A 115343-nucleotide genomic window follows, 5' to 3' on the forward strand; every position below is an offset into this window, starting at 1 on the left:
GTCCCGTGATGGAGATCGCGCCCGCGGCGAGGACCAGGCCGATCAGCATCGAGCCGGAGTCGCCCATGAAGATGCGCGCCGGGTGCATGTTGTGCGGCAGGAAGCCCAGGCACATGCCCATCAGGATCGCCGAGAACAGGGTGGCCGGGGCGGCGGCCTCGATGCCGTACGACACCCAGACGCGGTAGGCGTAGAGGAAGAACGCCGCCGACGCGATGCAGACCATGCCGGCGGCGAGGCCGTCGAGGCCGTCGACGAAGTTGACCGCGTTGATGGTGATGACGACGAGGGCGACGGTGAGCAGGGTGCCCTGCCACTGGGTCAGCGCGACGTTGCCGACGCTGGGGATGGGCAGCCACAGGATCGTCAGACCCTGCATGACCATGACGCCGGCCGCGATCATCTGGCCGCCCAGCTTGATCAGGGCGTCGATCTCGAACTTGTCGTCCAGGACGCCGATCAGCCAGATGAGCGCCGCTCCGGAGAGCAGCGCCCGCGGTTCGTTCGACTTCTCGAAGACGGCACTGAGGTTGGTGAGGTGGTCGGCGACCAGCAGGCCCGCGCACAGGCCGAAGAACATGGCGATACCGCCGAGCCGCGGAGTTGGCTCCCGGTGCACGTCACGTGCCCGGATCTCCGGCATCGCTCCGGCCACGATCGCGAACTTACGTACCGGCCCTGTCAGCAGATACGTCACCGCGGCCGTGATGCAGAGCGTCAGCAGGTATTCACGCACGGGCTTCCCCACAAGTCTCGCTGGCCATCTCAGCCCCACACACTAGCGACGTACGCATACGCGACGCATATGTGTGGGGACTTCCGGGTAGCGACGATGGTTGCACGTGTGGCTGTGTGCTCGAGTGCGTCTACCCCGCCTCAGCCGGGATACGGCGGAAATCTACCGGTGAGCTCCCGCACTTCTTCACGGGCCTTGTGACTTTCCCTCTCGCCCCGCAGCACTCCCGCCAGCAGCGCAGCGAGCCACACCATCTCCTCCTCCCCCATGCCCTGGGTGGTCACGGCCGCGGTGCCCAGGCGCAGACCGCGGGCGTCACCGTGAGGCAGCGCACAGCAGTCCAGGACCACTCCGGCCGCCGCGAGCCGGCCGCGCGCATCACGGCCGTCCACGCCGAGGGGCGCGGGATCGGCGGTGATCAGGTGGGTGTCGGTCCCGCCGGTGGTGACGACGAGGCCCTCCTCGGCGAGGTGGGCGGCCAGGATGCGCGCGTTGGCCACCACCTGATGGGCGTACACCGCGAACGCCGGCGTCGCCGCCTCGCCGAACACGACGGCCTTGGCGGCGATGGTGTGCATCTGGGCGCCGCCCTGCGTGAACGGGAACACGGCGCGGTCGACGCGCTCGGCGAGGTCCGAGCCGCACAGGATCATGCCGCCGCGCGGGCCGCGCAGCACCTTGTGGGTGGTGGCGCACACCACATCGGCGTACGGCACCGGACTCGGCGCCGCTCCCCCGGCGACGAGCCCCATGGGGTGGGCGGCGTCGGCGATGAGATAGGCGCCCACCTCGTCGGCGATGTCACGGAAGACGGCGTAGTCGATGTGCCGCGGATAGGCGATGGACCCGCACACCAGGGCCTTGGGTCGGTGGTTGCGGGCGAGGGTGCGCACCTGGTCGTGGTCGATGAGCCCGGTCTCGGCGTCGACCCCGTAGCCGACGAAGTCGAACCAGCGGCCGGAGAAGTTCGCGGGCGAGCCGTGGGTGAGGTGTCCGCCGTAGGGCAGGCCGAGGGCGAGGACGGTGTCGCCGGGGCGCAGCAGGGCGGCGTACGCGGCGAGGACGGCCGAAGACCCGGAGTGGGACTGCACGTTGGCGTGTTCGGCCCCGAACAGCGCCTTGGCGCGTTCCACGGCGAGCCGCTCGGCGGCGTCGACCATCTCGCATCCGCCGTGGTACCTGTCGCCCGGGTAGCCCTCGGCGTACTTGTTGGCCAGCGGCGATCCGAGGGCCGCCAGCACGGCGGGCGACGTGAAGTTCTCCGCCGCGATGAGCTGGAGCGTCGTCGACTGCCGGTCGAGCTCCCCGAGCAGGATGTCGGCGAGCTGGGGGTCCTGACGGCGCAGGACATCGGCCTCGAGGGTAGGGGTGACCGACATGGTGGGCTCCGGGCGTGCGTCGGCGGTGACGTACGTCCAATGTAGGCCCGGTGCGCCCAGGGCGCCCGGCTGTCACGTCCTCGCGGGTACTCCGGTGAGCGCGGTCACCACCGGATCCAGTGCCTCGTGTATCTCCTCGCCCACCGAGCGGAAGAACGTCAGCGGCGCCCCGTACGGGTCGTACACCTCGTCGGCCTCGGCCGTCGGCGCCAGCAGCCACCCGCGTAGAGCCGCCGCGGCGCGCACCAGGGCGCGTGCGCGCTGGACCACGCCGTCCTCCAGGGGAGGCAGCGTCGCGGGGTCTATGGCGCGGACCAGGCGGGTGAACTCCTTCAGGGTGAAGGTGCGCAGGCCCGCCGAATGCCCCATGGAGATGACCTGGGCGCGGTGGTCGCGGGTGGCCGTGAGGACCAGGTCCGCCATGATGACGTGCTCGTCGAGGAGCTCGCGGCCGACGAAGCCGGAGGCGTCCGCGCCGAAGTCGGCGAGGACCGTCTCCGCGTTGGACTCCATGGCCGCGCCCTCGTGGCCCCAGGTGCCCGCGCTCTCCACGATCAGCGAGCCGCCGAGCACACCGAGCCGCTGCGTCACGAAATGACGGGTCAGCCGCTCGGTGATCGGCGAGCGGCACACGTTGCCGGTGCTGACGTGGAGGATGCGGAAGCTGTCGCGCGGCAGTCCCACGAAGGTGGTCGTGATCTCCGCCGCGCTTTCCCCGTTGCCTATGCCACGCATGGGGGTACCCCCTGCCCGGGCGCGGCCGAAAGAGCGGGGGACTCAGGGGCGGTCAATTCGCCACCTCGAGGTCGGGTACGACCTTCCGCAGATCCTCCGCCGAGAGGGCACCCGCGCGCAGCAGCAACGGCACCTCGCGCGTGACGTCGACGATGGACGACGGGACGTTGCCCGGGGTCGGGCCGCCGTCGAGGTACACCGAGACCGAGTCGCCGAGCATCTCCTGCGCGGCGTCACAGTCCTCCGGCGCCGGGTGTCCGGTGAGGTTCGCCGAGGACACGGCCATCGGGCCGACCTCGGTCAGGAGCTCGATGGCGACCGGGTGCAGTGGCATGCGCACGGCAACCGTGCCCCGGGTGTCACCGAGGTCCCACTGGAGGGACGGCTGGTGCTTGGCGACGAGCGTGAGCGCGCCCGGCCAGAACGCGTCGACGAGCTCCCAGGCCAGCTCGGAGAAGTCGGTGACGAGACCGTGGAGCGTGTTCGGGGAGCCGATCAGGACAGGGGTGGGCATGTTGCGGCCCCGGCCCTTGGCCTCCAGCAGATCACCGACGGCCTCCTTGGTGAACGCGTCGGCGCCGATGCCGTACACCGTGTCGGTCGGGAGGACCACGAGCTCGCCACGGCGGACGGCGGACGCGGCCTCACGCAGACCGGTCGTGCGGTCGGTCGCGTCGTTGGTGTCGTATCGCCGTGCCATATCTAGCGGGCCTCCTCGTACACGAAGTACACGTGCTTCCGGGAAAGAGTCTGCGGGGCGGTCACGGCAGCGCCTTGCGGGCCGTCGCGAACCGGGGGCGGTTGTTGAGGTCGGGGTGGTCGGCCGCGTCGGCCCAGCCCCGCTCCTCTGTGAAGATCCACGGCACCTGACCGCCCTGGGTGTCGGCGTGCTCGATGACGACGACGCCGCCGGGCCGCAGGAGACGGTGTGCGGTCCGCTCCAGGCCGCGGATGAGGTCGAGGCCGTCCTCGCCGGAGAACAGGGCGAGATCGGGATCGTAGTCCCGCGCCTCCGGAGCGACGTACTCCCATTCGGTGAGCGGGATGTAGGGCGGGTTGGAGATGACCAGATCGACCTGGCCGTCGAGGTCGGGGAAGGCGTCCAGCGCGTTGCCCTGGCGCAGTTCGACGCGCGAGCCCTCCACGTTCTTGCGCGTCCACACCAGGGCGTCCTCGGACAGCTCCACGGCGTGCACGCGCGAGCGCGGGACCTCCTGGGCGAGGGCGAGCGCGATGGCGCCCGAGCCGGTGCACAGGTCGACGATGCAGGGCTCGACGACGTCCATCGCGCGCACCGCGTCTATGGCCCAGCCGACCACCGACTCGGTCTCGGGCCGCGGCACGAACACGCCCGGCCCGACTTGGAGTTCGAGATAGCGGAAGTACGCACGCCCGGTGATGTGCTGGAGCGGCTCGCGCTGCTCACGGCGGGCGATGACCTCCCAGTACCGGGCGTCGAAGTCCGAGTCCTTCACGGAGTGCAGCTCGCCGCGCTTCACGCCGTGCACGAACGCGGCGAGCTCCTCCGCGTCGGTGCGCGGCGAGGGCACGCCGGCGTCCGCCAGCCGCTGGGTGGCCTGTGCCACCTCCGCGAGCAGCACGCTGCGGGGGCTTGGGGTCCGCCCCCCGATGAATTGCTGCACGCAAGTCCTCCGTGTCGTACTCGTCCGTGCGTACGTCCGTCCCCTACGCCCTTACGCGGCCGCCAGCTTCGCCGCCGAGTCCGCGTCGACGCAGGCCTGGATCACCGCGTCGAGGTCGCCGTCCAGGACCTGGTCCAGGTTGTACGACTTGAAGCCGACGCGGTGGTCCGAGATGCGATTCTCCGGGAAGTTGTAGGTACGGATCTTCTCGGAGCGGTCGACGGTGCGGACCTGGCTGCGGCGGGCGTCGGCGGCCTCCTTCTCGGCCTCCTCCTGCGCCGCTGCGAGCAGCCTGGAGCGCAGGATACGCATCGCCTGCTCCTTGTTCTGGAGCTGGCTCTTCTCGTTCTGGCAGGAGGCGACGACTCCGGTCGGAATGTGCGTGATGCGCACGGCGGAGTCGGTGGTGTTGACGGACTGGCCACCCGGGCCGGACGACCGGTACACGTCGATGCGGAGGTCGTTCGGGTTGATCTCGACGTCGATCTCCTCGGCCTCGGGCGTGACGAGCACACCGGCCGCGGAGGTGTGGATACGGCCCTGCGACTCGGTCGCCGGCACCCGCTGCACGCGGTGCACGCCGCCCTCGTACTTCAGCCGGGCCCAGACACCCTGGCCGGGCTCCGTGGCGCCCTGGCCGCCCTTGGTCTTCACCGCGACCTGGACGTCCTTGTAGCCGCCCAGCTCGGACTCGGTGGCGTCGATGATCTCGGTCTTCCAGCCGACGCGCTCGGCGTACCGCAGGTACATGCGCAGCAGGTCCCCCGCGAACAGCGCGGACTCGTCACCGCCGGCGCCCGCCTTGATCTCCAGAATGACGTCCTTGTCGTCACTCGGGTCACGCGGGACGAGCAGGAGTCGCAGCTTCTCGGTCAGTTCCTCGCGCTGCTTGTCCAGCTCCTTGACCTCGGCCGCGAAGTCCGGGTCGTCGGCGGCGAGTTCCTTCGCCGTGTCGATGTCGTCGCCGGTCTGCTTCCAGGAGCGGTACGTGGCAACGATCGGGGTGAGCTCGGCGTAGCGCTTGTTCAGCTTGCGCGCGTTCGCCTGGTCGGCGTGCACCGAAGGGTCGGCGAGCTTCGTCTCCAGGTCGGCGTGCTCAGCGACCAGTTCCTCGACGGCCTCGAACATCTTGGGCTCCTGTGTGAAATACGTCTGTGAAGGGCGGGCGACCAAAAACGCCGGTCCCGGCGCGCCTGAGACAGGGCGCGGCCGTGGACCGGCGAATTGGAGCTCGCTACTTCTTGGAGCCGGCAGCAGCCTTGCCGAAGCGGGCCTCGAAGCGGGCCACACGGCCACCGGTGTCGAGGATCTTCTGCTTGCCCGTGTAGAACGGGTGGCACTCGGAGCAGACCTCGGCACGGATGGTGCCGCTGGCGATCGTGCTACGGGTGGTGAACGACGCGCCACAGGTGCAGCTGACCTGCGTCTCGACGTACTCGGGGTGGATGTCGCGCTTCAAGGTGTCTCCTAGTTTCGGGAGGGCGCCGGGTCGCCACCGCGGGATGCGGAGACGTGAACCGGAGCCGACGTACCAGTCTGCCAGGACTGGGGCCATCCCCCAAAACCGGGGGCCGCTCCGATCTATTCCGCAGCCGGTTGCGCCTCTACTCCTTCGGCGATGGCGTCGCCGTCACGACACCGTTGGCGTCGCCCTTGGCCGTGCCCTCGGTCGCCGCCTTCGGGATCGGCTTGTCGTTCTTCAGGGCCGTCCAGACCTGCTTGGCCTTCGCCTCGGCCACGATCACGCGGTTCGGGTCCGCCGGGTCGTACCGGACCGGCAGGGTGACCATGGTCGTGTTCTTGGAGCTGATGCCCTTGAGGCCATTGGCGAAGGACATGAGCTTGTTGACCGAGCCCAGGTCGGAGTCGGTGGTGACCGTCTTGGTGGCGGTGTTGGCCAGGTCGTACAGCCGCTTGGGGTTGCCGAAGAGGTTGATGTCCTTCATCTGCTCCAGCAGCGCCTTGACGAAGGCCTGCTGCAGCTGGATGCGGCCGAGGTCGGAGCCGTCGCCCACGCCGTGGCGGGTGCGGACCAGCCCGAGGGCCTGCTCGCCGTCGAGCTGGTGGGTGCCGGCCTTGAGGTCGAGGTGGCTGTCGGGGTCCTTGATGTCCTTGGTGGTGGTGACCTCGACGCCGCCGAGTTCGTCGATCAGCTTCTGGAAGCCGGAGAAGTCGACCTCGAGATAGTGGTCCATGCGGATGCCGGTGACGGACTCGACGGTCTTCACCGTGCAGGCGGCGCCGCCCGTTGAGTACGCCTCGTTGAACATCACGCCGGAGGCGGCGTCGTGCGTGTTGCCGTCGGTGTCGGTGCACTCGGGGCGGTCGATGAGGGTGTCGCGCGGGATCGAGACCACGCTGGCCTTCTTGTGGCCCTCGTAGACGTGCAGGATCATCGCCGTGTCCGAGCGCGCGCTGCCGTCGTCGGCGCCGCCGCCGAGCTTCTTGTTGCTGCCGGAGCGGGTGTCCGAGCCGAGGACGAGGATGTTCTCCGAGCCGTTGTCGACCTTCTGCGGCCGGTCGGTGCCGAGGGCCTGGTCGATGTCGACGCTCTTGAGGTTGCCGTTGAGCTTGAAGTAGAGGTACCCGGCACCGGTTCCGCCCAGGACCACGATCCCGGCGGCCGTCCAGGCCATGATCCGCAGGCCCTTCCGCTTCTCGCGGGGCTTGCGGCGACGGCCCTTGGCGCGATTGCGCGGGCCGTTGGTCCCGTTCTCGCCCGGTATGCCGGGCTCCGGCGTGCTCTCGGCGGTCACTCTGCTCCTCGGTTCTCGTCCGGTCGGCTACCCCCTGCTGTCAGGGTCAGGCATGGCCAAAAGGCCCTTACCGCACCATCGTCACCCCGTCCGGTCAGACGGGGAAACCCGGGAAAGGGTTGCACAACGGACTGTGCCCACCGCCTGGGAGGCGATGGGCACAGTCCGTAGTCGGCGACACCGGGGGTGCCGGTCTCACCTGGGCTTTCAGCCGAAGATGTCGTACTGCTTGAAATCGGTACCGACGGACTTCGGTGTGGCAAAGATCTCGCTCGTGGCCTTTCCGGTGCCCGGGTACAGGTAGAGCGTGCCGGAGGAGTTGCGGGCCATGAAGTCGGCCTTGCCGTCACCGGTGACGTCACCGACGGCGTCGAAGCCGTTGTACGTCGCCCACGTGCGCACCTTGACCCGGGTGGCGAAGGCGCCCGTGCCGGACTTGCCGGTGCCCTTGAACAGGTAGATGTAGCCGCCGGACGAGCTGCGCGCGATCAGGTCGGTCTTGCCGTCGCCGGTGAAGTCGCCGTGTCCGCGCAGGGAGTTGTACTGGTTCCAGCCGGAGCCGACCTTCACACGGGTGCCGAAGGTGCCGTTGCCCTTGCCCGGGTAGATCCACAGGTAGCCGGCGGAGTCGACCGAGAGCAGGTCGGGCAGGTAGTCGCCGGTGACGTCACCCGGGACGACGACGCGGGTGCGGGTCTTCCAGTTGTCGGCGATCTGCTTGGTGGCCCAGGTGCCGCTGGACGGCACGAAGTGCGACCAGAACATGTCGCCGTCCGAGCTGCGCCGGAACAGCAGGTCCTGGTAGCCGTCCCGGTCGAGGTCGGTCTGCAGGACCAGGTTCACGCCGCTCCAGTCGCCCCAGGACTCGCGCGCGGCGAACGTGGTGCCGTTGGAGTCCTTGGAGTAACCCGTCCTGGTGGAGGCGTTGCGCAGCCACAGGTCGGCCCGGTGGTCACCGCTGATGTTGGTGTCGTCGATGCGCGGGTAGGCGGCACCGACGTAGGAGGTGACCTTGGCGAACACGCTGTACGCGCCCTTGGCGACGCAGTCCTGCACGCCCCAGGAGACGACACCCGCGATACGGCCGTTCACCACGAGCGGCCCGCCGGAGTCGCCGTTGCAGGCGGAGACCGTGCCGGTGTCGCTGCCGGTGGCCGGCTTGCCCGCGCAGACCATGTGGCCCTTGACGAAGTCGCCGCCGTAGAAGCCCGCGCACGTGGTGTCGGACTGGATCGGCAGCGTCGCCGACTTCAGCGACTGCGAGATGTCCTGGCTGGTGGAGCTGGTGCGGCCCCAGCCGTAGACCTTGGCGCTCGTGCCGGCGGCGTACGAGGCGGTGTCGCCGGACGTCGTCATGCGGATCGGCGTCGCCTTGACCGGGTTGGCCAGCGTGATCACGGCGATGTCGTTGTCGATCGTCGTCGCGCTGTACGACGGGTGGTTCCACTGCCGGTACGGCAGCGAGACCGTGCCGCCGTGCAGGTCGCTGTTGCCGGCGTCGTCGGTGGTCGGCAGCTGGTTGGTGCCGGTGACGACGGCGCCGTAGTTGTACCAGTCGTAGCCCTTGACGCAGTGCGCGGCGGTGAGGATCTTCGTCGGCGCGACGACGGCGCCGCCGCAGAAGAAGCCCGTGTCGTCGGCCTCGTCGGCGGTGCCCTGGTCGTCGTAGTACCAGAGCTGCGCCATCCAGGGCGCCGAGGTGATGCTGGTGGTGGTGCCGCCGATGACCATGGGGCTCACGGTGGAGTCACCCGCGGCGTCGGTCGTGCTCGCACCGTACGACGACTTCTTCGACGTCTCCCCCGCGGTGTCGTCACCGGCGACGGCGCCCGCGACGCGCCGCTCCAGCTCGGCCGGTGAGGCCGAACCGGTCACGGGCTTCACGGTGGGCCTGGGCAGTGCGGTCGCGGCCCCCGCGGACGAGGTCAGCAGCGCGGTGGCGACCGCCGCGGCGAGGCCGGCCGCGGCCACGGGCAGCCCGAAACGTATCCGGCGTCTGTGACGACCACTGCCGGACGGATTGGTGGTCAAGAAAGTCCCCCCAGAGACACAAGAGTAGGAAGGGGCGCACAGATACGCCCGCTCCTTTCAGCGCCAAAAGGCCGCTCCCCGTCACTGTTTGACGGGGAGCGGCCTTTTGCGGATCGGATCCGGTCAGTCGCCGTTGCCGGGGGTCGGCGTCGTCTTCTGGATCTGCATCAGGAACTCGATGTTCGACTTGGTCTGCTTCATCTTGTCGAGGAGCAGCTCGATGGCCTGCTGCTGGTCGAGCGCGTGCAGCACCCGGCGGAGCTTCCAGGTGACCGCCAGCTCCTCGTTGCCGAGCAGGATCTCTTCCTTGCGGGTACCGGACGCGTCCACGTCCACCGCCGGGAAGATGCGCTTGTCGGCGAGCTTCCGGTCGAGCTTGAGCTCCATGTTGCCGGTGCCCTTGAACTCCTCGAAGATCACCTCGTCCATGCGGGACCCGGTGTCCACCAGCGCGGTGGCGAGGATGGTCAGCGAGCCGCCGTCCTCGATGTTGCGGGCCGCACCGAAGAAGCGCTTCGGCGGGTACAGGGCGGTCGAGTCGACACCACCGGACAGGATGCGGCCGGAGGCCGGGGCGGCGAGGTTGTACGCACGGCCCAGACGGGTGATCGAGTCGAGCAGCACGACGACGTCGTGACCCAGCTCCACCAGACGCTTCGCACGCTCGATGGCGAGTTCGGCGACCGTGGTGTGGTCCTCGGCCGGACGGTCGAAGGTCGAGGAGATGACCTCGCCCTTCACCGACCGCTGCATGTCGGTGACCTCTTCCGGACGCTCGTCGACGAGGACGACCATCAGGTGGCACTCGGGGTTGTTGTGCGTGATCGCGTTGGCGATCGCCTGCATGATCATGGTCTTGCCGGTCTTCGGCGGGGCCACGATCAGACCGCGCTGGCCCTTACCGATCGGCGACACCAGGTCGATGATGCGCGTGGTGAGGACGCCCGGGTCCGTCTCCAGGCGGAGGCGGTCCTGCGGGTAGAGCGGGGTGAGCTTGTTGAACTCCGGGCGGCCGCGGCCGTGTTCGGGCGCCATGCCGTTGACGGAGTCGAGGCGGACCAGCGCGTTGAACTTCTCGCGCCGCTCGCCTTCCTTGGGCTGACGGACCGCGCCGGTGATGTGGTCGCCCTTGCGCAGGCCGTTCTTGCGGACCTGGGCGAGGGAGACGTACACGTCGTTGGGGCCCGGCAGGTAGCCCGACGTACGGATGAAGGCGTAGTTGTCGAGGATGTCCAGGATGCCCGCGACCGGGATCAGGACGTCGTCCTCGGTGATCTGCGGCTCCTGCACGTCGTCACGGCCACGACGGCCACGACGGTCCCGGTAGCGGCCGCGACGGCCACGCCGGCCGCCCTCGAAGTCGTCGTCGTCCTGCGGGCCGTTGTCGCGCTGGCGGTCCTGACGGCCACCGCCCTGCTGCTGGCCCTGCTGACGGTCCTGACGGCCGCCGCCCTGCTGATCGTCGCCCTTGCGACGGTCACCGCGGTCACCGCGGTCGCCGCGGTCACGGTCGCGGCCGCGCTCACGGCGGTCACGACGACGGCCCTCGCCGCCGTCGGCGTCGCTCTTGGCGTCGCCCTGCGACTGCGCGGGCGTCTCGGCCTTCGGCTCGTTCTTGGCCTCGGCGGCGACGGTCTCCGGCGCGGCGGACGGGCTGCCCGCGTCCGCGGTGGCGCGACGACGACGGCGCTCGGCCGGGGCGTCCTCGTTCCCGTCGCGGGAGGGACCACCGGCCGGCTGGCCGGGAATCTCGATCTGCTGCTGGGCCACGGCCTTCTCGGCGGGGGCCTCAGCCGCCTTCTCCGCCTTCTTCTCGGCGTCCTCGCCGGTACGGGCCTTGGAGGTGGCGCGGCGCTTGGGCTTGGTCTCGGTGGCGGCCTCCACCTTCGGAGCCGCGGCACCTCCCCCGGCCTGCGCCTCCTTGATGACCTCGATCAGCTGGCTCTTACGCATGCGCGCCGTGCCCCTGATGCCGAGGCCGGATGCGACCTGCTGAAGCTCGGCCAGCACCATGCCCTCGAGGCCGGTACCGCGGCGCCGCCGGGAGCCGGCACCGCCGGCAGGCGCGGAGGCGTCCGTGGCGGGCGCGGCAGCGGTCTCCTCGACACGTGCGCCCATCAGATCGGTGGTGTCGCTCACGAAGGGTCCTTCCCTGGAGCGGACGTCGGCCTGTCTGGCTCGGCGACCGGTTGTGCTGTCCGGCTTAGGTCCTTGGTGTGTGGACCGCGCCGGGGCGGTGGTCCGCCCAAAACGGCGGAGAAATTTCTGGTGATGGCGGTTCCCAAAGCCGTGGCACTGAGTGTCGGTGTCACGCGGCTCGGTCGCGCCGGTTCCGGAGCGTGCCCGTCGAGTCGCTCAGTGCTCGTGTACGAGGTACTGCCCGCGTACGTCGTACGGAACACAGTGCGGCTTGGGAGGCTCCCGGAAGAATGTCTGTCCCGGACGGGGACACGAAGCACCTCGCCATGGTGGGGTCGGGTGCAGACTTGAGGTTAACACTACCGGATCCAACAAACATTCCCCCTCTCGAAATCCGGCAACCGTGTGTCAGGTCGCAAGCGGCAGCACGCTCGCTCCCTGGGCGTCGAGGTCGAGCCGGTTCGCGGCCCACCCCTCGCCTGCCAGATGGGCGACCTTGTCGGCGCTGTCCTCGTCGGCCAGTGCCAGCACAGTTGGTCCCGCGCCCGAGATGACCGCCGGCACTCCGTCGGCCCGCAGCCGCTCCACCAGCGCGGCGCTCTCCGGCATCGCGGGAGCGCGGTACTCCTGGTGCAGACGGTCCTCTGTGGCGGGCAGCAGCAGCTCGGGGCGCCGGGTGAGGGCCTCGACGAGCAGGGCGGCACGGCCCGCGTTGGTGGCTGCGTCGACGTGCGGGACGGTGCGCGGCAGCAGTCCGCGCGCGGTCTCCGTCAGGACCGGCTTACCGGGTACGAAAACCACCGGAACGATGGAATCGGCGGGTTCCATCCTGATGGCCCGGGCGGCGCCGGCCTCCATCCAGGACAGGGTGAATCCGCCCAGCAGACAGGCGGCGACGTTGTCGGGGTGACCCTCGATCTCGGTGGCGAGTTCGAGCAGGGCCGCGTCGTCGAGCCGGGCCTCGCCGCCTATGGTCACGGCACGCGCGGCGACGATGCCGGCGCAGATGGCGGCGGAGGAGGAGCCGAGGCCGCGGCCGTGCGGGATGCGGTTGGCGCAGACGATCTCCAGGCCGCGCGGCTGGCCGCCCAGCAGATCGAAGGCGGTGCGCAGGGAACGTACGAGCAGGTGGTTCTCGTCGCGCGGCAGCGTCTCGCTGCCCTCACCCGCGATGTCGATGTGCAGCCCGGAGTCGGCCACCCGGACGACCACGTCGTCGTAGAGCCCCAGCGACAGGCCGAGGGCGTCGAAGCCCGGACCGAGGTTGGCGCTGGTGGCGGGGACGCGCACCCGGACGGCGGCGGCGCGGAAGGCTGGACCGGCCATCGCTCGATGACTCTCCTTGAGCTGCGGTGATTGTCGATTGTCGAAGACATTCGATGACGTACGAGAACCTCTGGGACCGCTTCCGGGCCGCGGAGACGGCGCGGCACCGCACCTATGCGGAGGCATATGCGGCGGGCGGGTTCAGTACAGCGTATCGAAGGTAGGTTCTGTGGCGACATAGGGCGCACAGGAGGCGCACGATGCGTGTCGTATGCCCCCCGTGCACCCCTTGTAGGGAAGTTCCCCAGGCAGAGCGCCTCGTGGCCGCCCGCGCGAGCCTGCTGCGACGGAGCGTGGCCCGGCTTACGCCAGCCCGAGCCGCTCGGCCGCCGTCGCCGCGTCGACCGGGACGGTGACGGGCTGCGGGGCGCCCGCGACGGCCCAGTCGGGGTCCTTGAGGCCGTTGCCGGTGACGGTGCACACGATGCGCTGGCCCGGGTCGACCTTGCCCTGCTCGGCGGCCTTCAGCAGACCGGCGACCGACGCGGCGGACGCGGGCTCGACGAAGACGCCCTCCTGAGCTGCCAACAGCCGGTAGGCGCGCAGGATTTCACGGTCCGTCACCTCGTCGATGAAGCCGCCCGACTCGTCCCGCGCGTCGATGGCGTACTGCCAGGAGGCCGGGTTGCCGATACGGATCGCGGTGGCGATGGTCGAGGGGTCCTTGACGACCTCGCCGCGCACGATCGGCGCGGAGCCGGAGGCCTGGAAGCCCCACATGCGCGGGGTCTGCTCGGAGACACCGTCGGCGGCGTACTCCTTGTACCCCTTCCAGTACGCGGTGATGTTGCCCGCGTTGCCCACCGGGAGGACGTGGATGTCGGGGGCGTCGCCCAGCATGTCCACGATCTCGAAGGCGGCCGTCTTCTGCCCCTCGATACGCACCGGGTTGACCGAATTCACCAGCGCCACGGGGTAGTTGTCGCTCAGGTCGCGGGCGAGCGTGAGGCAGTCGTCGAAGTTGCCGTCGACCTGGAGGATCTTCGCGCCGTGCACGAGGGCCTGGCCCATCTTGCCGAGCGCGATCTTGCCCTGCGGGACGAGCACGGCCGAGACCATGCCCGCGCGCACGGCGTAGGCGGCGGCCGAGGCGGAGGTGTTGCCGGTGGAGGCGCAGATGACGGCCTTGGCGCCCTCCTCCTTGGCCCGCGTGATGGCCATGGTCATGCCGCGGTCCTTGAAGGACCCGGTGGGGTTGGCACCCTCCACCTTGAGGTGGACCTCGCAGCCCGTGCGCTCGGAGAGCACCTGCGCGGGCACGAGGGGCGTGCCGCCCTCGCGGAGCGTCACGACCGGCGTGGTGTCGGAGACGGGCAGCCGGTCCCGGTACTCCTCGATGATTCCGCGCCACTGGTGGGTCATTGCTGGTTACTCTCCTTCAACCCGCATGATGCTGGCGACACCCCGCACGGTGTCGAGCTTGCGCAGCGCCTCGACGGTCCCGACGAGGGCCGCGTCGGACGCACGGTGGGTGACGACGACGAGGGATGCCTCGCCGCCTCCGTCCTGCCGTCCTTGCTGGCGCACCGTATCGATCGACACTCCGTGCTCCGCGAACACGGTCGCCACCTGGGCGAGAACACCCGGTTTGTCGGCGACGTCGAGGCTGATGTGGTAGCGCGTGGTGACGTCGCCCATGGGCGACACGGTCAGGGCGGCGTACGCCGACTCGCCGGGCCCCGTTGCCCCGCTGAGTCGGTTGCGGCAGACGGCGACGAGGTCGCCGAGCACGGCGGACGCGGTGGGAGCACCGCCCGCGCCGGGGCCGTAGAACATGAGCTGCCCGGAGGCGTCGGACTCCACGAACACGGCGTTGTAGGCGCCGCGCACGGAGGCGAGCGGGTGGGTCAGCGGGATCATCGCGGGATGCACGCGCGCGGTGACGGAGGCGCCGTCACCGGCCCGCTCGCAGATGGCGAGCAGCTTGATGGTGCAGCCCATCTCCTTGGCGGAGGCGAAGTCGGCCGCGGTCACCTCGGTCATGCCCTCGCGGTAGACGTCGTCGAGACGCACGCGCGTGTGGAAGGCGATGCCGGCGAGGATCGCGGCCTTGGCGGCGGCGTCGAAGCCCTCGACGTCGGCGGTGGGGTCGGCCTCCGCGTACCCGAGCGCGGTGGCCTCGTCGAGGGCCTCCTGATAGCCGGCGCCGGTCGAGTCCATCTTGTCGAGGATGAAGTTCGTGGTGCCATTGACGATCCCGAGCACCCGGTTGACCTTGTCGCCTGCGAGGGACTCGCGCAGCGGGCGGATCAGCGGGATGGCGCCGGCGACGGCGGCCTCGTAGTAGAGGTCCTTGTCGTTCGCCTCCGCGGCGGCGTGCAGGGCGGCGCCGTCCTGGGCGAGGAGGGCCTTGTTGGCGGAGACGACGGAGGCGCCGTGCTCGAAGGCGGTGGTGATGAGGGTGCGGGCCGGCTCGATGCCGCCGATGACCTCGACCACGACGTCGATGTCGCCGCGTTTGACGAGGGCGGTGGCGTCGGTGGTGATCAGCGCGGGGTCGATGCCCTCACGGACCCTGGAGGGCCGCCGTACCGCCACGCCCGCGAGTTCGACGGGGGCGCCGATCCGGGCGGCGAGGTCGTCGGCGTGCGTCGTCATGATGCGCGCCACCTCTGAGCCGACAACCCCACAGCCCAGCAGCGCCACCTTCAGCGGACGCGTACGCATCATCCGACCTCGTTTCCTCATACCGTCTACGGTTGCACCAGTCTCACTCACCGGACGGGAGTTTCTGCCCTTCGTCCGGATCGTGAGACATCTATTTCATTTGTACCGGGGTGGAAGACAGGAGATCTTCCACCCCGCTGTATTCGCTGCTCAGCCGACGTCGAGCCGAAGAAGATCCTCTTCGGTCTCGCGCCGGACGATCACCCGGGACCCGCCCTCGTGCACGGCCACGACCGGGGGCCGCAGCACGTGGTTGTAGTTGCTGGCCATGGACCGGCAGTAGGCACCCGTCGCCGGTACGGCGATCAGGTCACCCGGTGCCAGGTCGGCCGGCAGGAACGCGTCCTTCACCACGATGTCCCCGCTCTCGCAGTGCTTGCCGACGACCCGCGCGAGCATGGGCTCGGCGTCGGAGGTCCGTGACACGAGCGCCACGCTGTACTCGGCGTCGTACAGCGCAGTACGGATGTTGTCGGACATGCCGCCGTCGACGGAGACGTAGGTACGGAGGTTGTCGAGGGGCTTGATGGTGCCGACCTCGTAGAGCGTGAACGCGGTGGGCCCGACGATGGCCCGCCCCGGCTCGACGGAGATCCGCGGGGTGCGCAGTCGGGCGCCCTCGCACTCACGGGTGACGATCTCGGTGAGCGCCTTGGCGATCTCGTGCGGTTCGCGCGGGTCGTCGGCGCTCGTGTACGCGATGCCGAGCCCGCCGCCGAGGTCGATCTCGGGCAGCTCGACACCGTGCTCGTCACGGATGTCCTTGAGCAGCCCGACGACGCGGTGCGCGGCGACCTCGAAGCCGGACATGTCGAAGATCTGCGACCCGATGTGGCTGTGGATGCCGATGAGCTCAAGCCCGTCGAGCTTCAGCGCCCGCCGCACCGCCTCGGCGGCCTGCCCTCCGGCGAGCGGAATGCCGAACTTCTGGTCCTCGTGGGCGGTGGCGATGAACTCGTGCGTGTGCGCCTCGACGCCGACGGTGATACGGATCTGCACCCGCTGCCGCTTGCCGAGCCCTTGCGCGACGTGGGCGACACGCACGATCTCCTGGAAGGAATCGAGGACGATCCGCCCGACGCCGGCCTCGATGGCCCGGGTGATCTCCTCGACGGACTTGTTGTTGCCGTGGAAGGCGATCCGCTCGGCGGGCATGCCGGCCGAGAGGGCGGTGGCGAGCTCACCGCCGGAGCACACGTCCAGGTTGAGCCCCTCCTCGTGCAGCCACCGCACGACGGCGCGGGAGAGGAACGCCTTGCCGGCGTAGAAGACGTCGGCGTCGTTGCCGAAGGCGCTGCGCCAGGAGCGGGCGCGGGCGCGGAAGTCGGCCTCGTCGATGAAGTAGGCGGGCGTGCCGTGCTGTTCGGCGAGGGTCTTCACGTCGACGCCGCCGACGGTGACCACGCCGTCCGCGTCACGGCCGACGGTCTGCGCCCACACCTTCGCGTCGAGGGCGTTGAGGTCGGCGGGCGGCGCGGAGTAGTGGCCCTCGGGCAGGACATCGGCGTGACGGGGCCCGGCGGGGTGTGCGGAACGGCTCATGACTGTCGTGGGCTCTCTCAGAGATGTTCGGGTGCGTCGATACCGAGCAGGGTCAGGCCACCGGCCAGCACCGCCCCGGCGGCTTCGGCAAGAGCGAGCCGGGCACGGTGGGCGGCCGAGGGTTTCTCCGCACCCCGCGGCAGCACGACGGCCGGCAACGGAAGGGCGGCGTCCGCGACGGCGACGAGATGCCGCGCAAGGCGGTCGGGAGCCCGGTGGGCTGCCGCCTGGGCGAGCACTCGGGGGTGGTCGGCGAGGGCGGTTTGGAGGGCGTGGGGGGTGAGGTGTGCCGGGGACTGCGAAGTGAGCCGGTCCGTGAATTGCCCTGTGGATGGCTCTACGGGTCCCGGCTCGGCGCTGAATCCCAGGTCGGCTGCGTTGCGGGAGAGGGCCCGGGTGCGGGCGTATGCGTAGCGGACGCGGAAGAGAGGGTTGCTCTCGCGCTGGACGAGGTGCTCGTCGGTGACACGCGGCCGGTCGTGCTCGGCGGGGTGGAGCAGGGCCCAGCGGGCGGCGTCGCGTCCGAGGAAGAGGGGGTCGAGCGGGGCGGGTACCGGGCGGAGGGCGTAGTGGGGGAGGTCGTCGGGCGGAACGGGCTGGTGCCGAGTGGCACGGGGGCGGGCGTCATCGCCTCGGCGGCCGACCGTGTCGGACTCACCCGGCCTGCCGGACCCGCCGCCGACCGTGTCCACCCGTACGCCCAGGACGTCGACCCACTCCTGAGGGAGCTCGGCCTCGCAGCGGGTGCGTACGGCGGCGCCCTGCGAACGCAGGATCCGGGCGACGGCGTCCATCACGACGACGGCCCGGACCTCACGCGGACACGACAGCGGTACGAAGTCCGCGGATGGACCCTTGGCGTACCCGTACCGGTCGCCGCGCCGAAGGATCTCCTCGACGAGGGCGACGGAGGCGGTGCCGCCGAGGCGGATGTTCAGGAACCCGGGCCCGGTGACGACGACGTCGGCGACACCGTCCGCTCCCGCGAGGTGCGACCGCAGGATCTCGGCGACACGCAGGGCGGGCTGCCCGGCCGGGCGGGCGAGCTGGAGCGCGATGTTGGTGGCGTAGTCCCCACACCCACCGGGCCCCGGCACGGTGACCAAGGCTCGCTCGGGCACGGCGACGGCCAGTTCCCCCTCGTCGACAGCACGACGCACCGCGCACAGCACGGAACGGGAGAGCTCGACGGGGGTCACGGGGACAAGCGTATGGGAGGAGGGGGGTGGGTATGCGAATGGGTTTGGGCTGGGTTTCGCGATGTGGACGGGGTGGGGAGCTGGGGTGGGGTGCAGCGCGAGGGTCGCGGCGTGGCGCTGCACCTGACGGCTCGGCGTGGCGCTGGACCTATGAGAAGGGTGGCGGGGTCGGTTACTCCGCTCCGACGCGACGGAAGACGCGTCCGACCGACCAGGCAGTCACTCAGCCGCCCCTGCCGCCGCTCTGCCGCAGCCCTGCCCGCCTCAGCCTCCGGTCCGCCCGGCGGCCTCGCCGGCGCCCAGGACGCCGCCGAGCACGGCATCATCGGCACCCCTGCCCTCGGGGCACCCGTCGGCCTCCCCGCTCCCGCTCCGCTCGATCAACCGCCGTACGAGACTCACGAGTTCGGCGGGCTCGAAGGGCTTGGCGAGGAAGGCGTCGACGCCGACGTCGAGACCGCTGTCGACCTCGTACTGGGTGCAGGCGCTGATGATGGCGAGGGGAAGATCACGGGTGCGGGGGTCGGAACGCAGCCTCGCGGCGGTGCGCAGCCCGTCCAGTCGGGGCATGACCACGTCGAGGGTGATCACGTCGGGCCGCACCTGATGAACGACATCCAGACACTCGGCACCATCGGCCGCGGTCACCACCTCGAGCCCCTCCAGCTCGAGATTGACCCTGATCAGCTGCCGGATGACCTTGTTGTCGTCCACAACAAGGACCCGGCCGGAAGCGCCTGGCACAACTCGAGAGTAGGTCCGGACCGGCCACCGCGTCCGGGTTTTCCCGAGTTCCACCCCCCTGCGGGCGACCCACCCCAGGTCGCACCGGGTGCCACGACCCCGGAAACCCGTTCATGAACACCCCACCGAAGCTGGTAGGGTTCTACCCGTCGCCGCCAAGCAAGGCGCCCGACACGCCCCCGTAGCTCAGGGGATAGAGCAACGGCCTCCGGAGCCGTGTGCGCAGGTTCGAATCCTGCCGGGGGCACTTCGCAGGAAGTGCCCGAAGACCCCGCCATCAGCGAGTCAGCTGAGTGCGGGGTCTTGGTGTTTGTGGGGCGGGTCGTGCCGGGGGGCAGGGGGGTGCGGGCCGTCCGAGTGGTTGCCTGTAAGTAGGGGCGCGCCGCATCGGAGAGATGCGTGGCACGCCCCTGGTGGCTCCTCGGCCGCTCGCGGGCCCTCGTCCGTCCCCAGGCCCCGGCCGCGTCGCGCGCTACCGCCCCCCGCCCTCATACCCCCGCTCCCGACCCCACTGCCCCGCGTCGCCCTGCGGCAGGAGTGCCGCTGCCTGGTGTTGGGTGTGTGCGGCTGCTATTTGGGCTTCCGTTACGACGTCTCCGCGTTCGCGCACCAGGTCTTCATAAATTGGTAGGTGATCGTTTTCGGCGGGGGTGCGTGTCACTGTGTTGTCCTTCCGGTGGGTATTGCCGTCAGGCCCTGTTCAGGCGGGCGGCAATTCCGTGGCCGAGGGCCAGATAGAGGACCGCGGGAAGGCCGTAATTGAGGATGACTCGTAGGCCCTCTGTGTCCATCGTGAAAATGTCGCGTGCCCATCCGGAGAGCAGGTCCGCCGCGCCATGGACGAACTCCACGAAGGCGTTGCCCTGGTTCGCGTCGAGGAGGTACAGGACGATCCACAGGCCGAGCAGACCGGCCGAGATGTCGGCGATCGTGCAGATCACAAGCGACGCTCTGCGGGCGGTGGCCCTGTTGCGGGCCGTGCGGTCCTGGGGCGGGTGCTGGTCGTACGTCTGGTATCCGGATACCGGGTCGGTGTTCACTAGAAATCCGATCTGACGCGTTGATTGGGCCGACTGGGCACCGCACTGCGCCGGGATTCGGACTTTGTGCGGTGACTTCCTTCCGCCTAGTTCTGCGTCAGACGAACGCGACCGTGTTACACCAGGGACGGGGACATCCCAAATATGTAGGGTCGGCGCCCTGTTCGGGAACTTAGTCAATTGTTCACGTGCGAGTGCACATTTGCGGATGCAGTGCAGGACTCGTGACGGATCAGGAGTCGCCGGCGGTCGGGAGCATCGCCCAGACCGTCTTGCCCAGGGGATGCCGCCGGGTCCAGCCCCAGTGTTCGGACAGGCTGTCGATGATGCGCAGTCCGCGACCGTGCTCGTCGAAGGGGTCGGAGGTGTGCGGGTACACCGGCGGGCGGTCGCTCGGGTCGGTGACCGCGCAGACCAGGTGGGCCGGGCGGCGGACGCCGAGCCGGAGCCAGATGCCGGGGTCGGCCGAGGGGCGGGCCGCGGAGTGCGGTGCGGCGTGCAGTACGGCGTTGGCGAGCAGCTCGGTGACCACCGTCAGGGCGTCGGGGCCGCAGTGGTCGAGCTCCCAGCTGCCCAGTGTGCGACGGACGAAGTCGCGGGCCTCGGCGCAGCCCCGTTCGGCGCCGACCAGGCGCAGGACTGCGGAGCGGGGTGCTGTGTGCTCGGACTCCGGTGTGGCCAGCCGGCGTGGGCCCGGGGGGCCGCTGTGCGCTGGTGGCGCTGTCCTCAACGCCTCATGTGACGCAGCGCCACGGGGCAGTCGGAGCCCTTCGTACGCAGGTAACGACACAACGTCTCCCCTGATACACGGTCAGGACGGGGCGTCCGCGCTGCACTTGACGCCACGGGCTATTATCCACGCCAACGGCGTCTCCGTGCAATTTCACGGGAAATTTCGCGTGAGATGTCAGCGTGGAGCTCGTGGTGCGGTCCGGGTCCGCTGTGGCCTCGGGCACGCGCGTGACGGAACGTGAGCAAGGAGAGTGCAGTGCCAACAGCACCGAACGGCGTACGGGCAGACTCGTTGGGCGTCCGCTGGATCAAGAGCCGGCACAGCAATGCCGAGGGCAACTGCGTCGAGGTTGCCGCCCTGGGCGACGGCAGTGTCGCGATGCGCAACTCCCGCCACCCCGACGGACCTGCCCTCGTCTACACCCCTGCTGAGATCGCGGCCTTCCTGGCCGGCGCGAAGGATGGTGAGTTCGACCACCTGGCGTGAGACGGACGGGTCGGCACGGGGCGGGCCTGTGCGAGGCAGGCCCACGTGAGAGGGCCCCGCGCAGCACGGGCAACTGTCCCCGGAACGCGTGACCGGTGGAGGGCGAAATGCCGCCCGCAAACGGAAGTTGAGCCTTCCACTTCTCGCGGTTCCGGCGCCACCCGGCAGCGGGATGCGATAATGCGGTCTGTCGTCTGCCGGTCTACGGGGAGTCAGGATGTCGCCCGAGTCACCTCGCATCTCCCGTCTCGAACCCTATCTGGACCGGACCGAGCCCGCCCCGACCTTGCTGAAGATGCTGGTCGGCGTCCAGTTGGGCGGCCTCCGCGAGGACCTCGGCCTGTCCCAGGACCAGGTCGCGCGGGCCGTGGGATTCAGTCCGGCCAAGCTGTCGCGCATCGAGGCGGGCAAGGGCCGTCGGCCTCCGACCGAGGCGGACGTGCGGGCCCTGCTGGAGCACTACGGCACCGAGGAGTACGAGGCGTCGGTACTGCTTCAGCTGCTGCGGCGCGCCGGTGAGCCCGGCTGGTGGCAGCGCTATGACAAGCGGCTGATGCCGGAGTGGTTCGACCGGCTGGTCGGGCTCCAGGAGGCCGCGACCTCCATCCGTACCTTTGAACTCCAGTACGTACCCGGTCTGTTGCAGACCGACGACTACACCCGGGCCGTCGTCGAGCGTGGGCTGCCGACCGCGCCGCCCCGTGAGGTGCAGCGGCGGGTCGAGCTGCGGATGCGCCGGCGGCAGCTGCTGCACCGCCCGGACGCGCCCCAGCTGTGGGCGGTCGTCGACGAGTCGGTGCTGCTGCGGGTCCTGGGCAGCCGTGAGGTGATGCACGCGCAGCTGGAGCACCTCGTGGAGATGGCCCAGCGGCCGCATGTGACCGTGCAGATCGTGCCGCTGGACGTCACCAACGCCTCGGCGCCCGCCATGCCGATCACCTATCTGCGGTTCGGCGGCGTCGATCTGCCCGACATCGTCTATCTGGAGCACATCAAGAGCGCGGCCTTCCTGGAGGACCGCGACGAGACCGAGGAGTACCGCCTCGCCCTGGACCGCCTGGGCGACGAGGCCCTCAACCCGCGGGAGTCGCTGGAGCGGCTGCGCGAGACGATGAAGCGGTACGCATGAGCAACAGAGGCGGCGGGAGCGGCGGTGATGACGCCGCTCCCCGGCCTCCGGTCCCTACACCAGCCGGCCCGCTCCGCCGAACTCGATCCACTCCTGCGTGAGTTGCCGCGGTGCCACCTCGGTGTCCGGGCGCCAGGTGGAGACCTCCACCAGGCCGGGCTCCAAAATCTCCAGGCCGTCGAAGTACTCCGCGACGTCCTTCTGCTGACGTACCCGGCCCCAGTGCCCCTGCGTCGCCTGGTCCATGAAGTCGGTGACGAACTTGCGGACCTCGGGGTCCTCGCTGACCAGCTGGCACATCACCATGAAGCTGCCGGGCGCGAGGCGCTCGCGCACCCTGCGGGCCACGGCGAGCGGACCGTCGGTGTCGCTGTCCGGGATGCAGTGGAACACCGAGTTGAACAGCACGGCCACCGGCTGCGAGAAGTCGATCAGGCGCTCGGTGTCCGGGTGGGAGAAGATCTGGTCCGTCTCGCGCATGTCGGCGTGGATGACGGCGGTGTTGTTGTTCTGGTCCAGCAGGGCGCGGCCGTGGACCAGGACCATCGGATCGTTGTCGACGTACACCACGCGCGAGGCGGGGTCGACGGCCTGCGCGACCTGGTGGACGTTGTTCTGGGTGGGCAGGCCGGAGCCGTGGTCGAGGAACTGCCGGATGCCGAAGTCGCCGGCCAGGGTGCCGACCACCCGCTGGAGGAAGCGCCGGTTGTTCAGGGCGAGGGCCCGGGTGCTGGGGACGACCTTGTCCAGCTCCTCGCAGGCGGCCCGGTCCGAGGCGTAGTTGTCCTTGCCTCCGAGGTAGTGGTCGTACATGCGCGCGGCCGTGGGGACCGTCGCATCGATCGACGTGGACAGCTTTCCAGGCTCCATGGCTTCCCCCAGGGGCAGGACGGCCGAGGAGATCACCTCGCCGACAACACATCCTAGGGAGGCCGCAGTTGGTGGGGCCAGTCCATCGGTCAACGACCGGGAGAATGGCCCCCTTGACGGGGAGAGCAGGCACGGAATTCGCTGCTGGAAAGCGGCAGAGGTGTCCGGGAACGGCAGCTCTCGTCCGGGACATCCCAAATGTCGTTGTGTCGTCAAACGTTCGTAGGTGCCTACGAGGTGGCCGTGCCTTGTCCCGGTACGGGCCTTTCAGCCGCGCCCCTCTCGGCCGTGGCGAGCCCTCCGTGAGGGCTTCTCGGTCGCCTTTCATGATCAGGGCTGTGCGGCCCGTGTCTTCGAACTAGGGTTCTTGACCGGAAGCCACATTCGACGGGGGTACGCACGTGGCCGATGCGGCGCGTTCGCAGGACGACACCGCGCACGACGGGGGGAAGGCCGGCCGGTTCACCGGTATGGGGCCCTTCATGCTCGTCTGGAGCGGGCAGGCGGTGTCCCTGGTGGGCAATTCCGTCCTGCGGTTCGCCTTCGTCTTCGAGACCTGGTCGGCCACCGGCCGCGCGACCGCGCTGACCACCCTCTCGCTGTGCGCCCTGCTCCCCCAGGTGCTGCTGAGTCCGCTCGCCGGTGCCTTCGTCGACCGCGTCAACCGGCGTACGGCACTCCAGCTCGCCGACGGCGGCGGGCTGCTGGTCGTGGCGCTGCTCGCCGTCCTGCACTTCACCGGCGGGCTGCACACCTGGGAGGTCTACGGGGCGGTCATGCTGCTCGGCGGTGCCGCCGCGTTCCAGTTCCCGGCGCTCGGCGCGGCCGTGCCGCTGCTGGTGGACAAGCGCCAACTCCAGCGTGCCAACAGCTTGTTGGCGAGCGCCAAGAGCACCGCCGACGTGGGCGGGCCGGCGCTCGGCGGGCTGCTGGTGGCGTTCTCCGGGATCGGTTTCATCCTCGTCGCCGACCTGGTCAGCTTCGCTCTCGCGCTGGCCGCGATCCGGGTCGTACGAATGCGGGGGGACACCGGTCCCAAGGCGAAGCCGGGCGGTGGTCCGCGCAAGAAGCTGATCGCCGAGGCCGTCGAGGGGATGCGTTTCCTCTTCCGCTTCCCGAGCCTGCGCGATCTGATGCTGGCCTTCTGCTTCGTCAACCTGGTCATGGTCTTCGGCTTCGCCGCCGTACAGCCCATGGTGCTGGCGCGCTCCGGCGGGGAGACCTCGGCGCTGGCGAGCGTCAACACCGCGATCGGTGTCGGCGGGGTCGCGGGCGGGCTGCTGATGGCGGCCTGGAGCGGGCCGCGGAACCGGGCCCGGGGCATGCTGCTCGGGATCATCGGCATGTGCCTGTCCGCCCAGGTGGCGATGGCGCTGGCCGGCGAGGTCGTCGGCTGGTGCGCGGCCATCCTGGTGGGCGCGGCGCTGATGCCGATGATCAACGGCACGATGCAGGCGATCGTGCAGACGAAGGTTCCGCAGGAGTGGCACGGCCGGGTCTTCGGCGCGGTGGTGTTCCTGTCGCAGCTCTCCGTCCCGCTGGCCACCGCGGTCTCCGGTCCGCTGGCCGACCATGTCTTCGAGCCGCAGGCCGCGGACGGCGCCGGCATCTTCGTGGTGCTCGGGCCGCTCCTCGGGGACGGGCCCGGCAGCGGCATGGCCGCGATGCTGCTCATCGCCGGGCTGTGCGGCGTCACCGTCGCGGTGCTGAGCATGTCCCGGCGCACGGTTCGCGAGATCGACTCGCTGCTGCCGGATGTCACCGACGACTCCGCGGAATCCGACGACGGCGACGACTCCGCGCGGCCCGGCGATCCCGAGGCCCCGGGGAGCACCGACAAACCCGACAACCCCGAGAACAAAGCACTCGTGGAGGGCTGACCATGACCACCAATCCGTTCGAGGACGAGAACGGGACCTATCTCGTCCTCACCAACGCCGAGGGCCAGTACTCGCTGTGGCCCGAGGGGATCGCCGTGCCGGACGGGTGGGACGTGGCGCTGAGCGCGAGCAGCCGTGCCGAGTGCCTCGCCCATGTCGAGGCCAACTGGACGGACATATGTCCCGCCCCCGCGGGCGCAGACGCCTGAGATGGGGTCGACGGGGGCGTTGCACGGTGTGCATGAACTCTTCGCTCAGCAGGCTCGACGGACACCGGCGGCGACCGCGCTGGTGCACGGCGGGCAGCGGCTGAGCTACGGCGAACTCGACGCGCGTGCCGACCGGTTGGCCGGGCTGCTGCGGCGGCACGGGGTTCGGCCGGGAGCCCTGGTGGGCGTGTACCTGGAGCGGTCCGCCGAGATGGTGGTGGCACTGCTCGGCACGCTCAAGGCCGGTGCCGGCCATGTGATGCTCGACCCGGACTTTCCGGCGGAGCGGCTGCGCGCGATGGCGGCCGACGCGGGCGTCGGCGTCGTGGTGTCCCGCCGCGGGGACCGGCAGCCGGTCACGGCCGCCGTGTCGGTGGCGGTGGAGGACGCCGAGCAGGCCGAGCGGATCGAACCCGTGGCCGTACGGCCGCACGACCCCGCGTGCGTGATGTTCACCTCCGGCTCCACCGGACGTCCGAAGGGCATCGTCGCCCCCCATTCCGCGATCACGGGGACGCTGACCGGGCAGGACTTCGCGTCCTTCGGGACCGGCGCGGTGTGGTTGCAGTGCTCCCCGGTGTCCTGGGACGCGTTCGCCCTCGAGCTGTGGGGGCCGCTGCTGAACGGCGGCCTGTGCGTGCTGCACCCGGGACAGCGGCCCGACCCGGTCGTGATCGCCGAGTTGGTCGACCGGCATGCCGTGACCTCGCTGTACCTGTCGGCCTCGCTGTTCCACGTGGTCGTCGACGAGTATCCGCGGGCCCTGGACGGCGTACGCGAACTGATCGTCGGCGGCGAGCCGTTGTCGCCCGCGCACGCGGCCCGCGCGCTTCGGCGCCACCCCGGGCTGCGGCTGAGCAACGGCTACGGCCCGGTCGAGGGCATGGTCTTCCTGACCGTCCATCCGATCACCGCCGAGGAGGTGCGGGACGGCCGGCCGGTGCCGATCGGGCGCCCGCTCGCGGGCAAGCGGCTCCGGGTGCTGGACGAGCGGCTGCGGCCCGTCGCGGACGGCGGGGCGGGTGAGCTGTACGCCGCCGGGGCGGGTGTCGCCCTCGGCTACTGCGGCCGGCCGGAGCTGACGGCCGAGCGGTTCGTGGCCGACCCGTACGGGCCCTCGGGCGAGCGGATGTACCGCACCGGGGATCTGGTGCGGCGCCGGACGGACGGCGTGCTGGAGTATCTCGGGCGGGCCGACTCCCAGGTGAAGATCCGCGGGTTCCGGGTGGAGCCGGGCGAGGTGGAGACGGTTCTGGCGGGTCATCCGGGCGTGGTCCGGGCCGCCGTGGTCGCCCGGCCCGACGGCACGGGCGAGAAGCGGCTGGTCGCGTACGTCGTCCCGCGCGACGGGGACCTGCGGCGGCCCTCGGAAGGGGAGTTACGCACGCACGCGGCTCGGCTGCTGGCCGACTATCTGGTCCCGGCCGCCTTCGTCCTGCTGGACGCCCTGCCGCTCACCCCCAACGGCAAGCTGGACCGCGCCGCCCTGCCGGAGCCCGGCCCGGTCACCGGCTCCCTCGGCTCGGCGGCCGGACGGCGTCCTTCGGGGCCGGTGGAGGAGGCGCTGTGCGGGCTGTTCTCCGAGGTGCTGGGGGTGGCGTCCGTGGGCCCCGAGGACGACTTCTTCGAGCTCGGCGGCAACTCGCTGATGGTGGCCCGGCTGCTGGGCCGGATCCGGCTGACGCTGGGCGCGCGGGTCGGCGTACGGACGCTGTTCGAGTGCCGGACGCCGGCGACGCTGCTGCCGCACGTCGAGGAGACGGCAGGGAAGGGCGACCCGGCCGACGCGCCCGCCCCGGTCCCGGCCGGTGACACGCTGCCCCTCTCCCATGCCCAGCGGCGCCTGTGGTTCCTGGACCGGGTCGACGCGGGCACCGCGTACACCCTGCCGGTGCTGGTGCGACTGCGCGGGGCGGTCGACGCGGCGGCGCTGCGGGCGGCGCTCGGGGACGTGGCGGCGCGGCAGGCGGTGCTGCGGACCGTGTTCGAGGAGAGCGACGGCGAGCCGAGGCAGCGGGTGCTGGACGGGGCCGGGGCACGGCCGCGGCTGCGGGAGGTCCGGGTCCGGTCCGGGGAGTTGGCGGGGGCCGTCGCCGGGGCCGCCCGGCACCGCTTCGATCTCGCCGCCGAACTGCCCCTGCACGCCGTGCTGTTCGGTGTCACCGACCGGCCGGACGAGCATGCGCTGCTGCTGGTGCTGCACCACATCGCGGGCGACGGCTGGTCCCTGCCGCCGCTGTTCAGGGACCTGTCGCGGGCCTACGCCGCCCGCACCGCCGGAGCAGTGCCGGAGGCGACCGCGCCGCCCGTGCCGTACGCCGACTTCGCCCGCCGGCAGCGGGAACGGCTCGGCACGGCCGACGATCCCGGGTCCCTCACGTCGGAACAGCTCGTCTTCTGGCGCAAGGCCCTGACCGGTCTGGCGCCCGGCGGCCCGCTGCTGCCCCGCCGTCCCGGACGGCCCGCCGTGCCGGGCCGGGACGCCGACACCGTCGTACGGCGGCTGGACGCGCGGACGCACGCGCGGATCGTCGATGCGGCGCGGGAGCAGGGCGCCACGCTGTTCATGGCGTTGCACGCCGCCCTGGCCACCGCGCTGGTGCGGACAGGCGCGGGCGAGGATCTCGCGGTCGGGTCGCCGATCGCCGGACGCGGGCACGACGGCACGGTGGACGACGTCGTCGGGTTCTTCGTCAACATGCTGGTGCTGCGCACCGACGCCTCCGGCGACCCGACCGCACGGCAGCTGCTCGCGCGGATCCGGGAGACGGCGCTGGACGCGTTCGCCCACCAGGACGTGCCGTTCGAGGAGGTGGTGGACGCGCTGGGCCCCGTACGTCCGCCGGGACGGCAGCCGTTCACCGAGGTGGTGCTGGCGTTGCAGAACAACGCCCGCGCCGAGGTCGGCCTGCCCGGCGCCACGACCGGCGTGGAACCGTTGCGCACCGGCACCGCCCGGTTCGAGCTGCTGGTGGACGTGACGGACGACCACTCACCGTCGGGCGCGCCGGACGGCATGACGCTGGTCTTCGAGTACCGGACCTCGTGTCTGGAGCCGGAGTTCGTGAACGGGCTGGCGGACGCGGTCGTCGAGGCGTTGCGCGCGGCGGCCGCCGAGCCGGACCTGCCGCTGTCCAGGCTTCCGCTGCCCGAGCCGTCCCGGCGGGCGGACCCGGCGCGGGACGCGGTGCTCACCCCGGCCCCCGCCGACGACGGCCCGGCGGACTCGGCGCTGCTCCGGGAGATCACCGCCGTGTGGTCCGACGTGCTCGGCGTCGAACGCGTCGGCCCGCACGACGACTTCTTCCGGCTCGGCGGCAACTCCCTGCGCGCGGTGCGGGTCGCGGCCCGCCTCACCGGCGCCGGGCGCACGGTGACCGCCGCCCAGCTGTTCACCTCGCCCACGGTCGCGGCGCTCGCCGCCGAGCTGGAGCGGGCGCCGGCCGAGGCCCCCGCCGCGCCGGCGCCGATCCCGCGCCGGCCGCGCGTTCCCCGGCAGCCCGGCCGCGCCGGCCGTACCGACACCAGCCAGAAGGAGGTGCCATGGACCTGAGCGTGATGTTCTTCGGCGCCGACAGCCCCGCGGACCCGGGGGCCGCGCCCCGGCACGGCGAGGCATACGACGACATCCTCACCGTCGCCCGCACCGCGGACCGGCTCGGCTTCCATGCGATCTGGACGCCCGAGCGGCACTTCCAGCAGGTGGGCCAGGTGTTCCCGAGCCCGCCGGTGCTCAGCGCGGCGCTGGCGGTGGCTACCGAGCGGATCAACATCCGGGCGGGCAGCGTGATCCTGCCGCTGCACCATCCGCTGCGGATCGCGGAGGACTGGGCGGTCGTCGACAACCTCTCGCACGGCCGGATCGGGCTGTCGGCCGCGACGGGCTGGCACTCCGCCGACTTCGTGCTCGCGCCCGGCAACTACGACGACCGCCGGGAGCGGACCCTGCGGGGCATCCCGCTGCTGCGGCGGCTGTGGGCGGGCGGGGAGGCGGAGTTCACCGACGGCACCGGCGCCACCGTCACCGTCCGGCCGCAGCCCCGGCCCGTGCAGGACACCCTGCCGCTGTGGCTGACGAGCTCCGGCAACCCCGCGACCTGGGAGGCGGCCGGAGGTCTGCGGGCCGGGGTGCTCGGGGCGACCGTCGGGCAGAGCCGGGAGGAACTCGCCGAGCGGATCGCCCGTTACCGGGCCGCCTGCGCCGCCGCCCCCGACCAGGGCGGCACCGACGCGCACGGCCGGGTGACGCTGATGGCGCACACGTTCGTCGGCGCGGACGACGAGGAGGCGCGGCGGCTGGCCGCCGAGCCGCTGAAGCGGTACCTGCGCTCCTACGTGCGGCAGACCACCGCGAACCGCACGGCCGACAGGGCGACGGCGGAGCTCACCGAGGAACAGACCGCGCTGCTCGCCGAGTTCGCGTTCCACCGCTATCTGACCTGGGGCAGCCTGCTCGGCTCTGCCGCGACCTGCCGGAAGATGCTCGCCGACCTGCGCGAACTGGGCTGCGACGAGGTCGCCTGCTTCGTGGACTTCGGCCTCGGCCGCGACGAGGTGCTGGCCGGGCTGCACCGGCTGGCGGAGCTGCGGGAGGACGTGGCGTGACGAGGCATTTCACTGTCTTGCAGGAGAACTTGGCGTGACTGGTCCGGGAGGACGTGGCGTGACGGGGACTACGGGGGCGGCGGCCGGTGCGTCGATGGCCGAGCGGTTCGGGGCACTCAGCGGCGAGCAGCGGATCCGGCTGATGCGGCGGCTGGTGGAGTCCGGGCAGCTCGGGCTGATCCCGGCGGTCGTGCCGGCGCGCGACGGGGAAGGGCCGGTGCGGCTCAGCCCGGCGCAGGAGGACCTGTGGGTCTACGAGTCGCTGTATCCCGGCACTCCGGCGCTCAACCTGTGCTGCGCCTACCACTTCGACGACCCGACGGACCCGGACCTGCTGGAGACGGCGCTGACGCTGGTGCGCCGCAACCACGACGTCCTGCGATCCCGCATCGACGGTGAGCCGGGCGCGCTGGGCGTCACCTTCCCGCCCGAGGAGCGGTTCCGGCTGGAGCGGCAGGACCTGCGGGGCACCGGCGTCACCATCGCCGAGGCCTTCGAGACCTTCCGGCGCCGGCCCTTCGACCTGGCGGGCGAGCCGCTGATGCGGGCCCGCCTGGTCACGGTCGACGACCGGCGGGCGACGCTGATGGTGAGCCTGCATCACGTCATCGCCGACTGGTGGTCCTTCGACGTGCTCCAGGCCGAGTTCGCCGAGGCCCACCGCGCGCTGCGCTCCGACGGCGCGCCGATGCCGGCCCGGCCCCGCATCCAATACGCCGACTTCGCCTCCTGGCAGGGCGAGTTGGAGGCGTCCGGCGTCTTCGAGGCGCGGCTGGCGTTCTGGCGCCGCTACCTCGCCGAACCGCCGGGGCCGCTGACCGTGCCCGGTGCCGGTGCGGGGTCGTCCGAGGAGATCGCCCAGATCCCGTTCCAGGTCGACGCCCCGACCGCCCGGGCCGTACGGGCGCTGGCCCGCGAGCGCGGCGCGTCCGTGTACGTCGTCCTGATGGCGGCCTTCGCCGTCCTGGCGCACCGCCTCACCGGCGCCGACGACATGGTGCTCGGCACCCCGACCGCCAACCGGGCCGCGAAGGGCCTGGAGCGGGTCATCGGGTACGTCATGAACGCCATCCCGACCCGCTGGCGGATCCGGCCCGGGGACTCCTTCGCCGATGTGCTGGCGCGGTTCGCGGCCGACTTCCCCGAGCTGATGGCCAACGCGGACGTGCCGGTGGGCCGGATCGTCTCGGCGGTGGCGCCCGACCGCAGCGCCGGGCGCTCGCCGCTGTTCCAGTGGGTGTTCATGCACCTGACGCAGCAGCGGAGCGTGGCCGCGCTCAGGGAGTTCAGCGAGCCCGAACGGATCCACACCGGCGGTGAGCACGACCTCGTGGGCATCGTCCGGGACGCCGAGGACGGCACGATGGACGGCAGCTTCGAGATCCGTACGGCCCTGTTCGACGCGGACGCCGTAGGGCACTGGACGGACGCCTATCTGGAGCTGTTGCGCCGCTTCACCGCCGACCCCGGGGTGCCGCTCACCGAGGTCGGTCTGCTGTCCGAGGCGGGCCGGACGCGGCTGCTGGAGCTCGGCGTCGGCCCTGACGCACCCGAGTCGGTTTCGCTGCCCGACCTGGTGGCGCGGCAGGCCGCCCGTACGCCGGGCGCGCCCGCGCTGGAGGCCGGGGCGCTGGCGCTGACCTACGCCGAACTCGTGGACCGGGTCGACCGGTTGGCCGAGGCGTTCGCCGAGCACGGGGCGGGGGCCGGTGCGGTCGTGGCCCTCGCGCTGGGGCGCACCCCGGCGATGGTGCCTGCGCTGCTGGCGGTGCAGCGGGCCGGGGCCGCGTATCTGCCGGTGGATCCGGACTATCCGGGCGAGCGGATCCGGGGGGCGCTGGAAGACGCGAAGCCGGTGCTGGTGGTTGTGGGTGAGCGGGGGGTGCCGGTCGATACGGATGTGCCGACCTTGGTGTTGAGCGAATCGCTGGAATTGCCACGCGGTGAAGTCGAGCGGGTGCCGCGCCGTCGTGGCTTGTCGCGCAGTTCCCCGCGCCCCTTGAGGGGGTCGACGCCGGCGTATGTCATACACACCTCCGGGTCCACCGGGCGGCCCAAGGGCGTTCTCGTTCCGCACACCGGTATTGCCGCCCTCGCTCAAGGGCTCGTGGACGGTATGGCGCTGACCCCGGGGACCCGGGTCCTGCAACTCGGGTCGCCCGCGTTCGACATCTCCGTGGCCGAGATGTGCATGGCGTTCGGGTCCGGCGGGACGCTGGTCGTGGCGCCGGACGGGCCGCTCGTCGGGCAGGGGCTGGCGGAGGTGCTGACCGGGCTGCGGATCGGCGCCACGATGCTGCCGCCGTCGGTGCTGGCGACCCTCCCCGCCGGGGAGTACCCGGACCTGCGCTCGCTGGCCGTGGGCGCGGAGGCGTGCCCGCCGGAGCTGGTGGCCCGCTGGGCCGTCGGTGGACGGCGGTTCCACAACGCGTACGGTCCCACCGAGTTCACGGTCGCCGCGACGGTCTCCGGCCCACTCATCGGTGACGGCACGCCTCCGCCGATCGGCGCCCCGCTGCCGGGCACGCGCGCGTACGTTCTCGACGAGCGGCTGCGGCCGGTGCCGCCGGGGGTGTGCGGTGAGCTGTATCTGGCGGGGCCGGGTGTGGCGTACGGCTATCTGGGCCGGGCGGCGGCGAGTGCCGAGCGGTTCGTCGCCGACCCGTACGGGGCGCCCGGGACGCGCATGTACCGCACCGGGGACCTGGCCCGCCGCCGGGACGACGGGCAGCTGGAGTACCTGGGCCGCTCCGACGACCAGGTGAAGATCCGGGGGCAGCGGATCGAGCCGGGCGAGATCGCGGCCGTCCTCACCGGGCATCCGTCGGTCGAGCGGGCGGTGGCCGTGGTGCGGGAGGACCGGCCGGGCAGGCCGCGGCTGGTCGCGTACGTCGTCGGCGGTGACGGTCAGGGGCCGGTGCCGGACGCGCTGCTGGCGTACGCCGCCGGGCGGTTGCCCGCCGCGATGGTGCCGGCCGACGTGGTGGTGCTGGACGCGCTGCCGCTGGCCCCCAACGGCAAGCTGGACCGGGCGGCGCTGCCCGCCCCGGGGAGCCGGTCGGACGGCGCCGGGCGGGCGCCGGAGGGCGTGCGCGAGGTGGCCCTGTGCGCCCTGTTCGAGGAGGTGCTCGGCGTCGAACGGGTCGGCGCCGACGACGACTTCTTCCGGCTGGGCGGCGACAGCATCATGGCGATCCAGCTGGCCGGGCGGGCGGCCGGGGCGGGGCTCGGCATCACGCCGCGTGACGTGTTCACGGCCCGGACGCCGGCGTCGCTCGCGCTGACCGCGCGGGAGACCGAGGGCCTCGGCGAGGACGCCGGCACGGGGCGTTTCCCGCTGACGCCGGTCATGCGCTGGTGGCGCGAACAGGGCGGGGACGCCTCGGCGTTCACGCAGTCGATGCTGTTCCCGGTGCCGGCGGGCGCGGGCCCGGAGCAGGTCGAGGCGGCCGTGCGCGCGCTGGTCGAGCGGCACGGGGCGCTGCGGATGCGGCTGGTGGACGGGGAGCTGGAGATCGGCGAGGCCGTCCCCGAGGTGACCGTGGCGCGCGTCGAGGTGCCCGCCGGGGCCGATGTCCGGGAGCTGGCCGACGAACTGGCGGCCGCGGTGCGCCTCGACCCGGAGCGGGGCGAGATGGTGCGGGCGACCTGGCTCGACGGGGACGCGGAGCGGCCGGGTCCGCTGCTGCTGACGGTGCACCATCTCGCGGTCGACGGGGTGTCCTGGCGGCTGCTCGGCCCCGAACTGGCCGCCGCGCTGGCCGGGGAGCGGCTGCCGGAGCCGCCGGGCACGTCCTTCGCGCGCTGGGCCCGGCTGCTCGCCGAGGAGGCGGTGCGGCCCGGGACGGCCGATGTGGAGTCGGTCCGGTGGGAGGGGATGCTGGGCGGCCCGGACGCGCGGATCGCGGGCGGCCGGGGTGCCGGGGCGAGCCGTGCCGTGCTCACCGTCGAACTGACGCCGGAGGTCACCGGAGCGGCGCTGTCCGAGGTGACGGAGGTCTTCCACTGCGGCCCGGACGCGGTCCTGCTGACCGCGCTGGCCGCGGCGGCGGTACGGCACCGGGGCAACGGCACCGGGCTGCTGGTCGCTCTGGAGGGCCACGGCCGCGAGGGGCTCTCCCGGCCGGCCGACGTCTCCCGTACCGTCGGCTGGTTCACCACCCAGTACCCGGTCCGCCTGGACGCGGGCACCGCGCTCGGCGCGGACTTCTGGCAGCCCGCCCGGGACGCGGCCGGTGAGGCGCTCAAGCAGGTCAAGGAGCGGCTGCGGTCCGTGCCGTCGGGCGGCCTGAGCTGGGGGCTGCTGCGCCATCTCAACGCGGACACGGCGCCGAAGCTGGCCCTGCTGCCGGTCCCCGACCTGCGCTTCAACTACCTGGGCCGGTTCTCCGGCGGCGACACGGCCGACGGCGAGCTGCTCGGCATGGCCGCGGAGGCGCTGCCGCTCGGGCACGCCGTGGAGATCGACGCGGTCGTCCTGGAGCGGGCTGCCGGGCGGCCTTGCCTGAGCGCCGCGTTCTCGTACGCGCGCGGGGTGCTCGGCGAGGACGAGGTGCTCGCGCTCGCGCGGCTGTGGTGCGAGGCGATCGAGGTGCTGGTCGAGCACGCCCGCCGGGACGGCTCGGGCGGTCACACCAGCTCCGACTTCCCGCTGGTCGACCTGTCGTCGGACCAGCTCGCCCTGCTGGAGGGCGACCTGGACCTCGGTCCCGGCCTCGACGACGAGGGGGACGACTGATGGGCGGCCGTATCGCGGACGTGCTGCCGCTCTCCCCCGCCCAGGAGGGCCTGCTCTTCCACGCACTGCGCGATCCGGAGCGGCCGGACCCGTATCTGGTGCAGGCCCGGTTCCGGATCGCGCCCGGCATCACCGGCGAGGCCCTGCGGGCCGGGGTCGCGGGACTGCTGGAGCGGCACCCGAACCTGCGGGCCTGCTTCCGGCACGAGCACGTGGAGCGGCCGGTGCAGGTGATTCCACGGGCGGTGAGGTTGCCGTGGACGGAGATCGACCGCACCGGGCACACCCGCGACGAGGCGGCGGCGGAGCTGGCGCGGCTCATGGCCGAGGACCGCCGCGTGCGCTTCGACCTGGCCCGCCCCCCGCTGCTGCGGGCCACACTGGTCCGGCACGACGAGGGCGCCGAGCTGCTGCTGACCCTCCACCACATCCTGCTGGACGGCTGGTCGCTGCCGTTGCTCGCCCGGGATCTGGAAGCGCTGACGGCACAGGGCGGCGAACTTCCGCCCGCCGTGCCCTTCAAGCAGTACCTGGTCTGGCTGAAGGGCCAGGACCACGACCGTGCCGAGGCGGCCTGGCAGGCGGCGCTGGGAGGGCTTACCCGGCCCGTGCCGCCGGCGCAGGTCGGCCCCGACGCCCCGGAGGACACGGTCGACGTCGAGCTCACCCCCGAGCTGACGGCGGCGGTCACCCGACGCGCGGCCGACGCCGGTGTCACCGTCAACACCGTGGCGCAGACGGCGTGGGCGCTGGTGCTGGCCCGCACGACCGGCGCCGATGACCTGGTCTTCGGCGCGGTCGTCTCGGGCCGGCCGCACGATCTGCCGGGCGTCGAGCGGATGGTGGGGCTGTTCATCAACACCCTGCCGGTGCGGATCGCGCTGCGTGCGGGCGAGGGCGTCGACGAACTGCTGGCCCGGGTGCAGAGCGAGCAGCTGCGGCTGGCGCCGTATCACCACGTACGGCTGTCGCAGGTGCAGCGGGCGGCCGGGGCGGGCGAGCTCTTCGACACCGTCCTGGCCTTCGAGAACTTCCCGCGCGCCGAAGGCCCCGCCCCGGCGGTGGAGCTGATCGGGACACGGGACGCGACCCACTACCCGGTGACGATCGCCGTGGTCGCCGGCGAACGGATGCTGCTGCGGGTCAGCTGCCGCGGAGGCGTCCCGGCCGCCGCGGTCGGCGCCCGCCTGGTGCGTGCCTTCGAGGCGCTGACGTCCGCGCACGGCACACCCGCCGACCGGCTCGACGTCCTGCCGCGGGAGGAGCGGCGGCAGCTGCTCGCGCAGGCCGATGGCCCGACTCGTGCGCCGTCCGGTGCCTTGAGCATCCCCGGCCGCTTCGCCGAGCAGGTGGCCCGCACACCCGACGCGCCCGCCGTCGAGTCCGACGGCGAGGTGCTGACGTACGGCCGTCTCGACGCGGCGTCCGACGCCCTGGCCGGGCGGCTGCGGGAGGCGGGAGTGCGGCCCGGCGACACGGTCGCGCTGCCGCTGCCCCGGTCCGTGGCGACGGTCGTCGCGCAGCTGGCGGTGCTGAAGGCGGGCGGGTGCTGTCTGCCGCTGGATCCGGGGGCTCCGGCCGCACGGCTGGCGGCGCTGGTGGGGGCGGCCGGCGCGCAGGTGGCGGTGGCGGACACTGACGTACAACTCCCTTCGGGGATAAGGCTGTTGGAGACCTCTGGTCGGGAGTCGGCCGCTACCCCGCCCCTCTCCGTGCCCCCCGAGTCCGCCGCCTACGTGATGTACACGTCCGGGTCGACGGGTGAGCCCAAGGGGATCGTCACCCCGCATCGAGCCGTCGTGGAGCTGGCGTCCGACGGCCGTTTCTCGGGCGGCGCGCACGAGCGTGTGCTGCTGCACAGCCCGCACACCTTCGACGCCGCGACCTACGAGACCTGGGTGCCGCTGCTCAACGGCGGCACGGTCGTGCTCGCGCCTCCCGGACCCGTCACTCCCGATCTGCTGAAGAGGCTGCTGCCCGAGGGGCGGGTCACCGGGCTGTGGCTGACCGCCGAACTGCTGCGGACCGTCGCGGAGATCGCGCCCGAGGTGCTCGGCGGTGTGCGCGAGGTGTGGGCGGGCGGGGACGTGCTCGATGCCGAGGCGGTCCGGCGGGTGCGCGAGCGGTGCCCCGGCACGCGGGTGGTCAACGGCTACGGGCCCACCGAGACGACCGTGTTCGCCACGGCCCACCCGGTGACGGGGGCGATCGGCGCCTGTGTGCCCATCGGACGGCCGCTCGACAACTCCCGCACCCACGTCCTCGACCGGCTGCTGCGCCCGGTGCCGGCCGGTGCGGTGGGCGAGTTGTACATCGCGGGCAGCGGGCTCGCCCACGGCTATCTGAACCGTCCGGGGCAGACCGCCGAGCGTTTCGTCGCCGACCCGTACGGGCCGCCCGGCACCCGCATGTACCGCACGGGCGACCTGGTGCGCCGCTTCCCCGGCGGTGAGCTGGAGTTCGTGGGCCGGAGCGACGACCAGGTCAAGGTGCGCGGCTTCCGGATCGAGCCGGGCGAGGTGGAGGCCGCGCTGGCCGCCTGCCCCGGTGTGGAGCGGGCCGTGGTCGCCGCACGCCCGGGACCCGGCGGCGGCAAGCGGCTCGTCGCCCATGTCGTGGGCGGTGACCTGGACCTCGTACGCGAGCACGCGGCGCGCACGCTGCCCGCGCATCTGATGCCGTCGGCGTGGGCGCGGCTGGACTCCGTCCCGCTGACCGGGCACGGCAAGGTCGACCGGGCCGCGCTGCCCGAACCCGAGCCGGAGCGTGCGCGGTCGGGGCACGGGCGGATCGCGCGGCCGGGGCATGAGCAGCGGCTGTGCGCGCTGTTCGCGCAGGCTCTCGGGGTCGACGCGATCGGTCCCGACGGCGACTTCTTCGCGCATGGCGGCCACTCGCTGCTCGCCCTGCGGCTGACCGCGAGCATCCACGCGGAGCTGGGGACCCGGGTGTCACCCGCCACGCTGTTCGAGGCGCCGACGCCGGCCGCGCTCGCCGCCCGCCTGACCGCGGATCGCACTGAGGAGGACGCGTACGCCCCGCTGCTGACGCTGCGCCGCGAGGGCGATCTGCCCCCGCTGTTCTGTCTGCACCCGGGGCTCGGCCTCGGCTGGGCCTACGCGGCGCTGCTGCCGCACCTCGCCCCCGGGCGGCCGGTGTACGCGCTCCAGACTCCGGTGCTGCACGGCGGACAACTGCCGGCGACGCTCGGCGAGTTGGCCGAGAGCTGTCTGCCGGTCGTGCGGGCGGTGCGCCCGCACGGGCCGTATCTGCTGCTCGGGCGGTCCTTCGGCGGGCCGTTGGCGCACGAGCTGGCGGTGCGGCTGCGCGCGGCGGGCGAGGAGGTCGCGCTCGTCGCCGTCGTGGACGCGATGCCGAAGCCGCCCGAGGTGGCGCGGGTGCCGCTGGAGGCGGTGGTCGTGGAGCAGGCGGCGCTGGGCAACCTGCTGCGCAACGCGCTGCCCGGCGTCCCGGCCGGACCGGGTCCGCTGGACCGGGCCGAGGTGGTGGCCCGCGTCCAGGCGCACAGCGCGCTCCTCGCCGGCCTCGACCGGCCGCGGATCGGCGCGCTGGTCGGCGCCATGGAGCGGTACATCGAGATGGCGCGCGCCTGGCGGCCGTCGCCGTACGACGGCCGGGTCACCCTCTTCTCCGCCACCCGCGCCGCCGAGGCGACGACCGGGGAGAAGAGCGCGGCGTGGCGGGCGTGCGCGGCCGCGGTGGACGTGCACGAACTCGACTGCGAGCACAGCGATGTGCTCACACCGGGACCGGTCGGCGAGATCGCCGCGGTCGTGGAGAACGTACTGGCAGACCTGGCAGAACCGGCCGGGGACCGCACGGGGGGACGGAGCACAGGCAGATGACCGCTGACGACATCGGCACGGTCGGGGAGTACGACGAGGCCCTCGGGGAGCCCGAGGAGTACGAGTTCCCGACCTCGGACGCGCAGGCCCGGCTGCTCGTCCTGGACCACATGGACCCGGGGGCCGCGACCTATCACGTGCCGGCGGCCTTCGTCGTGCGCGGGCCGTTCGACGCGGCGGCCTTCGGGCGGGCGCTCGACACGCTCGTCGCCCGGCACGAGTCGCTGCGCACGGTCTTCCGCACCGGCCCCGACGGAGTGCCGCTGCAGCTCGTGTCCGCGGCCGGCCGGGTCGAGCCGCGCGCGGAGCACGACGTGCCGGTGGCTGAGGCGGAGGCGCGGATGCGCGCGGAGGCGGCCCGCCCCTTCGACGTGACGGCCGGACCGCTGCTGCGCTGCACGCTGTACGCCATGGCCGACGGCAGCCACCGTGTGCTGCTGGTCGCCCACCACCTGGTCTGCGACGGCTGGTCGCTGGGCGTGCTGCTGCGCGAGCTGTCGGCCGGGTACGAGAACGAGACCAAGGGCCTGCCCCACAGCCCGCCCGAACTCCCCCTGCAGTTCCCGGACTTCGCGGCCTGGCAGCGGGAGCGGCAGGCGGCGGGCGAGTACGGCGGCTCGGTCGCGCACTGGGCCGAGCGGCTGCGGGGTGCCCCGGAGACGGTCGCGCTGCCGCTGGACCGGCCGCGCGGGGCGGTACGCACGGCTGCCGGGGGCACCGAACGGTTCACGGTGCCGGCCCGCGTACGGGAGCGGATCGCCCGGACGGCACGGACGCGCGGTGGCACCCCGTTCATGGCGGTGTTCGCCGCGTACGCCGCGTTCGTGAGCCGGCTCTCCGGCTCCGAGGACCTGGTGATCGGCTTCCCCGTCTCCGGCCGGGACCGTCCCGAGCTCCAGGACATGGTCGGCATGCTGACCAACACCCTGGCGCTGCGCGTCGACCTGTCGGGCGACCCGTCGTACCACGACCTGATCGACCGTCTGCGCACCACGCTGCTGGACTCCCAGCCCTACCAGGACGCCCCGTTCGAGGCGGTCGTCGACGAGGTCGCCCCCGCCCGCGAGATCAGCCACGACCCGGTCGTGCAGGTGGTCTTCGGCTACGACGACGACACCGAGCTGACCCTGCGGCTGGCCGGCGCCGAGGTCGACCGGGTCCATGTCGGCCTGGACACCGCGAAGTTCGACTTCCACCTCCAGGTGGAACGCTGGGGCGAGGACCTCGCCGCGTACCTGATCTTCCGCACCGCCTTGTTCGACACGGAGACGGTACGACGCTGGGTGCGCTGCTTCGAAACTCTGCTGGAGGGGCTCCTGGCCCACCCGGACGCCCCGCTGTCGACGATCGACATACTTCCGGCGCCCGAAAAGGAGCGCTTGCTGACAGCGCCCCAAAGGGGCGCGGGGAACTGCGCGACAAGCCACGACGAACCCGCAGCCGCCAGTCAATCAATCGCGGCACTCCCCAAGGCGCACCGGGTCCCAACCCTCGTCGCACATCAGGCCACCACCCGGCCGGAGGCCACCGCACTCGTCTGCGGCGACCTGCACCTGACCTACGCCGAACTCCTCGCACGGGCCGACCGCCTCGCCGCCAGCCTCCAGACACAAGGCGTACGCCGAGGGGACCGCGTCGGCCTCCTCCTCCCGCGCGGCGCCGACATGGGCATCGCCGCCCTCGCGGTCCTGCGCGCCGGCGGCGCCTACGTACCGCTGGATCCGGCACACCCCCCGGCCCGCCTGGCCTACATGATCACCAACTCGGGCACCTCACTGCTGCTGACGGCGGCGGAGACGACGGGCGTGGCGGGAATCGACGTACCGGAACTGCGGGTGGACCAGGATCCGGAGCCGGCGCCACCCGCGCTCACCCCCGTGGAATGCGCCCCCGACGACCTCGCCTACGTCCTCTACACCTCCGGCTCCACCGGCGTCCCCAAGGGCGTGGCCGTGGAGCACCGCGCGCTGTTCAACCTCGCGGTGAACGTCCGCCCCGTGTTCCCGGTGAACGAGGCGGACCGGGTCCTGCAGTTCGTGTCGTTCGGCTTCGACGTGGCCGTGTCCGACCTGTTCTTCCCCTGGGTCGCGGGCGCCGAGCTGCACATCGCGCACGAGGACGAGCGGCTCGGCGAGGCGCTTCAGGCCCGGCTGCGGGACTCCCGCATCACGTACGTCTTCCTGCCGCCGTCCGCCGCGATGACGCTGCCCCGTGCCCCGGGCGCGCTGCCCGACCTGCGCACGCTCGCGGTCGGCGGCGAGGCGTGCCCGGCCGAGCTGGTCGAGCGGCTCGGCGAGGAGGGCCGCCGGATCGTCAACGCGTACGGCCCCAGCGAGGCGACGGTGTACTCGACCACGGCCGATCTGCGGCCGGGCGAGCCGGTGGTGATCGGCCACGCGGTGCCGGGCTCCCGCGCCTACGTCCTGGACGGCCGGCTGCGCCCGGCCCCGGTCGGCGTGACCGGTGAGCTGTACGTCGCCGGCGCCACCCTGGCCCGTGGCTACTTCGGCCGGCCGGGCATGACGGCCGAGCGCTTCGTCGCCGATCCGTACGGTCCGCCCGGCGCCCGTATGTACCGCACCGGCGATCTGTGCCGGATCGACGCGCGGGGCGTCCTGCACTACCTGGGCCGGAGCGACTCGCAGGTGAAGCTGCGCGGCTACCGGATCGAACTCGGCGAGATCGAGGCCGTCCTGGCGGGCCATCCCGGGGTCACGGTGGCCGCGGCGGCGGTGCGCGGCGAGGGCGCCGAACAGCGGCTGGTCGCGTACGTGGTCGGGCAGGACCCGGCCCCCTCGGACGAGGCCCTGCGGTCCCTGCTCGCCGGCCGGCTGCCCGGCTACATGGTCCCGGAGGTCTTCGTGCGGCTGCCGGAGCTGCCGCTGAACCGCTCCGGCAAGATCGACCGGTCCCGGCTGCCCGAACCTCCCTCCTCGCGCCCCGAGCTGAGCGGGTCGTACACCGCGCCGGACAGCGCGGCCGAGCGGCGCGTGGCCCGGGTGTGGCAACAGGTGCTGACCCTGGACCGGGTCGGCATCCACGACAACTTCTTCGACCTGGGCGGCAATTCGGTACGGCTGCTGGCCGTGCTCGCGGCGCTCCAGGAACACCCGGAGTACCGGGACCTCACCCTGATCGACCTGTTCCGGCACCCGACGGTCGCCGCCGTGGCGGCCCATCTCGACCGGGCGGCCGAGCAGGCGGCGCCCCACGAGGAGGCGGCCCGGCGCGGCAGCGACCGCCGGGCCGCCCTGCACAAGCTCCGTTCCAGGAAGGGCACGACGCGATGACGACCGAGGAAGCCGCACAGCACGACCTTGAGCCGGCGGTGGCCGTCGTGGGGATGAGCGGACGCTTCCCCGGCGCCCCCGACCTCGACGCCTACTGGGCCAACCTCCGCGACGGCGTCTGCTCGCTGTCCGCGTTCACCGAGAAGGAACTGCTCGCCGACGGGGCGGACCCGGCCGAGCTGCGCAACCCCGCGTACGTCCCGGCGCAGGGGCATCTCGCGGACGCGGACCGCTTCGAGGCCGAGCTGTTCGGCTTCAACCGCACCGAGGCGGCGGCCCTGGACCCGCAGCACCGGGTGCTCCTGGAGACCGCCTGGTCGGCGCTGGAGGACGCCGGGTACGCCCCGCTGAACGCCCCGTCCCGGACCGGCGTCTACGTGGGCGGCAGCCCGACGGAGCACGCGCTGGCCGCCGGCACGGACCCGGCGCTCGCCGCGTCGATCGGCGCGCTCCAGGTCCGTATCCTCACCGACCGCGAGTTCCTGGCGCCCTGGATCTCCTATCGGCTTGGGCTGGACGGGCCGAGCATGACGGTCCAGACGGCCTGCTCGACCTCGCTGACGGCGGTCCATCTCGCCGTGCAGGCCCTGCTGCTCGGCGAGTGCGACACCGCGCTCGCGGGCGGCGTCGCCATCGGCACCGTGCGCAGACAGGGCTACGTCCACTACCAGGGCGGCATCTTCTCCCCCGACGGCCGCTGCCGCCCCTTCGACGAGAAGGCGGCCGGCACGGTGCCGGGCAGCGGGGTGGGCGTGCTGGTGCTGCGGCGGCTGGAGGACGCGCTGGCCGACGGCGACCCGGTGCGCGCGGTGATCCGGGGCACGGCCGTCACCAACGACGGGGCCGGCAAGGTCGGCTTCACCGCTCCGGGCGTGGACCAGCAGACGGCCGCGATCACGGAGGCGTGGGCGGCGGCGGGCCTGGAGCCGTCGGCGGCGCAGTACGTGGAGGCGCACGGGACCGGGACCGAGCTGGGCGACCGGATCGAACTGGAGGCGGCGAGCGCGGCGTTCGCGGCCGGTGACCGAAGTGCTCCGGCCGGCGGTGCCGGCATCGGGCTCGGCTCGGTGAAGTCGAACATCGGGCACGCGGACGCGGCGGCCGGTGCGGCGGCGCTGATCAAGACGGTCCTGATGCTGGAGCACGCGACGCTGGCCCCGACGGTGGACGTCACGAGCCCGGTCGCCGCCCTCGCGGACTCGCCGCTGCGGCTGGTGACCGAGACCCGTCAGTGGCAGCGCAGGCCGGACCTGCCCCGGCTGGCCGGTGTGACGTCGGTCGGTATCGGCGGCACGAACGTGCACGTGGTGGTGCAGGAGGCGCCGGCGCGCGGGCCGCGCGCGGAGGCCGGCGCCCGCCCGACGGTCCTGCCGCTTTCGGCCCGCACCGAGCACCAACTCGGCCTCGTCGCGTCCCGGTTGGCGGCGCGGCTGCGCGAGGTGGACGCCCCCGCCCTGGCCGACGTCGCGCACACCCTGCGCACCGGCCGGGTCGGGATGCCCGTGCGCGCCTACGTGGTCGCCGCCGGCACGCGGGAGGCGTCGGACAAGCTCATGGCACTGGCCGAGGGCCACCCGGATTCGGTGCGGGACCCGGCGGGCGAGGCGTGGCTGCGGGGCGAGGAGATGACCTGGCCGGCGCTCGACGGCGAGGTGCGCCGGGTACGGCTCCCGGCGTATCCGTTCGCGGGCGAGAGCCACGGCGCGCTGACGCTGCGCGGCCCGGCCGCGCACCCGCCGGCCGAGGCCGCCGCGCCCGCGCCGGGCAGCGAACTGGAGGCCGAGGTCGCCGAGTTGGTGGTCGAGGCGCTGGACCTCGACGGCCCCGCCGGTCTGGAGAAGACATACTTCGAGGCGGGCGGCGACTCGCTGACGGCCGTGCATCTGGCCGGACGGCTCCGCGACGAGCTGGACATCGACGTACCGATCCAGCTGTTCCTCGAACCGATCACGCTGAAGGAGATGACGATCCGCATCGTGGAGATCAAGGAGGGCGGCGGGGCGGACGGCGCCCTGGACGCCCTGCTCGCCGAGTTCGAGGCGGAGTCATGACCGCCCCCGACATCCACACCCGCTGGCTGCGGGGCGTGAGCGCGCCCGCCGCGAAGGTCCGGCTGGTGTGCTTCCCGCACGCGGGCGGCGCGGCGGGCACCTTCCACGGCTGGGCCGCGCTGACACCGCCTGAGATCGAGGTGCTGTCGGTGCAGTACCCCGGCCGCCAGGACCGGCTGTCCGAGCCGTGTCCGGCGACGATGGACGAGCTGGCGGACGCGATCACGTCGGCCCTGCTGGCGGAGCTGACGGACGATCTGCCGCTGGCCCTGTTCGGCCACAGCATGGGCTCGTCGGTGGCGTACGAGGTGGCCCGCCGGCTGGAGGGGATCCCCGGCCGCAGCCTCACCCGGCTGATCGTGTCGGGCCGGACCAGGCCGCGTCTCGCGCAGGAGCTGGCGCCGCGGCCGGTGCCGACGGACACCGACATCCTGAACCACGTCCGCAGGCTGGACCCCGAGGGTGCCGCGCTCTACGAGAACCCCATGCTGCGGGGCGTGATCATGCCCGCGCTGCGCGGGGACTTCGGGCTGCTCGCGGCGTACCGCCCGGCGCACCTGCACCGCCTGGGCGTTCCCGTCACGGCCTGCGGGGGCGACAGCGATCCCGCGTGCCCGGTGGAGGACCTCTCGGCCTGGTCGGACGTCACGACCGAGGACCTGGACGTCCGCGTCTTCGAGGGGAACCACTTCTATCTCACGCCGAGGCAGGAGGAGTTGGTCGGGTTCCTCACCGAACGGCTGCTGTGAGGCCGGCCGTAGTCGTCACGCGGTGCGCTTGCGTGACGTCGTCTTCTTCGCCGCCGACTTCTTCGTGGTGCTCTTCGCAGCCGTCTTCTTGCCGCCCTGGGCCGACTTCGACGTCGACTTCTTGGCCGAGGCGGTCGTCTTCTTCGCGGCGGTCTTCTTGGAGGCGGACGTCGACTTCTTGCCTGCGGTCTGCTTCGGGGCCGCGCGGGCGGACTTGCGCTGCGGCAGGCGTCTGACCTCGGCCTCCTCGGGTTCCTCGCCGCGCGACTCCTTGGCGGCGCGGACGCTGCTCTCCAGGGCCGCCATCAGGTCGAGGACCTTGCCGCCGGTGGCGGGCTCGGGGGCGGCGGGCAGGGCCTCGCCGGCCGCCTTCGCGGCGATGACCTCCTCGACGGCCTCGCGGTACTCGTCGTGCAGATCGTCGAGGTCGACCTCGCCGAGGGTGTCCATCAGGGCGTCCGCGAGGTCGAGCTCCTTGTCCCGGACCGTGACACCGGCGTCCGGGGCGACCCCCTCGGGCGCGCGGACCTCGTCGGGCCAGAGCAGACCGTGCATGGCGATGGCGTCACCGACGACCCGGAGCATGCCCAGCCGCTCCCGGCCGCGCAGCGCGAACTTGGCGATGGCGACCTTGTTGCTGCGCTTGAGCGCCTCGCGCAGCAGCGTGTACGGCTTGGCGGCCGGGGCGCCGCTCGCGGCGAGGTAGTAGGCGGCGTCCATCTGGAGCGGGTCGATGCGGTCGCCCGGGACGAAGGCCACGATCTCGATCGTCTTCGCGGTCGGGATGGGCAGCTGGGCCAGGTCCTCGTCGGTGATGGGGATGATCGAGCCGTCCGCGTCCTCGTACCCCTTGCCGATCTCGGCCTGGCCGACCTCGCGGTCCTCCAGTTCGCAGAACTTGCGATAGCGGATCCGGCCGCCGTCCTCGGTGTGGATCTGACGGAAGGAGATCGAGTGGCTCTCCGTCGCGTTCACCACCTTGATCGGGATGCTGACCAGGCCGAAGGAGATGGCGCCGTTCCATATGGATCGCACGTTCGGAACCTTTCGAGGCGGTTCAGGCCGGTTTCATGTGATTCTCATCGTATGACGCCGATCACAGAGGTGGAGGGGCGGCGCCTGGCGCTCAGCAACCTGGAGAAGGTGCTGTATCCGGCGACCGGGTTCACCAAGGGCGAGGTGCTGCACTACTACGCGACCACCGCCGACGTACTGCTGCCGCATCTGCGGGACCGGCCGGTGTCCTTCCTGCGCTATCCGGACGGTCCGGACGGCCAGGTGTTCTTCACCAAGAACGTCCCGCCCGGCACCCCCGAGTGGGTCACCACCGCCGAGGTCCCCCGGGTCGAGGGGCCGGCGCGCATGGTGTTCGTGCAGGACCTCGCGAGCCTGATGTGGGCCGCCAATCTCGTCACCGAGTTCCATACGCCCCAGTGGGTGATCGACGCGCCCGGCGAGGCCGACCGCCTGGTGTTCGACCTGGACCCGGGCTCACCGGCCACCGTCGTGGAGTGCTGCGAGGTCGCCCTGTGGCTGCGGGAGCGGCTGGCCGCCGACGGCATCGAGGCGTACGCCAAGACATCGGGTTCCAAGGGCCTCCATCTGGCCGCGACCATCCGGCCGGTCTCCTCCGAACGGGCCACCGAGTACGCCAAGGACCTCGCCGTGGAGGCCGAGAAGGCGCTGCCGCGGCTCGCGATCCACCGGATGACGAAGAGCCTGCGGCCCGGCAAGGTCTTCGTCGACTGGAGCCAGAACGCGGCCCGCAAGACGACGGCGACCCCCTACACCCTGCGCGCCCGCCGCGAGCCGACGGTGTCGACGCCGGTCACCTGGGAGGAGGTGGTGGACTGCCGCTCCCCCGACGCCCTGACCTTCTCCGCACCCGACCTGGCACCGCGCCTCCAGGACTACGGCGACCTGCTGGCGCCGCTGCTGGACGCGGACCGGGCGGGCACGCTGCCTTGAGGGACGGGCACCGGCCCAACTCAGCCCGTCCGGCGTTCGAGGACGAGGCCCGTTCAGGGCCGAAGCGGGGTCCGGGGGCGGCAGCCCCCGCGGACGGTCACCCGGAACCGACCCGCACCGTTCAGCCGGCGGCCAGCCAGACCCGCCGGTCCCGGGCCATGGCGTGCAGCGCCTCCACGTCCGCCGGCTTCAGCACCCCGCCGGAACGCCTCAGCCCGTCCACCTCGGTGTCCCTGAGAACCCGGACCTCCCGCACCGACGCCGTGATCGCCACGGCGGCCGGGGCGACCAGGACCAGCACGGGACGGACCTCCGCGGTCAGGGCGTAGGACGCCCGGTCGGCGTCGGAGCGCACACGGCGCAGCAGCGGATACGTCTCACGGCGGCCGAGGGCGACCACGGGGTCCGCGACGGTGACCTTCGCCTTGCGGGCGTACAGCGTGTGCAGCGCGAACAGCCCGCCGGGCCCGATCAGCAGGTGATGGATGCGGTCGCCGCCGGGCAGCGGCACGGAGTGCAGCGCGTGCCAGCCCGCGCCGTCCAGCCGGTCCAGCGCCTCCCCGACCGTCTGCTCGGCCGTCAGCGCCCGGCGCCGCGGGTCGGGCCGCAGCCGGCGGGAGGGCCCCGGGTCCCGGTCCAGGGCGATCAGCAGGGCCTCGCCGGGACGGTTGGGCGCCAGGTCGTCGTCCGGGTGCAGGGTCAGCCCGGCCAGCTCGGCGGGGGTGGGCACCGGGGGCGGGCCCACCGTCACCGAGCCGGTGATGAAGGGGCCGAGGGCCTCCAGCACATCCTCCCTGCTCGCGTCGCTGAGCAGGTTGATCCGGCCCGCCTCACGGTCGTACCAGGCGAGGTTGCGCCCGTCGGTGAGACAGACGTAGAGCCGTTCCTGCCCGTGCCGCCAGGTCGGTATGACGCGCAGTCCGTTCATGCACCATCACCCCACGACCATGGGAACAGGCGGGGTGCTGCGGGGGCAAGAACCCGGTTACCTTTGAGAGGAGTTGGGCACACCCCTCGCGAGGTGTGGTTGGGGAGGCGCCGTTGCGTACCCGCAGGAAGCAACCCGACGTACCCGCTCCGGACAGCCCCTGGAGCGAGATCGTGCCCGGCCTGTGGATGGGCGGGCACGAGTTCCGGGGCCGCTCGGGGCAACTGGAGTTCGCCGTCGTCAGGGACGAGTTCGATCTCGTGCAGACACTGCTCAGGCTGCCCGGGCACGGTCCCGATCCCGGCGTGGAGCACCATGTGTGGCCGATCCCGGACGGTCCGCTGGACGGCACCCAGCTCGCCGGGGTGATCCGGCTCGCGGAGGCGGCGTGCGAGGCCGTCGACGCCGGCCGCAGGGTCCTGGTCCGCTGCTACCACGGCTACAACCGCTCGGGGCTCGTCGTCGCCCACGCCCTGGTCCGCCGGAACCACTCCGCCGAGCAGGCGATCCGGCTGATACGCTCCCGCCGCTCTCCGTGGGCCCTGCACAACGAGCTGTTCGTCGACTACCTCCGGGCCGGACTGTCGACCGCCCGGCTCCTGGAAGAGCTCGCCGAGTAGCCCGTCGCCCGTACGCCCACCGGGTGCGCAAAAAGGACTTCCGTACGAATAGGGTGTACGGGCCGACGACACCCCGAGCCCCAGGAGAACCGTGCCCCGCAGCCGCCACACGCGCATCGTCGCGCTCAGTGCCCTGGTCGCACTGCTGCTGGCGGCGGCGACGGCCTGCGGTGACGCCGGGGAGCTCCAGGGCGCCGGCCCGACCGAGACCGCCGTCAGCCCGGACAAGCTCTGGCCGAGACTGACGCCGGCGTCCCGCCCCGCCTATGAGATCGGTGAGGTGAACCGGGAGGCCGTGAAGGGCGTCATGCTCCCCGGCGACGACATCCGTGATGTGAACCCGGTGGCGGTCGTGCGCAAGGAGATGGACAAGAGCCCCGGGGACTACGAGGGGCAGAACGCGCAGTACCGCGAGACCGGCCGGCTGATGGCGCAGTGCGGGGGCGGCGCCGGCCACGGGAAGTGCCCGGTGCTGCGGCCCTACTACCGGGACCTCACCGGCGACGGACGCCCCGAGCTCACCCTCGGCTTCCGGCTGCTGCCCGGCAAGACCACCGCGGTGCGCGTCTACACCGTCGAGAAGCACCGGCTCATGCAGGTGATGAGCTGGGACGACGCCATCAGCAGCGTCGAGCTGGCCGGCCGCTCGGTGATCATCCGTTCGCCGTCCGAGGTCGCCGGGTACGAGTACCGGCTCCAGTGGACCTGGGACGCGGACGAGAAGGCGATGCTGCTGACGCACGACGAGATGCTGCGCACCGGGCACCGCAAGAAGTCGCCCCATCCGTCCCCTTCGCCGTCGGGCTCCCCCTCCCTCACCCCCTCGGCGAGCACGCCATGAGGCTCGCGCTGCCCCAGTGGGCGGGCACGCTGGCCGTGAAGGCCGCCGTCTTCATCACGGTGATGTGCTGTGCGCTGGCCGCGCTGCTCGGCATCCTCGTGCACGTCTCGGTGACCAACCAGACCGTCGGCCAGGCCCGCGAACTCGCGCTGTCCCGGCTGGAGGACGCGACGGCGGCGTTCGAGGCCGGGGATCCAACCGGGCCCGGCGTCGAACTCGACCCGCCGGACCTGCCCGAGTCGTTGCGGAAGCTGGCGGTGTCCGGGGAGCGCGGCACGATGGTCGCCGATCACCGCGGCCGGCCCACGATGTGGGCGGCGGGCCCGGCCGACGGCGAGCGGGCGCTGGCGGTCGAGGTGGACTACTCGCAGCAGGCCCGCACCATCGACGGCCTCGACCGGGCGATCGTGTGGTCGTCGGCGCTGGCGATCGGGGTGACGGCGCTGGTGGGCGCGTTCGCGGTGACACGGGTGACCCGGCGGCTGCACGCCACCGCCCGGGTGGCCCGGCGGATCAGCGCGGGCGATCTCGACGCCCGGGTGGACGACCCCCGTACGCGCGACTCGACCCGGCCGCCGGACGAGGTGGCCGCGGTCGCCGCGGCGCTGGACTCCATGGCGTCCTCGTTGCAGAGCAAGCTGCTCGCCGAGCAGCGGTTCACGGCGGACGTGGCGCACGAGCTGCGCACCCCGCTGACCGGGCTGCACGCGGCGGCCGAGCTGCTGCCGGCGGGGCGGCCGACGGAGCTGGTGCAGGACCGGGTGTCGGCGTTGCGCACGCTGACCGAGGACCTGCTGGAGATCTCGCGGCTGGACAGCGGGCGCGAGCGCTCCGAGCCGGACAGCGAGCCGCTCGCGGCGCTGGCCGAGCGGGTGGTGCGGGCGTCCGGCACCGAGACCGAGGTCGTCGTCCTGCGGGACGTCGTCGTGGAGACGGACCGGCGCCGGCTGGAGCGGGTGCTCGGCAATCTGGTCGCCAACGCGCACAAGCACGGACGCGGGCCGGTGTCGCTGACGGTGGAAGGTCCGATGGTCACCGTCAGGGATCACGGGGGCGGCTATCCGGAGTACCTCCTCGCGCACGGGCCGCAGCGGTTCCGTACCGAGGGCGGGGCGAAGGGGCACGGCCTGGGGCTGACCATCGCGTTGGGGCAGGCAGAGGTGCTCGGGGCGCGGCTGTCGTTCGGCAACGCGGCGGACGGCGGCGCGGTCGCGACGCTCGTCCTGCGATAGGCACCGCCCTTCCCGCGGCAGTTCCGCAGCGCTTCTCCTATGGCCCATTAGGACGAGCGAACCCCCGATCGGCCTCCTAATGTGGCGATTAGTCAGGTTCGTTCCCTTGACCTGGAGGTACACATGGCACTGCGATCCCGACTCGCCATATCCATAGCCGCCGGCGTCCTCGCCGCCGCGGCCGCCGCAACTCCCGCCGTCGCCGACGACGAGTGGGGTTCCCAGAGCGGTGGCTCGTCGTCCGGCGAGTCCCAGGGCGGCGACTGGGGCGGGGGCCAAGGAGATGAAGGGGGCGGCCAGCAAGGCCAGGGTGGAGACGGGGGCGGCGGCCAGGGCGGGGACGGGGGCGGCGGCCAGGGAGGCCAGGGCGGGGACGGGGGCGGTGGCGACTGGGGCGGGTCCGGTGGGGACTGGAGCCAAGGCGGCAACCAGAGCCAGCAGTTCACCCGGGGCCGAGTCACCGCGAGCTCGCTGCTGCTGCGCTCCGCGCCGAACCGCGGCAGCCAGGTGATCCGGGTCGTCCACCAGGGGGACATCGTCAGGATCTTCTGCAAGACCGAGGGCGAGAGCGTCCAGGGCAACCGCTTCTGGTACCTGCTCGCGGACGGCACCTGGGCCTGGGGCTCGGCCCGCTTCATCGAGACCCGGCACACGCCGCGCTGGTGCTGATCCATTAGGCACACAAGACGGACTATTTGGGTAAGTTCCGGACATGACCAAGGCCGGAACCACCCTGGTGGCAGCGGACGCTCCCGCTCCCGCCGCACCGCTCCCCCGGCGCCGTGGCATCGAACTGGCCCTCATCGTCGTGGCCGTCCTGCTCTCCGTGTACGGCTACTGCGCGGTCGGCCTCGCCCGTAGCGGCACCGTCCCGCCCGGCGCCGCCGGATACGGCGCCGGGCTCGGTGTGCTCGCGCTGGTCGCACATCTGGCCGTACGCCTGCGCGCACCGTCCGCGGACCCGCTGCTGCTGCCGATCGGGGTGCTGCTCAACGGCCTCGGCCTGGTGCTGATCTACCGGCTCGACCTGGAGACACCGGGCGACCGGGCGGCGCCCACCCAACTCGTGTGGTCCACGCTGGGAGTGGCGCTGTTCATCGTGGTGGTCCTGCTGCTGCGCGACCACCGGGTGCTCCAGCGCTACTCCTACGTCTGTGTGGTCGCCGCGCTCGTCCTGCTCACCCTGCCCATCTTCTTCCCCTCCGTGAACGGCGCCCGCATCTGGATCCGGATCGCCGGATTCTCCATCCAGCCCGGCGAGTTCGCGAAGGTGCTGCTCGCGGTGTTCTTCGCCGCGTACCTGGCCGCCAACCGCAACGCGCTGGCGTACACCGGCCGTCGCGTCCTCGGCATCGAGAAGCTCCAACTGCCCACCGGCCGCGTCCTCGGCCCCATCGTCGCGATCTGGCTGCTGAGCGTGGGCGTGCTGGTCCTGGAACGCGACCTGGGCACCTCGCTGCTGTTCTTCGGCCTGTTCGTGGTCCTGCTGTACGTCGCCACCGGGCGCACCGGGTGGATCGCCCTCGGCCTGCTGCTCGCGGCGCTCGGCGCGATCGCCGTCGGCGAGTTGGAGCCGCATGTGCACGGCCGGGTCGAGGACTGGCGGCACCCGTTCGCGTCGATCGCCGCGGGCGAGGGCCCCAACCAGCTCTCGCAGTCGCTGTTCGCCTTCGCGGCGGGCGGCACGTTCGGCACCGGACTGGGCCTCGGCCACTCGATCCTGATCGGCTTCGCGGCCAAGTCCGACTTCATCCTGGCGACGGCCGGGGAGGAGCTCGGCCTCGCGGGCCTGTCCGCGATCTTCATCCTCTACGGCCTGCTGGTGGAACGCGGCTACCGGGCCGGCCTCGCCCTGCGCGACCCCTTCGGCCGGCTGCTCGCGGTCGGGCTCGCCTCGATCGTGGCGCTCCAGGTGTTCGTGATCGCGGGCGGGGTGACCGGCCTGATCCCGCTGACCGGCATGGCGATGCCGTTCCTGGCGCAGGGCGGCTCGTCGGTGGTCACCAACTGGGCGATCGTGGCGCTGCTGATCCGGGTCAGCGACAAGGCCCGCAGCAGACTCGGCGTGCCCAAGGGCGAGGAGGCCGCCCGATGACCCGGCACATCCGGCACGCCGCGTTCTTCTGCGCCCTGCTGCTGGTCGCGCTGCTCGTCAACGCCGCCCGCATCCAGGTCGTCGAGGCCCCGTCCTACGACGACAACATCGCCAACCGCCGCACCACGATCTCCCGTTACGGCCAGCCCCGCGGCGACATCCTGGTCGACGACGAACCGGTCACCGGCTCCCACGACACCGGCGAGCACCTGCGCTACGAGCGGACGTACACGAACGGCCCGATGTACGCGCCCGTCACCGGCTTCGCCTCGCAGGAGTACGGCACGACGTTCCTGGAGCACGCGCAGGACGGCGTCCTCGCGGGCACGGACCCGCTGCTCTCCCCGTTCCCGTGGAGCGGCACCAACGGCGACCGGAACCCCGGCGGTGACGTCGTCACCACACTGCGCCGGGCCGCGCAGGAGGCGGCGTACGAGGGGCTCGCGGGCCGCAAGGGCGCGGTGGCGGCGGTCGAACCGTCGACGGGACGCATCCTGGCGCTGGTCTCGGCCCCCTCCTACGACCCGTCCGCCCTGTCCGGGAACGGCGCCTCGGTGACGCGTTCCTGGGCGTCGCTGAACCGCGACAAGGACCGGCCGATGCTGAACCGGGCGGTGCGCAAGACGTATCCGCCGGGCTCGACGTTCAAGGTGGTGACGGCGGCCGCGGCGCTGGACGCGGGTGTGGTCGAGGACCTGGACGAGCCGACCGACTCCCCCGACCCGTACACCCTGCCGGGCACCCGGACCTCGCTGACCAACGAGTCCGAGGGCTGCGAGGACGTCCCGCTGCGCAAGGCGTTCGAGTGGTCCTGCAACACGGTGTTCGCGCGCCTCGGGGTCAGGACGGGCGTGACCGGGATGGCGCGGACCGCGGACGCCTTCGGCTTCAACGACGCGAACCTGAAGATCCCCTACTCGGTCGCCGAGAGCACCTTCGACTCCGAGGTGGACCGGGCGCAGCTCGCGCTGTCCTCGATCGGGCAGTACAACACCCGCGCCACCCCGCTCCAGATGGCGATGGTCGCGGCGGCCGTGGCCAACGGCGGCCAGGTGCGCTCGCCGTATCTCGTGGAGCGCACGACCCGGGCGGGCGGTGCCACGGTGGCCACGGCCGGGTCCCGCCCGACCCGGCAGGCGATGCGCCCGTCGACCGCGAGGCTCCTGAAGGAGCTGATGGTGGACGTCGTACGCGAGGGCACCGGCACCAACGCGTGGATCCCGGGCGCGACGGTCGGCGGCAAGACCGGCACGGCCCAGCACGGCCTCGGCAACTCCGGCACGCCGTACGCCTGGTTCGTCTCCTGGGCCAAGGGCGACCGCGATCTGGAGCCCAAGGTGGCGGTCGCGGTGGTGGTGGAGGACGCGGACACGGACCGCGGGGAGATCAGCGGCGGCGGTGACGCGGCACCGATCGCCCGCGCGGTGATGGAGGCGGTGCTGAAGTCACCCTCGGGCGACCGCGGTTGACGTCGGCTCCTGGATCAGGGCGGCCGGCAGGGCGACGTAGGCGGTGACGCCCGTGCCCTGGGTGGGGCGGAGCTCGACGTGGGCACCGAGGCGGGCGGCGAGGGCGCCGACGACGTGGTGACCGAGGAACCGGGTCGGGGCGGTGTGCAGGGAGTCGCCCTTCCCCGCCAGCACGGCGTTGGCCTCGGCCAGGCGCTCCGGTGTCATCCCGATGCCCCGGTCCACCACGGCCAGGCAGTACTCGGCGGCGTCCGGCCAGCCGTGGACCTCGACGGGCTGCTGGGGCGGGCTGAACATCAGCGCGTTCTCCACCAGCTCGGCGATCAGATGGGACAGTTCGGCGACGCTGTGGCCGCGGATGCCGCACTGCCGGACGTCCACGGCGGCCACCCGCCGATACTGCTCGACCTCGGCGACCGCCGACCGCACCACGTCCGTGACGGCGACCGTGCCCTTCCAGGACCGGGCCGGCGACTCCTCGCCGGCCAGCACCAGCAGTGACTCGGCGTTGCGGCGCATCCGGGTGGCCAGGTGGTCGAGTTCGAAGAGCTCGGCGAGGGCGTCCGGGTCGAGCTCCTGGCTCTCCAGGGTGGTGATCAGGCCGAGCTGCCGGTTGAGCAGGCTCTGGTTGCGGCGGCCGAGGCTGGCCAGCGACTCGGTGCTGGTCCGGCGCAGGACGGCCTGCTGGGCGGCGAGGCCGACGGCGGTGTCCTCGACGTTGCGCAGGGCGGCGGCCAGCCGGCTGATCTCCCGTGCGCCGCCGGGGAGTCGGGGCCGCCCGGCCCCGTCGTCGTGCGGGCTGCCGGGGTCGGCCTCCTGGATCCGCCGGACCGCCTCGGGCAGCCGCGCTCCGGCGACCGCGTCCGCCTCGTCGGCGAGGGCACCCAGCGGGCGGGTGATGGAGCGGGCCGAGAAGACGGCGAGCGCGACGGCCACACCCAGGATCAGCACCCCGAGGGCGAGGAACCCGCCGAGCTGCCGGGTGGCGGCGGATCCGGCGTCGGCGGCCCGCGCACGGACGTCGTCCCCGACCTCCCGCTGCACGCCGTGCAGATCGTCCACGAGGGTCGTCATGTCGGCCCACCACCGGGCGGGGGCCACGTCGAGAGCGGACCCGTCGGCTCCTCGCCCGGCCCGCGCCTCGTACCCGGCGACCCGGCGCGCGGCGTCCGTGCCGAAGGCGTCGTCGAGCGCGGACTCCTGCTCTCCCCGGGCGAGTTGCCGGAACTGGCCCAGCGCGGCCACCCGGGTGGCGCGGACCTCCGTGAAGTCGAGGTACTCACCGGAGCGGAAGCGCCCGGCCGCGAACACCCCGTTGAGTGAGCCGCGTTCGAGCGCGACGGCCTCCGTGGCCCGGGCGAGCGCCTGAAGGGCCTGCACGCCCTGCGCGATACGCCGGTCGCCGTCCGGGACACCGGCCGACTCGGCGTCGACGAGCCGTGTGACGGCCTTGGTGTAGGTGCGCAGGGTGGCGGCGCGCCCGGCGATGCCGGCGTCCACGTGCTCGCGCGTGGTGGCGAGGGCGGCGAGCGGAACGTCGGCGCCGCGCACGGCGGAGACGAGCGGACCGCTCTCGGACTCCAGCGAGGCGCTCAGGGCGTCCCGTGCCCGGTCGGTACGGGTCCGCTGCGCGACGACGTCGTCCCGGTACCCCTTCTCACCGCCCAACAGCCCGTTGGTCAGCCCGCGTTCACGCTGCACCTCCCGGACGAGCCCCTGCACCCGCAACAGCACCCCGACATGCGCCTCGGTGTCCCGGGCGGCGGAGAAGTCGGCGGCCCGGTCGGCGACGCCGAGCCCGGTGAGAGCGAGCAGCAGACACGTCGGAACGGCCAGCACTATGGCCATACGGCCCCGGATGGAACTCCAACCGGGCAGCGTAAAAGGGCGGCGGACGATCGGGCGAAGGGCGGTCAGTACGTTCCCCGTCATGCTCCGTGAAGCTACGGGCGGGCCGGTCAGTGCACGGTTTCCCGCCCGTAAGACGGCGGTACACAGTTACTCACCCGCACGCCGTCGCGGTTGTGAAACAGGGACATGTGCCCACGTACTGAGATACCCCCTGGGCCACCGCCGGCAGCCGACCTATCGTTCGGTCCATGCCGACATCCACCACCCCGGACCCCGCCTTCGAACTCGCCCAGGTCAACATCGCCCGCCTCAAGGCGCCGCTGGACTCCCCCCAGCTCAAGGACTTCGTCGACAACCTCGACCCCGTGAACGCCGACGCCGAGGCCGCGGACGGCTTCGTCTGGCGGCTGAAGGACGACTCCGGCGACGCGACGGGCGTGCCGGTCTTCGGCGACGAGTGGCTGATCATCAACCTGACGGTGTGGCGCGACACCAACGCCCTGACGGCGTACATGTATCAGGGACGGCACCGCGAGATGCTGGCCCGCCGCCGTGAGTGGTTCGAGCGCGTCCAGGAGGCGATGACGACCCTGTGGTGGGTCCCCGCCGGCCACCGCCCGACGGTCGCGGAAGCCGAGTCCCGCCTCCTCCACCTGCGCACCAACGGCCCGACCCCGCACGCCTTCACCCTGCGCACGTCGTTCCCGCCGCAAGGGGCACAGCCGATACCGGGCGAGGTCCCGGACGACCTGGGGTGCTCGGTCTAGCCGCGCCGCCGGTGGTCGATCGTGGTGAGGTCGATGTCGATGGGGAACGGGACGGTCAGTCTGAGCTTGTCGTGGAAGATGCCCACCAGGCAGTAGGACTGCGTTGCGGGATCGAGTTCGTAGACGTAGACGACCGGCAAGCCTTCGTTCTCTTCGACACGCCAGTAGTGCGGGATACCCGCTTGGGCATACTTCCGGGGCTTCACGTCCCGGTCCCGCTCCTCCGAGTCCTCGGAGACGACCTCGACGGCGATCACGACATCCTCCGGCCGGTACCAGGTCTGCGCCGGCCCCGTGTCGGCGTCCGCACGGAACACGAGTACATCGGGCTCCGGTCGATTGCGCTTGTTGAGCTTGACCGTCATCCCGCGGATGACGTCCAGTTCATCCGGCACTTGGCCCAGCAGCGTGTTGTCCAGTAAGCGGTTGGCACGTGAGTGGAAGTTGGTCTGCGGACTCTCGAAAACGAGGCTCCCGCCGATCAGCTCCATGTGCGGAGGAAGGTTGGGAAGCTCGTCGAGGTCATCCGCCGTCCAGCCACCCACCGGCGGACGGGGCCACTGGTAGTCGTCGTCCAGCCCGTACTCGCGTGCGGCGCTCATGATTTCGCCCATGCGGCGGAGTCTGCCGGGCACAGTCAGCCTGCCCAGGCGAATATGCCGTTTCGCCCCTCGCCCGAGTGATCAACCATCAAGGCGTTGACCTGCCTCGATCGCCTCCTCGACCTCCGCCACCCGCTCCCGCTCCTCCTCCGCGAACCGCTCGGCGTCGAGCTTCTCGGCGATCTCCTCGTCCTGAGCCATCAGCAGATCCAAATTGGAGTCGCCCATCTCGAACACTCCCATGTCGACATAGGCCTGCTGAAGCCGTTTCCCCCACAGACCGATGTCCTTCACGCACGGGACGATCCGCGAGAACAGCAGCCGCCGGAACAGCTGCAGAAACTCCGAACGCTCGCTGATCTGCTCCGCCTCGGCCTTCGGGATGCCGAAGTTCTCCAGGACCTCGACGCCCCGCAGCCGGTCGCGCATCAGATAGCAGCCCTCGATGACGAACTCCTCGCGCTCACGCAGTTCGGCATCGGTCAGCTGCCTGTAGTGGTCCCGCAGCGCCATCCGCCCGAAGGCCACGTGCCGCGCCTCGTCCTGCATCACATAGGCCAGGATCTGCTTGGGCAGCGGCTTGGTCGTCGTGTCGCGGATCATCCCGAACGCGGCCAGCGCGAGCCCCTCGATCAGCACCTGCATCCCGAGGTACGGCATGTCCCACCGGCTGTCGCGCAGCGTGTCGCCGAGCAGCGACTGGAGGTTGTCGTTGATCGGGTAGAGCATCCCGATCTTCTCGTGCAGGAAACGCCCGTAGATCTCGGCGTGCCGCGCCTCGTCCATCGTCTGCGTCGCCGAGTAGAACTTGGCGTCCATGTCGGGCACCGACTCCACGATCCGCGCCGCACAGATCATCGCGCCCTGCTCACCGTGCAGGAACTGGCTGAACTGCCAGGAGGCGTAGTGCTGCCGCAGCTCGCCCCGCTCGCGCTCGTTCATCTTCGTCCAGTACGGCGTCCCGTAGAGCGCCATGGCCTCTTCCGGTGTGCCGAGCGCGTCGTACGGATCGACCTCCAGCTCCCAGTCGATCCTGCGCTGCCCGTCCCACTGCTTGTCCTTGCCCTTCTGGTACAGGGCCAGGAGCCGCTCGCGCCCGTTGTCGTACTCCCAGCCGAAACGGGCCGCCCCGGCAGCCGGCACCTGCCAGAGAGGTTCTCCCGGATCGTTCGCGTACAGGTCGTATGTCGGCATGTTCGGCAGGCTCACACGTGGTAGACGCGGGGTCAACAAGTCCTGCGCAAGGGATTGACGCCCTTGCTGACAGGCAGTCTCATAAGAGTCGGACGACGTACCCCCGGTAACAGAGGTGAGGGACCGATGACGACCCTGACGGAAGCCGACGCGCTGGACGGCCTGCGCGACGCGCTCGGGCTGCTCAAGGACCGCGAACAGGTGGCAGAACGCCTCCTTGCCTCCTCCGCCAAGCACTCCTTCGACCCCGACAAGGAGCTGGACTGGGAGGCGCCCTTCGAGGAGGGCAAGTGGTTCTGGCCCCCGGAGCTCGTCTCGCTGTACGACACCCCGATGTGGAAGCGGATGAGCGAGGAGCAGCGCATCCTCCTCTCCCAGCACGAGGCAGCCGCACTGGCCTCGCTGGGTATCTGGTTCGAGATCATCCTGATGCAGCTCCTGGTCCGCCACATCTACGACAAGTCGGCGACGAGCGCCCACGTCCGCTACGCACTCACCGAGATCGAGGACGAGTGCCGCCACTCCAAGATGTTCGCCCGCCTGATCTCCCACGGCGGCACCCCGTGGTACCCCGTGAGCCGGGCCCACCAGCACCTGGGCCGCCTCTTCAAGACGATCTCCACCACCCCGGGCTCCTTCACGGCGACCCTGCTCGGTGAGGAGGTCCTAGACTGGATGCAGCGCCTGACCTTCCCGGACGAGCGCGTACAGACCCTCATCCGCGGCGTCACCCGCATCCACGTGGTCGAGGAGGCCCGCCACGTCCGCTACGCCCGCGAGGAACTCCGCCGCCAGATGCTGACGGCCCCGAGGTGGTCCCAGGAGTTCACCCGCGTCACCTCCGGCGAGTTCGCCCGAGTCTTCTCGGTCGCCTTCGTCAACCCCGAGGTCTACACGAACATCGGCCTCGACAAGCGCGAGGCCCTGGCCCAGGTGAAGGCCAGCGGCCACCGCCGAGAGGTCATGCAGACAGGCGCCAAGCGCCTCACCGACTTCCTGGACGACATAGGCGTACTGCGAGGAGTGGGCCGCCGCCTGTGGAAGTCATCGGGCCTACTGGCGTAGAAACACACGCCCATCAGCCGCGTACGGCGGCAAGGGGACGTGCCGGGGGGTGTCCGCCCGCAGCGTCGGGCGTCAAGAAACAGCACCCCTCTGAGGCTGGCCAACCGCCCGACCGAGGACGGACACCCCCCGGCACGGCCCCGACCCACAAAGCACCCGCAGGCGCTACGCGACCCCCCACTCTCCGCCACAGGCCGCCGCAGGCACCCCCGGCCCACCCGCCGGAAGCTACGCTGCTGGTCATGACGCCCTCGGCCCCCACCCCCGCCTACCGTCGCCTCAGCGTCGAGGAGCGCCGCAGCCAACTCCTCGACGCCGCCCTCGGCCTCTTCGCCCACCGCACCCCCGAGGACATCTCCCTGGACGACGTGGCAGAAGCGGCCGGCGTCTCACGCCCCCTCGTCTACCGCTACTTCCCCGGCGGCAAGCAACAGCTCTACGAGGCCGCCCTCCGCTCCGCCGCGGAAGAACTCCAGAACTGCTTCGACGAACCCCGCGACGGCCCCCTCCTCGCCCGCCTGGCCCGCGCCCTCGACCGCTACCTCACCTTCGTCGACCAGCACGACACCGGCTTCAGCGCCCTGCTCCAGGGCGGCAGCGTCGTGGAGACCTCCCGCACCACCGCCATCGTCGACGGCGTACGCCGCGCCGCCGCCGAGCACATCCTCAGCCACCTCGACGTCGCCGACCCCGGCCTCCACCTGCGCATGACCGTGCGGGTGTGGATCACCACGGTCGAGGCGGCCTCCCTGATCTGGCTCGACGAGGGCAAGCAGCCCCCGATGCCGGACCTGCGCGACTGGCTGGTCGACCAGTTCGCGGCGGCGCTCGCCGTGACGGCGGCCCGGGACTCCCAGACGGCCGCCCTGGCGCAGAAGCTCGCCGACGACCTATAGCCCACACTGTTGCAGTGAAGACCGAAGACACCCCATTCGAGGGCGGCCCCATGGACGGCCGCGTGCTCCCCGTCCTGCTGGGCATCACGAGCCACCCGCCCAAGACGTACCGCATCCCGGTCCCCGACCCGCACGGCGGCCCGCCCACGGTCCTCGTCTACCGCCGCGTACCGCGCACGCAGGGCGCCCGCCCCGGCCTCAGCCGCCGCTGGAAGTACGAGTACGACCCCGAGGGCCGGCAGAGCAGCCGCCTGAAGTGGCCGTGGTCCAAGCCAGACACCACGCCGCCCGGCAAGCCACACGACTCGGACGAGTGACCTCGCTGCGCCGAACCGCGCACATCCGACGCGCGAACCCGCAGTGACCGTCCGATGCTCACGATGCGGAGCGGAGAGCCTGCCCGCATCGGAGGTGATGACGTGTCAGGAAGGCTTCTGCGTCTGGTGTGTACGGCGGCGGCCGCGACGGCCGTCACCCTCCTCGCCCCGACACCCACCCTGGCGACTCCAAGAACCCTCCAGGCACCCCCGCCCCTCCAGGCCCCCGAAGCCCCCACGGCTCCCGCACCACTCAGCCCCCTCGAACCCCTCGCCCCCCTCCAGCCCCTCGAACCCCAGGAGCGCTCCACCGCCGACCTCCTGACGGAACTTCAGCAGCTGTACCGGGAGACCGAGCAGGCCACGGAGACCTACAACGCGACCGCGGAGAAGCTCCGGAGGCAGCGCACCGAGGTGGCCCGCCTGGACACCGCCCTGGCCCGCGCCCGCCTGTCCCTGCACGACAGCAGGGGCGCGGCCGGCCGGCTGGCCAGGCAGCAGTACCAGAACACCACCGACATCTCCCCGTACGTCCGGCTGCTGCTGGCCGCCGACCCGCAGCACGCCCTCGACCAGGGCCATGTCATCGGCCGCCTGGCCCGCGAGCGCGCCGAGACGGTCGGCCGGCTGACCGGCAGCGAACGCGAGGCCGCCGATCTGGCCCGCAAGGCCCGCGAGGCCCTCGATGGCCAACTCGTCCTCGCCGAACGGCAGAAGAAGGACCGCGACGCCGTCCTGAAGCAGCTGCGCAGGGTGGAGGAACTCCTGGCGTCCCTCACTCCCGCGCAGCTCGCCGCGCTGGCCCAGCTGGAGAACGAGGACACGGCGGAGGCGCAGCAGGCATTCCTCGCCTCGGGCGCCCTCGCCCAGGACGACCAGAAGCCGTCCTCCGAGGGCGCCCGGGCGATCCGCTACGCGAAACGGCAGCTCGGGAAGCCGTACAAGTGGGGCGCGGAGGGCCCGAAGTCGTACGACTGCTCGGGCCTGACGTCAAAGGCGTGGGCCCATGCCGGGACGCGCATCCCGCGCACCAGCCAGGAGCAGTGGGCGCGGCTGGACCGCGTCCCGCTGACCGAGCTGCGCCCCGGCGACCTGGTCATCTACTTCCCGGACGCCACGCACGTGGCCCTGTACGTGGGCAAGGGCAAGGTGGTCCAGGCACCGCGCACCGGGGAGAAGGTCAAGATCTCCCCGATCGCGTCGAACCCGGTCCTGGGCGCCGTGCGCCCGCAGGTCAGGCCCCAGCCACCTCACCGAGATAAGCCGCGGTCTTCTCCGGATCGTAGAAGTAGTTCTCGAAGTCAGCCGGGTCGTTGAACCCGTTGGCGAACCGGTCGGCGACCGGCTGGAGCTGACCGGCGGCGCCGATCAGGTTGAGGATGTGCTCCGGCGGCGGCGCCAGCATGGCGTTGGTCCACTTGGTGACGTGCTGCGCGGTGTCCCAGTAACGGTCGAACGTGGCGTGCATCCAGGTCTCGTCGAACTCCTTCTCGCCGTGCTCCAGGATCGAGGAGAGGTAGGCGGCGGCGCACTTGGACGCCGAGTTGGACCCCTGGCCGGTGATGGGGTCGTTGGCGACGACGACGTCCGCGACGCCGAGCACCAGCCCGCCGCCGGGGAGCCGGCCGATGGGGTTGCGCACGGTCGGCGCGTACCGCCCGCTCAGCGTGCCGCCGGCGTCCGTGAGTTCGACCTTGGTGGCCCGGGCGTACTCCCAGGGCACGTACCGCTCCATGAGTCCCAGGGTCAGGGAGAGGTGTTCGGCCGGGTCCTTCACGCCGTCGAAGACGTCGAGCGGGCCGCCGGGTATGCCCTCCCAGAACAGGATGTCCGCGCGTCCGGAGGTCGTCAGGCACGGCATGACGAACAGCTCGCCGACGCCGGGGACGAGGTTGCAGCGCACGCCCTCGGTGTCCGGGTGCTCCGGACGCGGGCCGAGGCCGTGGACGTACGACACGGCCAGCGCCCGCTGCGGCCGGCTGTACGGGGAGCGCTGCGCGTCCCGCTCGAACATCTGGACGAGCTCGCCCTTGCCGGCCGACACCAGCACCAGGTCGTACGTACGGGAGAAGTAGTCGAGGTCGCCGACCGCCGCGCCGTGGATGACCAGCTGGCCGCCGCGCTGGGCGAAGGTCTCCATCCAGCCGGCCATCTTCACGCGCTGGTCGACGGACTGCGCGAACCCGTCGAAGCGCCCGAGCCAGTCGATCGCGCGGGCCGCGGGCCCCTCGCTCCAGGAGCCGGGGGCCGCGACCGAGACGCCGAGCCCTTCGATCTTCGGGGCCTGGGACTCCCAGAAGTTCAGCTGGAGGTCGCGCTCGTGCTGGAGCGCCGTGTGGAACATGCACTGCGTGGACATGACCCGGCCGGAGCGGATCTCGTCCGCCGTCCGGTTGGACATCAGGGTGACCTCGTACCCGTTCGACTGGAGTCCGAGGGCGATCTGGAGTCCGGCCTGGCCGGCTCCGACGACGAGTATCTTCCGCATGCGGGTGGTGTCTCCTACGGGGATCGGGGACGGCTCGGGCAGGACGGGGCTATTCGGGGGTCTCGTCCAGGGCATGGCCGACGAGGGCCAGCAGGGTCTCGATCACCGAGATCCGGCGCCGCGCATCCATGATCATTACAGGTATGTGCGCGGGGATCGTCAACGCCTCCCGCACATCCGCCGGTTCGAACAGGTCGCTGCCGTCGAAGTGGTTGACCGCGACGACGTACGGCAGCCCGCAGCTCTCGAAGTAGTCCAGCGCCGGGAAGCAGTCCTTCAGCCGCCGGGTGTCGGCCAGGACGACCGCCCCGATCGCGCCGCGCACCAGGTCGTCCCACATGAACCAGAACCGCTGCTGGCCCGGCGTGCCGAACAGGTAGAGCACCAGGTCGTCGTCGAGCGTGAGGCGGCCGAAGTCCATGGCCACGGTGGTGGTGAGCTTGCCGGGCGTGGCGGTGAGGTCGTCGGTCTCCTCGCTCGCCTCGGTCATCAGCGCCTCGGTCTGCAGGGGCGTGATCTCCGAGACGGCCGTGACCAGGGTTGTCTTGCCGACACCGAAGCCACCGGCCACGACTATCTTCGTGGCGATGGGGGCCCGGTTGCGGTCCGTCTGCCAGGACTTCAGGTCCTCATCGGTGTCTTCAAAGACGACGGAGTCCACTCAGCACCCTTTCCAGCAGTGCGCGGTCCGGCCGGCCCGTGCCGTGGCCGGTTCCCGTGCCGTACACCCGGATCTTTCCCTGGTCCGCGAGGTCGCTGAGCAGCACGCGGACCACGCCGAGCGGCATCTTCAGCAGCGCGGCGATCTCGGCCACCGTGCGCATACGGCGGCACAGTTCGACGATGGCCTGCAGCTCCGGCATCACCCTGGTGCTGAGGGAACCATTCGTCAGTTCCTTGCGCTCCTCGGGGGCTTCGAGCGCGGCCACGAACGTCTCCACGAGGAGAACGTGACCGAACCGGGTACGGCCGCCGGTGAGCGAGTAGGGCCGTACGCGCGCGGGTTTTCGTTCACCGCCGCGGACGGGGAGCTGGGGCCTGTTCTTCGGGGCGTTGCTCATCGGGTGCTCCCTGCCGAGGCGTCCTCGAGCGACTTCCTCAGCTCGCTGCGGAGTTCGGGGGTGAGGACATGGCCGGCCCGGCCGACGAAGAGCGCCATGTGGTACGCCACCACGCTCATGTCGCAGTCCGCGGAGCCGTGCACTCCGAGGAGCGAGCCGTCGCTGATGGACATCACGAACAGGCTGCCCTCGTCCATCGCGACCATCGTGTGCTTCACGCCGCCGAACTGGATCAGCTTGGCCGCGCCGATGGTGAGGCTGCCGATGCCGGAGACGACGGTGGCCAGGTCGGCCGACGATCCCCGGGGGCCCTTGGGCTGCGGGGACTTGGTCCGGGCGGCGTCATTACGATCCGGGTCGGAGGAGAGCAGGAGCAGGCCGTCGGAGGAGACCACCGCCACTGACTGGATGCCCGGCACCTCCTCGACCAGGTTCGTCAGCAGCCAGTGCAGGTTGCGGGCTTCACTGCTCAGTCCGAAGGTACTGGGCGCGGTCAACTGCTTGCCTCCTCGACAGTGCCCCCCGTGGCTTCCTCGGATACGGCCGGTTCGGCGTCCGGCGCCTTGTTCTGGGCCGCCTGTTCGGCGATCTCCGCCGCTACGTCGCGGTAACCGGCCTGGGCGCCCTGGCGGAAGCCGCCGAGCCTCTTGCGGAGGGCTTCGGCGTCGACACCGCCGGTGCGCTGGCGCGGAGCCTGGGTGGGGGTGGTGATCTTCGGGGTGCGCTTGGGGAGGCCCTTGTCGGTGAGCTGCTCCTCGTCCGGGGTGCGGGTGTGTTCGGCCTCGGCCCCGCCTTCGGCGTACGGATTCCCGCCCTCACCACCCGCGCGACTTTCGCCGCCGGGTGCGGGTGGCCCCTGCGGGGCGTCCTCACCGTCGCCGACTGCTGGTCCGTCGGTCGGCTGCACCGGGATCAGGAGTTCCATCGTGGTCTCGGCAGGGTGCTCGCGCTCCTGCTCGACCTCGATGGCCATGTCGGCGCGCCCGGCCTGCGGTGCTGCTTCTTCGGCGCCCGCGAAGTCCTGCACGGCCTCTTCGGCGCTCGGGCTCGACGTCCGGGCCGCTTCCTCCGCGCTCGACTCCGAGTCCCGTACCGCCTCCTCGGCCTCCTCCGTCTCCCGTACCGCGCGTTCCGCCATCGCCACCAGTGGGTCGGCGTTCTTCTGGCGGCCGCGCAGGACGTTGGAGTTGGCCTCCGCGTCGGCGCCCGGGAGGGAGAAGGCGTGGCCGGTGGTGTGGTGCGGGGTGTCCGAGGGGACCGCGGCGGTGGGGGCGGGGGCCAGCAGGCCCTTGGGCAGGACGGCGACCGCCGCGATTCCGCCCTGCTTCTGCTCACGGAGCTGGACGCGGACGCCGTGCCGGTGGGCGAGGCGCGCGACGACGTAGAGGCCGAGGCCCAGTCCCTGCTCGCCCTCCTGGTCGTAGGAGGCCTCGGGGTCGAACTCGGCGAGGCGGGTGTTGAGGCGGCCGAGGCGCTCGGCGGTCATGCCGATGCCCTCGTCCTGGACGGAGAGCATGACCTCGCCGTTCTCCAGCAGCCAGCCGGAGACCTCGACGGGGAGGTCGGGCGGGGAGAACGACGTGGCGTTCTCCATCAGTTCGGCAAGCAGGTGGGAGAGGTCGTCCGCGGCGAACCCGGCGATGTGCGCGTGCGGCGGCAGCGCGGCGATACGGACCCGCTCGTACCGTTCGATCTCGCTGACCGCGGCGCGGACTACGTCGACCAGCGGGACCGGACCGGCGTGCTGCTGGACGTGCTCGGTGCCGGCCAGCACGAGGAGGTTCTCGCTGTGCCGGCGCATGACCGTGGCGAAGTGGTCGAGCTTGAAGAGGGTGGCGAGCCGCTCGGGGTCCTGCTCGCGCTCCTCCAGCCCCTCGATGACGGCGAGCTGGCGCTCGACCAGGCCGAGGGTGCGCAGGGCCAGATTGACGAACGAGCCGCCGATGCTGCCCCGCAGCCGCTCCAGCTGGGCCGCGGACTCGCTGAGCTCGGCGCGCAGCCCCTCGCGGGCGTCGGCCATCTTCTGCCGCTGCCCGACCAGGTGCTTGCGGTCGGACTCCAGGGTTCCGATGCGCTCGTGCAGGGCGACGGCCTGCGCGTGCAGGGCGTTGACGGAGTTGACGACCTGCGCGAACTCGTCCTTGCGCCCGGTGAACTTGACGGGCTCCTCCGCCGCCGGGTCCTCGGCACCCGCCAGCCGGGCGGAGCCGAGCCGCAGCACGGCGAGCGGCCGGGTGAGGCTGCGGGCCATGCCGGTGGCGACGCCGACGGCGAGCAGCATCAGCGCGCCGAGGATCGCGATCCGGATCTCCAGCGCGGTGACGTCGTCGTCGCGGAGCTGCTCCAGGGCCTTGGTGCGCCGGTCGTAGAGCGCGGACTCGGCGCCGCGCATCGAGTCGACGCGGGCGGAGAGGGCGGCCTCGGCCCGCTGGGTGTCGGTGGCCAGGTCCCGGCCGGAGAGCGTGGACTGGTCCGTGAGGGAGGCGAGATACCGCTCGGCCGTGTCGACCTCGGGGCCGGTGACCGTGGAGTCGTACGAGGTGCGCGCGCTCTTGGGGGCGGTGTCGCGGAAGTCGTCGAGGGCGGCGTCGGAGCGCAGCCGGGCCTGCTGGGCGGCGGCGCTGAGCGCGTCGCGCTGCTTGGCGTCGGCACCCGAGGAGGTCTCCTGGGTGGTGGCGATGCCGGTGAGCGGGTCGATGACGGTCTCGGTGGTGGTCGGCACGCTGAGCGCGGCCAGCAGCAGCCCGCGGGCGGCCGCGGCCTGCTGCACGGCGGAGTCCAGCTCGGCCAGCGCGTAGGCGCCCGAACCCGCGCGCGGCGGCATCTGCTCGGCCAGCCGCTCGGCGAGCCGGTGCAGTTCGGTGATGGCGGCCGAGTAGGCCTGGTGGGACTCCAGCGCGGTGCTCTTGCCGGTGAGCGAGGAGCGGCGCAGGGCCGCGATGCCGTCGAGGTCCGCACGCAGCGAGGCGGGGGCGTCGGTGTCGGCGCGCAGTTCCTCGACCTGCCGGTCGACACGGGCGCTGCGCTGCTCGCTGGGCGCCTTGGACTTGGGACGGCCGGCGGCGATGTAAGCGGTGACCTCGTCGCGCTCGTCGGCGAGGGAGTGCGCGAGCGTGAGCGCGTCCTCGGTCTGTTCGGCGAGGGTCACCAGTGCCTGGGAGTCGTGCAGTTGCCCCGAGGCGGCGACGATCGAGGGGACGCCGGCGCCGGCGATGGCGGCGGCGACGACCGCCACGGCGACGATCAGCCGGTTCCGTACGTGGGTCGGGCGCCCCTTGCCCGCGGGCGCGATGTCGGCGTCGGTGCCGGGAGCGGGCTGCGCACCCCCCGCGGAGGCCGTCTGCTTGCCTGAGCGACGTGGCCGCATCTTCTGCACCGGTGCTCGCATTCCTGACTCGTGATACCCATGGGTCCGGATGACGCTCCGTCAATTTCCTTCGACGGTACGTACACCCCTCCCCCAAGCTCTCGACTTGGCTCGAGCAGGGGATGTCCTCACCGGACCCCGACCCTCCCAGTGCCGGTGGGCGACGGCCGCGCATCACCTGCCCCGCCACTCGAAGGAGTGAACCCCGGAGGAGAGTTGGCGGGCAAGTTCCTCTGGCGCAGTCACATGCCCTGTGCGGCAGGCCGGTTGGACGTCTGCGGCGGGCGATGGCAGGATTCGCCGCCACGCCTCCCCGGAGCACTGCATTCCATCTCAAATCAGGCGTCTGACCTGCGTGTGTGCACCCGTCCGGCAACTGATGCGCCCCCTTCGCAAACCTTGTGAAGGGCTCGTGCAGACTGGCCGGATGCGAACTGAGCTTGTTTCGGAGCCCGGCGTTCCGGCCCGCCCCAACGAGGACTTCGCAAGTGTCGGCCTTCCCGCCTCGGGACAGGGCGGCGCACTGGTCGTCCTGGACGGAGTGACCCCGCCGCGGGGTGAGACGGGCTGTCTGCATTCCGTTCCCTGGTTCACCGCGCGGCTCGGCGGAGCCCTGACCGAACTGACCGTTTCACTCCCCGATGTTCCCCTCGCGGACGCGCTCGCCCGCGCCATCACGCGTACCGTTGAGGCACACTCACAAACCTGTGACCTTTCTCACCCACGAACCCCACAAGCAACCGTGGTTCTGGCGCGCTGGTCGGCCGAGACGGTGGAGTACCTGGTCCTGTCGGACTCGGCCCTGCTGACGGAGTCCCCGGACGGCACGATCACGCCATACCTGGACGACCGCCTGGCCCGCCTCCCGCGCGCCTCGCTCGCCACGGACGCCCTGATCGACGCTCATGTCCGCAACAAGGAGGGCGGCTTCTTCACGGCCGCGGCGGATCCGTCGGTCGCGGCGCGGGCGGTGACCGGGGTGCTGCCGCGGGCCGACGTCCGGGCGCTGGCGGCGCTCTCGGACGGCGCGGCGCGGTGGGTGGAGAAGTTCCGGGAGGGGGACTGGGAGGACCTGTTCCGGTTCATCCGGAAGGAGGGGGCGCGGGCCCTGGTGGAACGGGTGCGGGCGCTGGAGGCGGCCGACGCCGAGGAGCGGACGTATCTGCGGCGGAGCAAGACGCACGACGACGCGACGGTCGTGTACGTCGAGCTCTGAGCCGCCGCCCCCCTGCTCCCCCGTCCCCTACTTCTCCATTCCCAGGTTGAGCTGGTTCAGCAGCCGGGCCAGCTCCGCCACCTCGCGGCGGTCCCAGTGCGAGAGCTGCTCCACGTAGCGGGCGCGCCGGGCCTCGCGGACCTTGGCGACCCGTCCGCGCCCCACCTCCGTGAGGTGCACCAGCCAGGCCCGGCCGTCGGCCGGGTCCGGCTCGCGGGCGACCAGGCCCAGGTCCTCCAGGGCACGCAGCTGCCGGGACATGGTGGCCTTGCCGACGCCGATGTAGGCGGCGAGCTCGGTGGCCCGCTGGCGGCCGGCGTCGTCCAGACGGACCAACAGGCCGTACGCGGCGGACTCCAGGTCGGGGTGGACCTCGCGGGCCATCTCGCCCTGCTTGGCCCGGGCGCGCCGGAACAGGACCGTCAACTCGCGTTCCAGGTCGAGGAATTCAGGCTGGTCCAGACCACCACCGGACACGCCGGATCCACCTCGCGGCCCGTCACCGTTTCCGTCTTCGTGCACGTCAGCCCCTGCCTCGATTTCCCGGCCCTGAAAGTTTCCGCCAACCGCCGTCATTGCCGCAGCTCCGTCAGTATTTCGCAGGCGTAGACCAACGGCAGCCTCCGGACCCCCTTCCACCTGCTCTTCTCGCTGCCTAGCTTCTCTATCAGAACGTGACTGACATGCCCACGCCACACACGTCCGGCGACGGTCGGTCACGGACACGCGCGATTTCCCCACCGAGCGTCACCGAGCCTTCGGAGGCACGCTATGCCCGTGCACAGACCCGAACCGCTCCGCCCCCGGCACACCCATCTCGCCGGGGCTCTGCTCGCAGCCGTCCTGACCCTGACCCTCCTCGTACTGACCACCCGGCCCGCCTCCGCGTCGGCCGACGACACCCCGCCCCGCGGCTCCGCGCACATGGGCATGGGCGTCGCCGCCCACGACGGCGTGGACGGTGCCCCCGTCTCTGAGCTGGCCGCTCAGACCGAAGGCGTCGACGTCTCCAGCCATCAGGGCAACGTCGCCTGGTCGACCCTGTGGAACAGCGGGGTGAAGTGGGCCTACGTGAAGGCCACCGAGGGGACCTACTACACCAACCCCTACTTCGCCCAGCAGTACAACGGCTCCTACAACGTCGGAATGATCCGCGGCGCCTACCACTTCGCGACCCCGGACACCACCAATGGCGCAACCCAGGCGAACTATTTCGTCGACCACGGCGGCGGCTGGTCCCGCGACGGCAAGACCCTGCCGGGCGTCCTCGACATCGAGTGGAACCCGTACGGCGACGCCTGTTACGGCAAGTCCACGTCCGCGATGGTCACCTGGATCCGCGACTTCCTGAACCAGTACAAGTCCCGCACCGGCCGCGACGCCGTCATCTACACGGCGACGAGCTGGTGGAAGCAGTGCACCGGCAACCACAGCGGCTTCGCCACCGCCAACCCGCTGTGGGTCGCCCGGTACGCAGCCGAGGTCGGGGAACTCCCGGCCGGCTGGAGCTACTACACGATGTGGCAGTACACGTCCTCCGGCCCGACCGTCGGCGACCACAACAGATTCAACGGAGCCCTCGACAGGGTCGTGGCGCTCGCCAACGGCTAGACCCCCTGTCAAGGCGAAGGCCCGGGCCTCCCTCACGGGACCCGGGCCTTGCCTGTCCGATCACGTCCGTCACGCCGCGACCGGAACCTCGGGGACGGCGCCGTCGGTGGCCGGCGCCAGGGCCAGTTCCAGGACCTGGCGGACGTCGGTCACGGCGTGGACGTCGAGCTTGTCCAGCACCTCGGCCGGGACGTCGTCCAGGTCGGGCTCGTTGCGCTTCGGGATCACGACCGTCGTGACACCCGCGCGGTGCGCCGCGAGCAGCTTCTGCTTCACGCCGCCGATCGGCAGGACCCGGCCGGTCAGCGAGACCTCGCCCGTCATCGCCACGTCCGTGCGGACCAGACGGCCCGAGAGCAGCGACGCCAGTGCCGTCGTCATCGTGACGCCGGCGCTCGGACCGTCCTTCGGTACGGCGCCCGCCGGGAAGTGGATGTGCACGCCCCGGTCCTTGAGGTCCGCGACCGGCAGTTCCAGTTCGGCGCCGTGGGAGCGCAGGAAGGACAGGGCGATCTGTGCGCTCTCCTTCATCACGTCACCCAGCTGGCCCGTCAGGGTCAGCCCCGCCGCGCCCGTCTCCGGGTCGGCCAGCGACGCCTCCACGAACAGCACGTCACCACCCGCGCCGGTGACCGCGAGACCGGTCGCCACGCCGGGCACCGCGGTGCGGCGCTCCGCCGGGTCCTGCGCGGACTCGGGCACGTGGTGCGGCCGGCCGATCAGCGCGCGCAGATCGTCCTGGCCGATCGTGAACGGCAGCTTCCGGTCGCCCAGTTCGTGCTCGGCGGCCACCTTGCGCAGCAGCCGTGCGATGGAGCGCTCCAGGTTGCGGACGCCCGCCTCGCGCGTGTACTCGCCCGCGAGCCTGCGCAGGGCGTCGTCGCCGATGGCGACCTCGTCCTTGTTCAGGCCGGCCCGCTCCAGCTGGCGCGGGAGCAGGTGGTCACGGGCGATGACGATCTTCTCGTCCTCGGTGTAGCCGTCGAGCCGGACCAGTTCCATACGGTCGAGCAGCGCCTCGGGGATGGCCTCCAGGACGTTCGCCGTCGCCAGGAACACCACGTCGCTCAGGTCGAGTTCGACCTCCAGGTAGTGGTCGCGGAACGTGTGGTTCTGGGCCGGGTCCAGGACCTCCAGGAGGGCCGCCGCGGGGTCGCCGCGGAAGTCGGAGCCCACCTTGTCGATCTCGTCGAGGAGGACCACCGGGTTCATCGAACCGGCCTCCTTGATGGCCCGCACGATCCGGCCGGGCAGCGCGCCGACGTACGTACGCCGGTGTCCGCGGATCTCCGCCTCGTCCCGGACGCCGCCGAGGGCGACCCGGACGAACTTGCGCCCCATCGCGTGCGCGACGGACTCGCCGAGCGAGGTCTTGCCCACGCCGGGCGGGCCGACCAGCGCCAGCACGGCACCGCCGCGCCGGCCGCCGACGACACCCAGGCCGCGGTCGCTGCGGCGCTTGCGCACCGCCAGGTACTCGGTGATCCGCTCCTTCACGTCCTCCAGGCCGGCGTGCTCGGCGTCCAGCACGCCCTTGGCGCCCTGGATGTCGTAGGCGTCCTCGGTCCGTTCGTTCCACGGCAGTTCGAGGACGGTGTCCAGCCAGGTGCGGATCCAGGAGCCCTCGGGGGACTGGTCGCTGGACCGCTCCAGCTTGTCGACCTCCTTGAGCGCCGCCTCGCGGACGTTCTCCGGCAGGTCGGCGGCCTCCACACGGGCGCGGTAGTCGTCGGACTCCTCGCCGTCCTGTTCGCCGTTCAGCTCGCGCAGTTCCTTGCGGACCGCTTCCAGCTGGCGCCGCAGCAGGAACTCGCGCTGCTGCTTGTCGACGCCTTCCTGGACGTCCTTGGCGATGGTCTCGGCGACGTCCTGCTCGGCGAGGTGGTCGCGCAGCTGCTGGGTGGCGAGCTTGAGGCGGGCGACCGGGTCGGCGGTCTCCAGCAGCTCGATCTTCTGCTCGGTGGTCAGGAACGGCGAGTAGCCGGAGTTGTCGGCGAGCTGGGAGACGTCGTCGATGGCCTGCACACGGTCCACGACCTGCCAGGCGCCGCGCTTGCGCAGCCAGGCGGTGGCGAGGGCCTTGTACTCCTTCACCAGTTCGCCGACCTGTCCGGGCAGCGGCTCGGGCACGCTCTCGTCGATGCGCGTTCCCTCGACCCACAGGGCGGCACCCGGTCCGTTCGTCCCGGCGCCGATGCGCACCCTGCCGCGACCGCGGATCAGGGCGCCCGGGTCGCCGTCGGCCAGCCGGCCGACCTGTTCGACGGTTCCGAGCACACCGGTGCCCGGGTACGTCCCGTCGATGCGTGGCACCAGCAGCACCCGGGGCTTCCCGGGTGTGGAGCGGGCGGCGGCCTGGGCGGCCTCCACCGCGGCGCGTACATCGGCGTCGTTCAAGTCCAGAGGGACCACCATTCCGGGCAGCACTACCTCGTCGTCGAGCGGCAGCACGGGCAGGGTGAGCGAAGTGGACGTCGAAGCCATGATCTCCCCTTCGGCAGTCAAGTTGAGTTATGCCGACTCAATGCTTGGGGCGGCTCGAATGTTCCCCGGCCTCCGTTCGCTGTGAGCGATCAGCTGCTGCACAGGCCGTGACCTCGGCTTTTACAGGTGAACGCCCGACGGGGCCCAGAGCTTCCTGACACCCGGACGGGCCAGTGCTTGGAGGATGCGGAAGAGCAGGTGCGTGCGGGATGCGGAAGGGTCAGTGCGCGGAGGCCGTGCGCCAGCGCCGCACGAGCGGCCACAGCCCGACCCCGATGACGAGGGCGATCAGATGCCCCCAGTCGGTCAGCGGGTCGGCGAGGCCGAGCAGGTCCTGGACCAGCAGCGCGCCGAACAGCGCCAGCACCGGCCATCGCAGCCACGGCCTGAGCAGCCCGGTCAGCGCGCCGATACTCGTCGCGACGCCGAAGCTGACGCCGTAGTCGAGGCGGTGCAGGGAACTGTCGGGAAGGTGCCCGGCGAGCACCGCGAGCCCGACCGGCACCTCGGTCGCGAGGGTGGCCAGGACGTGCCCGAGCAGGAAGACGACGGCCGTGCGGACACCGCCGATGCGCCGCTCCAGCGCGGTGAGCACCAGCAGGAAGCAGATCGTGTAGGGCGCCACGATCCCGCCGGCCGTCCAGAGCCCACTGGCGAGCAGCACCGTCAGGGGCGTGTGCACGAGGTGCGCCACGTCGGTGCTGGAGCCCTGGTGGAGGGCGTGGACCAGGGCGGGGTCGGCGTACACGGCTATCAGGGAGGTCACCGTCAGGACGACGGCGTAGGCGAACGTGAACGGTGTGCCGGTGGGGGTGGGGAGCAGACGCCAGGGGCGCAGGGCGAGGGCTCGGGCCCACGGAGCCGCGATCTCGCGTGCGCCCGCGCCGGCCTCGGCAAGACCCGGCGCCGGGGAGGAGACGGCGGACGCACCCGCCGGCATCCGCTGCTGCGGCATCCCGTCCAGCAGCCCGGCCGCATCGGGGAGAACCGCGTCACCGGCACGGCCGACCATGTCACCCGTGCGGTCGGCCCCACTCGAAGGAGCCCGCTCCGGGGCCGGCCCCGTCGCACCCGCGGCCACAGTCCGTTCCACGCTGAGGCGCTCCTTCCGTTTCCCCTCAGCGTTGGCCCGCCTCGCCCCCTATGTCTGTGACCCTCGCCACACGACAGCCGATTCTCAGCAACCTCTCAAGAAACTCTCGCGTCCTCACCAGACGCGCCCGCACAGACGCACCCGCACAGACGCACGCCACCGGAGCCGCCCGGTCGCCGAGCAGGTCGAGGCCCCTCCCCCTCATACCCCTGGCCCGCGTCAACCAGGAGCACCCCGCGGCACTCCTCAAGATCGGCCGAAGCCCCTGTGCTCCGCCGCGGTTCGGGCCCGCCCTCTGCGATATTTCTCTGGGGCGGCCCGAGTTGAACTGCGAGGATGGCCGGATGCCCACTTCGTACGACGTCCCCGAAGTCCTGGATCGCCGTGAGGGCCCGCACGGCGAGATCGTGCTGCGGCGGCACGGCGAACTGCTTCAGATCATCGCCAACGGCTGCTTCCTCATGGACACTTCCGACGGCCGTTCGGAGCGGCTGCTGGTCGACGCCGCGCTCGACGCGCTGGACGGACGGCCGGCACCGCACCTGCTGATCGGCGGACTCGGCGTCGGCTTCTCGCTCGCACACGCCGCCGCCGATCCCCGCCCGGGACGGATCGCCGTCGTCGAGCGCGAGAGCGCGATTATCGGCTGGCATCTCGACGGCCCCTTGGCGGACTTCTCCGCCCGCGCCGTCGCCGACCCTCGCACCGAGATTCTGGAAACGGATCTCGTGAGGTACGTACATGAGACTTCCGACACGTATGACGCACTGTGTCTCGACATCGACAACGGCCCCGGATGGACCGTCACCGAGGGCAACGAAAGTCTCTACTCACCGGACGGACTCGCCGCCTGCACACGGGTGTTGAGGCCGGGAGGGGTACTCGCGGTATGGTCCGCACAGCCCTCTCCGGAATTCGAAGAAACCTTGCGTAATGCCGGATTCCAACAGGTGCGTACCGAAGAGATCCCCGTTGCCCGGGGCGTTCCGGACGTCGTACACCTCGCCGTACGACCTGGATAGCCGTGGCGCGGTGACTCCCCGTACTCTGCTTCCCTGACGCGGATCATTCAAGCGTCAATCGCAAGCATGAGCAGGCATAGCCAGTCAGCGGGATCACCCCACGGATTCCGGAAAGCAACTTTGGGGCGGGCGATGGAGCAGACACACACCTCCCACAACGGCACGGCGGCGACCCCGGGCGCGCAGCGCCGGGTCCTCGTGGTCGAGGACGATCCGACCATCGTGGACGCCATCGCGGCCCGCCTGCGTGCCGAGGGATTCCTTGTACAGACGGCCGGAGACGGTCCGGCGGCGGTCGACACGGCCGAGGCGTGGCAGCCCGACCTGCTGATCCTCGACATCATGCTGCCGGGCTTCGACGGTCTGGAGGTCTGCCGTCGCGTGCAGGCCCAGCGCCCGGTCCCGGTGATGATGCTGACCGCGCGTGACGACGAGACCGACATGCTGGTCGGGCTCGGCGTGGGCGCCGACGACTACATGACCAAGCCGTTCTCGATGCGGGAGCTCGCGGCGCGCGTGCACGTGCTGCTGCGCCGCGTCGAGCGGGCCGCGCTGGCCGCCACCACCCCGCGGTCGGGCATCCTGCGGCTCGGCGAGCTGGAGATCGACCACGCGCAGCGGCGCGTGCGGGTGCGCAGTGAGGACGTCCACCTCACGCCGACCGAGTTCGACCTGCTGGTGTGCCTGGCGAACACGCCGCGCGCGGTCCTCTCGCGCGAACAGCTGCTCGCCGAGGTCTGGGACTGGGCGGACGCCTCCGGCACCCGGACGGTCGACAGCCACATCAAGGCACTGCGCCGGAAGATCGGCGCCGAGCGGATCCGCACGGTGCACGGCGTGGGCTACGCCCTGGAGACACCGACGCCATGAGCGACGGGCCGGCCGCGCGGAGAGGCCCCGGGGAGCCCTGGGGCGGCGTCAGTCCGTTCTCGATCAAGACCAAGCTGGGCACTCTGGTCGTCATCGCGGTGCTGATCACGACAGGACTGTCGATGATCGCGGTGCGCACGCAGACGGAGCTCCGCTTCATCACGGTCTTCTCGATGATCGCCACACTGCTCATTACGCAGTTCGTGGCCCATTCGCTCACCGCACCGCTGGACGAGATGAACACGGTGGCCCGGTCCATCTCGCAGGGCGACTACACCCGCCGGGTGAAGGAGAACCGCAGGGACGAGCTGGGCGACCTGGCCGAGACGATCAACCTGATGGCCGACGAGCTGGAGGCCCAGGACCAGCAGCGCAAGGAGCTGGTGGCGAACGTCTCGCACGAGCTGCGCACCCCCATCGCGGGACTGCGGGCCGTCCTGGAGAACGTCGTCGACGGCATCGCCCCGGCCGACCCCGAGACCATGCGCACGGCCCTGAAGCAGACCGAGCGCCTCGGCCGGCTCGTGGAGACCCTGCTGGACCTGTCCCGCCTGGACAACGGCGTCGTACCGCTGCGCATGCGGCGCTTCGAGGTCTGGCCGTACCTGTCCGGCGTGCTGAAGGAGGCCAACATGGTCGCCTCCGCGCGCGGCGGCATGGCCTCCGGCTCCGGCAGCCACACCCGTACGGACGTCCATCTGCACCTCGACGTCTCCCCGCCGGAGCTGACCGCGCACGCCGACCCCGAGCGCATCCACCAGGTCGTCGCCAATCTCATCGACAACGCGATCAAGCACAGCCCGCCGCACGGCCGCGTGACGGTGAAGGCACGGCGCGGGCCGCTCCCGGAGTCGCTGGAGCTGGAGGTCCTGGACGAGGGTCCGGGCATCCCGAAGTCGGAGTGGCACAAGGTCTTCGAGCGCTTCAACCGGGGCGCGGTGCGCCGGCCGCACGGGCCGGGCAGCGACGGCGGCACGGGGCTCGGGCTGGCGATCGCGCGCTGGGCCGTGGATCTGCACGGAGGCGGGATCGGCGTGGCCGAATCCGATCGGGGCTGCCGGATTCTTGTCACACTTCCAGGGCAGCCTTCCGTTCAAAGTTGACGTAAAGTTCGAAGCGGAGTCTCAAGATCCACGTCGTCCTGCCTGACGGACACGTGTGATCAGGTCCAGACCTGCGCTTTCGATGCGCCGGGTCTCGGTGCCCCCATCCCTTCTGAAGCGGAACCACGCTTGTTTCCCGCCATTTCCGGGCCCGAAACACGCTTTCTGATGTGACTTACGCGACGATGACCTTGCTCGACCTGACCTTCCCGGCCATGGGGGCGTAGCCTTTATTCCCGCTGTCCATCACCTTGTGAAGCGGAAGAGGGCGGTTGCCGCCGTGTCGCCACAGTCCCCCAGTAACTCGAGCATCTCGACCGACACCGACCAAGCGGGCAAGAACCCCGCGGCCGCGTTCGGTCCGAACGAGTGGCTCGTCGACGAGATCTATCAGCAGTACCTCCAGGACCCGAATTCGGTAGACCGAGCCTGGTGGGACTTCTTCGCCGACTACAAGCCCGGCGTCGGCGCCGCGGCGCCGGCGGGTACTGCGGCCGCGGGGGCCGCAGACACCACCACGGCCCCCAAGCCCGCGCCCGCCGCCCCGGCTGCTCCGGCCGCCCCGTCGGTGCCCGCGCCGGCCCCCGCGGCCGCGCAGCCCGCGCCCGCCGCGCAGGCCCCGGCCGCTGCCGCTCCGGCGAAGCCCGCCGCGCCCGCTCCGGCCGCGAAGCCCGCTCAGCCGAAGAAGGCCGAGCCCGCCGCCGCCTCCGCCGAGGGCCCCGAGCTCGTCACCCTGCGCGGCCCGGCCGCCGCGGTCGCGAAGAACATGAACGCCTCGCTGGAGGTGCCCACGGCCACGTCCGTGCGCGCGGTCCCGGTGAAGCTGCTGTTCGACAACCGCATCGTCATCAACAACCACCTGAAGCGCGCCCGGGGCGGGAAGATCTCCTTCACGCACCTGATCGGCTACGCGATGGTGCAGGCCATCAAGGCCATGCCGTCGATGAACTACTCCTTCGCGGAGAAGGACGGCAAGCCGACCCTGGTCAAGCCGGAGCACATCAACTTCGGCCTCGCCATCGACCTGGTCAAGCCCAACGGCGACCGCCAGCTCGTGGTCGCGGGCATCAAGAAGGCCGAGACCCTGAACTTCTTCGAGTTCTGGCAGGCCTACGAGGACATCGTCCGCCGCGCCCGCGACGGCAAGCTCGGCATGGCCGACTTCACCGGCGTCACGGTCTCCCTGACCAACCCCGGCGGCCTCGGCACCGTCCACTCCGTCCCGCGTCTGATGCCCGGCCAGTCGGTCATCATGGGCGTCGGCTCCATGGACTACCCGGCGGAGTTCCAGGGCACCTCCCAGGACACCCTGAACAAGCTCGGCATCTCGAAGGTCATGACGCTCACGTCGACCTACGACCACCGGGTCATCCAGGGCGCCGCGTCCGGCGAGTTCCTGCGGGTCGTCGCGAACTTCCTGCTCGGCGAGGGCAACTTCTACGACGAGATCTTCGAGGCGCTGCGCATCCCCTACGAGCCGGTCCGCTGGCTCAAGGACATCGACGCCAGCCACGACGACGACGTCACGAAGGCCGCCCGCGTCTTCGAGCTGATCCACTCCTACCGGGTCCGCGGCCACGTCATGGCCGACACCGACCCGCTGGAGTACCGCCAGCGCAAGCACCCCGACCTCGACATCACCGAGCACGGCCTCACCCTGTGGGACCTGGAGCGCGAGTTCGCGGTCGGCGGCTTCTCCGGCAAGTCCCTGATGAAGCTGCGCGACATCCTCGGTGTCCTGCGCGACTCGTACTGCCGCACCACCGGCATCGAGTTCATGCACATCCAGGACCCGAAGCAGCGCAAGTGGATCCAGGACCGCATCGAGCGCCCGCACACCAAGCCGGAGCGCGAGGAGCAGCTGCGCATCCTGCGCCGGCTGAACGCCGCGGAGGCCTTCGAGACCTTCCTGCAGACGAAGTACGTCGGCCAGAAGCGCTTCTCCCTGGAGGGCGGCGAGTCCGTCATCCCGCTGCTCGACGCGGTGCTGGACTCGGCCGCCGAGTCCCGCCTGGACGAGGTCGTCATCGGCATGGCCCACCGCGGCCGCCTGAACGTCCTCGCCAACATCGTCGGCAAGTCGTACGCGCAGATCTTCCGCGAGTTCGAGGGCAACCTCGACCCGAAGTCGATGCACGGCTCCGGCGACGTGAAGTACCACCTGGGCGCCGAGGGCACCTTCACGGGCCTGGACGGCGAGCAGATCAACGTCTCGCTGGCCGCGAACCCCTCCCACCTGGAGACGGTCGACCCGGTCATCGAGGGCATCGCCCGCGCCAAGCAGGACATCATCAACAAGGGCGGCACGGACTTCACCGTCCTGCCGGTGGCCCTGCACGGCGACGCGGCCTTCGCGGGCCAGGGCGTGGTGGCCGAGACCCTGAACATGTCGCAGCTGCGGGGTTACCGCACCGGCGGCACGGTCCACATCGTCATCAACAACCAGGTCGGCTTCACGGCGGCGCCCGAGTCCTCGCGCTCCTCCATGTACGCCACCGACGTGGCCCGCATGATCGAGGCCCCGATCTTCCACGTGAACGGCGACGACCCGGAGGCCGTGGTCCGCGTCGCGCGGCTCGCCTTCGAGTTCCGTCAGGCGTTCAACAAGGACGTGGTGATCGACCTCATCTGCTACCGCCGCCGCGGTCACAACGAGTCGGACAACCCGGCCTTCACCCAGCCGCTGATGTACGACCTGATCGACAAGAAGCGCTCGGTGCGCAAGCTGTACACCGAGTCCCTCATCGGTCGCGGCGACATCACCCTGGAAGAGGCCGAGCAGGCGCTCCAGGACTACCAGGGCCAGCTGGAGAAGGTCTTCACCGAGGTCCGCGAGGCCGTCACGGCCCAGCCGGCCGCCGGTCCCGTCTCGGACCCGCAGGCGGAGTTCCCGGTCGCCGTGAGCACCGCGATCTCCTCGGAGACCGTGAAGCGGATCGCCGAGTCCCAGGTCAACATCCCCGACACCTTCCACGTCCACCCGCGTCTGCTGCCGCAGCTCCAGCGCCGGGCGACGATGGTCGAGGACGGGACGATCGACTGGGGCATGGGCGAGACGCTGGCCGTCGGCTCCCTCCTCCTGGAGGGCACCCCGGTCCGCCTCTCCGGCCAGGACTCCCAGCGCGGCACCTTCGGCCAGCGGCACGCGGTCCTCATCGACCGTGAGACGGGCGAGGAGCACACCCCGCTCCAGTACCTCGCCGAGGAGCAGGCCCGCTACAACGTCTACAACTCCCTGCTCTCCGAGTACGCGGTCATGGGCTTCGAGTACGGCTACTCGCTGGCCCGCCCCGACGCGCTCGTGATGTGGGAGGCGCAGTTCGGCGACTTCGTCAACGGCGCGCAGACGGTGGTCGACGAGTACATCTCGGCGGCGGAGCAGAAGTGGGGCCAGACGTCCGGCGTCACCCTGCTGCTCCCGCACGGCTACGAGGGCCAGGGCCCGGACCACTCCTCGGCCCGTGTCGAGCGCTTCCTCCAGCTCTGCGCGCAGAACAACATGACGGTCGCGATGCCGACTCTGCCGTCGAACTACTTCCACCTCCTGCGGTGGCAGGTGCACAACCCGCACCACAAGCCGCTGGTGGTCTTCACCCCGAAGTCGATGCTGCGCCTCAAGGCCGCCGCGTCGAAGACGGAGGAGTTCACGTCGGGTCAGTTCCGCCCGGTCATCGGCGACGCTTCGGTGGACCCGGCCGCGGTCCGCAAGGTCGTCTTCGTCGCGGGCAAGCTGTACTACGACCTGGAGGCCGAGCGGGTCAAGCGCGGCATCACGGACACGGCGATCATCCGGATCGAGCGGCTGTACCCGCTCCCCGGTGCGGAGCTCCAGGCCGAGATCGCCAAGTACCCGAACGCCGAGAAGTACCTGTGGGCCCAGGAGGAGCCGGCGAACCAGGGTGCCTGGCCGTTCATCGCGCTCAACCTGATCGACCACCTGGACCTGGCGGTCGGCGCCGACGTCCCGCACGGCGAGCGCCTGCGGCGGATCTCCCGCCCGCACGGCTCGTCCCCGGCGGTCGGCTCGGCCAAGCGCCACCAGGCGGAGCAGGAGCAGCTGGTGCGCGAGGTGTTCGAGGCGTAAGCCTCCGGAGCCTCCGCGGCGATCCGTTCGGAAGGCCCGGTGCCCAGTCCACGCGACTGGGTGCCGGGCCTTCCGGCGTTCCCGGTCGACTCCCCCGCCACACCGGTAAATTGAGAGGTACGGACGCACGGGGCCGACCGGCCGCCGGGCGGGTCGCGACGCAACGGGGGAACGATGGCCGAACTGCTGCGGATCGCCATGGACGACGACGAGGGCGAGGGCCAGTTGGTCGTCGAGGTCGAGGACGACGAGCCCGGCATGGTCCGCGCCTCCCGCGTAGGCAACCGTATGCACGAGGCCACGGTCTCCCTGGAGGAGGCCCTCGCCCCCATCCGACGGGCCGCGGAGACGACCCTGCGCACCTTCCAGGCGGCCCGGCCCAGCACGGTGGAACTGGAGTTCGGTGTGAAGCTCAACGCGAGTGCCGGAGCGGTACTGACGAAGGCGGGCGTCGAGGGACACATCGTGGTCAAGCTGGGCTGGACGACGAAGGACTCCGGGGCGTGAGCGCGTGCCCGTGGGCAGGACTTATCCTCGCTGCATGTACTTCACCGACCGAGGCATCGAAGAACTGGAGAAGCGGCGCGGCGAGGAGGAGGTCTCCTTCGAGTGGCTGGCCGAGCAGTTGCGTACCTTCGTCGACCTGAACCCGGACTTCGAGGTGCCGGTGGAGCGGCTGGCGACGTGGCTGGCGCGGCTGGACGACGAGGACGACGACGTGTAGCAGCGCGGTCCTCCGCCCGGGCGCCCCGGTTCGGGGCGCCCTTTCTGTTTGGGTACGGCCCCTCAGTCCAGGGGCCGCACCACGCTGTACGCCAGCCCCAGCGCGCCGTCGACCAGCAGTACCGCGCCCGCCGCGGCCCAGCCGGCGCTGCGGTGCCGCAGGGCCCAGACCGCGAGGGGCAGGCCCACCACGACCTGGGCCAGGGCCAGGGGGCGGGATCTGGGGCCGCCCGCCCAGGGGAGCCAGGGGCCGAGGCGGCTGCCTTCCACGGCGTCGAGTTCCGCGCGGAAGGCGTCGCGCCAGCCCGACCACTCGATCAGGCGGATGTGCGGCTGGTCGCGGGCGGCGGCCTGGAGGGCGTCGGTGCCCTCGCCGGGGACGAGTCCTTCGGGCAGGGTGACGCCCGCGCGCGTGAGGACGGCGATCAGGCCACGCATGCGTGCCCGTGCGTCGGCCGCGGAGTCGGGGCGGGTCAGTCCGTCGAGGGACTGCACGTCCAGGACCGGGTCGAGGCCGAGGCGGGCGGCGAAGGTGTGCATGGCCTCGTCCTCGCCTGCCGGGGTGCCGTTGGCGAGCCAGATGTAGCCGACGGGGCGGCGGAAGCCCGAAGCGAGGGTGTATCCGGCGCGGTCGGCGTCCCACCACAGGGCGAGGACGGGCCAGGGCGCGCCGACGGCGAGGGCCGTGGCCCAGCCGGTGAGGACGCGGTCCACGGGCTCGTCGCCGTCCAGCCAGGGGCCGCCCTCGGGCACGAGCACGCTCCACTCGTCGCCGGCCGGTGCGAGCAGCATGTCCTCGCGCAGCAGCCGGGCGACGGGGGCGACGGACTCGGGCCCGGCGCGGCAGATCAGCAGGGCGCCCGGGGTGGGGCGGGTCTGGCCGGTGGACCGGGGCTGTTCCGTCGACATGACAACACGCTAGGCCGCTTTGTCCACCTCGCGTGATTTGTGATCACCAGAACGAGTGCCTTGACTTTCGACGTCCGCGATATATCGTGTTTCTTGGAAGACGCGATATGGCGTGTGTCGTGAGTCGTCGTGTGCCGTGGTTCGTCGTGTGCCGCAGTTCGTCGTGTGCGGTGACTCGTCGTGTGTCGTGGTTCGCGTCTCCGTCTTGTCTTCGTGTCAGATCCGGCCCGTGCGGCCGTGTCCGGTCGCCCAGGAGGTCCGCACCATGCCCGAGTGGTCCGTAGCAGAGCGCAGGAAGCTCACCTTCGACGAGCCGGTGAGCGAGCTCCACGTGCGCATCGTCAACGGAACGGTGAACGTCGTGGGGACGGACGAAGGTTCCGCCCGTCTGGAGGTCTCCGAGATCGAGGGGCCACCCCTGGTGGTGACCCAGCAGGACGGCACCCTGACGGTGGCCTACGAGGACCTGCCCTGGAAGGGCTTCCTCAAGTGGCTCGACCGCAAGGGCTGGCGCCGCAGCGCGGTGGTCTCCCTGGCGGTGCCGGCCGACACCCGCGTCGAGGTGGGCGTGGTGGGCGCCGGAGCGGTGGTCTCCGGGATCCGCGGCCCGTCGGTCGTCAAGGGCGTCACCGGTGACACGACCCTCGTCGGTCTGTCCGGCCAGGTCCGCGCGGACACCGTCTCGGGGAACCTGGAGGCGCAGGCGGTCACCGGCGACCTCCGGTTCAACTCCGTCTCCGGCGATCTCACGGTCGTCGAGGGCTCCGGTTCCGCCGTGAAGGCCGACTCGGTGAGCGGCTCCATGATCATCGACCTCGACCCGGGCGGCCCGACCGACGTCCGGCTGACCAGCGTCTCCGGCGAGATCGCCATCCGTCTGCCGGCCCCGGCGGACGCCGACGTCGAGGCCAACACCGCCAGCGGCAGGATCTCCAACGCCTTCGAGGGCCTGCGGGTGCACGGCCAGTGGGGCGCCCACAAGATCACCGGCCGCCTGGGCGACGGCACCGGCAAGCTCCGGGCGACGACGGTCTCCGGCTCGATCGCCCTGCTGCGCCGCCCGCCGCGCGAGGAGGAGCCGTGGGAGGCGGAGGCCTGGGAGGACCCGGAGGCCGCCGCGGACCCGACGGCCGACCCGGTGAACGGCACCCGGCACAGCTCGGGGGACAATTCCGTCTCCGGCGGGGGCGACGAGGAATCCGGCGCCCCGGCCGACGGCACGACCGACAAGAAGGTGCTCTGACATGCCTCCCGTCTTCGCCCACGGCCGCCTCCGTCTCTATCTGCTGAAGCTGCTGGACGAGGCCCCGCGCCACGGCTACGAGGTGATCCGCCTCCTCGAGGAGCGCTTCCAGGGGCTGTACGCGCCCTCGGCCGGCACCGTCTACCCCCGCCTGGCCAAGCTGGAGGCCGAGGGTCTGGTCACCCATACCACCGAGGGCGGCCGCAAGGTGTACGCCATCACGGATGCGGGCCGCGCCGAGCTGGCCGACCGCAGCGGCGAGCTGGCCGACCTGGAGCTGGAGATCAGGGAGTCGGTCGCCGAACTGGCCGCCGAGATCCAGGCCGATGTGCGGGGCGCGGCGGGCGATCTGCGGCGCGAGGTGCGGGCGGCGGCCTCCGAGGCCCGCAAGGGGAACGGCGCCAAGGCGGAGACGCCCTTCGGCGACTTCTCCGACTTCACGGACAAGGAGGCGTGGCGCGCCGCCAAGGAGGAGATGCGCCGGGCCAAGCAGGAGTGGAAGGAGCAGGCCCGCCGCGCCAAGGACGAGAGCCGGCGTGCCCGCGACGAGGCCCAGCGCGCCCGGCGCCAGGCCAAGGAGGCACAGGACCGCGCCCGGGCGCAGGCCCAGGAGGAGGTCCAGCGCATCGCCCGCCGGGTCCAGGAACACGTCCAGGACCACTTCGTGCGGGGCGACTGGCCGACGGGTGTGCGGGAGGGCCTGACGGAACTGGCCAAGGAGTTCGGCGACTTCGGCAAGGACTACGGCAGGGAGTTCGGCTTCGGCCGGCAGGGCGGCGCACAGGGCGCCCCCAAGTCTGCACAGCAGCGGCCCGAGTACTCCGAGACGCCCGAGGACTTCCCCGCCGACTACGAGCCCACCTGGGCCCATGAGCCGTCCAGCGGCGACCCGGTCCGCGATCTGGACCGCCTGCTCGACCGCTTCCGCGACGACATCCGCGACGCGGCACGGGACCACGGTGTGACGGGAGACCAACTCCGCGACGCCCGGCGCCACTTGTCGACTGCGGCGGCCCACATCGGAGCGCTGCTGCGCACGCCGAAGTCTTGACACCGACGCCGGGCGGCGCGAGCGCGACTGAGGGGGCCGTGCGGGTGCGTGGGGGCTGGTCGCGCAGTTCCCCGCGCCCCTGAAAGGGCGTCAGCCGCACGCCCTCAAGGAGGCGCGGGGAACTGCGCGAGCAACCACCCACAACCCGCACCCGCCCGCAGCCCACACCGCCCGTATCAGTCCGAGTCCGAGGCCAAGGCCAACCACGTCAAGCAGCCCCGCAGGGGCAGCCCGCACCGCCCGACACTCACCCGGCCTTGGCCTCTCCCTCGCCGTACAGCACCCGCACGACCGCCTCATACGTCACCCCGTGATCGGCGAGCACCTCCGCCGGCACGCCGGGGCGGGTCGTGAGGGCCAGCAGGATGTGTTCGTCGCCGATGTGCCGGTCGCGGCGGGACGTGGCCACCCGCAGGGCCCGTACCAGAACGTCCTTCGCGTCCCGGCCGAACGGCCGATGCCTCGACCGCGACACCTTGCCCGCACCGGCGTCGCTCCCTGGCCCCACCCGGTCGCCGGACATCGCCCCGACCCCGTGCACTTCCTCCACCCGGGCCACGATCTCCCCGACATCGATGCCCAGCCCGGCGAGCGCGTCGGCCTCGGCCTGCGACAGGCCGCCCCGGCGCCGGGCCTCGCCCAGCGCGTCCCGTACGGATTCCAGCCACTGCCCGCCCCCGAGCGCGGCGAGCGCGAACGAGGCGCGGCCTCCCTCCTTGTCGAGCAGCGCGAGCAGCATGTGCTCGGCGTCGACGGCCGGCGCCCCGCTCCTCTCGGCCTGCTCCACCGCGCCCGTCACCACGGCACGGGCATCCTTCGTGAACCGCTCGAACATCAACGCCTCCCGTACTTCTTGTGCACGGCCTGCCTGCTGATCCCGAGTTCCGCGGCGATCTCCTGCCACGACCACCCCTGGTTGCGCGCACTGCGCACCTGGACCGCCTCCAACTGCTCCAGCAGCCGGCGCAGCGCCGCGACGGCCCGCAGTCCGATCCGCGGATCGCGATCTCCCGCCCGCTCGGCGAGATCTGTTGCTTCGGTCATGATGTCAATTTAGGTTGACACATCGGTCGCCGTCAACCCTAGTTGACAAACGGAACGGCGGGCCCGGGGCAGCACCCCGGACCCGCCGCAAGAACCTCGGCGAGAGCCGTCAGTTGGTGAGTACGACCTTCCCGAACAGCTCGCCCGACTCCATCCGCTCGAAGCCCTCCCGGGCCCGGTCCATGGGCAGTTCCTCGTCGATCACGGGCCGCACGCCCGTGGCCGCGCAGAAGGACAGCAGGTCCTCCAGCTCGTCCTTGGTCCCCATCGTGGAGCCGACGACCTTCAGCTCCAGGAAGAAGATCCGCGTCAGCTCGGCGTGCGAGGGCCGGTCACCACTGGTGGCACCGGAGATCACCAGAGTTCCGCCCGGCTTCAGCGACTTGACTGAGTGCGACCAGGTGGCGGCACCGACGGTCTCGATCACGGCGTCGACCCGCTGCGGCAGCCGGGCCCCCGACTCCACGGCCTCCACGGCACCCAGCTCCAGGGCCCGCTTGCGCTTGGCCTCGTCACGGCTGGTGGCGAAGACCCGCAGCCCCGCGGCCTTGCCGAGCACGATGGCGGCGGTGGCCACCCCGCCGCCGGCGCCCTGCACCAGCACGGAGTCCCCGGGACGTACACCCGCGTTGGTGAACAGCATGCGGTACGCCGTCAGCCAGGCGGTCGGCAGACAGGCGGCCTCCGCGAAGGACAGCTCCTTGGGCTTGGGCAGGACGTTCCAGGTCGGAACGGCGACCTGCTCGGCGAACGTGCCCTGGTAGCGCTCGGTGAGGATGGAACGGGGCTCCCTGGGGCCGACCCCGTGACCGGTCTGACCGATCACGGAGTGCAGGACGACCTCGTTGCCGTCCTCGTCGACGCCGGCGGCGTCGCAGCCGAGGATCATCGGCAGCCGTTCCTCCGGGAGGCCGACGCCCCGGAGCGACCAGAGGTCATGGTGGTTGAGGGAAGCGGCCTTGACGTTGACGGTGCTCCAGCCGGGCCGGGCCTCGGGAGCGGGACGCTCCCCCAACTCGAGGCCGCTCAGCGGCTGGTCGCGGTCGATTCGGGCAGCGTAGACGGCGAACATGGCGTCGACGATAGGTGGCGTTTGCAGTCGGCGGAACGGGAGGGGGCTGTGACACACACCCTCTTGCCAAGCAGTGCTCACCCGAACGGACGCTTCGGCGGGCAAAGAATCGGCCCCGCCCGGATGGGCGGGGCCGATCGGAGCCTGTCGGCCGAAGCACCGGTCAGCGCCGGGCGACGCCCTCGGCGCGCGCCGCAGCCGCGACCGCCGCGGTCACGGCCGGAGCGACCCGCTCGTCGAACGGCGACGGGATCACGTAGTCCGCGGCGAGGTCGTCCCCGACGACACCCGCCAGCGCCTCCGCGGCCGCGATCTTCATGCCCTCGGTGATCCGGGACGCCCGCACCTGCAGCGCGCCGGCGAAGATGCCCGGGAACGCCAGCACGTTGTTGATCTGGTTCGGGAAGTCGGACCGCCCGGTCGCCACGACGGCCGCGTACTTGTGCGCGACGTCGGGGTGGACCTCGGGGTTCGGGTTGGCCATGGCGAAGACGAAGGCGCCCTTGGCCATCGAGGCGACGGCCTCCTCGGCGACCGTGCCGCCGGAGACGCCGATGAAGACGTCCGCACCCTCCAGAGCCGCCTCGAGCGACCCGCTGATGCCGGCCTTGTTGGTGAAGGAGGCGACCTCGCGCTTGACCGGGGTGAGGTCCTCACGGTCGGCCGAGACGACGCCCTTGCGGTCCGCGACGGCCACGTCGCCGATGCCGGCCTCGACCAGCATCTTGGCGATGGCGACACCGGCCGCGCCGGCGCCCGAGATGACGGCGCGCAGGTCACCGATGGCCCGCCCGCTCAGCCGCGCGGCGTTGCGCAGCGCGGCCAGCGTCACGACGGCGGTGCCGTGCTGGTCGTCGTGGAAGACCGGGATGTCGACCCGCTCCTGGAGCTTGCGCTCGATCTCGAAGCACCGGGGTGCCGAGATGTCCTCCAGGTTGACGCCGCCGAAGGACGGGGCGAGGCGCGCCACCGTCTCGACGATCTCGTCGACGTCCGTGCAGTCGAGCGCGATCGGGACCGCGTCCACGCCGCCGAACTGCTTGAACAGGATCGCCTTGCCCTCCATCACGGGGAGGGAGGCTTCCGGACCGATGTCGCCGAGTCCGAGCACCGCGGTGCCGTCGGTGACCACGGCCACGACGGACGACTTCCACGTGTAGTCGTGGACGAGCTCCGGCTGCTCGGCGATGGCGGTGCACACCCGCGCGACGCCGGGCGTGTACGCCAGGGACAGGTCGTCCTTGTCGCGGACCGGCACGGTGGCCTGCACGGCCATCTTGCCGCCACGATGCAGCGCGAACGCCGGATCGAAGGAATCGAGGGGCTCGACCCCGCCGTCCTGATCGGTATTGCTCCCGCTGCGAGGATTGACAATCTCCGCTGCCACTTTGTCTGACCCCTTAAGTGTTCATGGTTTGAGGGTGGGACCACTCCTGGTGAGAAGTGGGCGGGACCGCGTAAGGCCCTGCTCGTTGATACGTACGACGTACGACGTACGGACCAGTACGCGACGGGCGCGCCGCACACGCGCCCTGAGCCCCGGATGAGGGGTGTAAAGAACCTTCTTACCGGACGGACGCCGCTGACGACGAGTCCAATACGTGCAAGATCACATGACGGGAATGGAAACACCCGGACCGACGGACACGAATCAGACACGACCCGGCGATGACACCGGTGTCATTCGTGACCAAATAAGCGGACAATCGATGTCAGAAACCGCGAAGGGTGCCCGTCAGCCGCAAAACCTACGCACGACCGGTCCGCATCCCGAGACGCACCGAAGATCTTCCGGCCGGAAGGACAGATTCCCGCAGAAGGTGTTGTCAGGATGTAACGAACTGCGGTGGTTCGGGGGTAACCCGTTATCCGATTTTGACATGCCGAGCGCCCTGAATGCCTTAGTCCGAATGGCAAGATGCCGTAATCACACGAGGTCGCGGCACTCGAAGGTGTGTGCTCTCGTCGACCTAGGAATACAAGGCCCTGCCGGTCCCAAGGCAGGTGCCGGCCCCATCGGCAACTCCACCCATCCGCCGGAGGAACCCACCATGACCGCAAGCACCACCCGTCGTACCACCGCAGCACGCTCCCGGCTCGCAGCGGTCGGCTCGATCGCGGTCGCAGGCGCCCTGATTCTCACCGGTTGCGGTGACCAGACGAACGACAGCGGCTCCGAGAGCAACGACACCGGGTCGGCGAGCACCGCGCCCCTGGCCGACAAGCTGCCGCAGGCGATCCGCGACAAGGGCGTCATCAAGGTCGGCTCGGACATCGCCTACGCGCCGGTCGAGTTCAAGGACAGCTCCGGCAAGACGGTCGGCATCGACCCCGACCTCGCCGCCGCCATGGGCAAGCAGCTGGGCGTGACCTTCCAGTTCGAGAACGGCACGTTCGACAGCCTCATCACCGGTCTGCGCTCCAAGCGCTACGACGTCGCCATGTCCGCGATGACCGACACCAAGGACCGCCAGGAGGGCATCGACTCGGACACCGGCAAGAAGGTCGGTGAGGGCGTCGACTTCGTCGACTACTTCACCGCGGGTGTCTCGATCTACACCCAGAAGGGCAAGAACACCGACATCAAGACCTGGTCGGACCTGTGCGGCAAGAAGATCGTCGTGCAGCGCGGCACGGTCTCCGAGGACCTGGCGAAGTCCGAGGCCAAGAAGTGCACCGGTGGCAAGACGATCACCATCGAGGCCTTCGACAACGACCAGCAGGCCCAGACCCGCCTGCGCGCGGGCGGTGCGGCCGCCGGTTCCTCCGACTTCCCCGTCGCCGCGTACGCCGTGAAGACCTCCGGCGGCGGCAACGACTTCCAGCTCGTCGGCGAGCAGGTCGAGGCGGCGCCGTACGGCATCGCGGTCGCCAAGAGCAACACCCAGCTGCGCGACGCCCTCAAGGCCGCGCTGGACGCGGTCATCGCGAACGGCGAGTACGAGAAGGTCATCAAGAAGTGGGGCGTCGAGGACGGAGCGGTGCAGGAAGCCGCCATCAACGGCGGCAAGTGACCGCACCGAACAGCGGGCACTGAAAGGCAACACCTGTGACTGACATCCACAAGACGGACGAGCCGGCGGACACCCCGCCGGCCGGCCCGGAGGCGATCAAGGCCATTCCGGTGCGCCACTACGGGCGGTATGTCTCCGCCGTCGTGGCGCTCGCCCTGCTGGGCGCCGTCGTGTACGCGTTCTCCCAGGGCAAGATCAACTGGGGTGCGATCCCGGACTACTTCTTCGACGACCGTGTCCTGGACGGCGTCGGCAGGACGCTCCTGCTGACCGTCCTCTCCATGGCGATCGGCATCATCGGCGGCATCCTGCTCGCCGTGATGCGCCTGTCGAAGAACCCGGTGACCTCGTCGATCGCGTGGTTCTACATCTGGTTCTTCCGTGGCACCCCGGTCCTGGTCCAGCTCATCGTCTGGTTCAACCTGGGCCTGGTCTTCGAGTACATCAACCTCGGCCCGTTCTACAAGAACGAGTGGTCGGACTTCATGACCCCGTTCCTGACCGCGCTGCTGGGCCTCGGCCTCAACGAGGCCGCGTACATGGCGGAGATCTGCCGTGCCGGTCTGCTCGCGGTCGACGAGGGCCAGACCGAGGCCTCCCACGCGCTGGGCATGAGCCATGTGAAGACACTGCGCCGGATCGTGATCCCGCAGGCGATGCGCGTGATCGTGCCGCCCACGGGCAACGAGGTCATCAACATGCTGAAGACGACCTCGCTGGTCTCGGTCGTCCAGTACCCCGAGTTGTTCCGGGCGGCCCAGGACATCGGCCAGACCTCCGGCGCCCCCGCCGAGATGCTGTTCCTGGCGGCGGCCTGGTACCTGCTGCTGACCTCGGTCTTCAGCGTCGGCCAGTACTACCTGGAGCGCTACTACGCCCGCGGGTCGAGCCGCTCGCTGCCGGCGACCCCGTTCCAGAAGATCAGGGCGAACGTGCTGTCCCTGTCCAACCGCGCGAAGCCGACAGGAGGCAAGGCATGACCGCCATGGTCAAGGCCGAGGGCGTCCACAAGTCCTTCGGTCCCCTAGAGGTCCTCAAGGGCATCGACCTGGAGGTGAAGCAGGGCGAGGTGTTCTGCCTCATCGGCCCCTCCGGCTCCGGCAAGTCCACCTTCCTTCGGTGCATCAACCACCTGGAGAAGATCAACGCCGGGCGGCTGTACGTCGACGGCGAGCTGGTCGGCTACCGCCAGAAGGGCGACAAGCTGTACGAGCTCAAGGACAGCGAGGTCGCGGTGAAGCGCCGGGACATCGGCATGGTGTTCCAGCGGTTCAACCTGTTCCCGCACATGACGGCACTGGAGAACGTCGTCGAGGCGCCGGTCCAGGTCAAGGGCGTGAACAAGGGCAAGGCCAGGGAGCGGGCGCGGGAGCTGCTGGACCGCGTCGGCCTCGCCGACAAGGCCGGGAGCTACCCCTCCCAGCTCTCCGGCGGCCAGCAGCAGCGCGTGGCGATCGCCCGGGCGCTGGCGATGGACCCGAAGCTGATGCTCTTCGACGAGCCGACCTCGGCTCTCGACCCGGAGCTGGTCGGCGACGTCCTCGACGTCATGCGTGACCTCGCCGAGTCCGGCATGACGATGGTCGTCGTCACCCACGAGATGGGCTTCGCCCGCGAGGTGGGCGACAGCCTGGTCTTCATGGACGGCGGCGTGGTCGTCGAGTCCGGCGACCCGCGCGAGGTCCTGACCAACCCGCAGCACGAGCGGACGCAGGCGTTCCTGTCCAAGGTGCTCTGACCGTACGACGGTGAAGGGGCGGTACGAGATCCTCGTACCGCCCCTTCGCCATGTGCCGGGCCTACGGCAGCAGCCGTGGCGACATGACCAGCGCACGCAGCTCGTCCGCCGTCAGCGGCGGGGCGTCGAGCCGCGGGCCCAGTGCCCACCTGGAGTCGAACCCGTCGGCGGCCTTGATCATGACCGCGTAGCCCTTCGTGAACAGCCGCACGGAACGCCAGGACCCGTCCCCGCGGCTCCCCCGCGCCGGCTCGCTGGACTCACGCACGTCGCCGTTCGGCAGGGTCTCGGGGACGCAGGTCGCCGACGCTCCCGGGACGTCCGACGAGCACACCGGCCAGTCCTCCCGCCGGCTCGACAGGACCTGGATGTTGAGATACCCGACGCCGCCGTCCCCGTGGACGGCGTAGAGCCCGTCGTACGGGCCTTCGCCCACGACGTTCCCGACCTCGCGGATCTCGCCGGTCCCGGGCGGCAGCAGGCTCGCCAGCCGCTGCGCGCCGGACGTGGCGCCGCTGAGCGCGGTCCCCGGCCGCTCCGGGCCGTTCCAGGGCAGCACCCCGGTGCCGACCAGGCTCACCAGGGCGACGGCCGCCGCGGTCCCGGTCACCGCACCCCGCCTGCGCCGTCGCACGCGTGCGGCCCGCGCGAACACCGCGTCCGCACCGGGCCCCGACGGCATCGGAACGCCCTGGAGGGCCCGCCCCAGCAGCTCCGTCGCACGCGGTACGTCGCTCACGTCGTCGTGCCGGCTCATACGTGCTCCTCCCGCACCGCGGCCCGCAGCGCCGCGAGCCCCCTCGCCGTGTGGCTCTTGACCGTGCTCTCGCGCATGCCGAGCAGCTCGGCGGTGTCGGAGACGCTGAGGTCCTCCCAGTAGCGCAGCACCAGCACCGCCCGCTGCCTGGGCGCGAGCTGTCCGAGGGCGGTGCGGACCATGACGCCGGTGTCGCTGTCCACCGACCGCTCCGGCATGTCCGGCAGCTCGCCGTACGCCTGCTCGCGGCGCCAGAAGCGGCGGCGCCCGGCGATGAAGGTGTTCACCAGCGTCCGGCGCGCGTAGGCGTCGAGGTTGTCCAGGCGCGAGTGCCGGCGTGCGCCGAGGACGACCTTGACCAGCGTGGTCTGGACGAGGTCCTCCGCCTCGTCCGGGTTGCCGCACAGCAGATAGGCGCTGCGGAACAAGGCCGTCCGTCTGCCCTCGACGAAGGCATGCAGTGACGCTTCCGCGCCCCCCGTCATCGCGCCCCCTCTCCCGCCCCTCCGGCAGGGACCGTCTCACTCCTTCCAGTGCGGTGGGAGGGCTTTTTGGACGCAGAAGAGGCGGTACGAATTTCTCGTACCGCCTCCGCGCGGCCGTGCGGCCGCCGTCGGGCCACTACTTCAGCGCGAGCACCAGGGCGTCCGAGGGCGAGCACCACACCGCCCGGGCCTCGCCGAAGCCCTTCTCGCGCAGCACGCGTGCGTGCCACTCGGCGGACGGCGCGTCGCCCTCGGCGTGCTCGCCGTAGATCTCGAAGCGGCGGGCGGTGGGCTCGGCCAGCAGCGGGTCCCGGGCGGCCAGCTGCCACCACTCGGCCCAGTCGAGGACGCCACGCGCCTTGGCCTGATCCATGCGGGCGTGGCGCTGGGCGCGCTCGGCGGCGTTGATCCGGGGCGTCGAGTCGTCGATCATGTGGTCCGCGTTCATGAAGACACCGCCGTCGCGGACCAGCTCCGCGACCCGACCGTAGAGGGCCGCGAGGGGTTCACGGTGCAGCCAGTGCAGGGCCGTGGCGGTCAGGACGGCGTCGTAGGAGTCGTGCGGCAGCTTCGCCGTCCAGTGCGGGTCCTTGAGGTCGGCGGTGACGAACGAGACCCGCTCGTCGCCCGCGAAGGTGCCCTCGGCGATGGCGAGGAGCGCCGGGTCGAGGTCGACGCCGGTGCTGCTGGCCTCGGGGAACCGCGCGAGCAGCCGGGCCGTGATACTTCCCGTGCCGCAGGCGAGATCGAGCACGCGCGGGGCGGGTCCGACGAGGGCCTCGACCATGTCGAGCATGATCCGGAAGCGTTCCTCGCGGTCGGGCATGTACCACTCCTGCTGCCGGTCCCAGCTCTCCTGCCAGGCGGACCAGTCGGCGTTCGTGGTGGTGGTGTCCGTGTCCGTCATCGAGCCCCTCCGTCGCGCACATCACGTAATACCCTGGAAGCACGATCAGCTGTTACCCGACCGCACCCCGACGATAGAACGCCTCCGTAAGGACTACAAGTGGAACTGGCCTATTACTCGGACTATGCCGTACGACTCGTCAACAGCGAGGACCCGGCCCGGGGCAAGGACTCGCTGACCTCGGTCGAGGCCGTCCGCGACCTGTTCGGCGTCAGCCAGGAGGCGGGCCGCAGGGCCACCGACGCCGACGTCACCCGCTTCCGCTCGGTCCGCGCCCGGCTGCGGGCGGTGTTCGAGGCGGCGGACCAGGGCGACGAGGCACTGGCGGTGAACCTGCTGAACTCGCTGCTGCTGGAGTTCCCGGTGAGCCCGCAGATCTCCGGCCACGACTTCCGGGACGACGACGGCCGCCCGCTGTGGCACATGCACCTGGCGGACCACCCGTCGAACGCGACCGCGGGCTACGCGGCCATCGCCGCGATGGGCCTGGCCTTCCACCTGACGGAGTACGGCGTGGACCGCCTGGGCCTGTGCGAGGCCGCGCCCTGCCGCAACGCCTATCTCGACACGTCCACCAACCGCTCCCGCCGGTACTGCTCGGACCGCTGCGCGACCCGCGCCAACGTGGCCGCCTACCGCGCCCGCAAACGCCTGGAGGCCGACCGGTCGGCGAACAGCGGCCGCACGGCCGAGAGCGCCCAGCGGGCCAGCGCGAACGGGGAGCGCTGATCCGGCTTGCGCGGCCGGTAGCGCAGCCGGACCCTGCCCAGGATCAGCTCGTCCGGGACGACCCCGTAGTCGGTGCTGTCACCGCCCGCGTACGCGTTGTCCCCGAGCACCCACCAGCCGCCCTCACGGCGCTCCGCTGCCCGCTTGACGACGAGCAGGTCCTGCTGGAACGGGTGCCGCAGCACGATGACGTCCCCCGGCCGGATCCGTCCCCGGTGCGACACCACGAGCAGGTCGCCGTGATACAGCGTGGGCACCATCGACGGCCCGGTCACCTCGGCCCACCCGAAGGGCCGGTCCGCCCGCCCGCGCTCGGTCTCCTGCGACAACTCCGGCATCCCCGGCACCTCCCCGGTAGGGTCCTCCACCAGTCTCAGTCTCACCCCGGACTTTTGTCCTAAGCCCATGGGGGCACTCGCGAAAACCCGTCTTGCAGGGAGTAATGTCCCACCTGAGAAGACGATCACGAGGAAGGAATGCTCCATGCTTTCCCGCCTGTTTGCCCCCAAGGTCAAGGTCAGCGCGCACTGCGACCTGCCCTGCGGCGTGTACGACCCGGCCCAGGCCCGCATCGAGGCGGAGTCGGTGAAGGCCGTGCAGGAAAAGATGGCCGCCAACGACGACCCGCACTTCCAGGCGCGTGCCACCGTCATCAAGGAGCAGCGCGCCGAGCTCGCCAAGCACCACGTCTCGGTGCTCTGGAGCGACTACTTCAAGCCCCCGCACTTCGAGAAGTACCCCGAGCTGCACCAGCTCGTCAACGACGCCCTGAAGGCGCTCTCCGCCGCCAAGGGGTCCACCGACCCGGCGACCGGCCAGAAGGCGCTGGACTACATCGCCCAGATCGACAAGATCTTCTGGGAGACCAAGAAGGCCTGACCCAGGGCTTCCTGGCTTCCTCAAGGGGCCCGACCGGTTCATCGGTCGGGCCCCTGCCGTGTCTGCGGGGCCGCGGGCGGGCCGGTCAGCGGGCTCCGAGCGACATTTCGGCGATCAGTACGGTCATTCCCCGGGCGTTGCCGGGGAATGACCTGACGTCGGAGCCCACGGCGAGCAGGCCGCCGAGCGCCTCGGGGATGCTCGATGCGAGGGTGCAGTGGTGGACGTGCTCCGCGAGTTCGCCGTCACGGACCATCCGGCCGCTCACCGCGGCGGAGAATCTGCCGCTCAGGGGGTCCGTGCCGGCCTGGAGTCCGCTGATGGCCTGGACGAGGAAACCGTGGGTCACGCCCGACAGGAGCGCGGCGCGATCGAGGTCTCCGGGTACGAGGCTCAACGCCCGCGCGCCGGCCCGCGGCAGGCTCTTGTAGCCGGCGCGGACGGCGGATCCGGTGGAGGGCACGCCCGCGCGGTGTCCGCTGGTCGAGTCGTGCAGGCGCTGCGCCAGGCATCCCCGGTCCAGCAGGACGTTCCGTCGGGTCGCCAGGCCCTCGGCGTCGTGGCGTGCCGCGCCGTAGGCCGAGGGGTCGGTGGGGTCGTCGACCAGGGTCACGTGCTCGGGCGCGACGCGGTGGCCGGGCTCCGCCGCCGCGAGGGCCTGATCCGGGTGCGTGGCCGGGTTGTTGAGCATTCCGCTCACGACCGCGAGGAACGCCGCGGTGACGGACGGGTCGAACAGGACGCGCAGGCGCTGGGACCGCGGCTGCCGGTGCGCCGCCTCGGGAAGGGCGACGAGTGCCTCGCGGGCCGCGGCCGCCACGTCGAGTTCGGCGGGTGAGCGTCCGACGGTGTAGCCCGTGGAGGTCGTGGTCACTCCGGTGCCCGGATCACCCAGGACGTAGGTGGAGACGAAGCAGGACGTCCGCCGCGAGTAGCTCTCCACGCCCTCCGTCGACACGACCGCCGACTCGGCCGCCGCGTCTCCCCAGCGCACGGACTTCACGCCGCGCACCTTGGCCGACGCCGTGACGGCACGCTCCAGTTCGCGCGACAGCGCGGTCTTCTCCTCGGTGGAGAGCGCCACGCAGTCCTCGCTCCACAGGTCGATGTCCGCGGCGGGCACACCGTCCGGGCGGGGCAGTACGGCGTCGCCCCGGACGTCCGTATAAAGGGCGCTGTCGCGCGCGTCGGCAAGGACCTGTCCGAGTGCGGCGGGGTCCAGGCTGCCCGAGTACGCGAAGCCGACCCGGCCGTCGGCGATGACCCTGACGCCGAGCCCGCCGCTGTCGGACCGCGTCACGGATTCGACGGTCTGCTCACGGACGACGATCTGCGAGTCGATGCCCCGCGCCACGAAGGCCTCGACCCGCTCCCCGGGGCGCGCCCGCGAGACGACCTCACGCCCGATCCGTACGACGGCACCGTCGGCCTGCCACGTCATCGCGCGGTACCTCCGACCCTGAGCCCCTGCCGAACTCTCAGCGTGGGTTGGCCGTAGCCGACGGGGAGCGTCTGGCCGTCCTTGCCGCACGTCCCCGGCGGTCCGAGGGCGAAGTCGGTGCCGATCGCGTCGATCCCGCGCAGCACCTCCGGGCCGTTGCCGATCAGGCTGCAGTCCGCGATCGCCTCGCCGAGCCGCCCGCGGTCTATGACGTACGCCTCCTTCGCGGCGAAGACGAAGTCCCCTGTGGCGGTGTTGACCCGGCCGCTGCCCAACCTGGCCACGTAGATGCCGTGAGCGGTGTCGGCGATGACGTCCTGCGGTGCGGTGTCACCCGCCGGGACGAGGAGGTTCGACATCCGGGGCATGGGCAGGCACTGGTAGTTCTGCCGTCTCCCGTTGGCCGGTGCGGCGCCGTCCCGGCCCAGGGAATGCACCTCGTCCCAGAGGAAGTCGACCAAGATCCCGTCCTCGATGAGTACGGTGCGCCGCCCGTCGTGGCCCTCGTCGTCGAAGGCGAAACTGCCCCAGGCGCCGGAGAGCGAGGCGTCGTCCACGAGCCACATCCCAGGAGGCCCCACGCGCTTGCCCAGCATGTCGTGGAACACCGAGCTGCGCCGGGTCAGGTGATCGGCCTCGAGTCCGTGCCCGCACGCCTCGTGGATGAGCACGGCTCCCGTGCCGGGCGCGAGGACGACCGGCATCTCGCCGACCGGTGCCGGGGCGGCCGACTCCCGTGCGTGTGCCCGGCGTACGGCCTCGGCCACCGTGGACCGCACGTGCTCCTCGGTCAGCCGGGCGGCGGGGGTGTTGAGTCCCAGGGACGCCCGCCCGCTGACGGGTGCCGACTGTGCGCCGACCACGACGGTCACCGCGAGCCGTTCGCGTGCCGTGTCACCGGACACGTGCACGCCTCCCGAGTTGGCGACCTGCGAGGTGCGTCGCTCGCTGCGGAGGACCGCGGACACGGAGACGATCTTGCCGGTCTCGGCGGCCGCCAAGTCCGAGACCGAGTGCAGCAGTTCGGCGTGCCGGCTCCGATTCCCCGCGTCGTCCGTCTCCCGGGGGTCCGTTGTGCCGTCCGCGGCGTCGGTGGCGTCCGCGCCGGGAACCCGACCGGGGGCCGGCGACGCCGTGGCCTCACGGACGGTGCGCAGGACGGCCGTCGGGGACAGGGTCGAGGTGTGGCTGAAGCCGGTGGTGGGGCCCAGCCGCGCACGGACCCCGGCGCCTCGTTCCCGGCCGGACGTCGCGTCGAAGATGCGGCCGTCCTTCATCGTCATCGCCGATGCCGCCGACCGCTCGGCGTATATCTCCACGAAGTCGGCCCGTAGGCTCCCCCGCTCCCGGAAGGCAATCGCCAAAAGGTCAGGATCCAGCAAAGTTTCGTATCCCATGCATCCCGTGGACAAGGCAAGGCACCATGCCTACCCAGGCGTATTCAACCCCAACCTCCCACTCGTGCGAAGAAATACTCCAGAAATACTCTGCGCCCGGCCGACGCCTCTCGGAAATGAGCCACGAACAGTCCATGGATCGCACACAAGTTGCAAAATCAACCAAGTCCCCGACCTGCCGGAGTCATATGCGGAGCTCCATAAAAGCGGGCAAATGTGGCTCACCCGAGACCTATGCGATCCGGCCATGCGGGATCAACAGGGCGTTGACGGTGCACTGTTGAGACACTTACGGTCAGCGATCAGGAACGGGGGAATCAATGTACTTTCGACGTTCCCTCGTCCGGCATTGTTTCATCAGCCGAACGGAAGGAATGCCATGGACCAGGACCAGTCCATCGACAACTCGCTCTTCCTCGACGAGGAGACCACCGAGCGTTTCTCGATGCTCGTGAACGACGAGGGCGTCATGCGCGCCGGTTTCGTCGCGCACGAGGCCAACAACCTCAACGAGGCCTGATTCACCGCGTAATGCGGACCTGCGGGGAGGCCTGTTCCAAGGCCTCCCCGCAGTACTGACGGCACCGGATCGGGTAGAAGGTTGGCTGCTGTGCATCGAATGACCTCCAGCCTGCGCGAGTGCTCGCTCGACGACACGCTGGCAAAGGCACGGGCGGTGGCCCCGCGACTGGGAATCACCCGGGTCACCGACACCACCTGGCTCGACCGGGTCGGAATCCCGGTGTACGCGAGCATCCGGCCCTCGGCCCAGCGCGGCTCGCTCTGCGTGAACGCAGGGAAAGGGCTCCGGCCGCGGGAGGCTCAGGTCGGGGCCTACATGGAGGCGATCGAGTTCGCCGCGGCCGAATTCGCCCCCGAGAAATGGGACATAAGGCTTCTGTCTCCGCGGGAGATCGCCGCGCAGGACGGCGCGCTCTTCGACTTCGTCGACCTCTGCCCCATTCTGGGCCGCAAGGCGATGGCGAGCGACAAGCTGCCCTGTGTCGCGGCGCGAGACATGGAAACAGGGATTCCGGTATTCGTGCCGGCGGAGTTGGTCTTCTCGCCGTTCCACTGGCCCGACGGGCAGCGCCTGTTCGGCAGCAGCACGAACGGACTGAGCTCGGGAAACAGCACACTCGAAGCCACGGTCCACGGTCTCGCGGAACTCCTGGAGCGCGATGTCCATGCGTTCCACCTCATCCGGGACACTTCCCTGCCGGTGCGAATCGAGAGCGTTTCGGGGCATGTCGCCGATCTCGTCGGACGGGTGCGCGGTGCGGGTCTCGACGTCGCCCTGCGGACGACACCGAACGCTTTCGGACTTCCGTTCTTCCAGGCGTATCTGCTGGAGCCGGAGGACACCGCACCCGTGGCCATCTCGTTCGGCGCCGGCCTCCATGTGAACCGCGACATCGCCGCCGTACGGGCCATTTCCGAGGCCGCGCAGTCACGGCTCTCCCATATCCACGGCGGGCGCGACGACATCATCGACCGCCACGACTACTTCGACCGGGCCGCGCGGGACGCCGAGCTCCGGGCGACCGCCGAACTGCGCCGGAAGGTGTGCGACCCCGCCGGCGCGCTCACCATGGCGGAGATACCCGACCACAGCCACGACATCGGCTCGCTGCACGCCGCGCTGGAGCTGCTGCGCGCCCGTACCGAATCGGCAGGCGTACGGCAGGTGCTGACGGTGGATCTGACGCCCGTGCCGGACGTCGAGCTGCGGGTCGTACGCGTCATCGCGCCGGGCCTCGAGTCCTTCCAGCCCGCCCTGCAACGCGTCGGACGGCGGCTCGCGGCCCACGCTACGCGTGACAGCCGGACGGAGGCGGCCCTGTCGTGACGCACGTCCATCTCTTCGTCGGCCCTTCCGCGCACGGGCTGCGGACCCCTCTTCCGCAGGACGTCCGCGTCCACCCGCCGGCCCGCCGCACCTCCGTCGACCGGCTCGTCGCCGAGTACGCCGATCATGCCGAGCACGCCGAGCCCGGTGTGATCCTGCTGGCGGACGGCACCTTCCACAGCTATCCCTCCGTCGGCCACCGGGAACTGCGCAACGCCCTGGAACTCGGTTGGCGGGTGTGGGGCCTGTGCTCCATGGGCGCGATCCGGGCCGCCGAGATGCGCACGCTCGGCATGCGCGGCTACGGCGCGGTGTTCCAGCGGTTCGTCGACGACCCGGAGTTCGCCGACGACGAAGTGGCGCTGGTGCACGGACTGGAGCCGCCGTTCCGGGCGGTCTCGGAACCACTGGTCCACATCCGGGCCTACCTCACGCATCTGGCGCGGACCGAGGTCCTCCCCCGCACCCGACTCGACAAGGTTCTGGACGACTTCAGGAACCGCTGGTACGGCGAGCGCACCCTGCCGGCGCTGGCGCGGAGCCTGGAAGAGCTGGGTCACCGGGAGGCCCGTGGCGACATGAGGGAGTTCGACCGCTTCCGGCTCAAGACCCACGACCTCGAAGCCTTCCTGGCCGAACGGCCCTGGACCGCTGCGGAAGGAGAGACACAGAAGTGAATCCCCGGGAATTCCTCGCCGAGATCGGGGGCGTGCCGTTCGTCGACGCCGCCTTCAGGCCGAAGGCGCTGCTGACCGCCGTGGCCCTGGTACGGCGCAGCGCCGACCCCGAGGCCCACTCGTCGCTCGCGGCCTACCTCGACCCGGAGAACGCCAAGCGGATCTTCGACCGGCACGCGGTGTCCAAGGTCGAGGACGTGGCCTGGGACGAACTCCCGACGGCCGAGGCGGCGTCCGTGGACGGCGCCTCGCAGCTGGTCGTGGGGGCGATGCCGGACTGGCGGCCCCTGTTCGCGATGCCGAAGCGGTACCGGCGCATGGCGACCAGCACGAGCAGCACCTCCGTCCTCGTACCGCAGACGATCTACCTGGGCCCCGGTGCGTTCCGGGACGAGGAGACGCTGCGGGAGACCCTGATCCACGAACACGCCCATATCTGGCTGAACTTCATCGCCGAGGTCTACGACCTCCAGGTCCCCGGGGCGCCGAACGACTACGTCCTGCCGTCCGGCACCGACGGCAAGACGTACCGCGGCGTCATGTTCGCGGCGCACTTCGCGGCGGCCGCGGCCTGGGCCCTCTCTCGGCGACGGGCGGCCGGCGAGGGCGGGGTGGATGAGAGGCTCCAGTACCTCACGCGCTATCTCGAAGGCTGCCTGGTCGAGATGGACCGGCGCCCGCACGGCAGCTCGACCGGCGACCTGGTCAAGGACGCGCTGGCGCAAAGGCTCGACGAACTGCTCAAGGAGCCGGCCCACCCGGCGGAAACTCGGTGACGGACTTGCTCGCTGATCCACAGGCCGGCCCGACGGGCCGGTCACGGAGTGGAGTCCGGGACTTCGCGCTCCTCCAGATCGCCGCGCTGTGCGGGACCGTCGCGACCCGCTGCGTGGAGATCGCGCTGGCCTGGTGGGTGCTGGCGGAGACGGGGAACGACGCCCTGCTGGGTGCTCTGCTCGCGCTCGCCATCGGCGCGGACGTCCTGTCGCGCGGGACCCTGGCCTGGCTCGGGGACCGGTTCGCGCCCCGTACGGTCGTGCTGTGCTGCTTCGTCGGATCGGCGCTGGTCAGCGGGCTGCTGACCTGGCTGGCGTTCTCCGGCGTCTACCAGTTGTGGGCCGTCGTGCTGGGCATCGCGATGCTCGGTGTCAGTCTCGGTGTGCGCGAACCGCTCCTCATGTCGATGATCCGCTCCATGGTGCAGACGTCGTCGGTGGCCAGTGCCGTCCGCATCCGCAGCACGGTGATGTCGTTCTCCTCGTTCGCCGGGCCGATCGCGGCGGGTGCGCTGATCGGCCCGCTCGGTCATGCGGCGGTGCTCGGCACGGCATGCGCCGTCGTGGCCGTGTCCGCGCTCATGGTCGTCCTCCTGCCCACCCCGGCCGACGAGCACCGGACGGGGCAGCAGCCGCAACGGGGCCTCGCCGCCTGGGCGTCCGGGACCCGCGACGGCTTCCGTTCCATCCGCCGTGTCCCGCCGGAGTGGCGGCTGGCGATGCTGACCATGGTCGTCAACTTCGCCCTGTATCCCGTCTTCGCGGTGATCGTGCCGGTGCTGGTGGCCCAGCGCTACCCCCAGCAGACCTGGGTGCTGAGCGTCGTCGAATCGGCCTTCGCCGTGGGCCTGTTCGTGGGCAGTGCCGCCCTGGTCGGGCTCAGCGACCGGCTGTTCGGCCGCCGCCGCACGGTACTGGCCGGCTTCGCGGTCCTCGGCGCGGGCTTCGTGGGGACGGGGCTGGTGGCCATGGCGGTGGGGTTCGGCGACGCGCTCGTGTTCACCGCCGCGAGTGCGCTGCTCCTGGCGCTGTCCGGCGCCGGTCTGTGCATGATCACCACCAACACCGGGACCGTACGGCTGCTGGCGACGCCGTCCTCGCACCGCAACCGGATGGTCGCCACGTCGTCCTTCCTGTCCGGGATCGTGATGCCGCTCGGCTCGCTGAGCAGCGGCTTCATCTCCCGTACGGCCAGTGAACTGTGGGCGCTCATCGCCCTCGGCGCACTGATCTGCGTCTGCGCGCTCGTCGCGGCGCGCGACCGGGTGCTCACGACGTTCCTCGACCTGCCGGACGAGCAGCTCGACGACATCTATCTGCGGAAGTTCCCGCACGCCTTCGGTGGCGAGCCGCACGAAACGGAGACAGCCCGGCGATGAAGGAGTCGACTCTCACCCGCGTACGGTGTCCCAAGGACGACTGCGCTCCGGCCACCCTGTCCCTCGACGCCTGGGACACCGCGACCCTCGGTACCGGCGAGAAGGACGTCGTCGAGGGCCTCGTCCCCTGCGAGTCCTGCGGCACCGTCTACCCGGTCGTCGCCGGCGTGCTGATCCTGGTCGACGACCTCGCGCCCTATCTCAAGGACCACCTCGGGGTGATGGTGAACCTCCCCGAGCACCGGCCCACCCCCGACATGGAGCGCTGGCTGACCGCCCGCGCCCCCGGCACCGTCGACGCCCGGCACGTCCACCGCAGCATGAAGCTCGAAGACCGTTACGTGAACGCGTTCCTGGGCTCCCACTACGACCGGCACGCCGTCGACGGGGCCACCGACGAACTCGTCGCGACCCTGCTGGCCGCGAGCGCCCCTCGCGACCTCTGGGCCACCGCGACCACCCTGTTCGACCGGGTGCGGCCCGCGAGCGCGCTCGACGTCGGCAGCAGCGTGGGCGGCCTCTCCGCGCTGCTGTCGCAGCGCGGATGCCGCACGCTCGGCATCGACACGTCGTTCCTGTCGGTACTGGCCGCACGTCGCGCCCTCCTCTCCGCACCGAGCGGGCTGGCGAGCTACCGCGCCTACAGCGAGGGCGATCTGCACGACGAGCGCCCACTGATGATCGGGGCCGACCCCCGGCATGCGGACTTCGTCGTCGGATCCGGCCTGAACCGCACGACCGGCGGCCCGTCGGACCTCACCTGCGCGGTCAACCTCATCGACCTGGTGCCGGACCCGGCCCGGCTCCTCGACATGCTCACCGCCCAGACCTCGGCGGACGGCGGCCATGTGCTGATCACCTCACCCTACGGCTGGTCCGGCGTCGCCAAGGAGCGCCGGCTCGGCGGTGCCGCGGACGAGAGCTCCGCCTCCGCGCTGCGCCGGGCGGCAGGTGAGCGAGGGCTGAAGGTGGTCTGGGAGGACGACCGCGTGCCGTGGCTCTGGCGGGACTACTCCCGCTTCTGGCGGCTGTACTTCGTGGACGTCGTGCTGTTCGCACGAACCTGACCGTACAACCGCCGATTCCATGGCGAACCGGACCTATGCGACAGCCGGTCGCGCTCAAGGTTCCATGCATTGGCGGTGATTGTCTTCACGTGCCGAGCGGTGGCCGGAGATCGTCGCGGTCCCGTAGGTTCTGGCATGTCCACCCCTGGTGCCGAACTGTGCCCGGGTGGCGTACGGGGGAAGCTGAGCAGCACTCGGATCCCGTCCCGGCCTGCGGCCGTGACGGTTTTCGCCGTGCTCCGCGAGAGCGGGCGAGTGGGATCACCTCACCCGGCGGCCGGCCCCCGCCGGACTGCACGTCGATCCCTTGGAGAACGCCCGCTTGAACTCGGCCCCGGTACGCGCGAATTCCCGCCTGCTCGGCAAGGCTTCCCTCCGGCTGGTCCCGTTCGTCTGGACCATCGCCCTCGGTCTGTGGGGTCTGTCCCGGCAGCACAGCGTGTGGCGTGACGAGGCCGCCACCTGGCAGGTCGCACAGCGGTCCACCGGGGACATCTGGCAGATGCTCGCGCAGGTCGACGCGGTGCACGGCCTCTACTACCTGCTGATGCACGCCGTCTTCGAGTGCTTCGGCCCCGGCACCACCGCGCTGCGCCTGCCCTCCGTCCTGGCCATGGCGGTCGCGGCGGTCTGCGTGGCCGAGATCGGCCGCCGGCTGGCGGGGATCCGGGCGGGCCTCGCGGCCGGGCTGGCGCTCGGACTGCTGCCGGCCGTGCAGTTCCATCTCCAGGAAGGACGCCCGTACGCGCTGGTCGCGGCGGGCGCCGGGATCTCGACGCTGCTGCTGGTGACCGTCCTCCAGGGACGCGGCCGTGCCGTGCACTGGCTCGGGTACGCCGGGACGGTCGCGGTGTGCGGGCTGCTGAACTGGCTGTCGCTGCTGATCCTGCCCGCGCACCTGGCGACCCTGGTGTGGACGCGGGCCCGGCGGCGGACGTGGACGGGCTGGGCGGTGGCGTCGGCGCCGGCCGTCGCCGCGGTGCTGCCGCTGATCCTGTTCAGCCGGCGCCAGTCCGAACAGGTCTCCTGGATCCCCCCGTTGACCTGGCACATGCTGATCGGCCCGGCGGTCCTGCTGGCGATCGGCGGTCTCGGGTCCCTGCTGGACCGGCCGCACACCGGGCGGCTGTCGGTCGCGGCCGTCGGGCTGCCGCTGCTGGCGGTGCCGCAACTCGGCCTGCTCGGGCTCTCCCTGGTCCGGCCGCTCTTCCTGGACCGCTACATCCTGTTCAGCATGCTGGGCCTGGCCCTGCTGATCGGCACCGCGCTGGGCTCGGCGACCCGGGCGGCCGGGCCCCGCCATCCGCGCACCTCCGCGTGGCTCGTGCCGGTCGTGGTCGCCGTCGCGTTCGTGGCGCTGCTGCCGCAGTCGCTGGCCAAGCGCTCCCCCGACAGCAGGGTGGACGACGTCCTGGCCGTCGCGACGGACGTACGGCGGCTGAAGGAGACCGGCGACGCGGTGGTCTTCGTACCGGCGGCCCGGCGCGACACCGCCCTGGTCTCCCCCGAGGCCTTCGCAGGGCTGCGGGACGTGGCGCTCGTGCGCGGCCCGGTGGCGTCGGGGACGCTGAAGGGCGAGGAGGCGGATCCCGCGCGCATCCGGGCCGCGATGCTGGCCCAGCGGCGGATCCTGCTGGTCACCGACGTGCCCGCGGTGGCACGGGCGGTGACGGCGGAGCGCGACAAGGCGAAGACCGCCGTACTGAAGAAGCATTTCAAGGTCGTCGCGGACGTACAGGTCCGGGGCCGGCGGGTGACGGTGTACGAGCGGATCGGGCCGCCGGAGAACACCTGAGCGGGTTCTACGATCACTCCATGAGCATCCGCTGGACCTACGCGTTCATCGACCGCCCCGCCGCGGACCTCGGCCGGGCCCAGGAGTTCTGGACCGCCGTGACGGACACCGAGCTGTCCGAACTCCGCGGTGATCAGGGCGAGTTCGCGACCCTGCTGCCCGGTGGCGGGGCGGACCCCTGCCTGAAGGTGCAGGGGGTCGACTCGGGTCCGGGCGGCGCGCATCTCGACTTCGCCGTGGACGACGTACCGGGTTTCGTGAAGTCGGCGCTCGCACAGGGCGCCGCTCTTGTCGCCGACCACGGGGACTGGGCCGTACTGCGGTCCCCCGCCGGGCAGTTGTTCTGCGCGGTGCCCTGGTACGGGGAGTCGGTACGGCCGCCCGTGGTGCGCGGCAGCCGGCTCGACCAGGTCTGTCTGGACGTACCGCCGTCCGCCCACGGAACCGAAGTCGCCTTCTGGAGCGGCCTGTTGTCCGACTGGGCGTCGGCACCCGGTTCCCGCCCCGAGTTCCACGTACTGCGGCCACCGGCCGGACTCCCGATCCGCATCCTGCTCCAACGCCTCGACGAGGACCGAACGGCCTCCGCCCACCTGGACCTGGCCTGCACGGACATCCCGACCACCCGCACCCGCCACGAGGAACTGGGCGCCACCTTCATCACCCAGGGCCCCCACTGGACGGTGATGCACGACCCGACGGGCACCACGTACTGCCTGACGGCCCGCGACCCGAAGACGGGCGGACTGCCCCGCGCCGGCGCGTCCTAGCGGGGCCGAGCGGCTGCCCGCTCCGTCACTTCCACTCCTCCACGTCCACCACCGCCGTCACCGGAATCGGTCCGTACACGTGCGGGAACTCATCGCCGCCGGGCTTCGGTGCCTCGTATCGCAGTGGTGCCTCCAGTCGGGCCGGGTCGACGACCAGCACGACGAGGTCGTCGGGGCCGTCGTAGGAGCCGTACAGGAAGGCGGCGACGGACGGGAGTTGGGCGCGGGTGGAGCAGTGGATGAAGCCCTCTTCCTTCAGGGTGCGGCCGCGGGTCGACATCTCGTACGTGCCGCGCTCGCGGGCCGCCTCCCACAGGGAGCGTTCGGTGATGTGCAGGATGTGGGTGTCTTCGGGCATGGCGTGAGGTTACGGCCTCAGCCGTGCCGCCCGCGCGTGCAGATAGCGCTGTTCGGGCAGGCTCAGCGTCTTCGCGGCCGCGGCCTCGTAGGCGGCGCGCGCCTCGTCATGGGCGCCGGCCCGCTCCAGCAGATGCCCGCGGACCGCGTCCAGGCGGTGCCCGGCACCCAGCTCGTCCTCCAGCGACGCCAGTTCGGCCAGCCCGGCACGCGGTCCGCGGGCCATGGCGACGGCGACCGCGCGGTTGAGGCGCTCGACGGGCCCGGGGACGATGCGCACCAGGACGTCGTAGAGACCGAGGATCTCCTCCCAGTCGGTCTCCTGCGCGGACGGCGCCTCGTCGTGCACGGCGGCGATGGCGGCACGGAGCTGGTACGGGCCGGCGGGCCCCCGGGTCAGGGCCCGCGTGACCAGGTCGACGCCCTCGTCGATCGCGGCCTTGTCCCAGCGCTCGCGGTCCTGTTCGTCGAGCGGGACGAGTTCGCCGTAGGGGCCGGTGCGTGCCTCGCGGCGGGCGTCGGTGAGCAGCATCAGGGCGAGCAGACCGGCCACCTCGCCGTGGTCGGGCAGCAGCCGGTGCACCTCGCGTGCCAGCCGGATCGCCTCACCGGCGAGCTCGCGCCGCGTCAGGCTCGTGCCCGAGGTGGCCGTGTAGCCCTCGTTGAAGATCAGGTACAGCGTCTGGAGGACCGCGGGCAGCCGGTTCTCCCAGTTGTCGGGGCGCCCGAAGCGCACCCCGCGGACCTTCTGCTTGGCCCGGCTGATGCGCTGGGCCATCGTCGCCTCGGGCACCAGATACGCGCGGGCGATCTCCGCCGTGGTCAGACCGCCGACCGCGCGGAGGGTGAGGGCGATCTGCGCGGGCGGGGTCAGGTCGGGATGGCAGCTCAGGAAGAGCAGGGTCAGGGTGTCGTCCTCGCGGGGAGCGCGGTCCGCCCCGGGCGGCGGGGCCGTGAAGGCGTCCCGCGGGGCGAGCGCCGCGACCTTCTCCTCCCGGGCCCGGCGCGCCTCCTCCGCACGCAGGGCATCGGTCAGCCGACGGGAACCGACCCTGATCAGCCAGCCGCGCGGATTGTCCGGCACACCTGTGCGCGGCCACTGCTCGGCCGCCGCGAGCATGGCTTCCTGTACGGCGTCCTCGGCGAAGTCGAAGTGGCCGTACCGGCGCACCAGCGCGCCGAGGACCTGCGGCGCGTGCCGGCGCAGCAGGTCCTCGGTCTCGGGTGTGACGCTCATGTACGGCTCGGTGTGCGACTTGTCGTACGGCTCAGTCGATGTCAGCCGGGGCCTCGCCGATGGGCCGGATCACCACCGGGTACACGGGGGCCCCGGCGGGCTGGGGGCACTGCAGGACGCGCTCGGCGATCTCGGTGACCCGCTCCAGACTCGCGCAGTCCAGCACCCAGTAACCGGCCATCAGCTCCTTGGTCTCGCTGTACGGTCCGTCGGTGATCACCGACTTGCCGTCGTCGCCCAGGGTGACGTGCCGCGTCTTCGCGGGCTCGACCAGTCCCTGTGCGTCGATCATCTCGCCGCTCTCGGCGAGGTCGTCGTTGATGGCGCCCATATGGGCGAACATCGCCTGGATGTCCTCCTGGCTCCAGGCCACGGACCCCTCGGATCCCTTGCCCTGCATCGCTTCGTAGTCCGCCTGCGTGCCCTGCACCATGACCAGGTACTTCATCAGTCCGCTCCTTCGCTTGCGTCGGCTCGGGCCACCCTCGGGGGCGGCTCTCACAGGGGACGTCGGAGCCGGGCCGGGATTCTCGACATGGGGTTCAGGAATTTTTCGCGGCGGCCGTTCCGGGCTGCTCGGGCTCCTCGTCGGGCCCGGGCCGCTCCTCGTGCTCGGCGGCGCCTTCGTCGACGTAGGTGGCGCACTCGGGATTCCGGCACGGGCCGCCCACCCAGGTGGGGACCCAGGCGCCCAGTGTCTTGTGGCGCTTGACGACCGTGTCGACGGGCTGTCCGCAGTCGGGACAGACGTGCTCTTGGCTGCCCATGTCCTCAGAGTAGGGCGGGTCAGGGCTCAGCGCTTCCTGCTGTACGTACGAACCACGGCGCCGTTGCCGAACGCGCGCACCTCCTCGTGGACGAACTCCGTGACGGCGAAGTCCGAGCCGAACATCGGCATGCCGCTGCCGTACACGACGGGGTAGGTCTTGATGACGAGTTCGTCGATCTCGTCGAACAGCACGCCGGCGAGCTGCGAGCCGCCGCACAGGTAGATGCCCAACTCGCCGTCCTCCGCCTTCAGCTCGCGGACCTTGCCGACCACGTCGTCGGCGACGATCTCGACCTGCGGGTCGGGCGACTCGGTCAGGGTGCGCGAGGCGACGTACTGGCGCAGATGGGCGTAGGGGCTGGTGACGCCCTCCTTCAAGGCCAGGTCGTAGCTGCTGCGGCCCTGGATGACCGTGTCGAACCGCCGGTTGGGCAGGTCGTCGAAGCCGAGGGCGCGCCGGCCGGGGGTCGACACGGTCTCCGGGTGGTCGGTCTTGAGGAACTCAAGGAACTCCTCGTCGACGAAGCGGTACATCGATGTGGCATCGCCGCCCGGGTCCCCGATGAAGCCGTCGATCGAGCAGGCGATGAAGTAGGTGAGCTTTCGCAAGCCGGTCTCTTTTCGTAGGGTGTCGCACAACCACTTCGGTTGTAGTGCTTCAGTTGTAGTACTTCGCTTGTAGTGGTTGCAAGTGCTTTTCCTGGAACGGCTGGAAGTGAGAGAGGGGATTCCGAATGGCGGGCAATCCGGAACGCCGGGCCGCCCTCGTCGACGCGGGTGTCGAGGTGCTCGCTCGTCAGGGGGCGCGCGGGCTGACGTTCCGCGCGGTGGACGCCGAGGCGGGGGTGCCGGTCGGCACCGCCTCCAACTACTTCACCGGGCGCGACGACCTGCTCCGGCAGATCGACACCCGGCTGCATGTGAGGCTCGCGCCCGACCCGGACGTGATCGCCGGGCTGCTGGCCCGGCCCAAGGACCGCTCCCTGGTCACCGCCTTCATGCACGACCTGATGGCACGCGCGACCCGCGACCGCACGGGCTATCTGGCCATGCTGGAGATGCGCCTCGAGGCCTCCCGCCACCCCGAGCTGCGCTCCTCCTTCACCAAGTCGGTGCGCGGCGACCTCGACGAGGCCATCGAGTTCCATCGCGGCGCCGGGCTGCCCGGCGGCGACGAGGTCGTCACCGTCCTGTACCTCGCGATGCTCGGACTGCTCCTGGAGCATCTGACCCTGCCGGACGTGCTGGAGGGCGTACTGCCGGGAGTGGGCGTACCGGACGGGCTGGTGGAGCGGATCGCGGAGACGATCGTGCCGGAGAAGTAGCCGCGGGTACGGCAGGTTTCGCGGCGATGGCCGGTCAGCTCCGCGGGCTCACCGGTGGTGGTGGGTCAGCCCTGCGGCTCGCGCCACATCGGCCACATCTGCGGGCCGTCCGGGAGGTCGAGGGGGCTGCCCTTGAGGGCGAAGCCGAGCCGCTCGTACAGGTGCCTGCTGCGGGCGCTGCTCGCCTCCAGGTAGGCGGCCACGCCCTCCTGGTCGCAGCGGTCGAGGACGGACGTGATGAGCGCGGTGCCGAGCCCCTCGCCCTGCCGCTCGGGCGCGGTGCCGATCATCCACAGGTACTCGTGGGCCTCGCCCTCCGGGTGGATGGCGGCCGTCAGCCGGCCTATCTGCTCGACGCGCTCGTTGGCCGGATCGACGGCCTCACGCAGCTGGACCGGGCCTTCGTCGTCCTGCCCGTGCGCCTCGGCGGGCACGGACATCCACAGCGCGCACGCCGTGCCGTCCTCGGTGACGTCTATCCGGCCGTGGGCGAGCACGATGTCGGTGAAGGCCGCCATCAGCCTGGGGTGCGTGGTGCGGCGGTGCTCGTCGCCCGGGAACACCCAGCCGCTGACCGGGTCGTCCTGGAAGGCCGCGTCCAGCAGCCGTACGACCAGCTCCCGGTCCTCCTCGCCCGCCGACCGGATCGCGACGCCCATGATGTGTACCCGCCCCTTCGTCTCAACCGGCCTTGATCGTAGGGCGAACGGTGGGAACAAGGCGTCCGGGGCGGCATTTTGACGAGATCCGGCCGTCACGGCGAGATCCGGCCGCGCTTCGGTACGAAAGAACGGGCCCCGCACACCGTGGGGATGTGCGGGACCCGCCGGTCCGAAGCCGCCGGACGGCCGTACGGGGTCAGGAACCGTACGGCCCCGGTGCTCCGGAGTCGCTACGACCGCCGGCTTCCGCGCCCTTGACGAGCACGGTCGTCGACCGCCGCGGTGTCACGGGGTACGGCCGTCGCCCGCCGTTTCGCACAGTAACGGCAGGCGGCCGCCGCAGCCCTCAGTTGCTGCGTCGTGTCACGAACTCGGCCAGGGCCAGCAGCCCTCCCGCGTCCTCCGGGTCCGGCACCGCGCGGGCCAGCTCCTGCATGGCGCGGGCCATCCGGTCGGCGGCCTGGGCCTGCGCCCAGTCACGGCCACCCGCCCGCTCCACGGCGAGCGCCGTGCGCTGCAGGTCCTCCTTGTCGTACGGCAGCTCGTACAGCTCGGCGAGCTCCGCCGCGGCCGGACCGCCGGAGGTCAGCGCGGCGACCACCGGCAGGGATTTCTTGCGGGCGGCGAGATCCGCACCGGCCGGCTTGCCGGTGTGGCTCGGGTCGCCCCATATACCGATCACGTCGTCGATGAGCTGGAAGGCGAGCCCGGCCTCACGGCCGAACGCGTCCAGCGCCGCCACGTCCTCCGGTGCCGCGCCCGCGTACAGCCCGCCGACGGCACAGGCGCACCCCAGCAGCGCACCGGTCTTGGCCTCGGCCATGGCGAGCACCTCTTCGAGGCCCACCTCGGCCGGGCCGCGCCGCTCCAGCGCCGTGTCGGCGTGCTGTCCGGCGCACAGCTCGACGACACAGTCCGCGAGCCGGGCCGCCGCGGCGGCGGACGCCGGGTGCGGATCCTCGGCGAGCAGCCGCAGGGCCAGCGCCTGGAGGGCGTCCCCGGCGAGGATGGCGTCGGCCTGGCCGAACACGGCCCAGGCGGTGGGCCGGTGCCTGCGGGTGGCGTCCTGGTCCATCACGTCGTCGTGCAGCAGCGTGAAGTTGTGCACCAGCTCCACCGCGACCGCCACCGGCACGGCCGCCGCCCGCGCACCCGGTCCGCCGAGCGCTGCGGCCGCCGTGAGGACGAGGGCGGGACGGATCGCCTTGCCCGCGTTGCCCGCCGCGGGGCTGCCGTCCGGTTGCATCCAGCCGAAGTGGTAGAGCGCGATCCGGCGCATGGACGGCGGCAACGACTCGATGGCGGAGCGCAGTTCGGGATCGACCGCGGCCCGCGCCCGCTCCAGGATCACCGCCGCCTCGGGACCGTCGAGCAGACCCGGTGTGCCGTCCCCGTCGGTCGCGATGGGCCCCCGCCTCTCGAGCGTCTCGGTGGACGGCCGCGCCCCGGCGGGGCGTTGCTGCGTCTCCGTCATGAACTCACCCATGGCATCGCCTCGGAGAGTCGGCGGACAGTGGCACTTCCGCTACGGCTGGGCGCCTACCCCGAGGGTCTACCCACGCCGGGGATACGGGACACGGCGCCGTTCCGACCAGTGTTCGGGCGGGTCGGCGCCGGGCGGGAATGGTCACCGCCAGCGCCCGATCTCGACGTTCTCCAGCACACCGAGGGCGTCCGGTACCAGGACCGCGGCCGAGTAGTACGCCGTGACCAGGTACTTGATGATGGCCTGTTCGTTGATGCCCATGAAGCGGCACGACAGGCTCGGCTCGATCTCGTCCGGGATGCCGGACTGCTGGAGGCCGATGACGCCCTGCTCCGACTCACCCGTGCGCATGGCGATGATCGAGGTCGTACGGGCGTCGGTGACCGGGATCTTGTTGCACGGGAAGATCGGCACACCGCGCCAGGTGGGGATGCGGTTGCCGGCCATCTCGATGGTCTCGGGCACCAGTCCGCGCTTGTTGAGCTCACGCCCGAAGGCGGAGATCGCGCGCGGGTGGGCGAGGAACAGCTTGGTGCCGCGGCGCCGGCACAACAGCTCGTCCATGTCGTCGGGGCTGGGCACACCGTCGTGCGGCTGGAGCCGCTGGTCGTACTCGCAGTTGTTGAGCAGCCCGAACTCACGGTTGTTGATGAGCTCGTGCTCCTGGCGCTCCTTCAGGGCCTCCACGGTCAGCCGGAGCTGCTGCTCGGTCTGGTTCATCGGCTGGTTGTAGAGGTCGGCCACGCGCGAGTGGATGCGCAGCACGGTCTGGGCGACGCTCAGTTCGTACTCACGCGGCCTGGCCTCGTAGTCGACGAAGGTGTGCGGGATGTCGGGCTCGCCGCTGTGGCCGGCCGCGAGGTCGATCTCCCGCTCGCCGTACTTGTTGGTCCGCTGCTCCGGGATCGCCCGGAGCTGTTCGAGGTGCTCTCGCAGCGAGTCGGCGCGCTCCGCGACCCGTTCGACGTCCTGGCGGGGCAGCACCAGCACCGTGCAGGCGGTGACCGCGCGGACGGAGTACTCCCAGATGGCGTCGCCGTCGAGGAGTGCGTGATCGCCGAGGTAGGCGCCGTCGGCGAGGACTCCGAGGGACTCGTCCTCCCCGTAGGGGCCGGTGCCGAGCTTCTCCACCCTGCCGTGCGCGAGCAGGAGCACCTCGTCGGCCTGGCTGCCGAACGAGGCGATCACGGAACCCGCCGTGAACTCCCGCTGCTGGCAGCGCTGGGCGAGCTCGGAGAGCACCTCCTCGTCCTCGTAGGCCCGCAGCGCCGGCAGTTCGCACAGCTCGGCCGGGATGACATCGACGCGATCGCCGGTCTTGACGAAGGTGACGCGGCCGTCGCCGACTGCGTAGGTCAGACGCCGGTTCACCCGGTACGTGCCGCCCTGGACGTTCACCCAGGGCAGCATGCGCAGCAGCCAGCGGGAACTGATCTCCTGCATCTGCGGCGCGGACTTGGTGGTGGTGGCCAGGTTCCGCGCGGCCGCCGTGCCGAGACTCTGCTGCGGCTTGCCCTGCTCAGTGCGGACCTCTTCGCCTACCGACATAAGGAATTGCCCTCCCGGTCATGCGCCGACGCCGATCTGACGCCACGCATCGCCATGTGCGGCACCGAGCCTTTCATCACGCAGCGTGCCGGTGCTATTACACGAAAGAGCGGGAATGGATCACTGACCACTGGGCAAATAGAGGGACCTTGTCCACTGATGGTCCCTGATGGTCCCGTCTGCAACTGTCCAAAACCGCTCGCACAACGTGCGATACGAGGAGTCCCGTCTGCCCGTTTTCGGTACAGCACGGGTACGAGGCGGCCGCGCACGGCGGCCGACGCACGGCACGAAGGGAGCGGCCATGGCCACACCCATGTCCGCGAGCAGGTTCCTGGAGAGACTTCGTACAGAGGGTGCGACCGTCGTCGAGGTCGGCGACTGGGAGCACCACAACCGCAATCACGTGGGCCCGTGGGGCCCCGTCCACGGCGTGATGATCCACCACACGGTGACCAGGGGCAGCGCACAGACGGTCGAGCTCTGCCGCAACGGCTACGAGGGGCTGCCGGGCCCCCTCTGCCACGGCGTCATCACCAAGGACGGCAGGGTCCACCTGGTCGGCTACGGCCGCGCCAACCACGCCGGTCTCGGCGACGACGACGTGCTGCGCGCGGTCATCGCCGAGACGGCCCTGCCGCCCGACAACGAGGCCAACACCGACGGCAACCGCCACTTCTACGGCTTCGAGTGCGAGAACCTGGGCGACGGGGACGACCCGTGGCCCTCGGTCCAGCTGGAGGCGATCGAGCGTGTCTCGGCGGCCATCTGCCGACATCACGGCTGGACGGAACGTTCGGTGATCGGCCATCTGGAATGGCAGCCCGGGAAGGTGGATCCGCGTGGGTTCACGATGGCCTCCATGCGCGCGCGGATCGGCGAGCGGCTGGGGTAGGGCTTCATCGGCGTGCGTCCGGAGCAGGGTGATCACGGCGTGCGCCCGAAGCAGGGCAAGGGCGGCGTGCGCGCGACAATGAACAGGTGCCCAGCCCCGACACCACGCCCGACCTCACCACCCTCCGCCCCCGGCTCCCCTCTCCCTTGCAGGAGTCGGAGGACGAGCGTTTCACCCGCCGCGGCCTGCGTCTGCTGCTCAAGCGGGACGACCTGATCCATCCGGAGCTGATCGGCAACAAGTGGCGCAAGCTCGCGCCGAACCTCGAAGCCGCCGCCGGCCGCACCGTCCTCACCTTCGGCGGCGCCTACTCCAACCATCTGCGCGCCACCGCCGCCGCGGGCCGCCTTCTGGGTCTGCCCACGGTCGGGGTGGTGCGCGGCCAGGAGCTGGCCGATCGCCCCCTCAATCCGTCACTGGCCCGGTGCGTGGCCGACGGCATGCGGCTGCACTTCATCGACAGATCGACCTACCGCCACAAGTCCGATCCGAGCACCCTGGCCGCCGTACTGCACGCGGCCGGCGCCCAGGACGCGTACGTCGTCCCGGAGGGCGGCAGCAACACCCTTGCGGTG

The 115343-nt window shown here is 71.4% G+C and carries 100 protein-coding genes and 1 tRNA gene (2 of these 101 only partly in view); 50 read left to right on the forward strand and 51 right to left on the reverse strand.

What is annotated here, in order from left to right:
• From CP983_RS13915 to CP983_RS13990, 16 genes are all read right to left on the reverse strand, one after another.
• On the reverse strand, nt 1-736 hold the 5' portion of the coding sequence (locus CP983_RS13915; RefSeq protein WP_107902777.1) for an MraY family glycosyltransferase. Its footprint begins 599 nt before the window's first position; only the first 736 of its 1335 coding nucleotides appear in the window; the start codon lies at nt 734-736; the stop codon falls past the left edge of the window.
• A 140-nt stretch (nt 737-876) separates the two neighbouring features.
• Entirely contained in the window at nt 877-2115 is a 1239-nt protein-coding gene (locus CP983_RS13920; protein WP_150499773.1) for a serine hydroxymethyltransferase, read from the reverse strand.
• A 72-nt stretch (nt 2116-2187) separates the two neighbouring features.
• Nucleotides 2188-2850 carry an arsenate reductase/protein-tyrosine-phosphatase family protein gene (locus tag CP983_RS13925; RefSeq protein WP_030944966.1) on the reverse strand — a complete coding sequence of 221 codons (663 nt, stop codon included), beginning with the start codon at nt 2848-2850 and terminating at the stop codon, nt 2188-2190.
• Between the two features lie 52 nt (nt 2851-2902).
• Nucleotides 2903-3550 carry an L-threonylcarbamoyladenylate synthase gene (locus CP983_RS13930; RefSeq protein ID WP_030944961.1) on the reverse strand — a complete coding sequence of 216 codons (648 nt, stop codon included), beginning with the start codon at nt 3548-3550 and terminating at the stop codon, nt 2903-2905.
• A gap of 61 nt (nt 3551-3611) precedes the next feature.
• Nucleotides 3612-4451 (reverse strand): peptide chain release factor N(5)-glutamine methyltransferase, encoded by an 840-nt coding sequence (gene prmC, locus CP983_RS13935; RefSeq protein WP_150506580.1) that lies wholly within the window; start codon nt 4449-4451, stop codon nt 3612-3614.
• A gap of 93 nt (nt 4452-4544) precedes the next feature.
• On the reverse strand, nt 4545-5621 hold the full coding sequence (gene prfA, locus CP983_RS13940; RefSeq protein ID WP_107902783.1) for a peptide chain release factor 1: 1077 nt from the start codon (nt 5619-5621) through the stop codon (nt 4545-4547).
• Between the two features lie 106 nt (nt 5622-5727).
• Nucleotides 5728-5952 (reverse strand): 50S ribosomal protein L31, encoded by a 225-nt coding sequence (rpmE, locus tag CP983_RS13945; RefSeq protein ID WP_030944953.1) that lies wholly within the window; start codon nt 5950-5952, stop codon nt 5728-5730.
• Nucleotides 5953-6097: 145 nt separating this feature from the next.
• Entirely contained in the window at nt 6098-7249 is a 1152-nt protein-coding gene (locus CP983_RS13950) for an LCP family protein (RefSeq protein WP_150499774.1), read from the reverse strand.
• A gap of 207 nt (nt 7250-7456) precedes the next feature.
• Complete coding sequence (locus tag CP983_RS13955; RefSeq protein ID WP_150506582.1) at nt 7457-9238, reverse strand: trypsin-like serine protease; 1782 nt, start codon at nt 9236-9238, stop codon at nt 7457-7459.
• Between the two features lie 165 nt (nt 9239-9403).
• Nucleotides 9404-11419, reverse strand: a complete 2016-nt coding sequence (gene rho / locus CP983_RS13960; RefSeq protein ID WP_150499775.1) for a transcription termination factor Rho — start codon at nt 11417-11419, stop codon at nt 9404-9406.
• Between the two features lie 408 nt (nt 11420-11827).
• A complete protein-coding gene (gene thrB / locus CP983_RS13965; protein ID WP_030947226.1) occupies nt 11828-12745 on the reverse strand; it encodes a homoserine kinase in 918 nt (305 codons plus the stop codon).
• 303 nt (nt 12746-13048) lie between these two features.
• Entirely contained in the window at nt 13049-14107 is a 1059-nt protein-coding gene (gene thrC / locus CP983_RS13970) for a threonine synthase (RefSeq protein ID WP_125524920.1), read from the reverse strand.
• 6 nt (nt 14108-14113) lie between these two features.
• Entirely contained in the window at nt 14114-15412 is a 1299-nt protein-coding gene (locus CP983_RS13975; RefSeq protein ID WP_107905180.1) for a homoserine dehydrogenase, read from the reverse strand.
• A 150-nt stretch (nt 15413-15562) separates the two neighbouring features.
• Nucleotides 15563-16954, reverse strand: a complete 1392-nt coding sequence (gene lysA / locus CP983_RS13980; protein WP_125524919.1) for a diaminopimelate decarboxylase — start codon at nt 16952-16954, stop codon at nt 15563-15565.
• A 17-nt stretch (nt 16955-16971) separates the two neighbouring features.
• The gene (gene nrtL, locus CP983_RS13985; protein ID WP_150499776.1) at nt 16972-18153 is read right to left on the reverse strand and encodes an ArgS-related anticodon-binding protein NrtL; all 1182 of its coding nucleotides are present in this window, start codon (nt 18151-18153) and stop codon (nt 16972-16974) included.
• 264 nt (nt 18154-18417) lie between these two features.
• On the reverse strand, nt 18418-18897 hold the full coding sequence (locus CP983_RS13990; RefSeq protein WP_229914870.1) for a response regulator: 480 nt from the start codon (nt 18895-18897) through the stop codon (nt 18418-18420).
• A gap of 175 nt (nt 18898-19072) precedes the next feature.
• Between CP983_RS13990 and CP983_RS13995 the strand changes: the two genes are divergently transcribed.
• Nucleotides 19073-19144, forward strand: a tRNA-Arg gene (locus tag CP983_RS13995).
• Between the two features lie 442 nt (nt 19145-19586).
• On the opposite strand, the gene CP983_RS14005 is transcribed toward CP983_RS13995, so the two are convergent.
• A complete protein-coding gene (locus CP983_RS14005; RefSeq protein ID WP_107902824.1) occupies nt 19587-19937 on the reverse strand; it encodes a hypothetical protein in 351 nt (116 codons plus the stop codon).
• A 232-nt stretch (nt 19938-20169) separates the two neighbouring features.
• Nucleotides 20170-20667: an ATP-binding protein gene (locus CP983_RS14010; protein ID WP_167537700.1), complete on the reverse strand. Its 498-nt coding sequence runs from the start codon at nt 20665-20667 to the stop codon at nt 20170-20172.
• Between the two features lie 258 nt (nt 20668-20925).
• Here CP983_RS14010 and CP983_RS14015 point away from each other — a divergent pair, with 258 nt between their 5' ends.
• Nucleotides 20926-21156, forward strand: a complete 231-nt coding sequence (locus CP983_RS14015; RefSeq protein ID WP_107902826.1) for a DUF397 domain-containing protein — start codon at nt 20926-20928, stop codon at nt 21154-21156.
• A gap of 217 nt (nt 21157-21373) precedes the next feature.
• A complete protein-coding gene (locus CP983_RS14020) occupies nt 21374-22285 on the forward strand; it encodes a helix-turn-helix domain-containing protein (RefSeq protein ID WP_125527902.1) in 912 nt (303 codons plus the stop codon).
• A 54-nt stretch (nt 22286-22339) separates the two neighbouring features.
• Here CP983_RS14020 and CP983_RS14025 read toward each other — a convergent pair whose 3' ends face one another.
• A complete protein-coding gene (locus CP983_RS14025; protein WP_125527901.1) occupies nt 22340-23155 on the reverse strand; it encodes an SAM-dependent methyltransferase in 816 nt (271 codons plus the stop codon).
• 401 nt (nt 23156-23556) lie between these two features.
• Between CP983_RS14025 and CP983_RS14030 the strand changes: the two genes are divergently transcribed.
• From CP983_RS14030 to CP983_RS14070, 9 genes are read left to right on the forward strand one after another with little or no spacing between them, the layout of a single operon-like run.
• Nucleotides 23557-25035 carry an MFS transporter gene (locus tag CP983_RS14030; RefSeq protein ID WP_125527900.1) on the forward strand — a complete coding sequence of 493 codons (1479 nt, stop codon included), beginning with the start codon at nt 23557-23559 and terminating at the stop codon, nt 25033-25035.
• A gap of 2 nt (nt 25036-25037) precedes the next feature.
• The gene (locus CP983_RS14035) at nt 25038-25244 is read left to right on the forward strand and encodes an MbtH family protein (RefSeq protein WP_107902832.1); all 207 of its coding nucleotides are present in this window, start codon (nt 25038-25040) and stop codon (nt 25242-25244) included.
• A gap of 28 nt (nt 25245-25272) precedes the next feature.
• Complete coding sequence (locus CP983_RS14040) at nt 25273-28797, forward strand: non-ribosomal peptide synthetase (protein ID WP_167537701.1); 3525 nt, start codon at nt 25273-25275, stop codon at nt 28795-28797.
• Nucleotides 28788-29849, forward strand: a complete 1062-nt coding sequence (locus CP983_RS14045; protein WP_150499779.1) for a MupA/Atu3671 family FMN-dependent luciferase-like monooxygenase — start codon at nt 28788-28790, stop codon at nt 29847-29849. Before CP983_RS14040 ends, CP983_RS14045 begins: the two co-directional genes overlap by 10 nt.
• A gap of 58 nt (nt 29850-29907) precedes the next feature.
• Complete coding sequence (locus tag CP983_RS14050) at nt 29908-34587, forward strand: non-ribosomal peptide synthetase (protein WP_150499780.1); 4680 nt, start codon at nt 29908-29910, stop codon at nt 34585-34587.
• The gene (locus tag CP983_RS14055) at nt 34587-38453 is read left to right on the forward strand and encodes a non-ribosomal peptide synthetase (RefSeq protein ID WP_150499781.1); all 3867 of its coding nucleotides are present in this window, start codon (nt 34587-34589) and stop codon (nt 38451-38453) included. The genes CP983_RS14050 and CP983_RS14055 overlap by 1 nt, the downstream gene beginning before the upstream one ends.
• Entirely contained in the window at nt 38450-41743 is a 3294-nt protein-coding gene (locus tag CP983_RS14060; RefSeq protein ID WP_150499782.1) for a non-ribosomal peptide synthetase, read from the forward strand. Before CP983_RS14055 ends, CP983_RS14060 begins: the two co-directional genes overlap by 4 nt.
• Nucleotides 41740-43794, forward strand: coding sequence for a type I polyketide synthase (locus CP983_RS14065; protein WP_150499783.1), 2055 nt, complete (start codon nt 41740-41742; stop codon nt 43792-43794). The genes CP983_RS14060 and CP983_RS14065 overlap by 4 nt, the downstream gene beginning before the upstream one ends.
• On the forward strand, nt 43791-44543 hold the full coding sequence (locus tag CP983_RS14070) for a thioesterase II family protein (protein ID WP_150499784.1): 753 nt from the start codon (nt 43791-43793) through the stop codon (nt 44541-44543). Before CP983_RS14065 ends, CP983_RS14070 begins: the two co-directional genes overlap by 4 nt.
• A gap of 15 nt (nt 44544-44558) precedes the next feature.
• Here the strand turns inward: CP983_RS14070 and ku are convergent, their stop codons facing one another.
• Nucleotides 44559-45578, reverse strand: coding sequence for a non-homologous end joining protein Ku (gene ku / locus CP983_RS14075; protein WP_150499785.1), 1020 nt, complete (start codon nt 45576-45578; stop codon nt 44559-44561).
• Nucleotides 45579-45629: 51 nt separating this feature from the next.
• Here ku and ligD point away from each other — a divergent pair, with 51 nt between their 5' ends.
• Nucleotides 45630-46511, forward strand: a complete 882-nt coding sequence (gene ligD, locus CP983_RS14080) for a non-homologous end-joining DNA ligase (protein ID WP_150499786.1) — start codon at nt 45630-45632, stop codon at nt 46509-46511.
• A gap of 121 nt (nt 46512-46632) precedes the next feature.
• Here ligD and CP983_RS14085 read toward each other — a convergent pair whose 3' ends face one another.
• The gene (locus tag CP983_RS14085) at nt 46633-47439 is read right to left on the reverse strand and encodes a nuclease-related domain-containing protein (RefSeq protein WP_107902849.1); all 807 of its coding nucleotides are present in this window, start codon (nt 47437-47439) and stop codon (nt 46633-46635) included.
• Nucleotides 47440-47552: 113 nt separating this feature from the next.
• On the opposite strand from CP983_RS14085, the gene CP983_RS14090 reads away from it, so the two are divergent.
• From CP983_RS14090 to CP983_RS14115, 6 genes are all read left to right on the forward strand, one after another.
• Complete coding sequence (locus CP983_RS14090; RefSeq protein WP_125530012.1) at nt 47553-48059, forward strand: protein-tyrosine phosphatase family protein; 507 nt, start codon at nt 47553-47555, stop codon at nt 48057-48059.
• A gap of 91 nt (nt 48060-48150) precedes the next feature.
• Nucleotides 48151-48900: a hypothetical protein gene (locus CP983_RS14095; protein ID WP_150499787.1), complete on the forward strand. Its 750-nt coding sequence runs from the start codon at nt 48151-48153 to the stop codon at nt 48898-48900.
• Nucleotides 48897-50132: a sensor histidine kinase gene (locus tag CP983_RS14100; RefSeq protein WP_150499788.1), complete on the forward strand. Its 1236-nt coding sequence runs from the start codon at nt 48897-48899 to the stop codon at nt 50130-50132. Before CP983_RS14095 ends, CP983_RS14100 begins: the two co-directional genes overlap by 4 nt.
• 123 nt (nt 50133-50255) lie before the next feature.
• Nucleotides 50256-50801, forward strand: a complete 546-nt coding sequence (locus CP983_RS14105) for an SH3 domain-containing protein (protein ID WP_150499789.1) — start codon at nt 50256-50258, stop codon at nt 50799-50801.
• Between the two features lie 43 nt (nt 50802-50844).
• Nucleotides 50845-52227, forward strand: coding sequence for an FtsW/RodA/SpoVE family cell cycle protein (locus CP983_RS14110; protein WP_107902857.1), 1383 nt, complete (start codon nt 50845-50847; stop codon nt 52225-52227).
• On the forward strand, nt 52224-53696 hold the full coding sequence (locus tag CP983_RS14115; RefSeq protein WP_150499790.1) for a penicillin-binding transpeptidase domain-containing protein: 1473 nt from the start codon (nt 52224-52226) through the stop codon (nt 53694-53696). The genes CP983_RS14110 and CP983_RS14115 overlap by 4 nt, the downstream gene beginning before the upstream one ends.
• Here the strand turns inward: CP983_RS14115 and CP983_RS14120 are convergent.
• A complete protein-coding gene (locus CP983_RS14120; RefSeq protein ID WP_167537702.1) occupies nt 53673-55544 on the reverse strand; it encodes a sensor histidine kinase in 1872 nt (623 codons plus the stop codon). The two genes, CP983_RS14115 and CP983_RS14120, sit on opposite strands and share 24 nt — an antisense overlap.
• A 251-nt stretch (nt 55545-55795) precedes the next feature.
• Here CP983_RS14120 and CP983_RS14125 point away from each other — a divergent pair, with 251 nt between their 5' ends.
• A complete protein-coding gene (locus CP983_RS14125) occupies nt 55796-56314 on the forward strand; it encodes a DUF3291 domain-containing protein (RefSeq protein WP_150499792.1) in 519 nt (172 codons plus the stop codon).
• Here the strand turns inward: CP983_RS14125 and CP983_RS14130 are convergent.
• Together CP983_RS14130 and CP983_RS14135 are read right to left on the reverse strand one after the other, a co-directional pair.
• On the reverse strand, nt 56311-56916 hold the full coding sequence (locus CP983_RS14130; RefSeq protein ID WP_150506586.1) for a Uma2 family endonuclease: 606 nt from the start codon (nt 56914-56916) through the stop codon (nt 56311-56313). The two genes, CP983_RS14125 and CP983_RS14130, sit on opposite strands and share 4 nt — an antisense overlap.
• A gap of 81 nt (nt 56917-56997) precedes the next feature.
• Nucleotides 56998-58110 (reverse strand): ferritin-like domain-containing protein, encoded by a 1113-nt coding sequence (locus CP983_RS14135; RefSeq protein ID WP_150499793.1) that lies wholly within the window; start codon nt 58108-58110, stop codon nt 56998-57000.
• Nucleotides 58111-58236: 126 nt separating this feature from the next.
• Between CP983_RS14135 and CP983_RS14140 the strand changes: the two genes are divergently transcribed.
• From CP983_RS14140 to CP983_RS14155, 4 genes are all read left to right on the forward strand, one after another.
• A complete protein-coding gene (locus tag CP983_RS14140) occupies nt 58237-59175 on the forward strand; it encodes an AurF N-oxygenase family protein (protein WP_093747272.1) in 939 nt (312 codons plus the stop codon).
• Between the two features lie 242 nt (nt 59176-59417).
• Nucleotides 59418-60071: a TetR/AcrR family transcriptional regulator gene (locus tag CP983_RS14145; protein WP_150499794.1), complete on the forward strand. Its 654-nt coding sequence runs from the start codon at nt 59418-59420 to the stop codon at nt 60069-60071.
• A gap of 14 nt (nt 60072-60085) precedes the next feature.
• On the forward strand, nt 60086-60388 hold the full coding sequence (locus tag CP983_RS14150) for a hypothetical protein (protein WP_030954604.1): 303 nt from the start codon (nt 60086-60088) through the stop codon (nt 60386-60388).
• Nucleotides 60389-60490: 102 nt separating this feature from the next.
• Nucleotides 60491-61705: a C40 family peptidase gene (locus tag CP983_RS14155; RefSeq protein ID WP_150499795.1), complete on the forward strand. Its 1215-nt coding sequence runs from the start codon at nt 60491-60493 to the stop codon at nt 61703-61705.
• Here the strand turns inward: CP983_RS14155 and CP983_RS14160 are convergent.
• From CP983_RS14160 to CP983_RS14180, 5 genes are read right to left on the reverse strand one after another with little or no spacing between them, the layout of a single operon-like run.
• Nucleotides 61623-62876, reverse strand: coding sequence for a styrene monooxygenase/indole monooxygenase family protein (locus tag CP983_RS14160; RefSeq protein WP_107902872.1), 1254 nt, complete (start codon nt 62874-62876; stop codon nt 61623-61625). The two genes, CP983_RS14155 and CP983_RS14160, sit on opposite strands and share 83 nt — an antisense overlap.
• A gap of 49 nt (nt 62877-62925) precedes the next feature.
• Nucleotides 62926-63537 (reverse strand): GTP-binding protein, encoded by a 612-nt coding sequence (locus CP983_RS14165; protein ID WP_163016822.1) that lies wholly within the window; start codon nt 63535-63537, stop codon nt 62926-62928.
• The gene (locus CP983_RS14170) at nt 63518-63937 is read right to left on the reverse strand and encodes a DUF742 domain-containing protein (protein ID WP_125527985.1); all 420 of its coding nucleotides are present in this window, start codon (nt 63935-63937) and stop codon (nt 63518-63520) included. The genes CP983_RS14165 and CP983_RS14170 overlap by 20 nt, the downstream gene beginning before the upstream one ends.
• A complete protein-coding gene (locus CP983_RS14175; RefSeq protein ID WP_107902876.1) occupies nt 63934-64434 on the reverse strand; it encodes a roadblock/LC7 domain-containing protein in 501 nt (166 codons plus the stop codon). The genes CP983_RS14170 and CP983_RS14175 overlap by 4 nt, the downstream gene beginning before the upstream one ends.
• Nucleotides 64431-67313, reverse strand: a complete 2883-nt coding sequence (locus CP983_RS14180) for a sensor histidine kinase (protein ID WP_229914871.1) — start codon at nt 67311-67313, stop codon at nt 64431-64433. Before CP983_RS14180 ends, CP983_RS14175 begins: the two co-directional genes overlap by 4 nt.
• Before the next feature lie 418 nt (nt 67314-67731).
• Here CP983_RS14180 and CP983_RS14185 point away from each other — a divergent pair, with 418 nt between their 5' ends.
• On the forward strand, nt 67732-68520 hold the full coding sequence (locus tag CP983_RS14185) for a protein phosphatase 2C domain-containing protein (protein WP_150499797.1): 789 nt from the start codon (nt 67732-67734) through the stop codon (nt 68518-68520).
• Between the two features lie 27 nt (nt 68521-68547).
• On the opposite strand, the gene CP983_RS14190 is transcribed toward CP983_RS14185, so the two are convergent.
• Nucleotides 68548-69042, reverse strand: a complete 495-nt coding sequence (locus CP983_RS14190; RefSeq protein WP_030953210.1) for a MarR family winged helix-turn-helix transcriptional regulator — start codon at nt 69040-69042, stop codon at nt 68548-68550.
• A 249-nt stretch (nt 69043-69291) separates the two neighbouring features.
• Here CP983_RS14190 and CP983_RS14195 point away from each other — a divergent pair, with 249 nt between their 5' ends.
• Nucleotides 69292-70131: a lysozyme gene (locus CP983_RS14195; protein WP_150499798.1), complete on the forward strand. Its 840-nt coding sequence runs from the start codon at nt 69292-69294 to the stop codon at nt 70129-70131.
• A gap of 69 nt (nt 70132-70200) precedes the next feature.
• Here CP983_RS14195 and lon read toward each other — a convergent pair whose 3' ends face one another.
• Together lon and CP983_RS14205 are read right to left on the reverse strand one after the other, a co-directional pair.
• Nucleotides 70201-72615, reverse strand: coding sequence for an endopeptidase La (lon, locus tag CP983_RS14200; protein WP_107902881.1), 2415 nt, complete (start codon nt 72613-72615; stop codon nt 70201-70203).
• 220 nt (nt 72616-72835) lie between these two features.
• Nucleotides 72836-73708, reverse strand: coding sequence for a rhomboid-like protein (locus tag CP983_RS14205; RefSeq protein ID WP_373309842.1), 873 nt, complete (start codon nt 73706-73708; stop codon nt 72836-72838).
• A gap of 344 nt (nt 73709-74052) precedes the next feature.
• On the opposite strand from CP983_RS14205, the gene CP983_RS14210 reads away from it, so the two are divergent.
• The 6 genes from CP983_RS14210 (at nt 74053) to CP983_RS14235 (ending at nt 81511) form a co-directional block, all read left to right on the forward strand.
• Nucleotides 74053-74730: a spermidine synthase family protein gene (locus CP983_RS14210; protein ID WP_125527990.1), complete on the forward strand. Its 678-nt coding sequence runs from the start codon at nt 74053-74055 to the stop codon at nt 74728-74730.
• 132 nt (nt 74731-74862) lie between these two features.
• A complete protein-coding gene (locus CP983_RS14215) occupies nt 74863-75600 on the forward strand; it encodes a response regulator transcription factor (protein WP_030956984.1) in 738 nt (245 codons plus the stop codon).
• Nucleotides 75597-76703 (forward strand): HAMP domain-containing sensor histidine kinase, encoded by a 1107-nt coding sequence (locus CP983_RS14220; RefSeq protein ID WP_107902885.1) that lies wholly within the window; start codon nt 75597-75599, stop codon nt 76701-76703. Before CP983_RS14215 ends, CP983_RS14220 begins: the two co-directional genes overlap by 4 nt.
• Nucleotides 76704-76983: 280 nt before the next feature.
• Nucleotides 76984-80787 (forward strand): multifunctional oxoglutarate decarboxylase/oxoglutarate dehydrogenase thiamine pyrophosphate-binding subunit/dihydrolipoyllysine-residue succinyltransferase subunit, encoded by a 3804-nt coding sequence (locus tag CP983_RS14225; RefSeq protein WP_150499799.1) that lies wholly within the window; start codon nt 76984-76986, stop codon nt 80785-80787.
• A gap of 174 nt (nt 80788-80961) precedes the next feature.
• On the forward strand, nt 80962-81294 hold the full coding sequence (locus tag CP983_RS14230; RefSeq protein ID WP_229914872.1) for a CU044_2847 family protein: 333 nt from the start codon (nt 80962-80964) through the stop codon (nt 81292-81294).
• A gap of 34 nt (nt 81295-81328) precedes the next feature.
• Complete coding sequence (locus CP983_RS14235) at nt 81329-81511, forward strand: DUF6104 family protein (protein ID WP_030952558.1); 183 nt, start codon at nt 81329-81331, stop codon at nt 81509-81511.
• 62 nt (nt 81512-81573) lie between these two features.
• Here CP983_RS14235 and CP983_RS14240 read toward each other — a convergent pair whose 3' ends face one another.
• On the reverse strand, nt 81574-82419 hold the full coding sequence (locus tag CP983_RS14240; RefSeq protein ID WP_150499800.1) for a hypothetical protein: 846 nt from the start codon (nt 82417-82419) through the stop codon (nt 81574-81576).
• A 265-nt stretch (nt 82420-82684) separates the two neighbouring features.
• On the opposite strand from CP983_RS14240, the gene CP983_RS14245 reads away from it, so the two are divergent.
• Both CP983_RS14245 and CP983_RS14250 read left to right on the forward strand, forming a co-directional pair.
• On the forward strand, nt 82685-83662 hold the full coding sequence (locus CP983_RS14245; RefSeq protein WP_150499801.1) for a DUF4097 family beta strand repeat-containing protein: 978 nt from the start codon (nt 82685-82687) through the stop codon (nt 83660-83662).
• Between the two features lies 1 nt (nt 83663).
• Nucleotides 83664-84713, forward strand: coding sequence for a PadR family transcriptional regulator (locus CP983_RS14250; RefSeq protein ID WP_150499802.1), 1050 nt, complete (start codon nt 83664-83666; stop codon nt 84711-84713).
• A gap of 247 nt (nt 84714-84960) precedes the next feature.
• On the opposite strand, the gene CP983_RS14255 is transcribed toward CP983_RS14250, so the two are convergent.
• The 4 genes from CP983_RS14255 to CP983_RS14270 all read right to left on the reverse strand — a co-directional run bounded on the left by CP983_RS14255 (nt 84961) and on the right by CP983_RS14270 (nt 88216).
• Nucleotides 84961-85548 carry a Clp protease N-terminal domain-containing protein gene (locus CP983_RS14255; protein WP_150499803.1) on the reverse strand — a complete coding sequence of 196 codons (588 nt, stop codon included), beginning with the start codon at nt 85546-85548 and terminating at the stop codon, nt 84961-84963.
• Nucleotides 85548-85757 (reverse strand): helix-turn-helix domain-containing protein, encoded by a 210-nt coding sequence (locus CP983_RS14260; protein WP_107902895.1) that lies wholly within the window; start codon nt 85755-85757, stop codon nt 85548-85550. Before CP983_RS14260 ends, CP983_RS14255 begins: the two co-directional genes overlap by 1 nt.
• Nucleotides 85758-85866: 109 nt before the next feature.
• Nucleotides 85867-86829, reverse strand: coding sequence for a zinc-binding dehydrogenase (locus CP983_RS14265; protein WP_030952467.1), 963 nt, complete (start codon nt 86827-86829; stop codon nt 85867-85869).
• Between the two features lie 163 nt (nt 86830-86992).
• A complete protein-coding gene (locus tag CP983_RS14270) occupies nt 86993-88216 on the reverse strand; it encodes an NAD(P)-dependent malic enzyme (RefSeq protein WP_107902897.1) in 1224 nt (407 codons plus the stop codon).
• 664 nt (nt 88217-88880) lie between these two features.
• Between CP983_RS14270 and CP983_RS14275 the strand changes: the two genes are divergently transcribed.
• The 3 genes from CP983_RS14275 to CP983_RS14285 are packed head-to-tail and all read left to right on the forward strand — an operon-like array spanning nt 88881 to nt 91581.
• Complete coding sequence (locus CP983_RS14275) at nt 88881-89843, forward strand: ABC transporter substrate-binding protein (protein ID WP_150499804.1); 963 nt, start codon at nt 88881-88883, stop codon at nt 89841-89843.
• A 35-nt stretch (nt 89844-89878) separates the two neighbouring features.
• Complete coding sequence (locus tag CP983_RS14280) at nt 89879-90823, forward strand: amino acid ABC transporter permease (protein WP_150499805.1); 945 nt, start codon at nt 89879-89881, stop codon at nt 90821-90823.
• Nucleotides 90820-91581, forward strand: a complete 762-nt coding sequence (locus CP983_RS14285) for an amino acid ABC transporter ATP-binding protein (RefSeq protein ID WP_150499806.1) — start codon at nt 90820-90822, stop codon at nt 91579-91581. Before CP983_RS14280 ends, CP983_RS14285 begins: the two co-directional genes overlap by 4 nt.
• 61 nt (nt 91582-91642) lie before the next feature.
• Here the strand turns inward: CP983_RS14285 and CP983_RS14290 are convergent, their stop codons facing one another.
• The 3 genes from CP983_RS14290 to CP983_RS14300 form a co-directional block, all read right to left on the reverse strand.
• Nucleotides 91643-92338, reverse strand: a complete 696-nt coding sequence (locus CP983_RS14290; protein ID WP_107902906.1) for a hypothetical protein — start codon at nt 92336-92338, stop codon at nt 91643-91645.
• Entirely contained in the window at nt 92335-92823 is a 489-nt protein-coding gene (locus CP983_RS14295) for a SigE family RNA polymerase sigma factor (protein ID WP_150499807.1), read from the reverse strand. The genes CP983_RS14290 and CP983_RS14295 overlap by 4 nt, the downstream gene beginning before the upstream one ends.
• Before the next feature lie 136 nt (nt 92824-92959).
• Nucleotides 92960-93730: a class I SAM-dependent methyltransferase gene (locus tag CP983_RS14300; RefSeq protein WP_150499808.1), complete on the reverse strand. Its 771-nt coding sequence runs from the start codon at nt 93728-93730 to the stop codon at nt 92960-92962.
• A gap of 99 nt (nt 93731-93829) precedes the next feature.
• On the opposite strand from CP983_RS14300, the gene CP983_RS14305 reads away from it, so the two are divergent.
• A complete protein-coding gene (locus tag CP983_RS14305) occupies nt 93830-94459 on the forward strand; it encodes a CGNR zinc finger domain-containing protein (RefSeq protein WP_030945828.1) in 630 nt (209 codons plus the stop codon).
• Here the strand turns inward: CP983_RS14305 and sodX are convergent.
• Nucleotides 94363-94797, reverse strand: a complete 435-nt coding sequence (sodX, locus tag CP983_RS14310; RefSeq protein ID WP_126898332.1) for a nickel-type superoxide dismutase maturation protease — start codon at nt 94795-94797, stop codon at nt 94363-94365. The two genes, CP983_RS14305 and sodX, sit on opposite strands and share 97 nt — an antisense overlap.
• 145 nt (nt 94798-94942) lie before the next feature.
• Here sodX and sodN point away from each other — a divergent pair, with 145 nt between their 5' ends.
• Entirely contained in the window at nt 94943-95338 is a 396-nt protein-coding gene (sodN, locus tag CP983_RS14315) for a superoxide dismutase, Ni (protein WP_007491258.1), read from the forward strand.
• Nucleotides 95339-95423: 85 nt separating this feature from the next.
• Here sodN and CP983_RS14320 read toward each other — a convergent pair whose 3' ends face one another.
• Nucleotides 95424-96779: a TldD/PmbA family protein gene (locus CP983_RS14320; protein WP_150499809.1), complete on the reverse strand. Its 1356-nt coding sequence runs from the start codon at nt 96777-96779 to the stop codon at nt 95424-95426.
• A complete protein-coding gene (locus CP983_RS14325) occupies nt 96776-98143 on the reverse strand; it encodes a TldD/PmbA family protein (protein ID WP_167537703.1) in 1368 nt (455 codons plus the stop codon). Before CP983_RS14325 ends, CP983_RS14320 begins: the two co-directional genes overlap by 4 nt.
• A 412-nt stretch (nt 98144-98555) precedes the next feature.
• Here CP983_RS14325 and CP983_RS43955 point away from each other — a divergent pair, with 412 nt between their 5' ends.
• The 8 genes from CP983_RS43955 (at nt 98556) to CP983_RS14355 (ending at nt 106489) form a co-directional block, all read left to right on the forward strand.
• On the forward strand, nt 98556-98696 hold the full coding sequence (locus tag CP983_RS43955; protein ID WP_163016824.1) for a hypothetical protein: 141 nt from the start codon (nt 98556-98558) through the stop codon (nt 98694-98696).
• 99 nt (nt 98697-98795) lie between these two features.
• A complete protein-coding gene (locus CP983_RS14330) occupies nt 98796-100025 on the forward strand; it encodes a YcaO-like family protein (protein ID WP_150499811.1) in 1230 nt (409 codons plus the stop codon).
• Nucleotides 100022-100702 carry a TfuA-like protein gene (locus CP983_RS14335; RefSeq protein WP_107902922.1) on the forward strand — a complete coding sequence of 227 codons (681 nt, stop codon included), beginning with the start codon at nt 100022-100024 and terminating at the stop codon, nt 100700-100702. Before CP983_RS14330 ends, CP983_RS14335 begins: the two co-directional genes overlap by 4 nt.
• Nucleotides 100699-101478, forward strand: a complete 780-nt coding sequence (locus CP983_RS43960) for an aKG-HExxH-type peptide beta-hydroxylase (protein ID WP_167537704.1) — start codon at nt 100699-100701, stop codon at nt 101476-101478. The genes CP983_RS14335 and CP983_RS43960 overlap by 4 nt, the downstream gene beginning before the upstream one ends.
• A complete protein-coding gene (locus tag CP983_RS14340; RefSeq protein ID WP_167537705.1) occupies nt 101475-102857 on the forward strand; it encodes an MFS transporter in 1383 nt (460 codons plus the stop codon). The genes CP983_RS43960 and CP983_RS14340 overlap by 4 nt, the downstream gene beginning before the upstream one ends.
• Nucleotides 102854-103924, forward strand: coding sequence for a methyltransferase domain-containing protein (locus CP983_RS14345; protein WP_150499813.1), 1071 nt, complete (start codon nt 102854-102856; stop codon nt 103922-103924). Before CP983_RS14340 ends, CP983_RS14345 begins: the two co-directional genes overlap by 4 nt.
• Before the next feature lie 355 nt (nt 103925-104279).
• Nucleotides 104280-105719 (forward strand): glycosyltransferase family 39 protein, encoded by a 1440-nt coding sequence (locus CP983_RS14350; RefSeq protein WP_150506590.1) that lies wholly within the window; start codon nt 104280-104282, stop codon nt 105717-105719.
• A gap of 20 nt (nt 105720-105739) precedes the next feature.
• Entirely contained in the window at nt 105740-106489 is a 750-nt protein-coding gene (locus CP983_RS14355) for a VOC family protein (protein ID WP_150499814.1), read from the forward strand.
• A gap of 25 nt (nt 106490-106514) precedes the next feature.
• Here the strand turns inward: CP983_RS14355 and CP983_RS44685 are convergent, their stop codons facing one another.
• The 5 genes from CP983_RS44685 to CP983_RS14375 form a co-directional block, all read right to left on the reverse strand.
• A complete protein-coding gene (locus CP983_RS44685; protein ID WP_229914874.1) occupies nt 106515-106847 on the reverse strand; it encodes a DUF952 domain-containing protein in 333 nt (110 codons plus the stop codon).
• A 9-nt stretch (nt 106848-106856) separates the two neighbouring features.
• Nucleotides 106857-108083, reverse strand: a complete 1227-nt coding sequence (locus tag CP983_RS14360; RefSeq protein WP_229914875.1) for an RNA polymerase sigma factor — start codon at nt 108081-108083, stop codon at nt 106857-106859.
• 31 nt (nt 108084-108114) lie between these two features.
• Nucleotides 108115-108531 carry a YciI family protein gene (locus CP983_RS14365; RefSeq protein WP_150499815.1) on the reverse strand — a complete coding sequence of 139 codons (417 nt, stop codon included), beginning with the start codon at nt 108529-108531 and terminating at the stop codon, nt 108115-108117.
• Nucleotides 108532-108625: 94 nt separating this feature from the next.
• Nucleotides 108626-108850 (reverse strand): hypothetical protein, encoded by a 225-nt coding sequence (locus tag CP983_RS14370; protein ID WP_150499816.1) that lies wholly within the window; start codon nt 108848-108850, stop codon nt 108626-108628.
• 26 nt (nt 108851-108876) lie between these two features.
• Nucleotides 108877-109461 (reverse strand): dihydrofolate reductase family protein, encoded by a 585-nt coding sequence (locus CP983_RS14375; RefSeq protein ID WP_150499817.1) that lies wholly within the window; start codon nt 109459-109461, stop codon nt 108877-108879.
• A gap of 125 nt (nt 109462-109586) precedes the next feature.
• Between CP983_RS14375 and CP983_RS14380 the strand changes: the two genes are divergently transcribed.
• Entirely contained in the window at nt 109587-110177 is a 591-nt protein-coding gene (locus CP983_RS14380) for a TetR/AcrR family transcriptional regulator (protein WP_125525512.1), read from the forward strand.
• A 65-nt stretch (nt 110178-110242) separates the two neighbouring features.
• Here the strand turns inward: CP983_RS14380 and CP983_RS14385 are convergent, their stop codons facing one another.
• The 3 genes from CP983_RS14385 to CP983_RS14395 all read right to left on the reverse strand — a co-directional run bounded on the left by CP983_RS14385 (nt 110243) and on the right by CP983_RS14395 (nt 113873).
• On the reverse strand, nt 110243-110836 hold the full coding sequence (locus CP983_RS14385; protein ID WP_150499818.1) for a GNAT family N-acetyltransferase: 594 nt from the start codon (nt 110834-110836) through the stop codon (nt 110243-110245).
• Nucleotides 110837-111185: 349 nt separating this feature from the next.
• On the reverse strand, nt 111186-112325 hold the full coding sequence (locus tag CP983_RS14390) for a family 2 encapsulin nanocompartment cargo protein polyprenyl transferase (RefSeq protein WP_150499819.1): 1140 nt from the start codon (nt 112323-112325) through the stop codon (nt 111186-111188).
• Nucleotides 112326-112466: 141 nt separating this feature from the next.
• Nucleotides 112467-113873 (reverse strand): family 2B encapsulin nanocompartment shell protein, encoded by a 1407-nt coding sequence (locus tag CP983_RS14395; protein ID WP_150499820.1) that lies wholly within the window; start codon nt 113871-113873, stop codon nt 112467-112469.
• A gap of 304 nt (nt 113874-114177) precedes the next feature.
• On the opposite strand from CP983_RS14395, the gene CP983_RS14400 reads away from it, so the two are divergent.
• Both CP983_RS14400 and CP983_RS14405 read left to right on the forward strand, forming a co-directional pair.
• A complete protein-coding gene (locus CP983_RS14400; RefSeq protein WP_176575608.1) occupies nt 114178-114768 on the forward strand; it encodes an N-acetylmuramoyl-L-alanine amidase in 591 nt (196 codons plus the stop codon).
• An 86-nt stretch (nt 114769-114854) separates the two neighbouring features.
• A protein-coding gene (locus CP983_RS14405) for a 1-aminocyclopropane-1-carboxylate deaminase/D-cysteine desulfhydrase (protein WP_150499821.1) crosses the window boundary here: on the forward strand, nt 114855-115343 show its 5' portion. It continues 426 nt past the right edge of the window; 489 of the gene's 915 nt are visible here — the first part of the coding sequence; the start codon lies at nt 114855-114857; the stop codon falls past the right edge of the window.

The organism is Streptomyces chartreusis (genome assembly GCF_008704715.1).
Lineage (GTDB): Bacteria > Actinomycetota > Actinomycetes > Streptomycetales > Streptomycetaceae > Streptomyces > Streptomyces chartreusis.

Bases quoted from the DNA above. Each gene is read 5' to 3' on its own strand.
- CP983_RS14130 (WP_150506586.1), bottom strand. From the start codon at position 56,916: ATGAGCGCCGCACGCGAGTACGGGCTGGACGACGACTACCAGTGGCCC.
- thrB (WP_030947226.1), bottom strand. From the start codon at position 12,745: ATGGCCGGTCCAGCCTTCCGCGCCGCCGCCGTCCGGGTGCGCGTCCCC.
- CP983_RS13975 (WP_107905180.1), bottom strand. From the start codon at position 15,412: ATGCGTACGCGTCCGCTGAAGGTGGCGCTGCTGGGCTGTGGGGTTGTC.
- CP983_RS43955 (WP_163016824.1), top strand. From the start codon at position 98,556: ATGGACCAGGACCAGTCCATCGACAACTCGCTCTTCCTCGACGAGGAG.
- CP983_RS14120 (WP_167537702.1), bottom strand. From the start codon at position 55,544: ATGGCCATAGTGCTGGCCGTTCCGACGTGTCTGCTGCTCGCTCTCACC.
- CP983_RS14355 (WP_150499814.1), top strand. From the start codon at position 105,740: ATGAGCATCCGCTGGACCTACGCGTTCATCGACCGCCCCGCCGCGGAC.
- CP983_RS14235 (WP_030952558.1), top strand. From the start codon at position 81,329: ATGTACTTCACCGACCGAGGCATCGAAGAACTGGAGAAGCGGCGCGGC.
- CP983_RS14360 (WP_229914875.1), bottom strand. From the start codon at position 108,083: ATGAGCGTCACACCCGAGACCGAGGACCTGCTGCGCCGGCACGCGCCG.
- ligD (WP_150499786.1), top strand. From the start codon at position 45,630: ATGACGCCGATCACAGAGGTGGAGGGGCGGCGCCTGGCGCTCAGCAAC.
- thrC (WP_125524920.1), bottom strand. From the start codon at position 14,107: ATGACCCACCAGTGGCGCGGAATCATCGAGGAGTACCGGGACCGGCTG.
- CP983_RS14070 (WP_150499784.1), top strand. From the start codon at position 43,791: ATGACCGCCCCCGACATCCACACCCGCTGGCTGCGGGGCGTGAGCGCG.
- CP983_RS44685 (WP_229914874.1), bottom strand. From the start codon at position 106,847: ATGCCCGAAGACACCCACATCCTGCACATCACCGAACGCTCCCTGTGG.
- CP983_RS14020 (WP_125527902.1), top strand. From the start codon at position 21,374: ATGTCGCCCGAGTCACCTCGCATCTCCCGTCTCGAACCCTATCTGGAC.
- CP983_RS14100 (WP_150499788.1), top strand. From the start codon at position 48,897: ATGAGGCTCGCGCTGCCCCAGTGGGCGGGCACGCTGGCCGTGAAGGCC.
- CP983_RS14395 (WP_150499820.1), bottom strand. From the start codon at position 113,873: ATGTCGGTAGGCGAAGAGGTCCGCACTGAGCAGGGCAAGCCGCAGCAG.
- CP983_RS14160 (WP_107902872.1), bottom strand. From the start codon at position 62,876: ATGCGGAAGATACTCGTCGTCGGAGCCGGCCAGGCCGGACTCCAGATC.
- CP983_RS14385 (WP_150499818.1), bottom strand. From the start codon at position 110,836: ATGGGCGTCGCGATCCGGTCGGCGGGCGAGGAGGACCGGGAGCTGGTC.
- CP983_RS14145 (WP_150499794.1), top strand. From the start codon at position 59,418: ATGACGCCCTCGGCCCCCACCCCCGCCTACCGTCGCCTCAGCGTCGAG.
- CP983_RS14085 (WP_107902849.1), bottom strand. From the start codon at position 47,439: ATGAACGGACTGCGCGTCATACCGACCTGGCGGCACGGGCAGGAACGG.
- CP983_RS14330 (WP_150499811.1), top strand. From the start codon at position 98,796: ATGACCTCCAGCCTGCGCGAGTGCTCGCTCGACGACACGCTGGCAAAG.
- CP983_RS14035 (WP_107902832.1), top strand. From the start codon at position 25,038: ATGACCACCAATCCGTTCGAGGACGAGAACGGGACCTATCTCGTCCTC.
- CP983_RS14275 (WP_150499804.1), top strand. From the start codon at position 88,881: ATGACCGCAAGCACCACCCGTCGTACCACCGCAGCACGCTCCCGGCTC.
- CP983_RS13930 (WP_030944961.1), bottom strand. From the start codon at position 3,550: ATGGCACGGCGATACGACACCAACGACGCGACCGACCGCACGACCGGT.
- CP983_RS14300 (WP_150499808.1), bottom strand. From the start codon at position 93,730: ATGACGGACACGGACACCACCACCACGAACGCCGACTGGTCCGCCTGG.
- CP983_RS14260 (WP_107902895.1), bottom strand. From the start codon at position 85,757: ATGACCGAAGCAACAGATCTCGCCGAGCGGGCGGGAGATCGCGATCCG.
- CP983_RS14110 (WP_107902857.1), top strand. From the start codon at position 50,845: ATGACCAAGGCCGGAACCACCCTGGTGGCAGCGGACGCTCCCGCTCCC.
- CP983_RS14345 (WP_150499813.1), top strand. From the start codon at position 102,854: ATGAAGGAGTCGACTCTCACCCGCGTACGGTGTCCCAAGGACGACTGC.
- CP983_RS14370 (WP_150499816.1), bottom strand. From the start codon at position 108,850: ATGGGCAGCCAAGAGCACGTCTGTCCCGACTGCGGACAGCCCGTCGAC.
- CP983_RS14230 (WP_229914872.1), top strand. From the start codon at position 80,962: ATGGCCGAACTGCTGCGGATCGCCATGGACGACGACGAGGGCGAGGGC.
- CP983_RS14290 (WP_107902906.1), bottom strand. From the start codon at position 92,338: ATGAGCCGGCACGACGACGTGAGCGACGTACCGCGTGCGACGGAGCTG.
- CP983_RS14255 (WP_150499803.1), bottom strand. From the start codon at position 85,548: ATGTTCGAGCGGTTCACGAAGGATGCCCGTGCCGTGGTGACGGGCGCG.
- CP983_RS14245 (WP_150499801.1), top strand. From the start codon at position 82,685: ATGCCCGAGTGGTCCGTAGCAGAGCGCAGGAAGCTCACCTTCGACGAG.
- CP983_RS14185 (WP_150499797.1), top strand. From the start codon at position 67,732: ATGCGAACTGAGCTTGTTTCGGAGCCCGGCGTTCCGGCCCGCCCCAAC.
- CP983_RS14045 (WP_150499779.1), top strand. From the start codon at position 28,788: ATGGACCTGAGCGTGATGTTCTTCGGCGCCGACAGCCCCGCGGACCCG.
- CP983_RS14115 (WP_150499790.1), top strand. From the start codon at position 52,224: ATGACCCGGCACATCCGGCACGCCGCGTTCTTCTGCGCCCTGCTGCTG.
- CP983_RS14060 (WP_150499782.1), top strand. From the start codon at position 38,450: ATGACCGCTGACGACATCGGCACGGTCGGGGAGTACGACGAGGCCCTC.
- CP983_RS14065 (WP_150499783.1), top strand. From the start codon at position 41,740: ATGACGACCGAGGAAGCCGCACAGCACGACCTTGAGCCGGCGGTGGCC.
- CP983_RS14055 (WP_150499781.1), top strand. From the start codon at position 34,587: ATGGGCGGCCGTATCGCGGACGTGCTGCCGCTCTCCCCCGCCCAGGAG.
- CP983_RS14025 (WP_125527901.1), bottom strand. From the start codon at position 23,155: ATGGAGCCTGGAAAGCTGTCCACGTCGATCGATGCGACGGTCCCCACG.
- CP983_RS14215 (WP_030956984.1), top strand. From the start codon at position 74,863: ATGGAGCAGACACACACCTCCCACAACGGCACGGCGGCGACCCCGGGC.
- CP983_RS14365 (WP_150499815.1), bottom strand. From the start codon at position 108,531: ATGAAGTACCTGGTCATGGTGCAGGGCACGCAGGCGGACTACGAAGCG.
- CP983_RS14220 (WP_107902885.1), top strand. From the start codon at position 75,597: ATGAGCGACGGGCCGGCCGCGCGGAGAGGCCCCGGGGAGCCCTGGGGC.
- CP983_RS14295 (WP_150499807.1), bottom strand. From the start codon at position 92,823: ATGACGGGGGGCGCGGAAGCGTCACTGCATGCCTTCGTCGAGGGCAGA.
- sodN (WP_007491258.1), top strand. From the start codon at position 94,943: ATGCTTTCCCGCCTGTTTGCCCCCAAGGTCAAGGTCAGCGCGCACTGC.
- CP983_RS14140 (WP_093747272.1), top strand. From the start codon at position 58,237: ATGACGACCCTGACGGAAGCCGACGCGCTGGACGGCCTGCGCGACGCG.
- CP983_RS13920 (WP_150499773.1), bottom strand. From the start codon at position 2,115: ATGTCGGTCACCCCTACCCTCGAGGCCGATGTCCTGCGCCGTCAGGAC.
- CP983_RS14195 (WP_150499798.1), top strand. From the start codon at position 69,292: ATGCCCGTGCACAGACCCGAACCGCTCCGCCCCCGGCACACCCATCTC.
- CP983_RS14380 (WP_125525512.1), top strand. From the start codon at position 109,587: ATGGCGGGCAATCCGGAACGCCGGGCCGCCCTCGTCGACGCGGGTGTC.
- CP983_RS13925 (WP_030944966.1), bottom strand. From the start codon at position 2,850: ATGCGTGGCATAGGCAACGGGGAAAGCGCGGCGGAGATCACGACCACC.
- lon (WP_107902881.1), bottom strand. From the start codon at position 72,615: ATGGCTTCGACGTCCACTTCGCTCACCCTGCCCGTGCTGCCGCTCGAC.
- CP983_RS14250 (WP_150499802.1), top strand. From the start codon at position 83,664: ATGCCTCCCGTCTTCGCCCACGGCCGCCTCCGTCTCTATCTGCTGAAG.
- CP983_RS14240 (WP_150499800.1), bottom strand. From the start codon at position 82,419: ATGTCGACGGAACAGCCCCGGTCCACCGGCCAGACCCGCCCCACCCCG.
- CP983_RS14390 (WP_150499819.1), bottom strand. From the start codon at position 112,325: ATGGGTGAGTTCATGACGGAGACGCAGCAACGCCCCGCCGGGGCGCGG.
- CP983_RS14210 (WP_125527990.1), top strand. From the start codon at position 74,053: ATGCCCACTTCGTACGACGTCCCCGAAGTCCTGGATCGCCGTGAGGGC.
- CP983_RS14285 (WP_150499806.1), top strand. From the start codon at position 90,820: ATGACCGCCATGGTCAAGGCCGAGGGCGTCCACAAGTCCTTCGGTCCC.
- CP983_RS14265 (WP_030952467.1), bottom strand. From the start codon at position 86,829: ATGTTCGCCGTCTACGCTGCCCGAATCGACCGCGACCAGCCGCTGAGC.
- CP983_RS14170 (WP_125527985.1), bottom strand. From the start codon at position 63,937: ATGAGCAACGCCCCGAAGAACAGGCCCCAGCTCCCCGTCCGCGGCGGT.
- lysA (WP_125524919.1), bottom strand. From the start codon at position 16,954: ATGAGCCGTTCCGCACACCCCGCCGGGCCCCGTCACGCCGATGTCCTG.
- CP983_RS14105 (WP_150499789.1), top strand. From the start codon at position 50,256: ATGGCACTGCGATCCCGACTCGCCATATCCATAGCCGCCGGCGTCCTC.
- CP983_RS14400 (WP_176575608.1), top strand. From the start codon at position 114,178: ATGGCCACACCCATGTCCGCGAGCAGGTTCCTGGAGAGACTTCGTACA.
- prfA (WP_107902783.1), bottom strand. From the start codon at position 5,621: ATGTTCGAGGCCGTCGAGGAACTGGTCGCTGAGCACGCCGACCTGGAG.
- CP983_RS14125 (WP_150499792.1), top strand. From the start codon at position 55,796: ATGCCGACATCCACCACCCCGGACCCCGCCTTCGAACTCGCCCAGGTC.
- CP983_RS14320 (WP_150499809.1), bottom strand. From the start codon at position 96,779: ATGACGTGGCAGGCCGACGGTGCCGTCGTACGGATCGGGCGTGAGGTC.
- CP983_RS14135 (WP_150499793.1), bottom strand. From the start codon at position 58,110: ATGCCGACATACGACCTGTACGCGAACGATCCGGGAGAACCTCTCTGG.
- sodX (WP_126898332.1), bottom strand. From the start codon at position 94,797: ATGCCGGAGTTGTCGCAGGAGACCGAGCGCGGGCGGGCGGACCGGCCC.